This window comes from Mucilaginibacter sp. Mucisp86, from assembly GCF_047324315.1.
Taxonomy (GTDB): domain Bacteria; phylum Bacteroidota; class Bacteroidia; order Sphingobacteriales; family Sphingobacteriaceae; genus Mucilaginibacter.
On the sequence record NZ_CP168503.1, the window covers coordinates 3,341,597 to 3,456,689 of the forward strand.

Annotated in this window: 114 protein-coding genes and 2 pseudogenes (2 of these 116 cut by a window edge); 57 read left to right on the plus strand and 59 right to left on the minus strand. The window is 45.6% G+C overall.

Features of this window, described 5'->3' with window-relative positions; genetic code table 11:
* From ACEN9X_RS14115 to ACEN9X_RS14125, 3 genes are all read right to left on the minus strand, one after another.
* Positions 1–1,344, minus strand: the 5' portion of a protein-coding gene (locus ACEN9X_RS14115; protein WP_413670972.1) for a PLP-dependent aminotransferase family protein. 132 nt of this gene lie to the left of the window's left edge; only the first 1,344 of its 1,476 coding nucleotides appear in the window; the start codon lies at positions 1,342–1,344; the stop codon falls past the left edge of the window.
* Between the two features lie 179 nt (positions 1,345–1,523).
* A complete protein-coding gene (locus ACEN9X_RS14120; RefSeq protein WP_413670973.1) occupies positions 1,524–2,585 on the minus strand; it encodes an alpha/beta hydrolase in 1,062 nt (353 codons plus the stop codon).
* A gap of 539 nt (positions 2,586–3,124) precedes the next feature.
* Positions 3,125–3,508, minus strand: coding sequence for a response regulator (locus ACEN9X_RS14125; RefSeq protein WP_091221208.1), 384 nt, complete (start codon positions 3,506–3,508; stop codon positions 3,125–3,127).
* 298 nt (positions 3,509–3,806) lie between these two features.
* Here ACEN9X_RS14125 and ACEN9X_RS14130 point away from each other — a divergent pair, with 298 nt between their 5' ends.
* The 4 genes from ACEN9X_RS14130 to ACEN9X_RS14145 all read left to right on the plus strand — a co-directional run bounded on the left by ACEN9X_RS14130 (position 3,807) and on the right by ACEN9X_RS14145 (position 5,293).
* Positions 3,807–3,965: a hypothetical protein gene (locus ACEN9X_RS14130; protein ID WP_167668165.1), complete on the plus strand. Its 159-nt coding sequence runs from the start codon at positions 3,807–3,809 to the stop codon at positions 3,963–3,965.
* A 16-nt stretch (positions 3,966–3,981) separates the two neighbouring features.
* Positions 3,982–4,227 (plus strand): hypothetical protein, encoded by a 246-nt coding sequence (locus ACEN9X_RS14135; protein ID WP_091221203.1) that lies wholly within the window; start codon positions 3,982–3,984, stop codon positions 4,225–4,227.
* A 161-nt stretch (positions 4,228–4,388) separates the two neighbouring features.
* A complete protein-coding gene (locus ACEN9X_RS14140) occupies positions 4,389–4,646 on the plus strand; it encodes a hypothetical protein (protein WP_091221198.1) in 258 nt (85 codons plus the stop codon).
* Between the two features lie 59 nt (positions 4,647–4,705).
* A complete protein-coding gene (locus ACEN9X_RS14145; RefSeq protein WP_167668164.1) occupies positions 4,706–5,293 on the plus strand; it encodes a DUF4142 domain-containing protein in 588 nt (195 codons plus the stop codon).
* 665 nt (positions 5,294–5,958) lie between these two features.
* On the opposite strand, the gene ACEN9X_RS14150 is transcribed toward ACEN9X_RS14145, so the two are convergent.
* The 5 genes from ACEN9X_RS14150 to ACEN9X_RS14170 all read right to left on the minus strand — a co-directional run bounded on the left by ACEN9X_RS14150 (position 5,959) and on the right by ACEN9X_RS14170 (position 11,306).
* A complete protein-coding gene (locus ACEN9X_RS14150; protein WP_091221186.1) occupies positions 5,959–6,501 on the minus strand; it encodes a ferritin-like domain-containing protein in 543 nt (180 codons plus the stop codon).
* A 47-nt stretch (positions 6,502–6,548) separates the two neighbouring features.
* Entirely contained in the window at positions 6,549–7,034 is a 486-nt protein-coding gene (locus tag ACEN9X_RS14155; protein ID WP_413670974.1) for a DUF421 domain-containing protein, read from the minus strand.
* Between the two features lie 419 nt (positions 7,035–7,453).
* Entirely contained in the window at positions 7,454–8,653 is a 1,200-nt protein-coding gene (locus ACEN9X_RS14160; RefSeq protein WP_413670975.1) for a DUF2252 domain-containing protein, read from the minus strand.
* On the minus strand, positions 8,650–9,108 hold the full coding sequence (locus ACEN9X_RS14165; RefSeq protein ID WP_091221172.1) for a low affinity iron permease family protein: 459 nt from the start codon (positions 9,106–9,108) through the stop codon (positions 8,650–8,652). The genes ACEN9X_RS14160 and ACEN9X_RS14165 overlap by 4 nt, the downstream gene beginning before the upstream one ends.
* The gene (locus tag ACEN9X_RS14170; protein WP_413670976.1) at positions 9,105–11,306 is read right to left on the minus strand and encodes a hypothetical protein; all 2,202 of its coding nucleotides are present in this window, start codon (positions 11,304–11,306) and stop codon (positions 9,105–9,107) included. The genes ACEN9X_RS14165 and ACEN9X_RS14170 overlap by 4 nt, the downstream gene beginning before the upstream one ends.
* Before the next feature lie 180 nt (positions 11,307–11,486).
* Here ACEN9X_RS14170 and ACEN9X_RS14175 point away from each other — a divergent pair, with 180 nt between their 5' ends.
* Both ACEN9X_RS14175 and ACEN9X_RS14180 read left to right on the plus strand, forming a co-directional pair.
* Positions 11,487–12,413 (plus strand): manganese catalase family protein, encoded by a 927-nt coding sequence (locus ACEN9X_RS14175; protein WP_413670977.1) that lies wholly within the window; start codon positions 11,487–11,489, stop codon positions 12,411–12,413.
* Between the two features lie 248 nt (positions 12,414–12,661).
* A complete protein-coding gene (locus tag ACEN9X_RS14180) occupies positions 12,662–13,132 on the plus strand; it encodes a CinA family protein (protein ID WP_413670978.1) in 471 nt (156 codons plus the stop codon).
* Here ACEN9X_RS14180 and ACEN9X_RS14185 read toward each other — a convergent pair.
* From ACEN9X_RS14185 to ACEN9X_RS14210, 6 genes are read right to left on the minus strand one after another with little or no spacing between them, the layout of a single operon-like run.
* On the minus strand, positions 13,119–13,847 hold the full coding sequence (locus ACEN9X_RS14185) for a DUF3891 family protein (RefSeq protein WP_413670979.1): 729 nt from the start codon (positions 13,845–13,847) through the stop codon (positions 13,119–13,121). The two genes, ACEN9X_RS14180 and ACEN9X_RS14185, sit on opposite strands and share 14 nt — an antisense overlap.
* Positions 13,844–14,824: an SDR family oxidoreductase gene (locus tag ACEN9X_RS14190; RefSeq protein ID WP_413670980.1), complete on the minus strand. Its 981-nt coding sequence runs from the start codon at positions 14,822–14,824 to the stop codon at positions 13,844–13,846. Before ACEN9X_RS14190 ends, ACEN9X_RS14185 begins: the two co-directional genes overlap by 4 nt.
* A complete protein-coding gene (locus tag ACEN9X_RS14195; protein WP_413671137.1) occupies positions 14,824–15,486 on the minus strand; it encodes a glycoside hydrolase family 130 protein in 663 nt (220 codons plus the stop codon). Before ACEN9X_RS14195 ends, ACEN9X_RS14190 begins: the two co-directional genes overlap by 1 nt.
* 18 nt (positions 15,487–15,504) lie before the next feature.
* Positions 15,505–15,876, minus strand: coding sequence for a hypothetical protein (locus ACEN9X_RS14200; protein WP_413670981.1), 372 nt, complete (start codon positions 15,874–15,876; stop codon positions 15,505–15,507).
* A 4-nt stretch (positions 15,877–15,880) separates the two neighbouring features.
* The gene (locus tag ACEN9X_RS14205) at positions 15,881–16,174 is read right to left on the minus strand and encodes a DUF3175 domain-containing protein (RefSeq protein WP_091221153.1); all 294 of its coding nucleotides are present in this window, start codon (positions 16,172–16,174) and stop codon (positions 15,881–15,883) included.
* On the minus strand, positions 16,161–17,681 hold the full coding sequence (locus ACEN9X_RS14210; protein WP_413670982.1) for an FAD-dependent oxidoreductase: 1,521 nt from the start codon (positions 17,679–17,681) through the stop codon (positions 16,161–16,163). The genes ACEN9X_RS14205 and ACEN9X_RS14210 overlap by 14 nt, the downstream gene beginning before the upstream one ends.
* Before the next feature lie 111 nt (positions 17,682–17,792).
* Between ACEN9X_RS14210 and ACEN9X_RS14215 the strand changes: the two genes are divergently transcribed.
* From ACEN9X_RS14215 to ACEN9X_RS14240, 6 genes are read left to right on the plus strand one after another with little or no spacing between them, the layout of a single operon-like run.
* The gene (locus ACEN9X_RS14215; protein WP_413670983.1) at positions 17,793–19,001 is read left to right on the plus strand and encodes a zinc-dependent alcohol dehydrogenase; all 1,209 of its coding nucleotides are present in this window, start codon (positions 17,793–17,795) and stop codon (positions 18,999–19,001) included.
* Positions 19,001–19,789 carry an SDR family NAD(P)-dependent oxidoreductase gene (locus ACEN9X_RS14220; RefSeq protein WP_413670984.1) on the plus strand — a complete coding sequence of 263 codons (789 nt, stop codon included), beginning with the start codon at positions 19,001–19,003 and terminating at the stop codon, positions 19,787–19,789. The genes ACEN9X_RS14215 and ACEN9X_RS14220 overlap by 1 nt, the downstream gene beginning before the upstream one ends.
* A gap of 5 nt (positions 19,790–19,794) precedes the next feature.
* Positions 19,795–20,640, plus strand: coding sequence for an SDR family oxidoreductase (locus ACEN9X_RS14225; RefSeq protein ID WP_413670985.1), 846 nt, complete (start codon positions 19,795–19,797; stop codon positions 20,638–20,640).
* Positions 20,641–20,672: 32 nt separating this feature from the next.
* Positions 20,673–20,852: a DUF6496 domain-containing protein gene (locus ACEN9X_RS14230; protein WP_091221134.1), complete on the plus strand. Its 180-nt coding sequence runs from the start codon at positions 20,673–20,675 to the stop codon at positions 20,850–20,852.
* Between the two features lies 1 nt (position 20,853).
* Positions 20,854–21,861, plus strand: coding sequence for an SDR family oxidoreductase (locus tag ACEN9X_RS14235; protein WP_413670986.1), 1,008 nt, complete (start codon positions 20,854–20,856; stop codon positions 21,859–21,861).
* Positions 21,858–22,358 carry a DUF4142 domain-containing protein gene (locus tag ACEN9X_RS14240; protein ID WP_413670987.1) on the plus strand — a complete coding sequence of 167 codons (501 nt, stop codon included), beginning with the start codon at positions 21,858–21,860 and terminating at the stop codon, positions 22,356–22,358. Before ACEN9X_RS14235 ends, ACEN9X_RS14240 begins: the two co-directional genes overlap by 4 nt.
* Before the next feature lie 40 nt (positions 22,359–22,398).
* On the opposite strand, the gene ACEN9X_RS14245 is transcribed toward ACEN9X_RS14240, so the two are convergent.
* The 7 genes from ACEN9X_RS14245 to ACEN9X_RS14275 form a co-directional block, all read right to left on the minus strand.
* Complete coding sequence (locus ACEN9X_RS14245) at positions 22,399–22,599, minus strand: hypothetical protein (protein ID WP_413670988.1); 201 nt, start codon at positions 22,597–22,599, stop codon at positions 22,399–22,401.
* Positions 22,596–22,889: a hypothetical protein gene (locus ACEN9X_RS14250; RefSeq protein WP_413670989.1), complete on the minus strand. Its 294-nt coding sequence runs from the start codon at positions 22,887–22,889 to the stop codon at positions 22,596–22,598. The genes ACEN9X_RS14245 and ACEN9X_RS14250 overlap by 4 nt, the downstream gene beginning before the upstream one ends.
* Positions 22,890–22,950: 61 nt before the next feature.
* A complete protein-coding gene (locus ACEN9X_RS14255) occupies positions 22,951–23,190 on the minus strand; it encodes an Hsp20/alpha crystallin family protein (RefSeq protein ID WP_413671138.1) in 240 nt (79 codons plus the stop codon).
* Positions 23,191–23,391 carry a hypothetical protein gene (locus ACEN9X_RS14260; RefSeq protein ID WP_413670990.1) on the minus strand — a complete coding sequence of 67 codons (201 nt, stop codon included), beginning with the start codon at positions 23,389–23,391 and terminating at the stop codon, positions 23,191–23,193.
* Between the two features lie 369 nt (positions 23,392–23,760).
* A complete protein-coding gene (locus ACEN9X_RS14265) occupies positions 23,761–24,225 on the minus strand; it encodes a hypothetical protein (protein ID WP_112575339.1) in 465 nt (154 codons plus the stop codon).
* Between the two features lie 331 nt (positions 24,226–24,556).
* Positions 24,557–24,724, minus strand: a complete 168-nt coding sequence (locus ACEN9X_RS14270; protein WP_190295178.1) for a histidine kinase dimerization/phospho-acceptor domain-containing protein — start codon at positions 24,722–24,724, stop codon at positions 24,557–24,559.
* A gap of 40 nt (positions 24,725–24,764) precedes the next feature.
* Positions 24,765–24,995, minus strand: a complete 231-nt coding sequence (locus ACEN9X_RS14275; protein WP_112575341.1) for a PAS domain-containing protein — start codon at positions 24,993–24,995, stop codon at positions 24,765–24,767.
* A 229-nt stretch (positions 24,996–25,224) separates the two neighbouring features.
* Here ACEN9X_RS14275 and ACEN9X_RS14280 point away from each other — a divergent pair, with 229 nt between their 5' ends.
* The 4 genes from ACEN9X_RS14280 (at position 25,225) to ACEN9X_RS14295 (ending at position 31,713) form a co-directional block, all read left to right on the plus strand.
* Positions 25,225–28,671, plus strand: a complete 3,447-nt coding sequence (locus ACEN9X_RS14280) for a PAS domain-containing protein (RefSeq protein WP_413670991.1) — start codon at positions 25,225–25,227, stop codon at positions 28,669–28,671.
* Positions 28,672–28,839: 168 nt separating this feature from the next.
* Positions 28,840–30,414, plus strand: coding sequence for an ATP-binding protein (locus ACEN9X_RS14285; RefSeq protein ID WP_413670992.1), 1,575 nt, complete (start codon positions 28,840–28,842; stop codon positions 30,412–30,414).
* Complete coding sequence (locus ACEN9X_RS14290) at positions 30,401–30,769, plus strand: response regulator transcription factor (RefSeq protein ID WP_223818012.1); 369 nt, start codon at positions 30,401–30,403, stop codon at positions 30,767–30,769. The genes ACEN9X_RS14285 and ACEN9X_RS14290 overlap by 14 nt, the downstream gene beginning before the upstream one ends.
* Positions 30,770–31,272: 503 nt before the next feature.
* Positions 31,273–31,713 (plus strand): Hsp20/alpha crystallin family protein, encoded by a 441-nt coding sequence (locus tag ACEN9X_RS14295; RefSeq protein ID WP_091221099.1) that lies wholly within the window; start codon positions 31,273–31,275, stop codon positions 31,711–31,713.
* Positions 31,714–32,953: 1,240 nt separating this feature from the next.
* On the opposite strand, the gene ACEN9X_RS14300 is transcribed toward ACEN9X_RS14295, so the two are convergent.
* The 14 genes from ACEN9X_RS14300 to ACEN9X_RS14365 all read right to left on the minus strand — a co-directional run bounded on the left by ACEN9X_RS14300 (position 32,954) and on the right by ACEN9X_RS14365 (position 42,085).
* Positions 32,954–33,331: a helix-turn-helix domain-containing protein gene (locus ACEN9X_RS14300; RefSeq protein WP_413670993.1), complete on the minus strand. Its 378-nt coding sequence runs from the start codon at positions 33,329–33,331 to the stop codon at positions 32,954–32,956.
* 104 nt (positions 33,332–33,435) lie between these two features.
* Positions 33,436–35,004 (minus strand): hypothetical protein, encoded by a 1,569-nt coding sequence (locus ACEN9X_RS14305; protein ID WP_413670994.1) that lies wholly within the window; start codon positions 35,002–35,004, stop codon positions 33,436–33,438.
* A 703-nt stretch (positions 35,005–35,707) separates the two neighbouring features.
* Complete coding sequence (locus tag ACEN9X_RS14310) at positions 35,708–36,166, minus strand: macro domain-containing protein (protein WP_413670995.1); 459 nt, start codon at positions 36,164–36,166, stop codon at positions 35,708–35,710.
* 83 nt (positions 36,167–36,249) lie between these two features.
* Positions 36,250–36,417 (minus strand): hypothetical protein, encoded by a 168-nt coding sequence (locus ACEN9X_RS14315; protein ID WP_413670996.1) that lies wholly within the window; start codon positions 36,415–36,417, stop codon positions 36,250–36,252.
* A complete protein-coding gene (locus ACEN9X_RS14320; protein ID WP_413670997.1) occupies positions 36,392–37,231 on the minus strand; it encodes a PRTRC system ThiF family protein in 840 nt (279 codons plus the stop codon). Before ACEN9X_RS14320 ends, ACEN9X_RS14315 begins: the two co-directional genes overlap by 26 nt.
* Positions 37,231–37,977: a PRTRC system protein B gene (locus tag ACEN9X_RS14325; protein WP_413670998.1), complete on the minus strand. Its 747-nt coding sequence runs from the start codon at positions 37,975–37,977 to the stop codon at positions 37,231–37,233. Before ACEN9X_RS14325 ends, ACEN9X_RS14320 begins: the two co-directional genes overlap by 1 nt.
* The gene (locus ACEN9X_RS14330) at positions 37,952–38,839 is read right to left on the minus strand and encodes a hypothetical protein (RefSeq protein WP_413670999.1); all 888 of its coding nucleotides are present in this window, start codon (positions 38,837–38,839) and stop codon (positions 37,952–37,954) included. Before ACEN9X_RS14330 ends, ACEN9X_RS14325 begins: the two co-directional genes overlap by 26 nt.
* A 113-nt stretch (positions 38,840–38,952) precedes the next feature.
* Entirely contained in the window at positions 38,953–39,129 is a 177-nt protein-coding gene (locus tag ACEN9X_RS14335) for a hypothetical protein (RefSeq protein WP_167668162.1), read from the minus strand.
* A gap of 2 nt (positions 39,130–39,131) precedes the next feature.
* The gene (locus ACEN9X_RS14340; protein ID WP_091221079.1) at positions 39,132–39,347 is read right to left on the minus strand and encodes a PRTRC system protein C; all 216 of its coding nucleotides are present in this window, start codon (positions 39,345–39,347) and stop codon (positions 39,132–39,134) included.
* Between the two features lie 11 nt (positions 39,348–39,358).
* Positions 39,359–39,958, minus strand: a complete 600-nt coding sequence (locus ACEN9X_RS14345; protein ID WP_413671000.1) for a PRTRC system protein E — start codon at positions 39,956–39,958, stop codon at positions 39,359–39,361.
* A 5-nt stretch (positions 39,959–39,963) separates the two neighbouring features.
* Positions 39,964–40,218 (minus strand): hypothetical protein, encoded by a 255-nt coding sequence (locus tag ACEN9X_RS14350; protein WP_413671001.1) that lies wholly within the window; start codon positions 40,216–40,218, stop codon positions 39,964–39,966.
* Between the two features lie 2 nt (positions 40,219–40,220).
* The gene (locus ACEN9X_RS14355; RefSeq protein WP_413671002.1) at positions 40,221–40,667 is read right to left on the minus strand and encodes a hypothetical protein; all 447 of its coding nucleotides are present in this window, start codon (positions 40,665–40,667) and stop codon (positions 40,221–40,223) included.
* Positions 40,648–41,706 (minus strand): DUF932 domain-containing protein, encoded by a 1,059-nt coding sequence (locus ACEN9X_RS14360; RefSeq protein ID WP_413671003.1) that lies wholly within the window; start codon positions 41,704–41,706, stop codon positions 40,648–40,650. The genes ACEN9X_RS14355 and ACEN9X_RS14360 overlap by 20 nt, the downstream gene beginning before the upstream one ends.
* A 34-nt stretch (positions 41,707–41,740) precedes the next feature.
* Positions 41,741–42,085 carry a single-stranded DNA-binding protein gene (locus ACEN9X_RS14365; RefSeq protein WP_413671004.1) on the minus strand — a complete coding sequence of 115 codons (345 nt, stop codon included), beginning with the start codon at positions 42,083–42,085 and terminating at the stop codon, positions 41,741–41,743.
* A gap of 547 nt (positions 42,086–42,632) precedes the next feature.
* Here ACEN9X_RS14365 and ACEN9X_RS14370 point away from each other — a divergent pair.
* Together ACEN9X_RS14370 and ACEN9X_RS14375 are read left to right on the plus strand one after the other, a co-directional pair.
* A pseudogene (locus ACEN9X_RS14370) lies at positions 42,633–44,552 on the plus strand (lantibiotic dehydratase family protein); the annotation flags it as partial.
* Entirely contained in the window at positions 44,553–45,590 is a 1,038-nt protein-coding gene (locus ACEN9X_RS14375) for a thiopeptide-type bacteriocin biosynthesis protein (RefSeq protein ID WP_413671139.1), read from the plus strand.
* Between the two features lie 59 nt (positions 45,591–45,649).
* On the opposite strand, the gene ACEN9X_RS14380 is transcribed toward ACEN9X_RS14375, so the two are convergent.
* Complete coding sequence (locus ACEN9X_RS14380; RefSeq protein WP_413671005.1) at positions 45,650–46,381, minus strand: LytR/AlgR family response regulator transcription factor; 732 nt, start codon at positions 46,379–46,381, stop codon at positions 45,650–45,652.
* Positions 46,378–47,433, minus strand: a complete 1,056-nt coding sequence (locus ACEN9X_RS14385; protein ID WP_413671006.1) for a sensor histidine kinase — start codon at positions 47,431–47,433, stop codon at positions 46,378–46,380. The genes ACEN9X_RS14380 and ACEN9X_RS14385 overlap by 4 nt, the downstream gene beginning before the upstream one ends.
* 126 nt (positions 47,434–47,559) lie before the next feature.
* Between ACEN9X_RS14385 and ACEN9X_RS14390 the strand changes: the two genes are divergently transcribed.
* From ACEN9X_RS14390 to ACEN9X_RS14475, 18 genes are all read left to right on the plus strand, one after another.
* A complete protein-coding gene (locus ACEN9X_RS14390) occupies positions 47,560–47,736 on the plus strand; it encodes a hypothetical protein (protein WP_413671007.1) in 177 nt (58 codons plus the stop codon).
* A gap of 91 nt (positions 47,737–47,827) precedes the next feature.
* Positions 47,828–48,958 (plus strand): hypothetical protein, encoded by a 1,131-nt coding sequence (locus ACEN9X_RS14395; protein ID WP_413671008.1) that lies wholly within the window; start codon positions 47,828–47,830, stop codon positions 48,956–48,958.
* Positions 48,959–49,051: 93 nt separating this feature from the next.
* Positions 49,052–49,888, plus strand: a complete 837-nt coding sequence (locus ACEN9X_RS14400; protein WP_413671009.1) for an RteC domain-containing protein — start codon at positions 49,052–49,054, stop codon at positions 49,886–49,888.
* A gap of 151 nt (positions 49,889–50,039) precedes the next feature.
* Entirely contained in the window at positions 50,040–50,600 is a 561-nt protein-coding gene (locus tag ACEN9X_RS14405; protein ID WP_413671010.1) for a hypothetical protein, read from the plus strand.
* A gap of 17 nt (positions 50,601–50,617) precedes the next feature.
* Positions 50,618–50,962 (plus strand): DUF4134 domain-containing protein, encoded by a 345-nt coding sequence (locus tag ACEN9X_RS14410; protein ID WP_112575376.1) that lies wholly within the window; start codon positions 50,618–50,620, stop codon positions 50,960–50,962.
* Between the two features lie 21 nt (positions 50,963–50,983).
* Positions 50,984–51,298: a DUF4133 domain-containing protein gene (locus ACEN9X_RS14415; protein ID WP_413671011.1), complete on the plus strand. Its 315-nt coding sequence runs from the start codon at positions 50,984–50,986 to the stop codon at positions 51,296–51,298.
* 3 nt (positions 51,299–51,301) lie between these two features.
* Entirely contained in the window at positions 51,302–53,758 is a 2,457-nt protein-coding gene (locus ACEN9X_RS14420; protein ID WP_413671012.1) for a TraG family conjugative transposon ATPase, read from the plus strand.
* 11 nt (positions 53,759–53,769) lie between these two features.
* Positions 53,770–54,153: a hypothetical protein gene (locus ACEN9X_RS14425; protein WP_413671013.1), complete on the plus strand. Its 384-nt coding sequence runs from the start codon at positions 53,770–53,772 to the stop codon at positions 54,151–54,153.
* A 52-nt stretch (positions 54,154–54,205) separates the two neighbouring features.
* Positions 54,206–54,892, plus strand: a complete 687-nt coding sequence (locus tag ACEN9X_RS14430; protein WP_413671014.1) for a conjugal transfer protein TraI — start codon at positions 54,206–54,208, stop codon at positions 54,890–54,892.
* Positions 54,876–55,562 (plus strand): hypothetical protein, encoded by a 687-nt coding sequence (locus ACEN9X_RS14435; protein WP_413671015.1) that lies wholly within the window; start codon positions 54,876–54,878, stop codon positions 55,560–55,562. Before ACEN9X_RS14430 ends, ACEN9X_RS14435 begins: the two co-directional genes overlap by 17 nt.
* 10 nt (positions 55,563–55,572) lie before the next feature.
* On the plus strand, positions 55,573–56,220 hold the full coding sequence (locus tag ACEN9X_RS14440; RefSeq protein ID WP_413671016.1) for a TerB family tellurite resistance protein: 648 nt from the start codon (positions 55,573–55,575) through the stop codon (positions 56,218–56,220).
* A gap of 5 nt (positions 56,221–56,225) precedes the next feature.
* Positions 56,226–57,440: a conjugative transposon protein TraJ gene (gene traJ, locus ACEN9X_RS14445; RefSeq protein WP_413671140.1), complete on the plus strand. Its 1,215-nt coding sequence runs from the start codon at positions 56,226–56,228 to the stop codon at positions 57,438–57,440.
* A gap of 15 nt (positions 57,441–57,455) precedes the next feature.
* Positions 57,456–58,073, plus strand: a complete 618-nt coding sequence (traK, locus tag ACEN9X_RS14450; protein ID WP_413671017.1) for a conjugative transposon protein TraK — start codon at positions 57,456–57,458, stop codon at positions 58,071–58,073.
* A gap of 4 nt (positions 58,074–58,077) precedes the next feature.
* The gene (locus tag ACEN9X_RS14455) at positions 58,078–58,416 is read left to right on the plus strand and encodes a hypothetical protein (protein ID WP_413671018.1); all 339 of its coding nucleotides are present in this window, start codon (positions 58,078–58,080) and stop codon (positions 58,414–58,416) included.
* A gap of 5 nt (positions 58,417–58,421) precedes the next feature.
* Positions 58,422–59,558: a conjugative transposon protein TraM gene (gene traM, locus ACEN9X_RS14460; protein ID WP_413671019.1), complete on the plus strand. Its 1,137-nt coding sequence runs from the start codon at positions 58,422–58,424 to the stop codon at positions 59,556–59,558.
* 6 nt (positions 59,559–59,564) lie between these two features.
* A complete protein-coding gene (locus ACEN9X_RS14465; RefSeq protein WP_413671020.1) occupies positions 59,565–60,602 on the plus strand; it encodes a hypothetical protein in 1,038 nt (345 codons plus the stop codon).
* Positions 60,577–61,800, plus strand: a complete 1,224-nt coding sequence (locus ACEN9X_RS14470; RefSeq protein ID WP_413671021.1) for a hypothetical protein — start codon at positions 60,577–60,579, stop codon at positions 61,798–61,800. The genes ACEN9X_RS14465 and ACEN9X_RS14470 overlap by 26 nt, the downstream gene beginning before the upstream one ends.
* A 213-nt stretch (positions 61,801–62,013) precedes the next feature.
* Positions 62,014–62,436: a hypothetical protein gene (locus tag ACEN9X_RS14475; RefSeq protein WP_413671022.1), complete on the plus strand. Its 423-nt coding sequence runs from the start codon at positions 62,014–62,016 to the stop codon at positions 62,434–62,436.
* 65 nt (positions 62,437–62,501) lie between these two features.
* Here ACEN9X_RS14475 and ACEN9X_RS14480 read toward each other — a convergent pair whose 3' ends face one another.
* The gene (locus ACEN9X_RS14480) at positions 62,502–63,029 is read right to left on the minus strand and encodes a GNAT family N-acetyltransferase (protein ID WP_413671023.1); all 528 of its coding nucleotides are present in this window, start codon (positions 63,027–63,029) and stop codon (positions 62,502–62,504) included.
* Positions 63,026–63,202 carry a hypothetical protein gene (locus ACEN9X_RS14485; protein WP_413671024.1) on the minus strand — a complete coding sequence of 59 codons (177 nt, stop codon included), beginning with the start codon at positions 63,200–63,202 and terminating at the stop codon, positions 63,026–63,028. Before ACEN9X_RS14485 ends, ACEN9X_RS14480 begins: the two co-directional genes overlap by 4 nt.
* 260 nt (positions 63,203–63,462) lie before the next feature.
* Here ACEN9X_RS14485 and ACEN9X_RS14490 point away from each other — a divergent pair, with 260 nt between their 5' ends.
* The 7 genes from ACEN9X_RS14490 (at position 63,463) to ACEN9X_RS14520 (ending at position 68,955) form a co-directional block, all read left to right on the plus strand.
* Positions 63,463–64,356 carry a DUF72 domain-containing protein gene (locus tag ACEN9X_RS14490; RefSeq protein ID WP_413671025.1) on the plus strand — a complete coding sequence of 298 codons (894 nt, stop codon included), beginning with the start codon at positions 63,463–63,465 and terminating at the stop codon, positions 64,354–64,356.
* Positions 64,357–64,362: 6 nt separating this feature from the next.
* Positions 64,363–64,590, plus strand: coding sequence for a hypothetical protein (locus ACEN9X_RS14495; protein ID WP_413671026.1), 228 nt, complete (start codon positions 64,363–64,365; stop codon positions 64,588–64,590).
* A gap of 13 nt (positions 64,591–64,603) precedes the next feature.
* Positions 64,604–65,377: a DNA-formamidopyrimidine glycosylase family protein gene (locus tag ACEN9X_RS14500; RefSeq protein WP_413671027.1), complete on the plus strand. Its 774-nt coding sequence runs from the start codon at positions 64,604–64,606 to the stop codon at positions 65,375–65,377.
* A gap of 57 nt (positions 65,378–65,434) precedes the next feature.
* Positions 65,435–66,367, plus strand: coding sequence for a hypothetical protein (locus ACEN9X_RS14505; protein WP_413671028.1), 933 nt, complete (start codon positions 65,435–65,437; stop codon positions 66,365–66,367).
* A 1,307-nt stretch (positions 66,368–67,674) separates the two neighbouring features.
* Positions 67,675–67,833: a lmo0937 family membrane protein gene (locus ACEN9X_RS14510; protein WP_112575399.1), complete on the plus strand. Its 159-nt coding sequence runs from the start codon at positions 67,675–67,677 to the stop codon at positions 67,831–67,833.
* Between the two features lie 58 nt (positions 67,834–67,891).
* Positions 67,892–68,170 (plus strand): hypothetical protein, encoded by a 279-nt coding sequence (locus ACEN9X_RS14515; protein WP_413671029.1) that lies wholly within the window; start codon positions 67,892–67,894, stop codon positions 68,168–68,170.
* The gene (locus ACEN9X_RS14520) at positions 68,167–68,955 is read left to right on the plus strand and encodes a Ku protein (protein ID WP_413671030.1); all 789 of its coding nucleotides are present in this window, start codon (positions 68,167–68,169) and stop codon (positions 68,953–68,955) included. Before ACEN9X_RS14515 ends, ACEN9X_RS14520 begins: the two co-directional genes overlap by 4 nt.
* Here ACEN9X_RS14520 and ACEN9X_RS14525 read toward each other — a convergent pair.
* The gene (locus ACEN9X_RS14525; protein ID WP_413671031.1) at positions 68,920–69,342 is read right to left on the minus strand and encodes an Arm DNA-binding domain-containing protein; all 423 of its coding nucleotides are present in this window, start codon (positions 69,340–69,342) and stop codon (positions 68,920–68,922) included. The genes ACEN9X_RS14520 and ACEN9X_RS14525 overlap by 36 nt on opposite strands.
* Before the next feature lie 601 nt (positions 69,343–69,943).
* On the opposite strand from ACEN9X_RS14525, the gene ACEN9X_RS14530 reads away from it, so the two are divergent.
* From ACEN9X_RS14530 to ACEN9X_RS14555, 6 genes are all read left to right on the plus strand, one after another.
* On the plus strand, positions 69,944–71,626 hold the full coding sequence (locus tag ACEN9X_RS14530; protein WP_413671032.1) for a right-handed parallel beta-helix repeat-containing protein: 1,683 nt from the start codon (positions 69,944–69,946) through the stop codon (positions 71,624–71,626).
* 1,339 nt (positions 71,627–72,965) lie between these two features.
* Positions 72,966–76,049, plus strand: a complete 3,084-nt coding sequence (locus ACEN9X_RS14535; RefSeq protein WP_413671033.1) for a SusC/RagA family TonB-linked outer membrane protein — start codon at positions 72,966–72,968, stop codon at positions 76,047–76,049.
* A gap of 12 nt (positions 76,050–76,061) precedes the next feature.
* The gene (locus ACEN9X_RS14540; RefSeq protein ID WP_413671034.1) at positions 76,062–77,516 is read left to right on the plus strand and encodes a RagB/SusD family nutrient uptake outer membrane protein; all 1,455 of its coding nucleotides are present in this window, start codon (positions 76,062–76,064) and stop codon (positions 77,514–77,516) included.
* Positions 77,517–77,745: 229 nt separating this feature from the next.
* Complete coding sequence (locus ACEN9X_RS14545; protein ID WP_413671035.1) at positions 77,746–78,768, plus strand: glycoside hydrolase family 43 protein; 1,023 nt, start codon at positions 77,746–77,748, stop codon at positions 78,766–78,768.
* 85 nt (positions 78,769–78,853) lie between these two features.
* On the plus strand, positions 78,854–81,358 hold the full coding sequence (locus ACEN9X_RS14550; protein WP_413671036.1) for a glycoside hydrolase family 31 protein: 2,505 nt from the start codon (positions 78,854–78,856) through the stop codon (positions 81,356–81,358).
* 325 nt (positions 81,359–81,683) lie between these two features.
* A complete protein-coding gene (locus tag ACEN9X_RS14555) occupies positions 81,684–84,200 on the plus strand; it encodes a glycosyl hydrolase family 95 catalytic domain-containing protein (RefSeq protein WP_413671037.1) in 2,517 nt (838 codons plus the stop codon).
* An 82-nt stretch (positions 84,201–84,282) separates the two neighbouring features.
* On the opposite strand, the gene ACEN9X_RS14560 is transcribed toward ACEN9X_RS14555, so the two are convergent.
* From ACEN9X_RS14560 to ACEN9X_RS14600, 9 genes are all read right to left on the minus strand, one after another.
* Positions 84,283–84,870, minus strand: coding sequence for a LutC/YkgG family protein (locus tag ACEN9X_RS14560; protein ID WP_413671038.1), 588 nt, complete (start codon positions 84,868–84,870; stop codon positions 84,283–84,285).
* Between the two features lie 69 nt (positions 84,871–84,939).
* A complete protein-coding gene (locus ACEN9X_RS14565) occupies positions 84,940–86,355 on the minus strand; it encodes a lactate utilization protein B (RefSeq protein WP_413671039.1) in 1,416 nt (471 codons plus the stop codon).
* Positions 86,356–86,401: 46 nt separating this feature from the next.
* Positions 86,402–87,148 (minus strand): (Fe-S)-binding protein, encoded by a 747-nt coding sequence (locus tag ACEN9X_RS14570; protein ID WP_413671040.1) that lies wholly within the window; start codon positions 87,146–87,148, stop codon positions 86,402–86,404.
* Between the two features lie 18 nt (positions 87,149–87,166).
* Positions 87,167–87,955, minus strand: coding sequence for an SDR family oxidoreductase (locus tag ACEN9X_RS14575; RefSeq protein WP_413671041.1), 789 nt, complete (start codon positions 87,953–87,955; stop codon positions 87,167–87,169).
* The gene (locus ACEN9X_RS14580) at positions 87,945–88,823 is read right to left on the minus strand and encodes a fumarylacetoacetate hydrolase family protein (protein WP_413671042.1); all 879 of its coding nucleotides are present in this window, start codon (positions 88,821–88,823) and stop codon (positions 87,945–87,947) included. The genes ACEN9X_RS14575 and ACEN9X_RS14580 overlap by 11 nt, the downstream gene beginning before the upstream one ends.
* Positions 88,824–88,830: 7 nt before the next feature.
* Positions 88,831–89,595, minus strand: coding sequence for an SDR family NAD(P)-dependent oxidoreductase (locus ACEN9X_RS14585; RefSeq protein WP_413671043.1), 765 nt, complete (start codon positions 89,593–89,595; stop codon positions 88,831–88,833).
* A gap of 2 nt (positions 89,596–89,597) precedes the next feature.
* Positions 89,598–89,933 carry an L-rhamnose mutarotase gene (locus tag ACEN9X_RS14590; RefSeq protein WP_413671044.1) on the minus strand — a complete coding sequence of 112 codons (336 nt, stop codon included), beginning with the start codon at positions 89,931–89,933 and terminating at the stop codon, positions 89,598–89,600.
* On the minus strand, positions 89,930–91,222 hold the full coding sequence (gene fucP / locus ACEN9X_RS14595; RefSeq protein ID WP_413671045.1) for an L-fucose:H+ symporter permease: 1,293 nt from the start codon (positions 91,220–91,222) through the stop codon (positions 89,930–89,932). Before fucP ends, ACEN9X_RS14590 begins: the two co-directional genes overlap by 4 nt.
* A 177-nt stretch (positions 91,223–91,399) precedes the next feature.
* The gene (locus ACEN9X_RS14600) at positions 91,400–92,266 is read right to left on the minus strand and encodes an AraC family transcriptional regulator (protein WP_413671046.1); all 867 of its coding nucleotides are present in this window, start codon (positions 92,264–92,266) and stop codon (positions 91,400–91,402) included.
* 182 nt (positions 92,267–92,448) lie between these two features.
* Between ACEN9X_RS14600 and ACEN9X_RS14605 the strand changes: the two genes are divergently transcribed.
* The 4 genes from ACEN9X_RS14605 (at position 92,449) to ACEN9X_RS14620 (ending at position 103,572) form a co-directional block, all read left to right on the plus strand.
* Entirely contained in the window at positions 92,449–94,110 is a 1,662-nt protein-coding gene (locus ACEN9X_RS14605; RefSeq protein WP_413671047.1) for a UxaA family hydrolase, read from the plus strand.
* Positions 94,111–94,463: 353 nt separating this feature from the next.
* Positions 94,464–98,693 (plus strand): response regulator, encoded by a 4,230-nt coding sequence (locus ACEN9X_RS14610; protein WP_413671048.1) that lies wholly within the window; start codon positions 94,464–94,466, stop codon positions 98,691–98,693.
* Positions 98,694–99,314: 621 nt separating this feature from the next.
* A complete protein-coding gene (locus tag ACEN9X_RS14615; protein WP_413671049.1) occupies positions 99,315–101,762 on the plus strand; it encodes a glycoside hydrolase family 2 TIM barrel-domain containing protein in 2,448 nt (815 codons plus the stop codon).
* A gap of 412 nt (positions 101,763–102,174) precedes the next feature.
* Positions 102,175–103,572, plus strand: coding sequence for an alpha-L-fucosidase (locus ACEN9X_RS14620; RefSeq protein ID WP_413671050.1), 1,398 nt, complete (start codon positions 102,175–102,177; stop codon positions 103,570–103,572).
* Positions 103,573–103,993: 421 nt separating this feature from the next.
* Here the strand turns inward: ACEN9X_RS14620 and ACEN9X_RS14625 are convergent, their stop codons facing one another.
* The 9 genes and pseudogenes from ACEN9X_RS14625 to ACEN9X_RS14665 all read right to left on the minus strand — a co-directional run bounded on the left by ACEN9X_RS14625 (position 103,994) and on the right by ACEN9X_RS14665 (position 111,541).
* Positions 103,994–104,497: a DUF932 domain-containing protein gene (locus ACEN9X_RS14625; protein WP_413671051.1), complete on the minus strand. Its 504-nt coding sequence runs from the start codon at positions 104,495–104,497 to the stop codon at positions 103,994–103,996.
* Between the two features lie 15 nt (positions 104,498–104,512).
* Positions 104,513–106,324: a group II intron reverse transcriptase/maturase gene (gene ltrA / locus ACEN9X_RS14630; protein WP_413671052.1), complete on the minus strand. Its 1,812-nt coding sequence runs from the start codon at positions 106,322–106,324 to the stop codon at positions 104,513–104,515.
* 527 nt (positions 106,325–106,851) lie between these two features.
* Positions 106,852–107,403: pseudogene (locus ACEN9X_RS14635) on the minus strand (DUF932 domain-containing protein); the annotation flags it as partial.
* Between the two features lie 4 nt (positions 107,404–107,407).
* A complete protein-coding gene (locus ACEN9X_RS14640; protein WP_413671053.1) occupies positions 107,408–107,581 on the minus strand; it encodes a hypothetical protein in 174 nt (57 codons plus the stop codon).
* A 4-nt stretch (positions 107,582–107,585) separates the two neighbouring features.
* On the minus strand, positions 107,586–107,714 hold the full coding sequence (locus ACEN9X_RS14645) for a hypothetical protein (RefSeq protein ID WP_413671054.1): 129 nt from the start codon (positions 107,712–107,714) through the stop codon (positions 107,586–107,588).
* A gap of 63 nt (positions 107,715–107,777) precedes the next feature.
* Positions 107,778–108,395: a hypothetical protein gene (locus ACEN9X_RS14650; RefSeq protein WP_413671055.1), complete on the minus strand. Its 618-nt coding sequence runs from the start codon at positions 108,393–108,395 to the stop codon at positions 107,778–107,780.
* Between the two features lie 667 nt (positions 108,396–109,062).
* Positions 109,063–109,431: a hypothetical protein gene (locus tag ACEN9X_RS14655; RefSeq protein ID WP_413671056.1), complete on the minus strand. Its 369-nt coding sequence runs from the start codon at positions 109,429–109,431 to the stop codon at positions 109,063–109,065.
* Positions 109,432–109,503: 72 nt separating this feature from the next.
* On the minus strand, positions 109,504–109,863 hold the full coding sequence (locus tag ACEN9X_RS14660) for a hypothetical protein (protein ID WP_413671057.1): 360 nt from the start codon (positions 109,861–109,863) through the stop codon (positions 109,504–109,506).
* Between the two features lie 451 nt (positions 109,864–110,314).
* On the minus strand, positions 110,315–111,541 hold the full coding sequence (locus tag ACEN9X_RS14665; protein WP_413671058.1) for a site-specific integrase: 1,227 nt from the start codon (positions 111,539–111,541) through the stop codon (positions 110,315–110,317).
* Between the two features lie 307 nt (positions 111,542–111,848).
* Between ACEN9X_RS14665 and ACEN9X_RS14670 the strand changes: the two genes are divergently transcribed.
* Complete coding sequence (locus ACEN9X_RS14670) at positions 111,849–112,025, plus strand: hypothetical protein (RefSeq protein ID WP_413671059.1); 177 nt, start codon at positions 111,849–111,851, stop codon at positions 112,023–112,025.
* 3 nt (positions 112,026–112,028) lie between these two features.
* Positions 112,029–112,436 carry a DUF5655 domain-containing protein gene (locus ACEN9X_RS14675; protein ID WP_413671060.1) on the plus strand — a complete coding sequence of 136 codons (408 nt, stop codon included), beginning with the start codon at positions 112,029–112,031 and terminating at the stop codon, positions 112,434–112,436.
* A 101-nt stretch (positions 112,437–112,537) separates the two neighbouring features.
* On the opposite strand, the gene ACEN9X_RS14680 is transcribed toward ACEN9X_RS14675, so the two are convergent.
* Positions 112,538–112,786: a hypothetical protein gene (locus tag ACEN9X_RS14680; RefSeq protein ID WP_413671061.1), complete on the minus strand. Its 249-nt coding sequence runs from the start codon at positions 112,784–112,786 to the stop codon at positions 112,538–112,540.
* 90 nt (positions 112,787–112,876) lie between these two features.
* On the opposite strand from ACEN9X_RS14680, the gene ACEN9X_RS14685 reads away from it, so the two are divergent.
* Together ACEN9X_RS14685 and ACEN9X_RS14690 are read left to right on the plus strand one after the other, a co-directional pair.
* Positions 112,877–113,602 carry an ImuA family protein gene (locus tag ACEN9X_RS14685; RefSeq protein ID WP_413671062.1) on the plus strand — a complete coding sequence of 242 codons (726 nt, stop codon included), beginning with the start codon at positions 112,877–112,879 and terminating at the stop codon, positions 113,600–113,602.
* Positions 113,595–115,093: the 5' portion of a Y-family DNA polymerase gene (locus ACEN9X_RS14690; RefSeq protein WP_413671063.1), read on the plus strand. Its footprint extends 4 nt past the window's final position; 1,499 of the gene's 1,503 nt are visible here — the first part of the coding sequence; it begins with the start codon at positions 113,595–113,597; its stop codon lies beyond the right edge, outside the window. Before ACEN9X_RS14685 ends, ACEN9X_RS14690 begins: the two co-directional genes overlap by 8 nt.

The following is a 115,093-nucleotide window of genomic DNA, read 5'->3' on the forward strand; positions in this document are numbered from 1 at the left end:
AGCGTACAATCTCATCGCCAGTTCACTTACGGAATAATTATCCGGAAAGACAATCCAGACGGCCATGCCGCCCTCGGGATTGGTAAATTGTACTAGATCTCCGAGAGCCACCTTTAAAAGTTCGCAAAACCGGTTGCGCCGCTGCATGTATAACTTGACCGACTTCCGCAGATGGCGCTGCATTTCGCCGGTATTAAACAATTGCGCTACGGACTCTTCGAATAATACATCGCTACGTATCGATACCAATTGCTTAAGCCGTGTAGCTTTAATGATAAAGTCCGTGCTGCCTATGAGATAACCTAGGCGGACAGATGGTGCTAATGTTTTAGAAATGGAGCCAACATAAAGCACATAGCCGTTGTGGTCTGCACTTGCAAGGGGCAAGGTCGGACCATTATTATAGTGAAAATCATAGTCGTAATCATCTTCGATCACAGGCAGTTGATACCTTCGGATGATAGCCAATAATTTCATCCTCCTTTCCGCACTTAGCGTCACGGTCGTCGGGTGATGGTGATGCGGAATAATATATAATAGATCCGGCCTGGACTTTCGGCAAACCTCTTCGATCTCGTCTACATCAATTCCATGTTCGTCCACCTTCACTTTGATTAATGTGGCCCCTAATTGTTCAAACAGCATATCCGCTAGGATATAATTCATATCCGCTACAATAACTGAGCTGCCAGGTTTCAATAATAGGCTGGCCGCGATATAGATCGCTAATTGAGCGCCTTGTGTGACCAGTACATGCTCACTTTTGATATTCAAAGCTCTCGTTCTTGATAAGAATTCAGCCAATTCCATTCTTAACGACAGACTACCCGCAGCGTGGCCGGTCATTAACGGGCCGTGTAAAGCCGCTTTGTCCAATAATGTTTTATAACGATTGGCTATCGAATTAAGTGGAGCTATCCGTGGATCTGGATAACCATCATTGATCAGTAATTGAAATGGTTTGACCTCCCGGAAAGGAGGCCGGTTAAAATGATTTTTTTTTTGAAAGTTCGTTTCATCGGGAGCAGTAGAAACTGACCGGGCTTCAGTTTTGAAAGACTTTGGGGTGACGACCGGCAAATGCCCGGCAACGAACACTCCTTTTTTTCCGTTTGCTTCCAGCCATCCCTGGGCTTTTAACTCATCATATGCAGCAATGATTGTAGTACGATTAAGTCCTATCATACCAGACATCTCACGGCTGGGAGGTAGTTGATGTCCGGGTTGAATTTTGCCGTTTCTGATCAGTGTCATTAAACCATTCGCTAGCTGTCTGAACACCGGCGTATCTGAGGTTCTGTCAATAGTTAGCAGATTGCTGTAAGGTAGGGTCTGAATGGACATTAAGGTCGGTGCTGTTTACAAACTCATCAATTTAATTCTAATTTAGGCATAAAATTAAAATGAAATAGAACGATTTTCTTGAAATTCTAACCGGAAGTATTGTCTAAGTGTTTAGCGGCGGAAAAAAAAGAAAGCCCGAATGCACAAGATCATTCGGGCTTTCTGGTTAAACCTGCTTTTTATTTAAAGAGATACTTCTTTAGCTCAGCAGAAGCCTGGACAAACAAAGCCTCCGTTTGTGGAATCGTAGCCAGTCCATTGAGCAGGCCGAAATCGTGTATCACGCCATTGTATCTTACTGTCGTAGCCTTAACCCCAGCTTCCAGAAGTTTGCGGCGGTAAGCTTCACCCTCGTCACGAAGAATATCATTTTCTGCGGTTTGTATTAACGTAGGCGGCAACCCTCTTAACTGTTCGATACTGGCTTGCAGCGGAGATGCGTAGATCTCCTTGCGCTTTTCGGGTTGTGGGATGTACATGTCATACATCCATTTCATTAGAGGAGTTGTCAAAAAACGATCCTGGCCAAATAGCCGGTAAGATTCGGTGTCGAATCCGGCATCCACTATCGGCCACATCATAACGGCGACTTTGATCTCAGGTCCCTTCCGCTCTTTTGCCATCAGTGACATTACCGCTGTCATATTTCCCCCTACACTATTTCCAATTACTCCAATCCGTTTCCCGTCTACATGAATTTCTGCACCATGTTCAGATACCCATTTAAGGGCTGCATAGATCTCGTTAATAGCCACCGGATACTGTGCTTCGGGGGTACGGGTATAATTAACAAAAATGCCGGTGGCACCTGATCCTACGGCGAGATCACGGACCATCCGTTTATGAGTACGATAATCGCCCAGAACCCAACCGCCGCCATGAATAAAAATGAAGCCCGGCAAGGTTCCCTTGGCACCTGAAGGGCGAACAATATTCAATTTTATAGTAAACCCATCCGTTTTGATCGTTTTTTCAGATTCGGTTATCCCCGAATAATTAACTTTTACCCCGGCTTGAGCATCTACCAGGACTTTTTGTGCTTCTGCCGGCTTTAAGCTTTCTACCGCAGGTCCCCCATTATTAAGGGCCTTGAGAAATGTTCGTACCTCGGGGCTAAGGTGCTCATCCGTTGAATAATCCGCTACCTGAGCCTGTGTCGCGAAAGACCCCGCAATGGTCAATGCAATTAGTAAAATAGGACGTCTGGCATTTTTTAGAAGCGCGTTTGTTTTGTTTTTCATCGAATTGTAAATTAAAGGTTAAAATATACGCGCCTTGATCAATGATGATGCCTGTTTGTTAATTTTATGATAGTCAGCGTTTTGGACTTAAATTGAATTTTCTGTATCCTATCATATATCGCCAGAAATATTGGTTTTGACGAAATAGACTGTTTTGGTGCTGCCTACAAGCATTGAAAATTGAAATGTTCGGAATTATACCAGCCGGCATGAATCTCATGATGAATAAACTCCGTCATTAGGCCTCAGAGTGTTTGATAATAAAACCGGATGGCGATGTAATTATTGGTTTTCCGACTTAAGGAACTGTTTGACCTGTATATGATAAGAAATTACTAATGATAAAAGTCAATGATATTTTGTGCTTTTTGTCAATATTGAATTTCAACCTTCGTGCTGATTTTTGTAATAATCGATCATTAATCAAACAAATATGAGACAATTGGCGATTCCAAATTCGTTTACGAAGAGGGAAAGCGACTCGCTGACCCGGTATTTCAGGGACGTATTACTTCATTAAATATTTGAGTAGTCTCAACTTAGTCAGGCCGTAGGGCGTTTTGATGTGGTGATAGCCAAGACTGGACTTTATCCATAAAGAAGTCGAGATCGAACGGTTTAGGGATATAATCATCTGCATGGCTTTTTTCAGCAATGCATTCGATGTCATTTTTTGCAGAAATCAGTACCACCGGGATTGTTTTAGTCTGACGGTTCTGCTTTAATGCCCTGCAAAGCAGGTGCCCATATCCATCGCTAAGCCAGTCGTCAAGCAGGATCAAGTCAGGCTTGACGTTGCCTAATTTATTAAATGAAAGTATATCGGTGACTGCATCAACCAAGTAGCCTTTTTCTTCCAGTATATAGCGTATTATTTGAAGGATATCGTCATCGTCGTCGACTACAACAATTCTCTTTTTCATGTACTTTCAAATTAGGTTGTCCATTCGCTTTAGATTCAAAGACTGCTTACAACTATAGAAGCGAAGTTAATAATTGTTTCTTTAAAATCAAACATATAAATTAAAATTCAATTTTAATTTGGGATTATTTTCGATATTATTCAAAAAGTAAATATTCATATTCCATTTTAAATGAATCTGTTGTCTATTTAAAACTTTGTAAAAATCTTTCTCATTTTAATTTTCAAAAACTTTCCGTCCGAATTTTTATTAATTAAAAGTAAAAAGAAGTATTCAACTGATTATTTAATTCAAAACTATGAAATCAAAAGTCAATACGGAAACAAGCAAAGGCCGTTTAGCTGGTGAACAAAAAAAGCCGGAAGCACCAAGAGTCTCAACGGTAACACCTGACAACGAAAACGGAGAGCCTGGACCTCCTGTAAAACGAGAAACAAAAACTACCACTCAGAAATAATTAATTAAGATCGAATATGAGAAAGAACATTTTTACCGGCTTATTCGTGCTTTCAGTAAGCCTCATCATGGCTTGCAATGGTGATCATTCTGCCAGATCAGGGGAAGACACCGCACAAGCCAAACACGATGCGCCGTCAAATTTAGATACTTCAAAAACGACCAGCGTTACCGGCGATGCATCGACAATCGATAACAGTCCTTCCGGTGGTACTAAAACAAAAAAAGCGGATACCTCTAAAATGGATAGCGTCAAGAGGTAATGTTTGCGAATAATAGTGTACGGCAAATGTCTCATGTCGGCAAACGCGGTGAGTTTTCTTTTTCTTGTAATAGGCACGCCGTTTCCTTTGGGAGGTAAATTTTCAATTTATAGGTAGCGGAATTGTAAGAAGTTTAACTGAATAATTAATTTATCAAATCTATGAAAGCTTTAAAATTGATTGCATTTTTTGCAATGAGTGCTTTTGCTTTGACAGCCTGTAATCCGAATGATCGTAACAAAAAACTGAACGGTTCTACAGACACTACTGCAACTTTCAAAGCAGGGAGCGGGGTACAGCCTGATACCAATACGATCAATGATCAGCGAAAGGCTGCCAGGAAAGATACGTTGAAAGGCGATACTAATGGTAACGGTAATGCAGATCCAAGCGGCAGCTCTTCCAAAAGCAATCATTAATAATCTTTAAAAAGGACCTTAAGGGAAGGATAGTCGAAAACTAAATTCACTAAATGATTATGAAAAAGCTAATTATTATATTATTAGCATCTGCAAATATTGTGATTAGTGGATGCAATTCGAACAAAGACAGTAAAGAAAAAGCTGATAGTACAAATACTCATCAAGACTCGATCCATAACAAACAAACAGGCACGGGCGACTGGGCGATAAGTGCTCCCGACGCCAAATTTGCGGTAGAAGCGGCAAACGGAGGGATGGCCGAAGTTGAATTGGGCAAACTTGCGCAGGAAAAAGGCACTTCTAAAGCAGTAAAGGATTTTGGAAAGATGATGATCGATGATCATTCAAAGGCCAATTTGGAATTAAAAGAACTGGCTAAAAGCAAACGTATCGTCTTACAGGACTCCGTTGGCAAAGAAGAAGCCGAACTAAAATCTAAGCTTGCCTCGATACCCGCTAATGAATTTGACAAAGCTTATATTAATGCAATGGTGGATGATCATAGAAAGGATATCGCTACCTTTGAAAACGCACGTCATAAGGTAAAATATCCGGAAATGAAGGTGCTTATAGATAAGGCCTTACCAATGCTGAAGATGCACCTGGCTACTATCGAGAAAATAAAAATGCAAACCCCCGACTAATATTATCGGTTCGCAGTTGCAGAATTAGCCTGCAATCATGCAGGCTATAACAATTATTGTCGTAGGTTATAAATATATTTCGTTTTTGGTTTCAAAGTTTCATTACATTGGTCTTTTCAAGATGCCTGTTGCTCTAAATTTACTATGGTGAACAAGTTTGAACCAATCAACAAATCGTTTGTTTTCTCTGAACGTACGAGGACAGCTGATAAATGGTTTGAGCGATCTCTCAACTGTTTAGCAGGGCTGTTTTCTTATAATTGTTATACCTTCATAAGGTAAATAAGCTGTTGTCTTTACCCTGGCAAACGGTTATTACGGTAAATCCATGCTCAAGAGGAAAGCTTAAATGAAACATTCAGCCGATCCAGCTCTGACTTCCTGCCCAGACTTATCTGCCATGCCGCTAAATAATCTTATAGCGTAGGAAGTGCCGGTTCCAAAGCCCGAAAGGTGGCGGGTATGGTTGGAGTCCATCCGGTATTAATGTGAAATGTGCACTCAAGGTCATCTGACTTAAGACCCATGAACTGGTCTTTTACACGCACTGTTATCTTTTGCGGCGCTGCATAGTTTGCATTCCTATAAAAATTCACTTAAAAAATCGGGCCATAAAAAAGGGATACCTTCCGGCATCCCCTTGTTAATCACAATTTTGCGGATGATTATTCTACTTCTGCGGCGGCGGCTTGGTTCACGTAATTTTCGGCTACTTGGGTCAACAGGGAATCGGCATTTTTTTCTTCGGCTAAGGTCTCATCCAGCAGGCTTTGTGCTTCGCTAAAACCCAAAGTTCCGGCCAGCGTACGCAGTGTGCCGTAAGAGGCGATCTCATAATGTTCCACTTTTTGCGCGGCAGAAATAATAGCTACGTCACGTACTTCGGTACCTTTGTCGGTATCTTCCAGTAACTCAGTCGCTTCCTTCAGCAAGCCTTCCATCGCCAGGCATTTCTTTGCAGCGGCTTTTTCACCGATTGATTCAAATACGCTTTCTAAGCGGGTGATCTGACCTTTGGTTTCCTCCAGGTGCGTGCTGATGGTGTTTTTAAGGTCTTCTGAAGTGGCGCCCTTAATCATTTTCGGTAAGGCAGTCGCCAGGTGTTTTTCCGCCCAATAGATGTCCTTTAATTCGTCAACGAATAATTCTTTTAACGCACTCTCTGCTTCAGGGGTGCGGCTCACATTTTTGCTTGCTTTTGTTTTCATGGTATTCAGAATTTAATCTATCTATACAATTAATATTCCAAAAAGCATTATTTTCGGATTACGCTGATCTCCCCGTTGCGTTCCATGTAGACTTTCTTTATTTTTTCCATATCCTCGGTCAAAGCTGATTTCCGTACTCCTTGCATGAGGTCTTCTTGACAGACGAGGGCCTTTTTCATGTGTTCTTTTAAGAACACACCGTCTTCAAAAAGCAAAATCTTATCGCCTTCCACCACACGGCTGAATTTCTTACTAGCAGCGATCAGTCGGCCTACTGCACGGTGCAATAGTACGATCACCAGACAACACACGACGACCGGGAAAAGAGGAGAGGCCCCTACAACGGCCCGGCTCATTATGGCGCCTAAAGAAACGGCAATTATGTTATCCAGTGCCGTCCGCACCCCGAATGACCGGCGGCCCGAGATGCGAATCAGCACCAGCATGATCAGAAACATCAGGGCGCCTCGGCTGCTCATTTGCAGCACGCTCAACTTTTCACCCTCTCCAAAAAGTTTAACTAATATTTCCATTCGCAATAAGTTTTGGGCCTGCTTGGCGCTCAGCCGGGCGGTCACCCGGATAAGCTTGCCGGCCTGTTGATCATAATTTTAAAGATGTATTCCGGCTGATTTAAATGGCCTTTAGCTTTCCCTGTCTGCAGCACTTTAAAATCTGGAAACAATTGCAAAGTATCCGTGACACCGACCATGCTTTCATCGCGCATCGTCCTACCGTCCCGCCCAGCCTGCTCGCAATGTATACCGTCGGTAATCCCGAAATCCGCCAGTTAGATCAGGAATGATCCGTATTATCCACAAATGACATCCAGCGGATCGCTTTACCCGTGTGAGCCCGCCGGATAATCTATTGAGGCGGAAGCGTTTCTTTTTTTATCTAAATCGATATTTCACCGAAGGCCGTCGGGCTTTCGTTCATGACTATCAGAAATTTATTCTTCATATTTTTCGGTATTATAATCTTTTACAAACTCGTTGTAGTATTGTTTTGTTCTGGCAGCATAGCGTTGTGCGTAGGCGATCACTGCTTCCTGCCATCCGAGGTCCAGCCCAAATGCTATCAGTTCGTCCAAAGTTCCTGAACCCTGCCTCCCGCCGCTGCGCAATTGCGCCGAAGCGGTCAGTGCCGCCATATCGTCTATAACCCGATTCATATCGCGGTAATCTTTCAATAACCTGAACTCGATGCTATCCTTGACCGGCTGCAGTTCCTGGATAATAAAAGCATCGTTTTGAAAGACAGTCGTGCTAAGCAACGCTGCCGGTACATTTTGCATCCGTTGCTGCACGCCGATCGCCCTCGCCGCTTCTGTATCCCAGGCGAGTTGCTGTACCGGTACAAAAGGTATTGCCGAAGAAGCCCGCGCCTGCTTCATATCCAATAGTAAATATTGATTTTTGGCATTGGTGCTTTTCAGTAAGAACAAATACCGCTTGACTCCAATGCTGCCCGTACCTGCCAGACGAAAAACAACGCTTTGTACTTCATAATTATAGGGGCCGTCACTACTGGTTTCAATCCATTCCTGGATATGAGCTTTCAAAGCTTTTCGAAGCGGTCGATCCAGCTTAAAATGCCGTTCATCTTCCAGCGAGAGCATAATGCTTTTCTTTTTACTGACCGTGCGTTTTTTGAGCAGGTCATGATAGGTGCTTTTGGTGGCTCTGGTCAGAAAATCATGAACAATGCCTTTGGCGGTCCGCGGTTCTATGCTGATCGCCCTGCCCTTCGCCAGGGTGGCCGAATAGGTCTTTAAGAATAATCGCGCCATCTTCAGCGCCTTTTTCTCTTCAAAACCAAGGTTATCAAAAGCGATAAAAATGCTGGTGACCATACGCACGGTTTCATAACTGGCCGGCGCTAGCAGCGCCTCGTCAAAATCATTCAGGTCAAAGTACACCAGCTTGTCATCACCTCTATAGCTCCCGAAATTCTCGACATGCAAGTCGCCGCAGATCCAGGCTAGCGGCGATAGTGGCAAGGGTTCGGCAGCTGCCAGGTCTTCGTAAAACAAGTGGCAGGTTCCCCGGAAAAAACGAAACGCATTTTCTGCCATCGCCTCGTATTTTAATTTAACTTTATCCGGCAACAAACCCTGATTAAAAGATTTCAGACGTTCTTTCAGTTTCATTTGGTTTTCAATTGGCGGCTACCGGATTTACGATAGTGGTTTTCTTCCGCGGCATCGATCGAATGCGTCCGGGTCAGGTCATTATCTTCTTCGGCCAGGGTGGATAGCTGTGCATAAAAATGATGTAGGCGGTCCAGTTCCTTCTCGGTGAGGTTCTCACTATCCACGAGGCGGTTGCTGCTACCCTCGTGCGAGGCCAGTAACTCGTTCAACTTTAGGTGAATGGCTTTTGAATCTTTGTTCTGGGATTTCTGAATTAGGAATACCATCAGAAAGGTCACAATGGTCGTCCCTGTGTTGATGACCAGTTGCCAGGTTTCCGAATAGTGGAACAGTGGTCCGGTCACTGCCCAGACCACAACGATCGCAACGGCTATGATAAACGCTGCCGAACTTCCGGCTGCCGCAGTAGCCCAATTGGAAAAAGCCTCAAAAAAGCCTTCTTTCTTTTTCATGACCAATGCATATGAATTGTGCTGTTGCCGGGTACCGTAAATTCCTGATGACCGTTTTTTACTTTTTTGCCGCTGAGTACATTCGTCTTTGTTTTTACAGTAAACGTTGGCAGCACTTTTTTACCTGTCTTTAGGATCTGCATGCGGCAGTGAAAGCGCTCATCTCCTTTAACGCTGAAGCTGAGCTGGCCGGAGCTGTGGCGGAAATGCGCGGTTGGATAATCCAGAAAGATCCAGAAATCCTCACCCGGTACCCGGTAAAAATGCCGGGGGATGATCCCGAAAGCCACGCCCGCCCCGTAAACTTCCTGCCCCACTGTGCCCGACTGTTCCCAGCCGTCGTGGATATCCTCGATCGCGATCCATAATTTATGATCGACCTGCCCGGTCTTTACCTTTTCGGACAACATTTCCTTTGGCAGGTTCGGCGGATAATAATACTGCGCCCGGTTTACCACGTAGCGCAGGAATTCCGGCACCAGGATATTTACCGCAGGCAGGATAGCTTGGTTTTCTGCATAAAGCAAGAAATTATGAAGCGCTGCAAATACTTCCTGCTCTTCGTAAGCCGCCGTATAAGGGGCGTCGTTCAAAGGAAATACTGCAAAAAAGGTAGGATAGTTTCTGGCGTAGCCGTAATCGCAATCCCATAACTGCATATTCTTCACCAGGTTAGCCAGGCATAGATAGGCGAGGTCCAGATACAACTGCTCTTTGGTTTCCTGGTAGAGCCACAACATCGCATTGGCGCCAAACGCCGTATTATTAGCCTGGTAAAACAGGTCGAACCCTTTGCCCTGCAGGGTTTTAGCGGCCCGTTTGGCCTCCAGCAGGTACTTGTTCAGTTTAGTGAGCTGCCACGCATGCAGCATCACCAGCGCGTAAAGCCCGGCGACATCCTTTTCACCGCCTTTCCCGGGCTCGGTCTCCGCTTTGACTACTTCCAGCGTTTCCATGTGATATAACACGGGCCACTCATAATTAAAATGCCGGGCTACCTGGATGGTATAGTCCAGGGAATCTAAAAACAGTTTTTTAGCTTGCTGATCCCCACGAACAGCCAGCCGGCCTAAATTTAGTAAAGGATGATGCAGGTACCAGGAATCCATCACATTAGGTTGTAACTGTTCCTCCTCACCGCTCAACTGACCGGCTAAAGCGGGCAGAAAGCGAACAACTGTTTTTAGTTTTTTGCTATAAAAAGCGTCCAGTCCCTTGCGGATCTTTTGGATCGCTGGCAAATCCGTCTTGCACCAGTCGTAATAATCTGTCAGCGGCATTAAAACCGCTAGCTGTACCATTAATTCCGGCGGCGTCTGGTAATCGGCAACATAGGCGTTCAGGTAGTCCTGTCCCGCGCCATGCGACCAGCAGCCGTGACTGAATTCAAGGTCGTGCAGTCCTTTGCCGACCATCTCCGGCCAGGGATAATATCGGGTTTCCGGTTTCGGCAGTACTAAATAGACATCTGCCAGCAGCTCCAAAAATTGTCTGGCCTGGGCTAGTTCATCTTTAGGGTAGTCCGGATCAAAAGCGATGAAGGCATCAGATATCACCACTTCCCGATGCGCAGGGATTGCTTTATTCTTTAAGGTCGGCGGCAAAGCAAAGCCTAGTTCCGGCCAGCTGCCGCCTACCGTATTGCCTAAAGAGGTTTCTGTTAGCCGGGCATAATCATTCAACGCGGTCAAATTCTGGAAATACAGGAAGGCTCCGCTTTCGGGCCGGTCTAACGTAACATACTGCAAGCCGGAACGCGTGCCCACCTGACTAACCAAAACCGTTCCCGCCATTTCCTGGCTTCCGCCGTCAGGCCCCGTGATAACCATGTCCCGTGGCCAAAAAGGGATCAGTAAGGGCTTATGGAGTTTTATTAGCGTCTGGTACTGGATCACCGGTTTATCCCGTGCCGGAAAGTTCACCAGCACCGTGTAATCGCCGATCGAACCTTTTAGATGCAGCGAAAGACCAAGTTCATGTTTGCTTACGCGGGTAATTTCCAGGTGGTCGTTAGGTGTGTAAGCCGGCCGCAGGACAATCTGTACGCCTAGGGGACAGGTCACGCTTATCCATAATGAATTATTGAGATGATAGATACCGACCGCATACCCAGCCAGATCAAATTTAAACATGGCCGGAAGATCCTGCCCATGAAATAAATTTTGTACTGCTATAGCCCAGGGTGAAAGTCCTTCCATAATAAGCGTAAGCTTGTAAAGTGTGTTATATAACTAAAGGAGTAAATTTTTTGTTTTAAAATTTACTGTTAATTAAATCCTTTAATTAAAAAACATATCTCAGCGCCTTTGGTTGTAAAAATAGCACGATCCTTTCCACCGAGCCGATTCTCTATCAAGTCACCATTAAATTTTACAAATATGTTTCACCACGTTAAAGAATTACAATTCAATGCGCGGGTTTCCAAACCCGACCCCCGCTTCGCTAACTTATTACTGGAACAGTTCGGCGGGGAGAACGGCGAATTAGCTGCGGCCATGCAGTATTTCACACAGGCTTTTGGTGCCAAAGTCCCGCACCCTGACAAATACGATATGCTGATGGATATTGCCACCGAAGAGTTCAGCCATCTCGAGATCGTCGGGGCGACTATTCAGATGCTGCTCAAAGGCGTCAATGGCGAGCTGAAAAATGCAGCTGATAGTTCGGAGATCATGCAGGTAATGAACGGCAAACCCGCCAAGGAGGACATTATCCATCAGGCGGTCTTCGCGAACCCGCAATTTGGGATCATCACCGGCGGCGGAGTTACGCCCCGCAATAGTCAGGGCATTCCCTGGTGCGCTTCTTATATTAATTCTAATGGCGACCTAACGGTTGACCTGCGCAGCAATCTGGCTTCGGAATCCAGGGCGAAACTGGTGTACGAGCATTTGATGAAATTTACCGATGACCCGTACATCCACGAAACGCTGTCCTTCCTGATGACCCGCGAGGTGACCCATTATAAAATGTTCGAAGCGGCGCTGGAAAGCATTCAGCCTAATTTCCCGCCGGCAGTTTTGGCCGCAGATCCGCGATACCTGCAAAATGCCTATAATATGTCTGAAGGAACCATACGCGGTCCCTGGAACGAAGGTGAGATCAAAGGCATGGGCAAGGATTTTGTATATGTAGAAGATCCAATCGCGCAGGCGAAAGAAACCGAGGGGCAGACCAAGCTCGCGGAGGACTTCACGAAGGAGATGAAGACCAAAGACAAAACGGATAAGCAAATGAGTGCGGAAAAAAGTGCGGAGGTAAGAAACGCGGAACCCGATGGCGTGGCGCAGTGGAGCACTTATTAACGAAAAAGGAAGTAATCCCCGGCAAGAGGACGGCCGCAAGGCCGTTTTCTAAAAACTATTAATACAAACCGAAGCCAGCGTCAATATAGGCGCTGATATTAAGGGATTCGCTGCCAAGACCGCGCCGGTGCAGCATCATTTGAACGAGATCACAAAGATCGAGACCAACTTTAAATACCCTTTCAAAGTATATATTTTTGATCTCCGCCTCCGTGCAGCGCGATTTTCCTTTTACGTTTTATTTTATCATGGAACAAAAGATCGCAGAGTGCGCCCAACTGCTGGCGGAACAGAAATTGCGAATTGCTTTCGTGGAGAGCGCCACGGCCGGCTGGCTCTGCTCGGAATTTGCTTTGACAGAACAATCGGGGCAGGTACTGGAGGGTGGCATCACCTGTTATAATGCAGATCTGAAAAAAAGCCTGCTGGGCGTACCCCACGAACTGATCGAAAAATATACGCCAGAATCTCAGGAAGTGACCGACGAGTTGGCGCGGCGGTTAGGGAAACTCATGCCGGCTGACATTTTTGTAGCCGTGACCGGCCTGACAACGCCCGGGGGCAGCGAGACTGCTGAAAAGCCTGTGGGTACGATGTTCGTGTCGGTTCTCGTCAAAGATCACCTTTTTTCGGAACGCTATGAATTCAAAGGCAGCTGCGAAGAGGTCATCAAGCAAACGATCATTGCGGCGGCGGCCCTGGTGATCAGTCACATTTGAATGTCCAGCGTTTTTCAATGACCTCGGCTTCCGGGAACGCCGACCGGAACCCCGCCGCATTTTTAAAAGCTAATTGCGGAATGAGCCGCGTTTCAAAGTTAAACGCGAAACCGGAACTTTCAAACGGCCAGGGCCTTTTTGTCAGCGTTTGATCAGCCAGTTGGATGAGCTGGTGATTCCTGTTATCCGGCCCCTTGCTGATCTCAATCGCGCGCGCCTCAGGCTGGTTCCCATGCTGGCAAAGCAGCAAGGACAAAGCATCACACCATTCCAATAAGCGATAATCCCTTTGCGCTTCAGCCAGACTCATACCCAGCTCCTTCTGCCAGCGTTTCTGCAGCTTTTTTTGTTCCTGCAGGAATGCACGGCCTTGCGCATGATGCATGCACTCCGCGCCGTAAACGAAATCCAGATGAATGGAACAAAGCAAAGCAATATAACGGCTTTTAGATAATGCGAAATCCATCGTTTGGGTGCAGTGCCGCTGTTCAAAGACTTTCATTTTAAAGTCCACCGGGCCGCCCTGCGGGGTCAGCAGGTTATTGCGTTCCAGTTCTATTTGCGCATCGTCATGTTCAGCGATCGCCATGAGCAGTTCCGTCCAGCGTTTGGTCCTGGCGCTCTGTTTCCATTGCTGCGCGATCTGCGCGGCCAGCAGGCCGTGCGCCCGCTGCGTAACTATTTCCCAGCCCGCTTCGGTATAATTGACTATCATTTCTTTTTACTCATCAGATATAAACCTAATGCCATGCCAGCAACCAAAACGCCCGCCATATATTTTCGGTGCGCTTTGGGTTCACCCGGCAAACCGAAACCGCCGTGGGTACTCAGGCCGTAATCTACAGTCGTAAACACATTGCCGTCACTGAGTGCAATCAGATCAGCCGACTTTAGGTATCTGCGCATCACAAAACTTGTCATTTTGGTCATCGATTCCGGAAGCACCGCATGGCCTATTTTCAGTAAAATTGAAATGCTGCCTACATAGGTGTTTGCAGTTGGGGCAACAGCTACTTTTACCATGGCCCTGGCCAGCCGGAACGGGTCATAAACAGGGGGAGCCGGCTTTAAAACTTTAGCGGTATAATTGCCGGCATGCTGAATGCCGGGGGTATCTAAAAATGCGGGAAACAGGTCGCACACATAAATATCCGGCCATTCCGATAATTCGCCCTTCAAGGCTTCCGACCAGCCGCGTAAGCCGAATTTGGCAGCAGTATATCCTGCGCCGTAAGGCACCGGCAGAAAGCCGCCGATGGAGATGTTATTGATGATCGTGCCATAACCCTGTGCTTTAAATATCGGCAGCACGGCGTGCGCCCCGTTCATATAACCCAGCAGGTTCGTTTGAATAACCTGCTCGTGTACTGCCATCGGCGTTTTATCGAAATCGCCCGCGGCAAGGACCCCGGCATTATTTAGCCAGACATCGATTTTTCCCTGCCAGTCGTTCGCGGCGTTAGCTAAGGCGATCATCGCTTTGCTGTCGCTGGTATCCGTAGGCACGATAAGGGCCTGTGCGCCAAATGCCTCGCATTCGGTCTTCACCTCCTCAAGAGCTTCTTCGTTACGGGAAGCCAGTACCAAATTAGTTTGGTATTTCGCGAATTCGAGGGCGGCAGCCCGTCCTGCACCGCTGGAGGCCCCTGTGATAAGGATGGTTTTTCCCTGTAATTTTTCTAGCTTCCTCATTAATCGCAACTTAGTTTAGACAAAATTTCCTGAATTGAAAAATGCGCGCCGCAGACGAATTCATCCGCCGCGCCATAATAAATGGTGAGCAGATCACCGTCCACGATATGTCCGTTAGTGAAAACGACATTCCCAAAGAAGCCGCTGAGTTCATAGGCGTTGGTCGGTACCATGATCGGATCTTTGGTACGACCGATCACTTTTGACGGATCGTTCAGATCCAGCAGGAAGGCACCCAGACAATATTGATGCTCGGCATTAGCCCCGTGATAGATCTCGAGCCAGCCCCCTTTAATACGGACAGGTGCCGCGCCCGCACCCACACGGGCGCTATCCCACATTCCGGGGCGTGTTTTTATAAGGCATTGATGGTTGCCCCACTGGCGGGTATCAGAAGATTCGGCCAGCCAAATATAATTGCCGCCAATTTCCTTGCTGCTTGGGCGGTGGAGACAATAATATTTGCCATTTACCTTCTCCTCGAAAATCGCGCAGTCCTTATTATGCGGCGGCAGGATCATTCCGCCGGACTCAAAATGCTGCCAATCCTTGGTGGTCTTCAGGCCAACGCCGACCCCATTGTCGGACACCGCAGTATAGGTCAGGTAGTAGGTATCATCCATCTGGCTAACCCGGCAATCTTCAATGCCGAAGCGTTCCAGGCAGCCTTTGCCAAATAATTACGTATTCAATGGCGGTTCCAGGAAATGGATGCCATCGTCGCTGCTTAATATACGTAAATGTGATACGGTGGTCAGGTAATCCAGTCCTTTATAGCTGATCACACGTGCGTCCGTAGCGATCAGGTCCGGGTCGTTCAGCGGCACTTCGATGATCTCTGTGTTGCCGGTGGCGTTGAGCGCAAGAAAATAGATCACGCCTTCTTTTTGCGTTACACCTTCGGCTACGCGCACCAGCATCCAGGTCTTACCATTAAAGCGGAAAACCCCCGGGTTGAGCAGGCTGATGATCTGCAGACCTGCTACGCTTGGTGTCAGGTCTTTGGGCATCAGTAGTGGGTTTTCGGGAAAGCGGTCTGCTAAATCTGTCATATCCCTATTTTTCAGCTTTCCCGAAAAGTTTACGCAGCTTGTTCTTGGCTTTTTCCAGTGGCGCTTTCTGACGTTTGCTCAGGTTGCGCCCGGCGCGGTTCTCATAAAAATTGAGCATAGACATCGCGCTTTGAAAAGGTGAAGCTTTCCTTCGTTTGCTTTCTTCGGCTGAATGCTTGAGTGAGCCCGCGATCTTATCAGGGTCTTTGGATTTGAAAATATCTTTTTCCAGGTCGAGTGCATCACTCTGCTGAGTGACTTTGCCTGACCATTTTTTAACATGCTTATTTGTTTTCATTGATATTGAGCGTAAGAAGATCTTTTGTTGCAGGCCCTGTTAATACTTTTCCGCGAATGTCATAGCGCGCACCGTGACAAGGGCAGTCCCAGCTTTTCTCCTCGCCGTTCCAGCTGACGATACAGCCTGCATGAGTGCAGACCGGGTTTAGGGCATGAATGTTTCCTGCTTCGTCGCGGTAGGCGGCGACCTTTTGTCCATCTACTTCCACCACCTTGCCGGTGCCAGGCTGTAATCTTTTCAACGAATCGGTTTCGTGAACTTTTACCCGGTCGGCAACGAAGTGATACGCCACGTCAGCATTCTCTTTGACAAATTCGCTGAAGCTGTCCAGTGGCTTGATTCGCGCGGCGCTGAAAAGTTTTTCGTATTTATTCGGTTGGTTGCGGACCATATCGCTGAGAATTTTACCGGCGACGCTACCTAACATCATTCCGTTGCCGTTATAGCCGGTCGCGCAGTAAATACCTTCAGCCGCCATCGGCATTTGTCCGATATATGGCAAGCCATCAACGGGTACATAATATTGTGATGACCAGCGATATTTAACAGAGGAAACGCTATAATATTTGCGGACGTATTGATCGAGATTGGCGAAAGCCTTGTCCGGGTCTTCGTGGCCGGTCTTGTGATCCAAACCACCTACCAATAGCAGTTCTTCGCCGTTAATAACATGGCTGCGCACGTAATGATACGGCTCCTGCGAATCGTAGATCAGTGCTTCGGGATATTTGCCGCTTTTGAGTTTTACCGCCATCACGTAACTGCGGTAAGGCGCGCATTCAAAATTGAACAAATTAATGTTAGGCGGCATGTGCGTGGCGTAGACAACGGCTTTGGCCTGTATGTCGCCTGAAACGTGGATTCCGTCTTTCGTCTCAACGCCGGTGATCAGGGTATTAATTTTGACCCTTCCACCTGCAGCCAGGAACGCTGTTTGCAAATCCTGCAAGTATTTGAGCGGGTGAAACTGCGCCTGTCTATCCCAAACCAGGGCTTTTTTGAACGGTACAGGTGTCGGAACCTGATCGGTATAAGCAACGGGTACACCGACCTTAACAGCCCCCCGGTAGATCTCATCCAGTTGTTTCACTTCATTGTCGGTCTCTGCATAGAGGTAGCCGGGTTTGCTTTCAAAATCGCAGTCCTTTTGCCGGCTGCTGATCAGCGCAAAACCTTCTGCGATGGCTTCAGCAAATAATTTAGCGCCGTCTTCGCCAAAGGCACTTTCTGCTTCGCGATAAGTTGTATCGGCAAAGGTGTTGATGTGAGCGCTGGTGCCGCCGGTGGTGCCAAAGCCCGGTGAGTGTGCCTCGGCTAAAATGACCTGCTTGCCCGCTTCCTGCAATAAAAGGGCCGTGGTCAAACCTGTGATCCCGCCGCCGACCACCAAAGCATCATAAACAAGATCGTTTTTCGTAGCCGGAAAGGCTTTTAACACAGGTTCCTGCCAGGGGCTTTGTGACGCGCCGTCACGTGTAGTTATGAGTTGAGTTTCTGTTGCCATACAATTACTACAAAAGGTGGAGGGACAGTGTTTTAAGTTATTTCATTTATTATTAAACAAAAAAATTTACTTCAGGTTAATTAAAGACATCAGAACTTAATCGATCTACTTATGAAAGCAGCAGTATTTCACAAACCCGGCGACATCCGCTATGACACGGTCGAAGACCCGCGTCTGCTGGAGGATTCAGACGTTATTTTAAAGGTCACCTCGACCGCGATCTGCGGTTCCGATCTGCATATTTTAAGCGGCGGCGTTCCGCAACCCGAACCCATGGTGATGGGCCATGAGTTTATGGGTATCGTGGAAGAAGTAGGTAAGGGGGTGAAGAATTTGAAGAGGGGCGACCGAGTGGTCGTTCCTTTTCCGATCTCCTGCGGGCATTGTTTCTTTTGCCAGCATGATGCATCGCCGGCCTGCGAGAATTCCAACTACAAACATTACGGCCCTAACGGCGACATAGCCGGTCAAAAAGGCGCAGCCTTATTTGGTTACACCGATCTGTATGGCGGTTATTCCGGTGGACAAGCGGAGTATGTACGTGTACCTTATGCGGACATCAGCCCAAGAGTGGTGCCGGAAAACATGAGCGATGAACAAGTATTGTTCCTGACCGATATTTTCCCTACTGGCTGGTCGGCCATCGACTGGGCGCAGTTAAAGGGCGGCGAAGTGGTAGCCATATTCGGCTCTGGCCCGGTAGGTTTGATGGCGCAAAAGGCGGCCTGGATCAACGGTGCCAGCCGGGTGATCGCGATCGATCCGCTGAACTATCGCCTGGAAAAAGCTAAAGCAGTTAATAAAGTCGAAACCCTGAACCCGCATGAAGTGGACGTAGTAGAAGCCATTCGCGCCATGACCGGCGGCCGGGGCGCGGACGTATGCGTGGATGCAGTGGGTTTTGAACCGGAGCGAGATATCCTGGACAAAGCCAAAGCGCTGATTAATTTTGAAGTAGGCAGCATGAAAGTGCTGGATACGGCTTTTAAAGCGGTACGGCGCATGGGTACTGTTTCGATCGTAGGCGTATACGGTTCCACTTATGATAACTTCCCGCTGCACCGTGTTTTTGATAAAGGCATTACGCTGAAAATGGGCCAGGCACCGGTTTTGAATTATATCGATCACCTGATCGAACTCGTGAAAACCGAAAAAGTGGTACTGGACGATATCATCACTCATACGCTGCCGTTGAGCGAAGTAACCCACGGTTACGAGATTTTTAATAAGAAAGAGGAAGACTGCGTGAAGGTGGTACTTAAACCCTGGGAGCAGCGCAAAGAAACGGAAAACAAGGAACCTGTAAAGATCGAGAACTAATGGAAAATCAACGAAAAACCGCTTTGATCACCGGCGGAACGAGCGGGATCGGCAAAGAACTGGCGAAACTTTTCGCTAAAGACAACTATAATTTGATCATCGTGGCGCGGGACCAGGCCGAACTGGACAGCACCAAAAATGAATTGCAAAGTTTTGGTATTACGGTCAAAACGATTGCGAAAGACTTGTCCGACATGGAACAGGCCAAGGCGCTTTGCAGTGAAGTGACCGAACAGGTAGATGTGCTGGTGAATGATGCGGGCCAGGGTGTCTATGGTTTATTTAAGGACAATGAGCTGGAAAAAGAGCTGGGCATTATTCACCTGAATATCTGCGCCACAGTAATCCTGACCAAACATTTCGTAAGACAGATGGCCGGGCGCGGCGAAGGTAAGATCCTGAACCTCGGTTCGGTAGCCGGCAAACTGCCGGGACCCTGGCAGGCGGTGTATCATGCCACCAAGGCTTTTGTCTTATCCTTTACGACCGCCATCCGGGAAGAGTTGAAAGATTCGGGTATCACGTTTACCGCACTGATGCCGGGCGCAACCGATACGGATTTCTTTAATAAAGCGGGTATGCTGAACAGCAAGATCGCGCAGGATAAGGAAGCGCTTTCTGATCCTGCGGATGTGGCTAAGGAAGGTTATGAGGCTTTAATGGCAGGCAAAGACCGGGTAATCGCTGGCTGGAAGAACAGTTTAGAGGTTCACGCCGCTAACCTGATGCCGGACAGCGCGGTCGCACACACGATGTATGAACAGCAAAAACCAGTAAACCAACAATAACAATCATGGCCAAGACACCTGCAAAACAAAACCGGCAGCCGGGCATCGAAGCGAAGATGGACCCGGCGCCGGAATATATCAAAAGCAGCTATGCCGGTTCGGGCAAGCTGCAGGATAAGGTTGCCCTGATCACGGGCGGTGATTCGGGGATAGGCCGCGCGGTCAGCGTGCATTTCGCCCGCGAGGGTGCGGATATAGCTATCGTATATTTAGATGAAGATATTGACGCGCAAGAAACCAAAAGATTGATCGAAGCGGAGGGCCGTAAATGCCTGCTTATCAAAGGCGATGTAAAAAAGGCCGCCTTTTGCAAAAAAGCGGTGGCACAGACGGTCAGTAAACTAGGGAAACTGAATATCCTGATCAACAATGCCGGCATGCAGTTCCCGCAAAAAGACCTCAGGAAGATCGATGAAAAGCAACTGGAGGATACTTTCCGTACCAACATCTTCGCTTATTTCCACTTTGCCAACGAGGCACTGGAGCACCTGGGGGAAGGCGATTGCATCATCAATACGACCTCGGTTACGGCCTACCGTTCCTCACCCAACCTGATCGATTATTCCTCGACCAAGGGCGCGATCACGAGCTTTACCCGTTCTCTGGCTACCAATTTGACCGACAAAAAGATCAGGGTAAACGCAGTCGCGCCGGGTCCGGTCTGGACGCCACTCATCGTGGCGACGTTTGATGAGGAAAAGATCAAATCGTTTGGCAGCGAGACGGCCATGAAACGTGCCGGTCAACCTTCGGAACTGGGTCCGGCTTACGTATTCCTGGCGTCGGATGACGCTTCCTTTATTACGGGGCAAGTGATCCATGTCAACGGCGGGGAGGTAGTTAACGGTTAATTCAATTCAAACAATAACTAATAGCAATCATTATGGCTAAGTACTCAGAAAAAGCACAGGACAAGGTCCACAAGGCTTTACACGAAGAAAAAGAAGGCACGCTGGAAAGCGGCCGCAGCGGTAAAAAAGTAACCAGTAAAAAACAGGCGATCGCCATCGGGTTATCCGAAGCCCGGAAGGAAGGCGCCAAAGTCCCTAAAAAGAAAGATTAACATGAATGAAGAAAATAAAGTGACCCGGCGCCAGGTGGTGGCCGGGTTAGGTACCGCGCTGGCGGCGGCGGCGGTATCACCCGCCTTTGCCGGTAACGGCTTGAATTTGAAAAATGCGGATGGCGCCGTGAAGATCAGCGATCCGACTACGCTTTACCCTAAACCGCCATTTAAAAGCCAGCCACAGCCCTGGCCGGGTTTGCAGAGCAAAATGGACCCGATACCCGATTGCGGGGAAACCAGCTATAAGGGCTCCGGCCGTTTGATGGGACGCAAGGCTTTGATCACCGGTGGTGATTCAGGTATGGGGCGTGCGGCGGCTATCGCCTATGCCCGCGAGGGCGCAGACGTGGCAATCAACTATTACCCGACCGAAGAACCCGATGCGCAGGAAGTCATCGCCCTGATCAAAAAAGAAGGACGCAAAGCGATCGCCATTCCCGGCGATCTGCGCAGCGAGGAATTTTGTAAGTCTTTGGTGCAAAAAGCAATTGCGGGTTTGGGCGGTTTGGACATTATTGTCAATAATGCCGGAAGGCAGCAGTCGATCAATTCCATTGTGGATGTAACCACGGAGGAATTTGATTCGACGATGAAGACCAATATTTACGCACCATTCTGGATCATCCGCGAGGCGCTGCCGCATTTGCCGCCGGGATCGGCGATCATTGGTACGACCTCGGAACAGGCTTATGACCCTTCACCGGATCTTTATGCTTATGCACAAACCAAGGCTGCAACGATGAACTATGTGAAGTCGCTGGCCAAGCAGCTGGGGTCGAAAGGCATCCGGGTGAACGGCGTGGCACCCGGGCCGGTCTGGACGGCTTTACAGATCAGCGGCGGCGCCCAGCCGGAAAAGCAGCAGATGTTCGGTAGCTGGACAATGCTGGGCAGACCGGGGCAGCCTGCTGAGCTGGCGTCTATCTATGTACAATTGGCAGCCGCCGATGCCAGCTTTGCCAGCGGCCAGGTCTATGGGGCCTCGGGAGGGGTCGGACAGCCATGAGAAAGTTATGGTTATTCGCTCTACTGGGCTTTGCCACAGAGGCCAAGGCTCAGATCCCGCAGCCGGACCCGGACACAACGGCCAAACATTTTCTGATCGTCGCCAGCATCAAGAATTTGCAGGAAGTCAGTTCAGGTCAGTTGGCTGTGCAGAAAGCTACGAATGCTGAAGTCAAAATGTTCGGCCAGATGATGGTGAAGGACCATGGTGATGCAGAACAAAAGTTGTTGGATTTGGCTAAAAGCCGTGGTTATGCCTTGCCGGCCGCTGCGACCGGCGGCATAAAGCCCGACATTATGCTGGCACATGCCGGTGCGAAATTTGATCAGCTGTATGTGCACGGTATGGTCAGCGGTCACCGGAACACGGTGGATATTTTCGAGAATTATTCGACCACGGGCAAGGATCCGGCCGTCAAAGCGTTAGCACAGCAAATGCTGCCGATGCTGAAGCATCACCTCACGGAAATTCGGGCTATCGATCAAAAGCTGAAATAATAAAAAGAGGCGGAGATACTCCGCCTCTTGACAAACCGCATTACATTTGTCCTGCCCAATCATCATCACTGTTCCGCCGGAGCAGGATCATAGCGAACCAAATAATGAAGCAGATGCCGAGCAGGTCTTTCAGCCCGGCAGGTATATGCCCTCGGTGTAGCCATTGCATTCCAGTCCACAGCGCCAGTAGCAGCATGCCAAGCACTCCAGCCAATGGCGCCGGAAGATTTTTTTGCTTCATAGCATTTCCTCCAGGTTTTTTAGCCGAAAGATCTCCCTGGCGATCAGCTTGCAATTGTAGCCAAGCTCGTCCAGCGTGCAGCAGATCGTCCTGATCTTTACCGGCAAGTCATTTACCGTTTCCATTAAGTCGATATGCAGCGGGCAGCCGTCCCGGAGTTGCTCGGACCCTTTCAGCTGACCGAACAATCCATAGGCCGCCTCCCGGTCATTGCCGAAAAAGTACTGCCCATAATCTGTGAATCCCTGCAGTGTCTTTACGCTCATCAGGATATAAAATTGTGTTTTCATGGTCGTGTTAAACACTAAGAGCCCCTTGCGCAGGAGCTCTTGTATTAAAAACTAATTACACTTATTTGATCTCGATCTGGCGGCGCACCGCTTTGGCCTCGTCGCGTTTGGCAATATCAATGCGGAGGATACCGTCGGTATAGGAAGCATCGATCTGACTGTGATCAGCGCTGTCCGGCAGCGTGAATGAACGCACAAATGAACTGTAACTGTACTCGCGCTTGTTATAGCTCTTTTGGCTGTCATTTTGTTCCGACTGCTGTTCCACCGAAATGGTGAGCTGGTTGCGTTCCAGATTCAGCTAGAAGTCGTCTTTTTTCAATCCCGGTGCAGCCAGTTCAACTTGGTAGCTATTCTCGCTTTCGCTGATATTAACAGCCGGCACTCGGGTGATCATGCGGTCGCTGAAAAATGTGTCGTTAAAGATTGATTCGAAAACATCATTAACTCCTGGTAATAATGTGTTGTTGCGTTTGTTGTTGTTGAATTTAACTAAGGTCATGGCCTTTTCTCCTTTAAATGTTACTCTAAAAAATTAATGTCAATTGTTAATTAAACTATACGCATATGGTCAAGCAGCGTGCCAACAGTCTGACAATGAAAATTTTCAGTTTCCGGCTGCAATTTTTTCAGATGCAAGGTCAATATTTCAGTAGCAACGCGCCTAACCCGCCATTCGCTGCAGGGTGCGGCGGTTCATGATTTTTCGTCGCCAGCGTCATGGGCTGGAAATTGTAATCTCCCTGCAGCCAGTCAGTGAAGTTTTGGTCTCCTTACCCAAGCACTTTACATATTGTTGATACGCCAGGCGATTTCTTTTTCCAGAAGCTCGCTCAGCGCCAGTGCACCGGATATAATATTTTTCTCAATTTTACGCAGTTTTAGTTCCTTCAGATGTCAGCGTCATTTTATAAGCTATAGTTGCAGCCACAGCAAAAACAATGTGTGCCGGGATCCGTTGCAGATAGTAGTGGCTGTAGTTTATCCAGGGCGGCAAAGGATGCGCTTTAAAAGTGGCTTTCCAGATCAGGTAACCCAGGAATCCGCTGAGCGTACCGAGTATCAACCCGTTTTTTATGCTGTGTTTGATCTTACGATGTTCCCATAACTCCACATAGATAGCTGCAAAAACGAGCCCCATCGCATAATGGGCGCCCCACCCGGCAATTGTTTTCGCGTTACGCGATAACTGAGGTACCAGGCGGCTGATCAAGGTTTCCAGATGCTTAGGTTCTCTGAAATTCTCCTGAAATAAAACGGACATGAGCTCGCTGCCGGCTGTCATGACCGTAGTTCCGGCGATACCGGTTAGTGCCGTTTTTGAAAATTGATCCATAATCCGAACAAGACAATATCCGTGCCGCGTGGGTCCGGGTTAAAACCCGGCTTCGACATCGGGTTCAGTGTTGTTAAATTCGAACTAAAAAGGGTTCGCTGTGTGCTAATGACTACAGATGTTTTTAACTGCGGGCTAATTGCTACAGATGGTTTTCGGTTATCTCGTGAAACAATATTTTTACTCGCGCGCATAGTCTTAACATTCCTGGATCATCTCTTTAATCCTCCGAACACCTCTGTGAGTGTCGATATCCATGCCATCAGGTGCGGTGCATCTGTGTTGACTTGTGCCAGTTAATGAGAGAAAGCTTTAGGGCCGCGCATCAGCTTTACATAGCCTCCAACCGTATCAACGGCTGCGGTGAAACGGGTTTTAATAGAGGCCGTCCACTTTTCCTGGCTATGCGTTGCGGGATCTGCAGAGAACCTTTCAAACTGGTTACCGGGGTTTTCAGTTCATGGCTGGCTATGCTCATAAACTCATCCTTTTTACGCATGAGTTCCTCAGTCGCGGAGTGTGCCTTAATCAGTTCGTTCTCAATAGCCTTTTGGCTGATAATATCGATAATCGACCAACAAGACGGTAAGGTGTCCTGAATTCATCTTCCAGGATAATGCCCCGGTCGAGATATAGGCATAATTACCATCTGACTTCAAAAAACGGTATTCAGGAGACCAGTTATTTGCATGGTCATTTATTGCGTCGTAAACACTATCGTGTACGCGGTCGCGATCTTCCGGATAAACTTTGTCAAACCAGAAGCTGATCTAGTTAGTTTCATCATTACGGGCATAAGGGGCATTTGTCAAAAATCATGTTGCCTTTTATTATTCATCCTATCGTGCAAATGCGTCAAACTCCCCATCCTGTTTTTTCAATGAGCGGGTATAATTTCGGGGAGAAATTTAAAAAAAAATGGGCATGTTATACTCGCTTTCCAACAATTTGGAGGTTTTTTAGTTATAAGGGGAAACATTTAAAAGCCCCCAAATAACCGTGGACGAGGAATATGCTTTTTTAGCCGGGAGCGGCGAACATCATGAATTGATTAAACAAACCGACTGGTCAGCGACCAGTTTGGGCGAGCCAAATTTATGGCCGGACAGCTTAAGGTCAGCGATCAGCATTGTACTCAACTCCGGCTTTCCGATCGCAATATATTGGGGTACGGATTTCAGTCTGATTTACAATGAACCCTGGAGCTCGATCCCCGGACAAAAACATCCCTGGGCATTGGGTAAACCAGGTGCGCAAGTCTGGACAGAAATATGGGGGGGCCTAAAAGAGGAATTTGACTCGGTTTTATACCAAGGGGCATCTTACCGTCGCCCTGACGCTCCACTTTATATGCATCGGTTTGGTTACACGGAAGAATGTTATTTTGATTACACGCTTTCTCCCATCAAAGCAATAGATGGTAGTATTGGCGGTGTCTTTAATGCCGTGATAGAAACCAGCTTCCGAGTAATCAATGATCGCCGCAATCAGCTACTTGTCGCACTGATGAATAGGAAAAACGAGGCACACCGATTGACCGAAGCGGTGCAGATCATCAAAGAGGTTTTGCAAACGGCCCAGGCAGATCTCCCGTGCTTCGCAATTTATGGTATTCGAAAGAACGATCACGCAGCAATCCTGGCCTCCGCTGGCTGGGATGTCGATCGCTTAGAACCTGTTTCCGACGGTCACGTTCACGATATTCATTTGATATATCCCGATGACATCAATCATTTCTGGCCTGAACCCCTGGTAGAAGCTTATGCCGCACCAATTGCCCACGGGGATGCCGAAATGCAGGGGCAGTTCGTGTGCGGGATTTCTGCGCGCAAACGACTTGATAAGGATTATTCTTTTTTCATCGAAAGCGCAGCCTTGCACATCGGAACGATCCTGAATAACTCGCTGGCTTACGAACTTAGTAAGGAATTTCAAAATCAGCAAACGCTGAACCAAGAACTGGCTGCGGCAAATGAGGAACTCACCGCCACCAATGAAGAATTAAATTCCACTCAGGAAAATCTTTACCAGCTAAATGCTGAGCTGGAGGAACGTGTTAATAAGCGCACCTCAGAACTGCGTTTGGAGCGCGACAAATTACGACGCTTTTTTATGAATGCGCCCGCCGGTATTTGTATTTTGTCCGGCCCGCAACTCATTTTCGAACTGGTCAATGGCCCATACCAGGAATTCTTACCGGAAAGGGAATTACTCGGGCGTCCGATATTTGAGGCCTTGCCGGAAATTGAACATCAGCCAATCGGTGACATCATCCGTAATGTTTATAACAGTGGAGAAACCTATCAGGGAAATGAACTTTTAGTACCGCTGACCAATCCTTCCGGCGATCTGGTAGACAGGTTTTTTAATTTTACCTATCAACCCCGTACTGACCCATCAGGCGCGACGGATGGTATTATGGTGTTCGTTTACGACGTTACTGAACTCGTTCGCGCACGCAAGCATTCTGAGAAGGTTGAATCCGATCTCCGGGACTTGGTGATGAATTCCCACTATCCGCTAATGATACTGCGCGGCCCCGAATATATAGTGGAGATCGCCAATCGCCCTTTGGCAGATTTCTGGTATAAAGAGCTCGAAGAAATTACCGGACAAAAACTCATGGATATTTTACCGGAATTGATCGACCAGCCTTTTCCTGCCCTACTGGCGGATGTTTATAAAACCGGAGAACCTTACGGGCAGGAAGAGGAAATATTTTATGTGGAAAGTGAAACAGGACGACTGACAAAATATATCAGTTTTTATTATGACCCGATCAAAAGCCCTGACGGGCATGTAAATGGTATCATCGTTACGGCTTCCGACATTACCGAAATGGTGAAATCGCGTCATTTGCTTCAGGAGAGCTACAGTGAACAACAATCCCTGACCGAAGAGGTGGCGGCCACTAACGAGGAACTGGTAACGACCAATGAGGAACTCAGCGAAACACAGCGTTTGTTAGAGCAGACGATTACCGGATTAAAGCAAAGCGAGGAAAGGTTTCGGTTTTTGCTGAATGCTATACCTCAGCAGGTTTGGACTGCCAAACCTGATGGTGCGCTCAATTATGTTAATGATGTTGTTCGTGATGATTTTGGTGATGATTCCAATGAAACCATTGTGGGTAACGGTTGGCGGAATTACGTTCATCCGGATGATCTGCAAGGAGCCCTGGAAAAATGGGCCCGCTCGCTTCATAATGGCCGTGAATACCTGACCGAATTCCGTTTGCTTTTCGCTGACGGGAATTACTACTGGCATTTGTCACGTGCGCTGCCCCTGATCGAAGAAGACCGGATCGTATTGTGGGTGGGTACCAATACCAATATTCACCAGCAAAAGACCAACGAGTTCAAGAAGGATGAGTTTATCAGTATTGCCAGTCATGAGTTGAAAACGCCCTTGACTACCATCAAGGCATTTTTTCAATTGACGCAGCGGGAGATCAATCAGCAACCGCGCATCCAGCCGCTGATCGGCAAAGCGCAACGGCAACTGGACCGGCTTGGCCGACTTATCGATGACCTGCTTGATGTATCCCGCATCAATGCCGGGAAAATGATCTATCATAGGGAAGAATTTAACTTTAAGCTCATGTTGCGCGAGGTTGTTGAAAGTATGCAGCATACGACTAATACCCATCAGATTATGCTGGCCACGGATTGTCAGGTTACATACAACGGCGATCAGCACCGCATTGAGCAGGTGATGGTCAACCTGATCGGTAATGCGCTCAAATATTCGCCGGACGCAGATCAGGTTATTGTACGTTGCGCGCAGGAAAACCAAAACCTCATCGTTTCTGTAGAGGATTTCGGGATAGGTATCCCTGAAGAACACCTCAAAGGCCTGTTTGACCGGTTCTACCGTGTCGATAATTCATCCGCAAGATTTCAAGGCCTTGGCCTGGGTTTATTCATCGCGGCGGAGATCGTGAAGCGCCATGGCGGCAGTTTTTGGATCGAAAGCATCCCTGACAAGGGTTCAACTTTTTTCTTTTTACTGCCATTAAGCGGGCAGCAGGAGTTTTCAGATATCGCGACCGACCAGCAGAGTTATTATGAAGGTAGTTTTATCTCTGTCTCTTATCAGCACGATGGCGAATATATGGATGTGGACTGGAAAGGCTACCAGAACTATGACTCCGTGGTAAAAGGCTGCGAGATCATGCTCGATCTGATGAAAAAAAATCACTGCTCGCTGGTATTAAATAATAACAGTTCTGTCAAAGGTAACTGGTCTGAAGCGTCGGACTGGGGTGCAGAAGTCTGGTTCCCGGCGATGGCAAAAGCCGGCCTGAAGAAATTCGCCTGGATTTATTCACCCAGTACTTTTAGTCGGATTGCGGCAGGAAAGAGCCTGCCTTCCGAATATGACACCGTAAAAGTCGCTTTTTTTGATGATAAGGAAACGGCTGTGCAATGGCTGTTAACCCGATAGGCATTCTTTGAAAAAGTGTATCAAAAAAAGGATGTTTTAAAGCCATGTGTATATTTCATTGGCTGGTATGGACAGCCTTTTACCTGGAAGGTGTTTTGGAATAATTATTGCCCCCAGCATGCAGGAAAATAAAGAATTACAAGTAAAACTACATAGCTTATTTATACATTGGACAGTTTACATAATGGGGAATTCAGTTTTTCAAACAACACCTCAAAACAAGATTTTGAATTATTGACAAAGGCGCTGGATGCTTCCCTGTCCGGCATCATAATCACCGATAACAGGCAGCCCGACAATCCTATAATCTATTGCAATAAGGCCTTCGAAGATATCTCCGGTTACCAGCGTTCTGAGATCATCGGCCATAATTGCCGTTTTCTGCAAAAGGACGACCGTAATCAAACAGCCCGGCATATTTTGCGTGACGCTATTGATAACGGTACCAATGCCGTAGTAGACATCCGAAATTATAAAAAGGACGGGGCGCTTTTTTGGAATGAGTTATATATGTCACCAATCAAAGACGCGGACGATCGGGTTACTTACTTCATCGGCGTTCAGAATGACGTCACGCGCCGCAAAAAAGCCGAAGATGAGGTTAAGTTTAACCAGGCGAAAATGGAACAGCGAATCCGGGAACGCACCAGAGACCTCCGCGAAAATGAAGAATACCTGGCAAGTATTGTGCAGACCGTTCGTGAAAGCCTGATCGTGCTTTCGCCAGATCTGAAAGTTTTGAGCGTCAACGATCATTTCATTAATACATTTAAAGTCACCCGTGAGGAAACAGAAGGCAAAAAGCTTTACGACCTGGGTAACGGGCAATGGAATATACCAGAGCTGCGAAAGTTGTTAGAGCAAATCCTGCCCACCAATAACCCGGTAACGGATTTTGAGGTCGCGCATGACTTTCCACATATTGGCAAAAAGCTCATGCTGCTTAATGCGCACCGCATCGAACTGGAAGGTCAGTTCAAGGACCGTATTTTGATCGCCATTGAAGACATTACCGACCGGCGCGCCATCGAGCAACGCAAAGATGATTTCCTGTCCATTGCCAGCCATGAGCTTAAAACCCCGTTGACAACCATTAAGGGCTATGTGCAAATCATCAACCGCCTCATTAAAAACTATGATGATGAAAAACTGCGGGAATCGGTGGGTAAAACCAGTTTATATGTGGATCGCCTTAACAATCTGATCGGGGAACTGCTGGATGTTTCGCGCATCCAGTCCGGCATGATCGAGTTGCATAAAGCGCCGTTTGATTTTGACCATATGATTCAAGAAACCGTGGGAAGCATCCAACAGGGCAGCCGGAATCATGAGATCGTATTAACCGGTCAGACAGGTGTCCAGTTTAACGGTGATGAATCTCATATCACCCAGGTGGTCACTAACCTGCTGAGCAATGCCATCAAGTATTCGCCGGATCATAAAGAAATTGGGGTACATCTCTCCGTGCTCAGCGGCTTTATCAAAGTTGCGGTGACCGACCATGGCGTTGGCATTGCCAAGGATGAACAGGCTAAAGTATTTGACCGCTTTTATCGCGTGAGAGACGTGCAGCAAAAATTTCCAGGGATGGGTATCGGGCTATATATCTGTGCTTCGATTGTCAACAACCACAATGGTACGCTATGGGTAGAAAGTGAGCCCGGCAAAGGATCGACTTTTAGCTTTACTTTACCGCTGACTTCCAATCATACTAATAAAAATGGAGGTGATGATGCCCGCTAAGATATTGATTTGTGATGACGATGAGGGGATATTGGACCTTGTTGAATTAGTGTTAAAAGAAGAAGGTTATGAAGTGATTCCTGAGATCAACAGTCTCAACGTCGCCAACCTGGTCGGCAGCGAGCATCCTGACCTGGTGGTACTCGACTTATGGATGCCGGTTTTGTCCGGTGACCAGGTCCTGAGGAATCTAAGAAACGATCCTACTACAAAAAATCTACCGGTTGTGGTTATCTCTGCCAGCGGGGATGGCAAGACAATCGCTATGAATGCAGGGGCTAATGATTTTATACCTAAGCCATTTGATCTCGATCAGTTACTTGGACGGGTGAAAGCGTTACTGGAAGCGGCTTGACGAGGTCTGCCAACGATGTATTGCAACAGGTTAGCTCGAAATGCGCAACTTTCATAAAAGCATCTTGTTGAGCGGCCCAACAACAATTAACGCTTAGGGTAAAGCAGTCAGCGGTTAAAGTTGGGCCGGGTATCACTACTCCTATATTTTGAAAGGCGCCGGAAAATTTTTCATCCATTTTTTGAAAAGCTGTTTTGCACGGTCATGAATAGACCGGATATTATTTAACAATACTTGCGTAGTGGGACCATTGGCATTGTTCTCAGGCTAATACAGATTTCGCGGCAATATTATGATTACGTGTTATTTCGGTACTGATGAAGTGCATATCAAATTCTATTTTCAGAAAAACTGACATTTTCAGACTGTAAATTTTTCATAAAACTGAATTTTTTTCAGTAAAAAGTCTCGTCAGACTTCATGGCACAGCGCTTGATTATTTCGAAGTAGTTTAATTAACATTATAAGTTTCAAATCATTAATTTACTAAGGAGGAAAGACCTATGACTTTGGTTAAATTTAATCCCGCAAAAAAAAATGGTTCATTAATGCCAGGCTTTAATGACGTATTCGATTCCATTTTCAACGACACGTTCTTTAATGACCGACTGACCAGCCGCGTACCTGCAGCTAACATTAGTGAAACTGAAGACCACTATCATGTAGAGCTTGCTGCGCCCGGTCTGAAGAAGGAAGAGTTCAAATTGAACCTTGACCGTAATGTACTAAACGTTGCTGTGGAACAAGGAAACGAAAACAATGACGGCGCGAAGAATTATAGCAAGCGTGAATACAGCTACAATTCCTGGGTTCGCTCGTTTACCCTGCCCGAAAGTGCAAATGCGGAAAGCATCGAAGCGACCTATACTGACGGCGTGCTGAAGATCGATATCGCCAAGCGCGAGGAAGCAAAAATCGTTCGTCGCCAGATCGAGATCAAATAAGAAGTATACGGATACTAATAATACGGCCCCTGTTTGGGGCCTTACTTATTGGCCATGGAATCACCATTTTATTTATTGATCAGCCTTAAAACGCCGAGTAGCTAAACCTTTCGGCGAATTCAACTTGGGACACGATCGGGAATTAGCTTATGCTTTGTTTGACAGTCTGGATGGAAACCCGGAAATAGATGATCTTTGTCATTTTCATTTGGACCTCATTGAAACCGCTGACACGCTGCCTGAAAAGATTCTCAGTAAATGTTACAGGCTGGACGAATTAGGGACAAACGCGGAACGGGGCGCTTTGGAAATATTCACTTAATGGAAGAAACATGATCACCAAAACATTATTAACCCTGCTTCTTTTTGCGGCAGTAAATATATTGTTCCGAACAAATGACGATGATCTGGCCTGGTAGCTGGGAATGGTTGCCTATATCATAACACCACCCAGCATATGTTTTGGGTGCTCAGCTTATTGTCAGAATTGCTTAGTTATTGATAAAATGTTAATTAACTTTGTATAGTTATACTAAACCGATGTAATTATGGAAAAACTAGTAATATTCAGAATGTTCTTATGTTTTCCTCTCGCAGGCGTATTGGTACCTGACGCCATGGTTGTATTATCAGGAACTTCCCTTAATATCCCGACTGTCCACCTGGCTGTCGAATTGGCACTGATCATATTGATATCGCTTTGCAGTGCCGTGATATACTATAAAAAAAGAAATCGGAATTCACCTGGAAATGAAACCTCATTTTCCTGAAAAAGCCCACAAAGATAGTGGGAGCAAATATGGTAACTTGTGTAACGCGCATGTACCTGTAATTTGAAAGGCGGCACAGGATGTGCCCCTCATTTCAAATTAACAACCATCGTTGTTGTAACGCAAAAATATAATTGTATTCGTGTGGATGCGTTCAGAAAAGGCCCTAAAAATCAGCTTTACAATATTCATTATTTAAATGCTCATGAAAAAGGAGGGCATTTTGGTTACTTTGAAAACACTAAAGCCGTTATTCATGATATAAGGGCTACTTTTCATTTTTTTTAATTACAGAATTAATAACATTCGGTTCAAGCCACACATGGATGTGCATCGCTTTATCAAGTTTTGCTTGATAGGCAGTTCTATATCAAACGTCCACCCTTATAAATAAGACATTTAACATGAAGTATGGCCAATATCAAACTCAATTGATCTATTTAATCTCCAGTTTAAATATGCCTTCCGTATCAATTTATAGCGGTTATCAGCGAAATCGGGCTTTTCGAAAGCTCCTGAGTTTTTAGCATCCTCACTTCTTCGAACAGGTTGATGACCTTTTTCTGCAGATTGACGACCTCAATTTCCCGCGATTTCAACTTTTTGTTAAGCGCTTCCAGTGTGGAACTATGGAAACCGTAAGCCGGATCATCATACGCCAGCAATTGAATGACCGAAAGATCGAAGACCGCAGCGATTGTCTTCAGTCTGGACAAATTGATATCTGTGACGCCCGTTTCAATTTTTGAAAATGCAGCTATTGAGATGTTCAGACGGTTCGCCACATCTTCCTGACTCCAGTTGCGTTGTCGTCTCAGTTTACGAATGTTTTCTCCAAGTGTTCTCAAGTGTGATTATAAAATTGCTGGACACTAATTTAATCCAAATTATTTTAATTGCCTTATAATAATTTTAACCAATAAGTTACAGCCCGGTTGATGCGCTGTTTACGTTACCTGCTAAAGATCAGGTTCAAGATAAAAGCCGAACAGATCAGGCCAACGAAATATTGCACGAGCAATATCAACACAAACCTTTTTCCGAAATTCAAAGCCTTGAACTCAAAACTAATTTTAAAGAACAAGAAGCTGGTATAGGTTAAACAATACCAGTAGGTCAAAGCCTTCCGCTTGTTGCGGGATGTATTTTCAGGAATGTTGGAGGGGTTTAGATTTTCAATATTGAGTACGCTGAGCAATTGTCCATAATGGTAGAAGTTATAGATGCTGAAACCGAAGATGATCAATAATGACCAGTAAAGTACTTTGGTCTTTTCATATCCGTACCCCCACCAGGTTCGTTGAATGGTATCCCAAAGATGAGCGGGCCTCATTTTTTCTGCGATTACCCATGCGTTAAATGCAAATGTTTTCGAGATATGTTTTCGAATGAAAGTGAACGCAGCGCTGTTCGAGTCCAGTGGATGGCGTGTTGCGTTCACATGCCGGTATTCCATGTCCAGTTCCTCATAACTGGAATTGTAGCCATTGTCCTTAACCGATTTCAGGAGTGACTGGTAGGTGCTGCTAACCTGGTCATCGGTTATGCCGGGAGGAAAATAAAGCCGGTATTTATGATACTCCACGTTCAGGTTTGCAATCCGGCTATCCAAAAGGTTAAGGTAGCAGATTCTCGCAGCGCCCGTATCGGCACGAAAGCCCCGCAGGTCAAGCGAAGCGGCCCTAAATTTGGAAAGATCGAGCGTATCCGGTAAAATGTTATTCTCAAATTCCAGTTTGCCGTCGGCCATTATCTCGCACGCTGAAAAGTCTAGTTTCCCATGAAATTCACAATCCTTGATCGTGACAGTACTCCCTATCTGCTGGAAACCGATGGTCTTATTTCTTTGAAGTCTTTCCTGTGCTACACGCTTCAGGTTGGCGAATTTATCCAGGTTGTTGAAATGAAGACCTGCGCCAAAAAAATTACCTTCGAAGGATACTTTAGTGCTTAATGTATCCCTTGTCAGAAAGTTTACGGGTTTTCTGAAGGTGCAATAAAGCAATTCGAAGGGGCTTTTAAAGTTGTTGTTCAGAAAGTCACAACGTCCGTTAAAGATGGATTGGTATAATAATATGGAATTGTAGGATTTCATAGTCATGCTTTCCGCCTGGCGGGCTGTCAAGCCTTTATCAAACCTGGAATACAGAAATCCTGCGTCAGAACGGAAGTAAAGACCGGACATTGTCGTTCGGAATGTATCCGATGAAAAAGAAATCGGGCGGTTGAAAACAAACAGGGTAGCCTGCCTGATGTCATCCTCTCCCCGATTTTTCATTGTCGGGGTAACCGACGTATCCCTGAATTTTGAAATTTCACCGATCACCTTCCCCCAAATTTCCGCAGCGCTGTCCCGAACGGGAATATTACGGAGCGCTGTACGAATGGCCGAGTCATCGACAGAACCTGGAACCGAAATGCCCGTAGTTTTATTCCGCCAGTCGACGAACAGCAGGCTGATCATGACGGCCGAAACACATAAGACCAAAGTCCAGTTTTTGAAAGATTTATTGGCGGGCATTTATAAAAGGTAAAGGTGACGATTGGCAGTCTGTTATTTTGCCTGGCACCGCTTGTTATAATTTTGACGTTAACCGCGGACTTGGCTTCCCTGGCAGAAAGATCGGCATTCGTATTGAATTTGGCAAACCGTACCACGGAAGAAAACTATCTTATACAAAGTTTCCTGCAATTAAGGAGACGTTCCTATTGACTATGCTATTTCTTAAATTGAACCAGTCACCAGGGAAAGCCTGTTCAATTTGCAAAAAAGCCACGCTTACCTAAAAGCATGGCCAAGTGGTTTGTTATTTAATACCCCTATTAAAATAACAATTTAAATACGTTGAAAGCAATCATAAGGTTTTAATTTTTTTATAAAAAAAGCCCGGCTGAGCGGGCTTCGATCGATGTAGGGCCGTATGAGGGGTATTAAAGCGCTGCAAATATTCCGACATAAAGTTAGTTTATTAAGTTTGTATTATTTATATGGAGGTGATGAAATTTTCATTATTTATCGCCATAAAATTAGCAAAATGGAAATTCTAATCCATTATTGGCTAGTGACGTGAAAATCTATCGTAATAGCTTCGGAGGCCCGAAACAGCAAATCAAGTATTATGGAGCGCGCCGTATTTTAGCTGCCCGGTTTTCCTGTTCAAAATACGGCGCGTTTCCCTGGGGCGGGCAGAGCCCGCCCACCGGGAAATTTAAGAACATTTGCGTTAACGTCGTGCGGGTTGATACACCCATATATCGGTGGCCACGCCGGATAGATGCTGTTCGATCATGGCATTGACCTTCAGCCAGTCCAGCCCGCCGTTCCCGCATCCCAAGGCAGGCATGGCCAGGCTTTTCACCTTATTTTCCTTGAGGTAAGCTACAAGCGTATGCAATCCGCTTTCGATATACTCATACCTGGAGGGAAATTTCCAATGCTGTTTGGTCGGGAAATTGATAATCAGCCGTTCGCCGAGGATCAGTTCGCTATCCCTGACTGCCAGTATCTGCCCTGTGCGGAAACTCCCGTTCAGGCAGGCAACTTTATAAACCTCAAAATTATGTGGAAAGGCCCGTTTGAATTGCAGTGCGATACCCTTGCCCATCACGCCAGCTGTATTGACGGTATTGACCAGTGCTTCCGCACTTGAATCTAACAAATTTCCGGTGGTGTAGCGCAGCATAGGCAAATGATGATTATTGAATATTGCTCGTATTTTAAGTCGTAAATATAGGGTATGCGCACTAATCTGCTGTCGTTGGCAGGTCATTCCATGCTTTTAACTGCTGATACCTGTCTTCCCCATAATTTGAAAATAAAACGGTGTTTCGACGGGTTGTCCATCCGGTAACGCCGGGAATCGTCTGCATGCATGATGGCCGGCTTAAGATCGGTTACGACGATCTTATCACCTGCGGGATCGGTTATTTCCATGTTGTTCAATTTTTAGCGGCTGTGAAATAAAGTCTTTGAGGTTCAGAAAGCAGCCCCGGTTAAACAGGATGCCCTCCCGGAAAAGCTGCCACAACAGCGATGCGCCGTAGTTGGCCAGTGTGGAGTTGATGAACAAATCCTGTTTGGTCAGCGCCTCGGCGAGGGAACAGCTTGGCGTTTCGTCGGCTTCTTCCGAGAACAGCAATAAGTCCCTGTACTCTTCGGTTACGAGGGGGAGGCTATCGACGGTTTCGTATTGTTTGGAAGCGGGCTGCGTGATCTTGTCCAATGTGGACAGGATAACCTGTCCGCTTGTCCGGCTGTTCCCGAAATCCATCCAGTATTTCGGGCGGTTCCGTCCGTGATAATTGTGTACAGTTTCCGTTAAAATTTTTGCAATGATGAATCTTGCTTCCACCTTGTCCACGCAGCTGATGGTGAGGGTGGCGGATGCCGTAGCGTTTCGGTCAGCCATGTGCTGATCGTACCGGATCGTTTCCGCTTTCCAGTTCGATCCAAAAAAGCGGTTGATGCGATTGATGAGGGCTACCGCTTTGAACTGTCCGAGTTCTGCGGTCGTGAACAACTGCCTTCCGAGGTTGGCAGTTTCCACTTTGTCGTCATCGAACAGCCTGACCATTAAGCCCGGATGCCCCAAATTGATCAATGACAGGTTCATCCTTGCGAGGGCGGTAAGCACCTGTCCTCCCGTACCGCCTGCGCCGATCAGGTTGACCGTGATGGGGTTGTACGGCCGTAATATTTCGTTTCCCACGATATGTACGGATGGTTTTTTGAGTTTGGTCGTTTTCATCAGAGCAGGGATTTAAGGGTGTATGGTGTTTTGAGCAGTTCCTGCTGCGGGAAATCTTTTCCGGCGCCGGACAGTTTGCGCCACAGGTCGGTCGTATTGGATTTGGTGCTGTTGTTACCGCTGATGGAATGGCTGAAATAACTGTTGAAAAAGTAACTTTCCCAAGCATCCATAAAATCTTCCAAGGATGTTGTTTGGTTAATGCCGATGCTGACCGTCCCCATACAAACCACCCCGTTATGATAAATATTGAGATAAGGGGCATGGTAAAGGAGGGTGTCCAAATTGGGTTTGGTCTTTCCCCTGACGGCAAAAACGGAAAGCTTTTCGGCAGTAGCTTTCCATACCATGCCGGGGATTCCGCATTTTCCTGACCGGATATCGAGGCTCTCAACAAAGTACAGATCAACCTGCGTGGGGGGCGTGTACCAAATGGCGTTTCCGTTGGTTTGCTGATTGACGTACAAAAGATTAGCGGGTAAAAGTCCTTTACTTTTGAGGTAGCCATCTTTCAAATCCTGCGAGGTCTTTAAAATTTCAGATAAGCCTGTCATTTCCTTGATTGTCAGCGGGTGGGCGTTTACGGGCTGCCCGTTCCTGCCAATGTCGTAGCTTTCGACATAGATCTGCGTTTCTCTCGGCGTGTTCCCGAACTGGCTGATATTCGCTTCCCGGTCGTGCCTGTACAAAAGCAAGACTTTAAAAGGTTGGAAGCTGGTATTAAATTGTTCCGTTATATTCTTCATGATCATAGTCGTCTAAAAGGTTTCGCAGGCGCTCCATTAAAGGGAAAAACCTGTTCTCAAAATCAAAGTCGTTGTTTTCTTTTGGTGGCATCCGGTCAAAGCGCTTCACGGAAACAGGTTCATCCATGACGGGCATTTCCTGAAAAGTGCAGTTGATGAGTTCATCCAGTTCATCGGCAAAGCAGTCTGTCCCGCTCCAATAAAAGCCTGTATATTCAGTTGGCTTGATACGCTCGTCCTCATAGGGGTAAAGCAGGTCGGGGTGTATACTATCTGCCAGTGAACGACCGGGGTAATCCCGGTGTAACTTCAGGAAATCCAAGCCAATTATTTCCCATTCCAGTTCGTGCTGATCCCGGTGACGGTAGGCGGTCACGACTTTTTCCATCTGTACCAATTGCTGCGGGTTTTGGATAAGGCGCAGGATGTGGATACCCGCCTGCCTTAACTCGTACATGGAATTTTCCCGGTGTTCGCGCCAGGCTTTATGTTCTTTGTCGTCCAAACCCTCGTCCTCCGCTTCGTTCAGCCAGTTTTCGAGGCAGTCATACTGGCTATCCATGAATGTACCATGCTCTGCATAAAATGGAAGTCCAACAATCTGGTAGAGATAGGCGAAAATGACGGTGAGCAATCCGGCAATCCGCTCGTGCTGCGCAGATTGCGACCACCGCCAAAAAGGGCGAACCGGGAGATAGAAAAAACAGCCTTTCAGATCAAACGTACTGACCACGGCCAACACGGCCTGCCTGCATTCATCCGCCATGATCATACAATGATCATTTGGCTTGGCCTTACTGACCTGCCCGGCAATTTCTTTCCATGAACCATAAATATTCTGCGGAAAGGGCAGTGTTGACATATCCGGTATGTTAAGATTATAATAAGCGGATAGGTTATGGAGGGAGTTATTAAACTCCCGCTCCATGACTTCCCTGTTACCGTTGAATGCCCAAAAAGGCTGAAAAATGTGGTTTAAAAAACCATTTCCGCTACGCCTGCCGGGGCGCTTCTTGGCGGGTTTCGCCTTACCTCGTCGGCATCCGGCAGGCGATCTAAGCTGCCTGCCCATGCGCCGAACAATTGCTGTATTTTCCATTGGGGGCTGTCGGGTTTAATTTGGATAATCCTGTTCTTTCGCTGTGTTCTCATTTTTATCCTTTAGTTCCCATCGTCGTTTCGAAGCGGTACTGCGCTTCGCCGTTAATGATCTCCGGCCCTGTGATTTTGGCATTCGTTAATATCGGATATGTCCCGCCGTAGAAATGCTGTACATCGGTAATGGCGAAATTCTCGTTCGGGTCTGTCAGTCGGACATCCTGCCCGTTAACTTTATGCAGGAATACCCGCTGTAATTTGTTTACTTTCATGGCAATTGCTGTTAATCGTTGAACTGTTGGGTTAGCTTGTCATAGGTGTCCTTACTGGTTTGTATTTCCCTGCGTTTTTTATTCAGGATTTCGGCCTGTTCGGGATAGTCGGCAGGGTCTGGCAGCTGCGCCAACGCTTCGGTATATTTCATCTGTTTGGCCAGTTCTTTCGCCTTTTCCATTGCTTCGTCATAGAGGCGTTTCTTTTCTGCTTTCTCCTGTTTGTCGTCCGCCTGCCGGGCGAACAGGTCGTCCGGTTCGTCGCTGTCGTTATCGTCGTCAATCTCTATGGCTGCCTTTGCCTTTTTGATGTTTTGCGGATTCTTGTTTTTCGCCTTGTCCAGTTCCTTTTGGTAAGTTTCCAGATTATGGATCAGTCCGATGGTCTGCTTAACCGGGGTGGTCAGTTCTGTAAAAAATGCCTCGTCCAGTTCGGCGGCTGTTCCGCCAATGGTCATCGGCGGGAGGGTATTCCCTGCGGTCGCCGAAATTTCGCCTTTGCGCAATACGACCGAAACGGTCAGCTGCCCCTTGTTGTCGTTGTGGATATTCAACAGCATATTGCCCTCAAAGGCGAAAGTGCTGATCTGTTCAAAAAAGTTCGTTTTCATATGGATTAAGATTTAAAGAGGTGGTTCAATACTGTGAGGGCAAGGCAAAGCATACCCGCCAACAGGAATAAATTGGCGATCATCGAAAACAGGGTTTCCAATATCGTCGTACAGATTGCCCGCCGAAAGGAGGGGAATTGCTGTAGCCCTGCCACGTTTCGCCGGTAAAACCTGCGCCTGCCAATCAGGCAGCGGATAAGCAGGCCGGTTACGATCAATAATAAAGCATAGGGATTGTTATCGTTTCCTCCGGTATTCATGGTCATTGAAATAAAAGTTCTACTGCGGGTTTGAATTTCGGGTCACCGTGTTTGGCCTGTGCCACATACTGCGTTAAGGCGTGGGCGCAAAAAATAGCCGTATACCCGTCGAATAACTGGTCGGCGAACACGTTCGGGCTTTTATACAGGTCACGGGTATATTTGGCCATGATGCGCTGTACGTCTCCGGCCAGTCCGAACCAAAATTCCACACCGAACAACTGGTCTTTCCAGTCTGCTGCGACCTGTTCCCGGTTGTTCAACACGGTTTCTGTCAGTTCATTCAGGTAGGCAAGGAATGCGGGGATTTCCTCGTTCAACAGGTTGTGCAATAGCCTCGCTTTTTGCACGTTGTTCAATATTCTCAAAGGCTGCATCTGTTCTGATTTTAAAAGGTGAATAAAAAGGGGGATCGCTCCCCCTGCCGGGTTAAGAAAGGTTGAGGGCATCGACACCACGGCGGGCAAAATCCCCGCAAAGGTTGAATGCTACCTGTGCCCGTTGTTTGGCTGTCCCCTCAATGATCGATTTAAATTTGGCGTCACCGTCCTTGAAATTGCGGACGTTCTGATAATAGCCGGTGATGGCGTTGTAAGCGCCGAACAATGTCCCGGCGGTGGTTTCCATCTGCTGCGTTTCGTTCCCCATCGCATAGGCGAAAGCATTATCGACGATATTGGTATAGGTGCTTGACAGTTTGTCAAGCAGGCCCAGTTCCAAATTGGTAATGACCTCCTTATTCGGGGCCATAGCCACCTGAATCAGTTTTTTGACCTGCTTGTCAGTAATGCGCACCTTAGTCCAGTGATTGAACAGTTCTTCCAGTTCCGTGGCCATCGTATTGGAAATGCCCATGAGCGTGTGAGCCTGTTTCAGGCGGTCATTGGCCGAAGCGGTATGCCTGATCTTGATCACTCCCGTCTGATTGCGGAGCGCAGCATTCAGCGTGTTGTTACAAATGATACGGATGGGCGTAAATGCTGCGGAGATACTACCAAAACCATCATGCGAGGTAGTCAGGAATAAGTATTGTTCGATGAGATCCGCCCTGCCCACCTTGATGTAGTCCGGCAGTTTGGCGGTAATGAACACCCGTTCGCCCTTGCCCAAAGCGCCTGCGGTTTCGTATTGGATACCGCTGCCACCGCCCACGATGGCATCAAAGAACTGAAAAGCATCCGCATTCTGTACCGCTTCGTAATCCTTGCCGACCACGCCCAGCACGCTGTTGTTGTCATTGCGTACCGTAGCGTAAAAGTTAGGGACTGCAATTTTGCCCAAATCCTCGCCGTTGTTCAGGTCGTTTTCTAACACGTTGGTGAACAAAGGGCGTTTTTCTACGGTATAGTCCAATCCTGCAAAGCGGATCGCCTCGGCGCTTGTCGGGTAATCTGCGACGATCTGCCCGAGGCCATGCCATGCTTTTTGTTTCACGCTAAAGAAACTTGTTTTTCCGGTCTGCTCGTTATAAAAAAGGTTATGTGCCATGATCTTGAATTTTAAGGGTTATAAAATGGGTGGATTAACGTTGTCTTTGCAAATTGCTTCGGGTGTCGCTGTGCTGTGATGCACCTAAAAGGGTGATCTCGTTTGTGTGAAAGTTGAGGCTCGCCATCGGTTCTCCGTCCCTGCTTACCCAAGGTCTTGCACTCATGTGGCCGTACAGCTGTACCAATAAGCCTTTGGTCAGGTAGGGCGCTAATTTGTCAGTTCGCCAGAATGAGCAATCCACGTAGGTCGTTTCCTCCTTTTGTTCCCCGTTTGAAGTGTACCTGCGGTTGATCGCCAACCTGAACCCGGTCACCTTTTTGTCAGTACTTGTCGTTCTCACGGTAGCATCTGCTACCAGTCTTCCTGTGATCTCCATGATGTTCAATTTTTAAATTTTACCAATTCGTTAATTTGCTTTTCCCTTTAGCCGCCTGCCCCTGAATGCTGTTTTCAAAAGAAAAAACGGAAAAAAAGAAAGCCCGAAAAGGTGCCCGCGCGGGGCAAAAGGAAACGGAATAATTGGAGGGGACCCTTTGGGGAGGCGGCCGTTTATGCCGTAGTCTTTTGCGGATGATGACCAGGTCTTATTGCCGCGGGCAAAACCTTCGCTGGCCTTTTTATCCGTTTCTGGCGAAAACAGCGGGTCAATCCCCGACAGCTATCTTCCACTAAACAGGATACAAATGCAGAAATAACATGATGCTTTTGCCGGTAATCCGCCTGCAGGACATTGCTGGCACTACGGCTTTATCATTCTATATGGAAAAGTGTCTGCTTTATCCGCGTGACAATACTGCCTGCAAATCATATGGTAAAACAGGTATGAAAAATAGGTATTGATTGTCGGAATGACATTTAATAATTTATGCGTGATTAAGCTGTTACCTATGAGATATCATTTTGCCCGGGCCTTATTGCTGAGGATGCCCAGAAAGAGCGGGGGCGATTATACTACGGACCTGGCTGCGATCCTTGCCGACCCTCTTTTCCGTACGGCGGTTTTGCTGGCCTCACCGGCTTTCTATACCAGGCTTCAGCAATCCGGCTTTCGTCCGGATCTTTTGTCGGATAAACAGCAGTTAACGCTGCTGAGGTATTATAACCGCTTTTGTTTCCGCCCGACACCGTTTGGACTTTTTTCTTCAGTTACGCTTGCACGTTGGGGTGGTGAACCCGGTTCAAGTGAAGCAGAAGCCAGGTTCCAGGCTGTCATTCGTGCTGACCAGCATTATCAGGCAGCGCTATTATGGGGAGTTACCAATGAACATGGAACTGCGGTGGGGATCCTTGATCCGAATCCAAGCATCTACCGGGTTCTGCACGAATTTCGTTTCCTGAGAAGCGGACTAAATGAAAATTTGAGCTTCCGCAATTACAGCCTGCAATCTATAGCCTTTTCAAAGCTGCTCAGCGACTTCTTAATTTTTTGTCAGGGCGGTAAAAGCGGAGATGAACTTGTTGCTTATATCGGCAAGGAAGCAGGATGCCCGCTTGATGAAGCCGATGCCTACCTGGAGTTCCTTCTCGACAGCCAGATCCTGCTGGATAGGAACCGATGCAATATTACGGGTGCGGATTTTCTCGAACGGCAAGCCGATGAACGGATTCAGGCTGCTTCCCGAAAACTTTTGAGGGCGCATGTTATTGAAGAACAATACTTCAGTTCGTTGAAAGCAGCGTTAAGGGCCGATCTTCCGCAGGCCTCCCGGGAGTATGTGAAGGATGAATTGAGTGTTAATCTTCACCGGCTTTCAACCGGGGAAGTCCTGAACAGTTCCATTCAATCTCAACTTGCGTCCGCTATCGATGCGCTAAACGTTCTTGTGCCTGATGTAAAAAACACGGCGATGCAAACATTCGCCAGGCGATTCAACAACGATTTTGAAGGGCAATGTATTCCATTGCTTGCCGCGCTTGATCCGGAAGCCGGTATTGGTTATCAGGTGCCTGAATCCGACCCGCATCTACCTTTACTGGAAACTTTACAGCTTCCGCTCAATGCCCCTGTCGAAGATTCGGTGGTTTGGACGGCCGCACAAAGCCTGCTGCTGGAACGCTGGCATGGGGACCGTTACCGGCAAACCGGTGTCATTTACCTGGAAGCGGATGACCTGGCAGGATTGCAAAGCGGACAAAAGCCATCCGAAATGCTAGGGATGTCAGTGCTTTTCAGAATGCTGGAAGGGCGGATCATGATCGAAAGCGCGGGCGGAAACAACGCACCTGCGCTTATGGGACGTTTTACGATCGGCGCTCCGGAAATCGAGCATGCGGCAAAGGCGATGGCAAAGGAACAGGAAGCACAGAACCCCGGAGTGATCTTTGCCGAGATCCTCCATCTTGCCGACCCCCATACGGATAACATCAACAGGCGGGAGCAGATCTGGCAGTTTGAACTACCGGTAACCGCGGTTTCGCTGCTGCCGTTAGAGCGGCAACTGGAATTATCCGACCTGTACGTGGCAGTTTATGCCCACCAGGTTTTTCTATACTCCAAAAAGCATCAAAAGGTGGTGATGCCGCGGCTGACCTCCGCCTATAATCATAGCCTTAACAAGTTACCCTTATTTCGTTTTTTGGCTGATATTCCTTATCAATACGGAAAAAGTAATTTACTGCTCGATCTGCGCCAGCTTTTTCCAGGACTCGGATTTTATCCGAGGGTCGAATTCGGCGGAGCGATCCTTTTTTCAGCGACCTGGGTCATCAGGGAAGCGCAGTTACATCTGCTCGGGACAAATTCGATGGAGGAAAACCTGCAACAGCTGCACATTTTGCGGGAGGAACTGCGCATACCCGATGTCATTGCAATTGCAGAAGGCGATCAGCACCTGCATTTCGATTTGCGTAACCAGCCGGAAGCGGTTTTTTTCCTCCATTGTAGCCAAAATAAAAGTGAGGTCGTTTTAAAAGAGGTTGTTGGTGACGAGCCCGTCCGGCAATACAATGCATACCTGCTGCCAGATGATGCGCTCAAACTTCCGCCATCTGCAATTTTTAAACACCATCCAGGGGAACGGCAAGGACCCCGCCGTAAATATATCCCGGGCTCCGAATGGCTTTATCTCAAGATATATGCCCCTAAAATCAGCGCTTCACGGCTTTTATTGAAATTGCGGCCGATCCTCCGAAAAAAGTTCAGCCATGGAAAGATCCGGCGATGGTTTTTTGTCCGGTATGAAGACCATGCACCGCATCTCCGGGTACGCATGCTGGTCGATCCAATGGATATCAACGAAATTTTAGGCGCATTTAAAGCGAAACTGGAAGACCGCGTCAGGCAGCATGTGATCCGGGAATACCAGGTCGATGTTTACAGCAGGGAGCTGGAACGCTATCATTATGCAGGCATCGAGAAAACAGAGATATTTTTTTGGGCAAGCAGCGAACTGGTTCTGCAGGCGATCAGTTCGATTAGCGACCCAAGCGCCCTGGCCCTCTTTGCATTAAGATCTACCCTTGAAATATTGCGTAATTTCATCCTGGAGGAGGAAGATCTCGTGGTTTTTTGTTATCAAAGCTATACGCTGTTTTTAACCGAGTTTAAGGTGACGAAGCTCTATGTGGAATTGGACCGGAAATACCGTAAACTTCAAAAGGCAATCGAAGGGGTACTTGACGAAAGCAATGGAAAGTACCCGGGCGCGCAATGGATATCGAGCAGACAATTTCTCCGGACCGTCCGCGACCTGGTGCAGAACACTGCCGGCGACGCAACGGAAAGGAATCAATTTCTGAGCAGTATCGTGCATATGCATATCAACCGGATATTTACGGATGAGGCAAGGAAGCAGGAAATGGTCACCTATTACCTCCTTTATAAATTTCTGCTGGCCAAGAAAGGAAAGGCAAAGCATACCGGCAGTACCCCAGCTTCTTAGCAGCCAGGAAAACCCGTTCACCGAATCGGCGCGCAGCGAAAGCAGAGGAGCAGCGAAGGTCAGGATGCCCGGCCGGTTTTGATCAGTCTGGCATCCATCATTTCCAGGAAAGATTCCTTGTAATTATTCCCCATGACCAACACGCGTCCATTTTCCAGTCTGATGCGCGCTCTTTCCGTTATTCTGATGTAATTGATATTGACGATATATGAGCGGTGTATCCTCGCGAAATATGACGGCAGATGCGGTATGATCTCTTTAATCGTGAGGTAGGTCATATGTTTGGTATCACGAGTATGGATCGTAATGTAATTTCCGGCCCCTTCGATGTAGACTACTTCATCCATTTGAATTCTCACCATCCTGCCCTTTATCTCACTTTTTATATTAAAGAAATCCTGAATACCCGCAGGGGAAACCTTAGAACGCCTGGCTATCTTGCGTTTGGCGCGATGGACACAGTCCGCGAAACGGTCATAACTTATTGGTTTAAGTATGTAATCAAAGGCTTCTTTCGAAAATGCCTGCAGGGCATACTGGGGAAATGCGGTGGTGAAAACGACCATGGTGTAGAGATTGACCATACCTGCCAGTTCGAGCCCCGAAAGCAATCTCATGTCGATGTCGATAAACGTGATGTCAGGCGCATGTTCCCCTGTGAGCTGGTCCAACGCGGTCATGGGATCCTGGGTAGCCCCGGTCAGTTCCAATCCGGGCATGCGCGCAATATATTCTTTCAGCAGATCAATGGCTCCGGATTCATCGTCTACGATGTAGCATGTCAGGTTCATAGGCTAATAGTTAAGGTTATCGTAAAATGTTCATTCTCGTTTCTGATCAGCATCGAATAGCGGTCCCGGTAATGATTCTGCAGCCGCTTTTCGATGTTTTTCAACCCAAGCCCGCCACTCGGGTAAAGGCTTACGTGCCGCTTTTTATTCGTTGCTTCAAAGATAAGGCGGTTTTCTGCCAACTCCAGGCTAATACGGGCGGGATGTTTCTTGTCTCCTAAGTCGCCGTGTTTCAGCATATTTTCTACCAGTGTGATCAGTGCGAGCGGAATGATCTCCCTGCCTTTCAGGCGGCCTTTCTTATGGACCCTGACGAAGAATTCTCCGGGGAACCTCATCGCACAAAGGGCGATCAGGTTTTCCATCTGTTCGATTTCTTTGGGCAGCGGTATTGTTCCGGTACCATTGGCGCTGACCAATGAATACCGCATGAGCTCGGCCAGGCGCATGATCCCTTTGCCGGCCGCGTCTGAAAGTTTGTATACGGCACTATGAATAAAGCTCAGTGAATTGAACAGCAGGTGAGGACTGATCTGATTCTGGAGGTAGGCATTTTCTACGGAAAAAATCTGATTTTCCAATTCCAGGTTCCGGGTAATTGCCCTCAGCCTTCCGGTTTCTTCCTCGTAAGCTTTTTCGCGAAACCGGGACATGTAACGGGTCGAGAAGTAGGCTATGCTCAGACCTGTAAAGCTTGCGCCACGATACAGATTTTCATAAATATAAAGATGTGATACCGGCAGATGTCCCGACCTCAAAGTAAAGTGCCCCGTTAGCAGGTTATCCAGTACATATTTGATTGCCAGGTATACCGCCAGTTCCAATATGATCAGGCAGGCCGCATTTAAATATCGTCGCCGCGTCTTTAAAAATGCAAAGTTGAGAAGTACGTGCGCATTGAAATAAAACAGGGATATGTTTAGGCCATAGTAGATTAGCAGCGGAGCGGGGGTGATATGGATACGACTTGTTATCACCACAAAGCCCAGTTCATAACTGATGTAGATCAGCCAGATCAATACATGAACCAGTAATTTCTTTTTTAACGTCATTGTTTCACGATGCTTGAATGAATATTTTGAAAGCAAAGCTTTTTCTACATGGCGCAAATGCCCCCTTGCGTAAAAAAGTTAGCCACGGACATCCGCTCTGATAGATTTGCCTGAAAACTGAAACCGATGAAAACGCAAAGAACAAAAAGATTGATCAAAAGGGTCAGTACGGTATGCGATTACCAGGCACCTTTCCCCAAAAATCATTTTAGTGAGACTGATCCGCCAACGGGGACTGATCCTACTAATACAACAGTTACCAGTATAACTACGATTAGTAGTCATATTGTTTTGAAAGTGTGAATATTTATAAATAATTCAATAATAAGCGATTTTATGCTTGTTTTTTGATTTTTTATCAACGCATATATGAATATGCGGCTTAAAGTATTGTATGTTGCTGAAGTCTGAATTATTAGATATCGAAGATTTAATACTTTTAGTCCTGCAGGACGCCGCCGGGATCGCAGGGCCAACGCTGCCTCCTGATCTTTTCCGTTTAAGAAAATTATGTGAAAAGGCCAGGAACAACTGGACGACCAGGATTTTCAGTACAGCCAAAGACCACGTGATCAACCGGTACGTTCTGTTTCATCAGGCCGGTATTACGCAGCTGTCCGACCATGTTGACCGGGTCAACACGGTCGGACAGCCGGCAGGCAGCAAATCTTTGTTCATCCAGGAGATCCTCGCGGAACTGGAGCAGCTGCTCCTTTTCCTGCGGCAGCGTTGCTATCGTTTTTTTGATATTGATTATCACGTTTCCGCCTATGCGGTCAGGCAGGAAAAGCTGGCTATCGCAGCATCCCTTGATCGAATAGCCGCTTCGGCCACGCGGGTTGCTGCTCCTGAACTGTTAAGTTTGCTGTGCGCGGACGTGGAAGAATACCTCGCGGACGGACAGGCCTCCGGTCTGAGTTACCGGAGGGTGGCGAAGATCAATGGTCTGCTTACGCTGGTCCTTAATGAACTAAACCGTGGTGATGCGACTACGACAGGAAGGCTCGTCCGTATCTTATTCCAGCGCAACCTGAATTCTCACCGGTTCGCCAACTGGCTCAGGCGACACTACGAATCCCTGGCCGGGGAAGGGGAAAACAGGATTATGCAGGAAGCCGACGCGTTACTCGATATCTATGTGAACCCCGATGACCGTTTCATCAGGCATCTTCCGTCGATCGACGAGCAGATCCTGCCCTGGCTGCGGCTGCAGGTAACGGATGCCGCAACCGATCCGCTGTCAGCATACCCGGGAACGGATGAGCAAATGCGGCTGGTGTTGTCCGTACCGCAGTTCGCCATGTTTGTCCGTGTCTTTCACAAGAACGGATGCTTCCCGGAGCAAAACGCTGCAGCGATCATGCGTTTTTTCATCCGTCACTTTACTTCAAAAAAACAAGGGCGGATTTCGATCAAAAGTTTCAACCATGCCTTTTACAGCAAGGATCAGCTTACTGCGGCTATTGTGCTGGACTATCTTCAGCGAATGGTCGCCTATGTCCATAAAGTTTATTTTCCTAAATAAGATGTCTATGAAAAACTGATACCCGCAGGAATTGCTAGGTTCACCTGTTTCGGTTGACGGGTGGCAAACCTGTTCATCTTAGCATTGTGTATTATGATTTTGAAATTTAGTGAACGGTTATATGCAGATCTGAATAAAGATCTGAACACCTTACTGCTGGAAGAAGACAATTTAATCAAAAGGCTTGAACAATCAGTCCATATATGTCTGCGGTGTCTCCGAAAGCTGAAGGATTTTTGTATAGCGCATGAACCCGGTTCAGCCGAGGACGAAATCCGGTTTTTCAAACAGATCAAACCCAAGTTCAAATGCCAGCTGATCTTTCACCAGTCGCTTTTGAACATCGAACTTCGTAAACCAATCGGGGACAGCAAAGTGATCAGTGATTATTACAGCCAGGAGATCAATATCCTCAATCATTTTTTCGAGAGCAACCGGTCGTTTTTTCAATATGTCCGCACCCAGGCTACGTACCTCGACCAGCATTATTTTATGCGTGGGCAGTATGATGTTCAACTCGATCCGGACCTGTGTGTTATTGACTTTGATCCGGCGTTCAGTACCAGTCATGACAATAAGCTGGCCCAGGTGCTGGCGAGCGCACTCCTGCAGGAACATCTGGAACAGGCCATTTGCAAGCTGAGCCGGAAAGAGGCCATTTCGGGTACAGACCAGGAATTGACGGATTTCGACTGGAAGCAAACCAAGGTCGCGCTGATCGAACTGGTCTATAGTTGGCATGCGACCGAGGCGTTTGGCAAGAAGAACCTGAAAAGTATCGTGAAATTCATTGAACGTGCCTTTAATATTTCCCTGGGTAATTTCTATGATACCTATGACTGGCTATGCGGCAGGCCCAGCCCGACGCTCTACATCGACGAAATGAAAGAAGCCTTTTTGACCAGGCTACAGAAGAAACTCAAATACTGAATCCTAAAGCGGCATTAGCCGCTTTTTTTTTGCAAAAAAAATGAAAAAAGTCATACTCCGAGTCGGATGACCTCGGAGCAATCCGTGGTGCCGGCTGGCCAATTTTGTATCGTACCCGGCGGCAATGGAGCCCCGGAAAATCTACCACGATATGCTCAATCAAATCTCCTGGCCAGCATTCATCTCCGGTATGGCGATCCTGCTCAGCCTTTATTACGCCTACGTGGCGGCTTTCTTTTACAAAAAGGAAATCCTTGCATTCCTGTACCGGCTTTCCGGTCGCCAGGCAGTGACCGATCCGGCTAAAACCGGGTTTGTCCCCGAGCCGGCTTATACGGTGATGGGATCTGCCCGAAACCTCCGGGAAGCAGCGGATGAAGAAAAACTTCAGTTCGGACCGTCTGATAATCCGGACGAAGATGAGGATGACAACACCTTAACTGCCGCTAGGGCAGGGGCCAGCGCGGAAGTGGCCGCATCTTTCTCCGGGATGATGTCCGAGTGCAGAACGCTGATCCGGGTAATCAACGAATCCGGAGAAAGCAAAGAAAATTTCGAAATGCTGTTCAGGATCCTGGTGGAAAAATACCCGGAACTCGGCGAATCCCCTTATCGTCAGCAGGTGACCAAAACGCTGCTGGAAGAAAGTGAAGGCCAATTCTCCTTCGAGCTTAGCGCCGGGGAACTGGAAAGTTACTGGACGAATCATTAACCCTTAAACATATCTATATGAAAATCTCAGTTTTAAAACATGCGAAAGGCAGGATCACTGCCATTGTTAAGATCGCGTTCCTGGTGATTTCCGTTATCGCCCTTTCCATACAGGACCTGTGGGCGGCGGATGGTAACGCGGGTATTTCCGAAGCGACCAACCAGGTTAAAGGCTATTTCGATACGGGCACCAACCTGATGTATGCGATCGGGGCGGTCAGCGGACTGGTGGGTGCGATCAAGGTCTATAAAAAATGGAACGACGGCGAACATGATACCGGCAAGATGGCTTCCGCCTGGTTTGGCAGCTGTATTTTCCTGGTGGTCGTAGCCACTGTGCTCAAATCATTTTTCGGGATTTAAACAGGAAAGGAGAGCAGCAACATGGCGATCTATCAAATCAATAAAGGCATTAACAGGTCCATTGAATTTAAAGGGCTCAAGGCCCAGTATATCGGCTACCTCGGAGGCGGACTGGTGGCCCTGCTGGTCCTGTTCGCGATCCTTTACATTACGGGCGTTCCGGTCTATCTCTGCATCCTGGTACTTGCCGCCGCCGGCGGAGGGTTGTTTTACCAGGTTTTCCAGCTCAGTAACCGATACGGCGAGCATGGCCTGATGAAAAAGACGGCGAAACGCTATATTCCCGGCTACCTGAAGTTCAGTTCCCGCAAATTATTCCTTCACTTAAAACGATAAGCCATGGCGACATCTCAACATGCAGCGCGCATATTCCCGGTTTATAAAGTGGAACATGACTGCCTTGTTTCCGCGCAGGGCGACATCACCATAGCCTATCAACTGATGCTGCCCGAAATATTTACGTTAGCGGATAACGAGTACGAAGCCTATCACCAGGCCTGGATACGTGCCGTTAAGGTATTACCGAAGCAAAGTATCATTCACAAACAGGACCGGTTCATCAGGCAACAGTATCAGGGTGACGGCCTGGCGGAAAGCAGCTTTCTGAACCGGGCCGCTGACAGGCACTTCCGGGGCCGGCCCTATCTCGACCATGACTGTTACCTGATGCTGACCAAAAAAGCCGGTGACCGCAAGCAGGCCAGCAGCGCATTTTCCGGATTGTTCCGGAAGCACCTTGTTCCGCGCCAGGTTACCGACGACAGGGAATTACTGGAGTTCGAGGAGAAAGCCGGGCAGTTTGCGCGGATCCTCAGCGATTGCGGTTTATTATCGCTTCGCCGGATCCAAGATGATGAACTGGCCGGTACGATGGAACAGGCCGGATTGCTGGAACAATATTGCTTTTTGCTGCACGGCGGGGAACGGCCCGTGCTGAAGGATGTACACCTGAAAGACGGCATCCGGATCGGAGATGATCATGTGCGTATCTATACGCTGGGGGATGCTGAAGATATGCCCTCAATGTGCGGCAGCAGGATCACTTATGAAAAGTACAGCACCGACCAGACGAAGTTCCCGGTAGGGTTTGCCAGCCAGCTTAATCTTCTGCTCGACTGCAACCATATCTACAACCAGTTCCTCTTCATCGAGGATACGCCCAAAGTGCTCAAGCAACTGGAGGCGAAGAAGCTGCGGCTGCAGTCGTTGTCCGCCTACAGCCGGGAAAACACGATCAGCATGGATGCGACCAATGATTTCCTTAATGAGGCGATCAGCCAGCAAAGACTGCCGGTCAAAGCACATTTCAATGTCATGGTCTGGAGCGACCAGCCGGAGCAACTGCAGGAGATCAAGAATCAGGTAGGCTCCGCTATGGCGCAACTCGGAGCGAGCGCCAAACTGGAATCGGACGGCGCAGCGCAGATCTGGTGGGCCGGTATCCCGGGTAACGCGGCGGACTTTCCGCTGAATGATACCTTCGATACTTTTCTGGAACAGGGTACCTGCTTCCTGAACCTGGAAAGCAATTACCGGAGTGATCCGCCATCCCAGGGGATCCGGTTCTGTGACCGCCTGTCCGGCAGACCGGTGTACATCGACCTGTTCGATGCGCCGAGAAAGAAAGGCATCACCTCGAACATGGGCATGCTGGTTTGCGGCACATCAGGCGGCGGAAAGAGCATGACAGTCAACCATATCCTGAGAACGCTGTATGACCAGGGCGCGCATTGCGTAACGGTTGATATCGGGGGCAGTTATAAGGGCCTTTGTGAACTGGTCGGCGGTTATTATTTCACCTATGAAGAAGCAAACCCTATCCGGTTCAACCCCTTCTATATCCCTGAAGGACAAACGCTGGACACGGAGAAAAAGGAAAGCCTGAAGGCCTTGCTGGTGACTTTATGGAAACAGGAGAACGAAAGTTTTATCCGGAGCGAATATGTAGCCCTATCCAATGCTTTACAGGGTTATTACGATCATCTAAAAAAGCACCGCGATATATTTCCATCTTTCAATACTTTCTATGATTATCTGTATGGAACCTATGCCAAGGTATTGAAAGCTCATAAAGTCAAAGACAAAGATTTCGACCTGGACAGCTTTCTTTACGTACTTCAACCATTTTACGCCGGCGGGGAATTCGATTACCTGCTGAATGCGACCGATAACATCGATCTGTTGGAGCAGCGATTCGTGGTTATCGAGCTGGATAATATCAAGGACCACCCGATCCTGTTCCCCGTGGTGACACTGATCATCATGGAGATGTTCCTTTCGAAAATGCGGAAACTGAAGGGTATCCGTAAGGTGCTAACGATTGACGAGGCCTGGAAGGCCATCGCGAATTCAGGAATGGCGGGTTTCATCCAGTACGCCTTCAAGACCATCCGGAAGTTCAACGGCGTTCCGAATGTGGTCACCCAGGAATTGGACGACCTGATCAGCTCACCCATCGTGAAGGATGCGATCATCAACAACGCTGCGATCAAGATCCTGATGGATATGCGCAGCTACCTGAACAAGTTTGATAAACTGCAGGCTACTTTGGGTATGTCGGATAAGGGGAAAGCGCAGGTCTTATCAGTCAGCAAGGAAAACCGGGACATTTATATCGACCTCGGCGGACAGGTGATGAAAGTGGTCAAAAACGAACTCTGTTCCGAGGAATATTTCGCTTACACTACAGAAGGTACCGAACGGGTGAAGATCCAGGAACTGGCTTCGCTCCATGGCGGTATGGAGCAGGGAATCACCGCCATGGTTAAAGAACAAAAACAAAATCATTCTCAGTAATCGCAAGTCTTATGAAATCATTTAAAATCAATTTATTCGTGCTTTTCTGTGGTCTGATGTTTTTTGCGTCCTGCAAAAGCAATAAAGAACAAAACCTCTCCGGCGTTTATGTAAATGATGGTAGAAGCGAGTTTAGCGTTGCCTCAGATACACTTATCATATCCGAGTTGAATTCTGAAAGTATGACATTTCTGATTGAGAGACATACCGGATTCAACTCAATCAAAAATGGCAGAATGTTGCCTCGGCAATATGAGCAAAGTAAATGGGTTGGCAATTGGGATGCGAATCATCAGGTCCTGACAGAGGGCCAATACGGCAGGCAAATCAGGATTTCACCCGATCATCAAGGCATCCTGTTAAGAACTACGCCATATCAAAAAGTAAAAAACTGATATCCTATTCAAACGATAGTACTGTCCGGAAATCCCGGGAGAAGGGAGGATTATGAAAATTTTTAAGGTTACACTACCGATCAGTCTTGCTTTTGTGCTGGTATCGGTATCTGTGGAAAATGCCAGGGCACAGTTCGTCATTACAGACGTCATTAAAGCTGCAGCTACGAAAGTAATTAAAGCGATCGATCTCAAAGTTCAGCGCATGCAAAACCAAACGATCTGGCTACAAAATGCGCAAAAGGCTTTGGAGAACCAGCTTTCCAAACTCCGGCTGGACGAAATTACCAGTTGGACCGATCAACAGCGGCAGCTTTACAGCAACTATTATGATGAGCTGTGGCGGATCAAATCTGTGATCACTTATTATCAGCGGATCAAGGATATGACCGCAAAGCAACTGGCGATGGTCAGGGAGTATCGGCAAGCCTGGGTCGTGGTCAACCGGGATGGCCGGTTCAGCCCGGCAGAATTGAGCTATATGGAAGAGGTATATGGCGGGATGCTGGATGCCAGTCTTAAGAACCTGGATCAGATTATGTTTGTCATTAATGGGTTCAAGACCCAAATGACCGATGAGCAGCGTCTCGTACTCATCAATAAAGCGGGTGACCGGCTCGATGAAAACTATGATGACCTGCATCGCTTCAACGAACAGAATATATTACTCAGCCAGCAGCGGGGCAAGGAAACAGGTGAAATAAAAACTATCAAAAAACTTTATGAAATTCCGCAATAACGACAATACCAGCAAAAGCAGTACACATGTTTTTAAGCTGTTTTTCTACATTTTTTGGATCCTGATCGTTTCAGCCATGGGCTCAAACGTCCATGCACAAACTTTCGCGGAATGGTTCCGGCAGAACAGTACGCAAAAGAAATACCTGCTTCAGCAGATTGCCGCTCTCCAGTTATTGGGCGGCTATGTCAGGGATGGCTACAGGATCGCAGGCAAAGGGCTAGGTTCCATTTCCGGTTATCTCAGTTCGGAATATACCCTTCACAGCGGATTCTATTCCAGGCTCGAAACGGCTGATCCTTCGATCAGAGAAAGCCCGGAGATTACCGAGATACTGAACTGGCGGAGCGAAATACTCAAGGCATTGGGACCGGGTGATGCCTACACCGGATTGATGCCTCAGGAGCAGCAATACGTAGCAAGAGTGGGGGATGTCGTCCAAATGGACTGCGATTCACAGATCGCTCACCTTGAGCAGGTCATCACGGATGGTCAGCTGAAAATGAATGATTCCGAGCGGCTGCGGCTGATCGGTCAGATCCATGGAGCGATGCAGGACACCTATCGCTTTGTCCTGACTTTCCTGAACAGTGTTAGCATACTGGTCATTCAGCGGCAACAGGAAAAGAACGCTATTCAAACGAGCAACGCTTTATACTTCAAGCATTAACCATTTCCTTATGAAGCATCTTTTGAAATACATTTTACCCCTGGTTTTACTGTTGTTTTCCTTCATCTCTCCAGAGAAGGCATCGGCTCAAAGCCAGGAACTCCAGCAATTAATCCTGGATGTGGAGAAACTAACTCAGTTCAAGAATATCCTTAACGATATGAAGACCGGCTACCAGATTTATAATAAAGGATACGGCCTGGTCTCGAACTTATCCAGAGGTAATTTTAACCTGCACGATCTCTACCTGGGAAGCTTGATGGCCATCAACCCTTCCATCAGGAATTACGGGCGTGTAGCGGAGGTCATCAGTATGCAGGTTAGTTTAGTAAGCGAATATAAGTCTGCGATCTCCGGATTCCGGAGGCGGGGCGTTTTCAGCGCGGCTGAGCTTACTTATATGGAAAATGTGTATTCCAAACTTCTCGCCGAAAGTTTGGATGACCTGACGGAACTTACTCATTTGATTACCGCAAATGAACTTCGGATGTCAGACGCCGAGCGCATCGAAGGCATTGACCGGCTTTATGCGACAGGATCGGATAAGCTACAGTTCCTTCGGTCTTTTAACCGGCAGGGAGCGCTGCTCGCTATCCAGCGCGCCAAAGATCTGGCGGACAGCCGGACAATGAAACAGGTATTTACCATTAAAAATTGATCATGATGAGAAACAAATTATTATTCGCCGGAATCGTCGCCGGGGCCATGATGCTATTGCCATTCAATTCCCGCGCCGCAGGCATCGCTGATGATATACACGGATTACAGGCAACCCTCGACAGCGTTTATAATGATATGCTGCCATTATGTGGCGAACTCATCGGTGTCGGCCGCGCGATAGCGGGTTTTGGTGCATTACTTTATATCAGCTACCGGGTGTGGCGTCAGATCGCAAATGCCGAGCCTATCGATTTTTATCCCCTGATGCGTCCCTTTGCCTTAGGTATCGCATTGATAATTTTTCCGGGCGTGATCGCTGTGATCAATGGCGTCATGCAACCGACCGTCACCGCTACTTCAGGGATGGTACAAAATTCGGATGCCGCCATTGAAAGACTGTTGCAGGCTAAAGAGGCGGCAGTAAAGCAGACGGAAACCTGGCAAATGTATGTAGGAGATCAGGGTGACGGTGATCGGGAAAAGTGGTATAAGTACACCCATCCGGATGATAAATCCGGCAGCAATGAAGGATTATTTGAAAGTGTCGGCAATGACGTAAAATTCGCCATGGCCAAAGCATCTTATAATTTCAGAAATACGGTAAAGCAATGGATGTCAGAAGTTTTACAGGTGCTTTATGAAGCCGCTGCACTTTGTATCAATACCATCAGGACCTTTTACCTGATCGTGCTTGCCATTCTCGGGCCAATTGTTTTTGGTTTAGCGGTATTTGATGGATTTCAGCATACGCTGTCCGTCTGGTTAGCCAAGTACATCAATGTATTCCTGTGGCTGCCGGTTGCCAACATCTTCGGGGCCATCATCGGCAAGGTCCAGGAGAACATGCTCAAGCTGGATATTTCCCAGGTGGAAAATACCGGTGATACTTTTTTCAGTTCCACCGATACTGCCTACCTGATCTTCCTGATCATTGGCATCCTCGGTTATTTCACCGTGCCCGGCATTGCAGGATATATCGTGAATGCGGGTGGCGGCAACGGTTTATTACAAAAAGTAAATACGCTGATCAGCCAGTCATCCCGTACGATTACCCAGGCCGGTACAGCCGGAGGGCAGCGCGCCTTAAACGGTGCGTTTAATCTCGCGGCGGCACCCGGTGATTTTGCGGCAGGATACCGGTCCGGTGGCAGGGAGAATCAGACTGACAATTACCAGGCCGGGCGCTTATCCGGTGATAAAGATAATAAAGTCTCTTAACCAAAAACGACTGCCATGTTTACACATCTGAAAAATATCGACACCGCCTTTAAGCATATCAAAGTTTTCAGCATCGTGCTGATCGGCGCAAATATTTTCATTACCTGTTTTGTCTGCTATATCAATGGTAAAACCGTTGCCAGGGCACAACAAACCGTCCATATCCTTTACAACGGGAAAGTGCTGGAGGCGCTAGCTTCTGACCGGAAGAGCAATCTGCCGGTAGAGCTGCGGGATCATATCAAGACTTTTCATGAGGATTTTTTCAACCTTAGCCCGGATGACCAGGCCATACAGGCTAATATCTCCAAAGCGCTTTACCTGGCCGACGAATCTGCCAAACACCAGTACGATAACCTCAAGGAGTCCGGATATTTCAATAACCTGATCTCCGCGAATATATCGCAACAGATCAAGGTAGACAGTATGAGTTTGGAGGGAAACCAGTTTCCCTATTCTTTCACCTGTTACGCGACCGAAAAGCTTATCCGGGCGAGCAGCACAGTAACCCGGAAGCTGGTGACCCGTGGGGAGGTCCGGGATATGCAGCAACAGACCGATAATAATCCACATGGATTTCTGATCCAGCACTGGCAGGTATTGACGAACCGCGACACAACGATTAAACATTAATCCTATGAACCTATTCAGCAGACAACCGAAAATTATTGACGCGGCAAATGATCCGTTGGCGATCAGGATCGCCGGTAAGGTCATCCGGTGGCAGTATTATGTCAGCATGCGCATGAATAAGATGGTCGGTAATTATTCCCTTCGCCGGCAAGCGGGGATACTGGCCGCGATCATTGCGGTATTTGCGGGGGCGATGGTAGCCAGTTTGATCCTGCAGCGCGGGAAGTCGGCGCCGATTACCAGCGGAAGCTACGTTTCCCGGCATATCGGCGAAGCGGCAAATGGCCAGCCGCCCGGGGAGGATACCGTATTAAAAACAGATTCATTAACCCATCGAAAATAGATCTTATGAAAAAGCAACAACAGAAGGCTGCGAAGCCGCAGCATAGCAATGAATTTTTAAAGAAAAGACGATTCCTTATGGTATTACCCTTGCTGGTACTCCCATTTACCACTATGGCATTCTGGGCACTTGGCGGGGGGAAATCTGCAAAATCGGCTTCTCCCGTGGCAGAGCAGAAAGGGATCGATATGGCTTTACCTTCAGCGCAGTTTAAAGAAGATAAAGCCAAAGATAAAATGGGGATTTACCAATCCTCGAACAACGATTCCGCTCATGCTACAGATGGCATCAGCCAAAGTTTTGTTGAGCGCATGGGTTTCGGGACGCGGAATAATCTCGTATCGCCAGAACAGCAGGCAGATAAAACGCTTAGTGTGAAGCCTTACACGGCCGATCAGCAATCTGCAAATATCGAGGCGCGGCTCTCACAGCTTAACCGTCAGCTCAATCAGCACCAGCCCGCGGCAATAGCCACTTCTTATAGCCCTGAGCACGCGGAAGCGGTGAAAAATGTCGAGCAGATCCAGAAGTTGGTTAACGGTATGCATACTGACAACACCCCAGACCCTGAAATCCAGCAATTAAGCAAGCTGATGGAGCAGTTGCAAACCTTGCAGAATTCACAGCATCCCGAAGCAGCGTTGAATACACCGACGCATCCAAAAACGGATTCGGCTGCGCAGCCCTTCCGCGCTGTCCCTGCGGTGGTTGCCGGTAAGCAGAAAGTAGCAGATGGCGGAGCAGTGAAATTGATTCTGACCGATACGGTGTCGGTTAAAAGCCAGGTTTTGGCCAAAGGACAGGAACTTTTCGGCGTGTGCCAGATAACCAATCAGCGGCTGCTGCTGACGATCCGGAATATCAGGCTGGACAAGCAGATCCTGCCGGTTAACCTGACCGTCTTCAGTCTGGACGGGATGCCGGGTATCCCTGCCCCTGAAGCGGAAATTTCAGGACCGGCCATTTCGGCCGGCGATAATGCCATTCAAAGCATGCAGTTTTTATCCGCCGATCAAAGCATTGGCGCGCAGGCCGCTGCTGGCGGCGTAAATGCTGCCAAAAGCATTTTTAGTAAAAAGGCCAGGAAAATCAAGGTGCGGCTAAGCGATGCTTATCCTGTTCTGCTTAAGATCAATCCTTAAATCGTAATGAAAATTATGACAAACCGGGTACTCCTGGTCTTCAATGATTGGGAGGATAAAAAAAAGTCCATGGACCCGCTGATCAGGGCAGGGGCTGCCGACGATGCAGGTATCAGCAGGCTGCAGTATCATCATCTCCGGGAAACCCGCCACCTGCTTGTTGGAACAGTGCGGCCGGATGAAAAGCCTTTTATGTTGTTGCTGAATAAGCAGATCAAAAACCTGGAGCATCAATTATACCCCAATCCATTGGTCAGGTTTATTCAACGGTTGAAAGATCGTTACATCGACCAGCCTGCTTTCCTGGAACAACAGCGTATTCAGCGTGAAAATAATATGATCGAACTCAAGAGGATCCTTAGAAACTCTGGTCTTAATTCGATGGCAGGCCGATTGGAAGATCACCTTGATCAGTACCGTCGTCAAATTGACCTTGCTGTAGGTTCGCAATTGGAACAGGACAAGAAACTCGGATTGAACCTGCATTTTGAAAAAGATCCCTATGGTAATTTCCAACTGACCCAAATCGACGGCAAGTTGCTTCACGGCAGCGTTGAAGTGAGCGCGTACACCTTTATAAAATCCGACTGGCCGGAAATTAAAGTCGGTCAGGTCAGGGGACTTTTGGAAGGCCGCGCCCTCAAACAACAGTACCTGGATTTCGAAGGACGGGAACGTCAGCGCTGGGTGCAGCTCGGTTCCGAAGGCATCCGGGAGTATCATCCGGATTATGCCTTTGATATTGGAAAAGCATTAGCCGATTTTCCCGCACTGCCACCGGATAAGGGGGAGATTATCCGGCTGCTCGAAAACGGTCAGCAGGTAGAAACGCAATGGAAACAGCACGGGCAATCACACGAGGTTTTCCTGCAGGCAGACCCTGCAAACAAAATGATCCTGCTTTTCGATGCCGATTATCGGCCCTTCAAACCACCTCAGCCTGAGTACAAGAAAGAAAAGGCGGATAATAGCATTAAAGCGGAACCTGAATTATCAAACTTAACAAAAGGAGTGAAAAATGGATCGCGCCACAAACTTGTTTGAATTGAAGAACCAACTGGCTGACCTTGGCTTTGTTTCGCCACAATTGGTTGACAGGCTGAGAGAAAGTGTCATGAGTGATAACATTCAGTGGCAAATCCAGCACCGCGAGGTTTCCGAGCGGGTAGCGTTCGACTTCTTTTTCGATCTGTACCGCCCGGAACGGGATGGCCCGGTCGTTTTGTATGGTTACGACGCGGCTTTATACCAACAAAATACCATGAACGAGAGCTGGCGGGGCTTCCATGCCGATATCTCCAAGGAAAGCGCCGCTCAGGTGCTGGCAAAGGCATTGGTACAGCAATTACCCGATGAGCAGGCAAAGCCCTGGATGCTGAATCAGGAAGGTGTTAAAGCTTACCTGGCAGAAAACAACCCGAAGCGAATTGATTATTTCCAACAATTAAATCATAGTCCAATGAATCAGAACGTAGAATTTTTGAAGAACAGTCTGCTGAACCTTGGGTTTGGCGAGAAGCTGAACGGTGAAATGGAAAAGCAGATCAAAGCGAAAACGCCTGAATTTAACCTGACCACGCAACAGGAATATAACCAGCGCAAAGTGGATTATACGCTTCACTTTAAGGCCGGGAATAATCAGGATATGTATTTCCTGAATAAATTCGACGCCTCCGTAAAACAAGGCAATGAAAACACCACGCAAAGTTTTTATATCAACAAAGGTAACGGCGTTACGGCGAAGGAAGCGTTTAACCTTATGGACCGGTCGGATGGCCTGGACGGCAGGGCGGTATTCAAGCAGCTGTTTAATAAAGATCAGGAAAAATATCATGCCTGGGTGAAGCTGGATTGGAAGGACCTGACCGATGGCGGGAATGCCCGTTTAAAGCAGCACAGCTTTGACGTCGAAAAATTCCTTGACGGCAAGGGAATCAAGGAAATGAGTGATCCCAAATCAAGGGAGGACCTGCTCCGTTCGCTAAAGAAAGGCAACAAACAGCAGATTACGGTCGAAAAGGACGGCAATGAGCAGAAGTATTTTATCGCTGCCAACCCGCAATATAAAACCGTCAACGTCTTTGACCATCAAATGAAAAAGATGAAACGGGAAGAATTGTTCCCGTCTGCCCAGAAACAGGAAACAAGTCAAAAACAAACCAGATCAGAAAAGCAGGGTGATTCTTCAAAAGCGCAGGAGCCGGAGAAAAAGCAGTCCCGTAAAAGCAGTATAAAAGTTTGATCGTCGTCACAGCAAATCACGATTGTTCTCAAACCAGTAGTAAATCCATATTAATCATCATCTTTGGCTTTAATGAGCTCTCCTAAGCTCATTGTGATAAGGTTTAGGAAAAAGTCCCGGCGGCGAGCGCTTTGGGGCTTTTATTTTTGGCGGCGATTGAGCGGAACTTTCAACACATCAATTTAAACCTGCCGGAAATCTTTATTTTTGAACATGATCGTCGAGGAACTCATTTATTTTGAAAAGCAACAGCTGAAGCCTGCTGATCCTTTGGATGTGCAGGTATCCAAGATTCAGGCTTTTTTTTCCGGCTTTCCTCCTGTAAGTCTTGAAAAACTAAAATTTTTTGTGGTCTTACTCAAAGAACGTCAGGCTGAAGAACAACGCTATCAGGGATTTAGTCTCTACAAGCTTATTTCGGTTTTTCTCGTGGTTAGTGCAATTATCTCGGCTTTAGCGTTCAGGGGGGGATCGCCCTTCCAGGAAATCAGGATGGGATTTCTGATGGGATCAATGATACTGGCTGTTTTATGGATATTCCTGCTGATGCAACTTATCCACTCAAAGAAAAATTTAAAATATCAGCTTCTTATTCGTGTATTGGAATCTCATATTGCGAAAATCTCAATGGGCTAACCCGGTTTTGCATGATACTAATTCTAGCGACTTTAAAATTATTTTGTCATAAATTTTTAAGGCATTCAGTAATAATAAATATCCTGCATCTGATCAAAAATTCCGGCTAACCTGAAACCGGAACGCTTTAATACTTTTGCAGCCGGAATATTACGCCGGTTGACAACGGCTGCCAGTTCTCGGACCCCTTTACCTTCCAAATGTTTGACTACTTTCGGCAGTAAGCCCGTCATTAATGCTTTGCCCCGGACGTGTCCTTTCAAATAAAATTCGATAAAAAATGGATAGTGTGCCAGCTGGTAATGCTCTTTAGCCACTACCGGCGGTATAAGGTCCAGAACACCTAATAATGCACCGTTCGACTTTGAGCGGATCAAATGGACCTGGTTGCGGCCGGAATAGAAATTTAATATAGCGGTACTCAGCCAGATCCTGGCCTCATGCAATGATGTGAGTTTTTTGTCGGGTAGGTATTGTAACGTATGCTCATCGGATAATAACTGATAGATTTCCAAAGCCAGTCTTTCATGTTGCAGGACATCATTTGCGGCTAAAGGTTCGATACAATAGGCATCGTTTTCGATAAAGGTCATATCCGGAAACGTAGGGCGATGTTTTTAGCGACTGCACTAACCAGGTCCGCCGTAATACCTTGAATTGGTTTTTCCGCCACCCAAAACTTACCTTCTTTAATGATCGTCACCGGCTGGCCGTCCAGCAGCAGATCGATGATCTGTGTTTCACGCGTAATTGCTTCTTTGTTCAAGATCCTGAAACTATGATCTTGATTCTCAAAATTTATCCTTAGTAATTGTCCCATACCCAGCGGCTGAAATTAATTTATTTTTTCTTTTCGGTCAAATGAGGCGATCATGCCAGCCATTTAGCAAATTAAAGGTGCATTGCATAAGCAATATGTCTGTTATGCTCCTTTTGGGACTCTTTTTAATGCAGAAATGCCGGCGATCGGACAATTTATTTAGCGTATGATAATGCTTTTTTGAAATGACTCAATACCTTTGATTTATGCACTTTGGTAGAAACGAAATAGACATAACAAATTTTGATCATCACTTGCCGGCGGACAGCGCGAGAACTTTACGGGTTTTCGAAAACGCGGAACCTGTGGGTGATTTTGAAGCCTTTGTGGGCGCGCCAAAGTGGGGTTATAAGAATTGGATCGGCAGCTTATATCCCAAAGGAACCAAAGACGCAGACTTTTTAAGGAATTATGCCAGGTATTTTAATACGGTCGAGCTTGGGGCTACATTTTATCAGCCACAACCCCGGGAAAGAATCGCCGCCTGGAAAGAAATGGTTCAGGACATACCTGACTTTAAATTCTGCCCCAAGTTTCCGCAGAGTATTACGCATATCCGCAGGTTTCGCAATGTAGAGGAACAAACCAACGAATTTTACACTAATATCTCCGTTTTCGGAAAACATCTCGGACCTTTGTTTCTTCAACTGGCGGATAACTTCTCACCCAAGAGCTTTCCCGAATTGAGGTCCTATTTATCATCTTTACCTTCAGATGCGCCTTTGTATATCGAAGTAAGGAATAAAAGCTGGTTTGCAGCTGAAGAACACCGGAATAGTTTGTTTAACTTGCTCGGTGATCTAAATATCGGTGCGGTCATCTCGGACACGGCCGGAAGGCGGGATTGCCTACACATGGAACTGACGATACCACACGCTTTTATACGATTCGTTAATTGCGGGGACGAGCGAACAGATTTACTCAGGTTAGATGAGTGGGTCAAACGGCTTAAAGCGTGGAAGCAAACCGGCCTCAAGTCCCTTTACTTTTTCATCCACGCCGGCGACGCGCCTTCATTGTCATTGTATGATTATTTCATTGATAGCCTGAACCGGGAACTCAGCTTAAAAATCCAGATTCCCGGTCAGTCGCTTAAATAATTTATGATGGAAGATCAAAATCCTACTTTTAGTTTTGAACTGGATTACGCAGGAGAAAAAGTCAGGTGCCGGGTGAACATGCAGGCGCAATCCTGCGAGATATTGTTCGACGGTCGCTTGATCGCGACTATAGCCCTTACGGGTGATGCGACCTGGATACAGGAATCGGGCGTCATACTGCCAGATTCGATCATTCAAGAAATTGGCCTTCGGGTCGAAAGTGAATACCTTTAAGCTTAAATCAACCATGCCAGAAATTCCTGATCTCAACATATTCCGTGACAACCTTGCTAAAAAGCTTGCCGGCAGAACTTTGTCAGCCATTCATATTCCCATAACCCGTCAACTCAAAGTTCCGGAAATCGTCATACAGGAATCCCTGGAGGGGCATGCTTTAACCGATATCAGGAGAACAGGCAAAGAATTACATTTTATATTTCAAAACGGCCATGTATTAAGTGTGCACCTCATGTTGCACGGTACCATGTACTGGTATGAAGGTGAAAATACAAACAGGTTTACGATCGCGGAATTATTATTTGAAGACCAAACCGGTCTTGCAATCACGGATTGGCAGAAAGCGGTAATCCTGAACCTCGATCCCAAGCCGGCTGTCGCCCCCGATGCCATGCAGTTACCGGACGGATATCTGCGATCGGCATTGCCGAAGTTATCGAAACCCATTAAAACTGTGTTGACCGAGGGCAAAACTGTGCAGGGCATAGGAAACGCCTATGTTGATGAGATCCTTTATGCCGCCAAAATATCACCTTTTTCCAAAGCCAATAAAATCCCTGAAACAAAAATTGAGATTTTAACCGCAGCGATTAAATCAGTATTGACCGATGCTGAAAATCATATCCGTCACAACTTTCCGGATACGATCACCGAAAAGGAACGTGATTTCTTGCAGGTACACCGCCCGAAACAAAGCTTAACACTCAGCGGCGAGCCTATTCTAAAGGCTGAAGTGGATAAACGCAAGACGTATTATACAGAAAGCCAGCATTTATTTGAGTAAATTTGTTAGGTCCGCGGGATCTTACCGTTTAAGGATAATAATTCCTGATTTGCCATTATGCCTGAGAACGCTTTGACATTAACATCTCTTTATGATCGGTTGGCTCACTTGCTTCCAGGCATGCGGGTAACGGTTGGGCCGGACCCTGAAGATGCCGATTGTCAGCAAAGAAATATCCAAATACATGTTAGCGGCCTCATTGCAGGACTGCAAGTGCTTTACTTATTTGAGATCATTGATATTGCTACGAGGTTAAATGGCCCAAGAGTGGCACAATTCGGACAGCGCATGAAAGCGCTCAAGGCATCCAAAGGCTTTCTTATCCACAACCAGAATCCCAATAAGGACGTTTATAAATTCAGCCGCAGAAATGGTGTCGAACTTGTTTATCAGAATGGAATCTTGTCCGGAGATTTTATGATCGAGCCGGAAGTTCCAGTCAAATTTTTCAATCCGACGCTAAGTGCAGCGGAAGTGAATCAAACTGTATTTTATAACAATGCCATGTGCTTGAACCCTCCTCCGTGCCTGGAACAGGTACCTGAAGATTTCGGAATAGTTTCTTTGGATGGGGGGCAAACACAAATCAAACTGGGCGATTACATTGCCGGGCAATACCTGCAGAAACGGCCCAGCCTGCTTGGTTATGAAAAATTGAAATTACAGGATGAAAGAGTGTTTACCCGCTGGAATAACAGCTGGTTGCTGACGGAGTTCACCGTCACATTCAAATGGAACAAACCGGCATGTCTCGTTTACATGAAATCAGCCGAGCTTCTGGCTTTTCAATCTCAATGGGAAGGTAAAAAGATCACATCGGAATTTAGAGTCCGGAATTTGAGTTTGCCGGAACAAGAACGCTGGATAATCATCGGTAATCCATATGATATGCCTGTTCATTGTCATCTGCTTTACGAAAAACCGATGAAGCTCCCTGAAGAAGATATGGAAGCCTGGATTCCCCGGCATATCGTATATAAAGAGGATTGATCATTGATCTGGCAAATCTTCCGGCACTTCTTCCGGATGATTTTTAAGGTACTACAAAATGGAACACTGGGATGAATAAACAACATCACAAAGAAATAAAACTTCACAGTGATTCTCACCGTTATCTCAGAGAATCTCAATTGCTCTGGGACATGAGGGGAAACAAAGCTGCGGTGTCTAGTGAATGTTCTCAATGAACATAGTTCAACTGAGTTCACAGATTTGTTAGTGCTGGATGTGTACTTCCAACGAACATACCCGTTTCCAAAGAAGGAAGTGAAGCCAAATATTTGCAGATACTACAGAGTCTTAGAGTGATACAGAGCGCTGTCTAAAGGTCTTAAAGGTATTGCAGAATCACTACAAGAATGAGAAACTAACTTTGATATCCAAGTTCATAGATGCAGCAGCTGCTGCTAGTTGAATGGGAAACACGAATGAGAATTTCTGAGAATGCTTGTGTATATGTGTTAGTTATTTCCTATGAAATACGAAGGAGTTATACATACAGCTTGCATACTAATGAATGATTCTAGTATAATACGACACAGTAGTTTTGAAATGGAGAGAGCTAGCAGTACACAATTCAAACATGTCCACTTGTAGTAGTGCTAGAATTTGCAGCTTTGGAATCCTATAGGGGAAATGATAGTAGAATAGTACGTTTACAGATTTCATGATGGCCTATGGTAGAAAAGGAAAAGGAAAATACTAGACGGAAGCATTCTCAGAAGTGCTTTGTGTTGTGTTTGCATAGCAGAGCTGAGCCACACAGTGTTGAACCTTTGCTGTTTGATTTGGAAACACTCTTTCGTTGTGAGACATGCGATTGGACTTTGCATTCAAGCGCTGTGGAAAAGGGGAAATGACTTGGAAGTAGACAAGCTTCAGAAGTTTTTGTCACGTGCTCTGTGATGTGCGTTCAAGTCACACACACAGTGACTTCTTAGCTGCTAGTATGATTCACAAAGGAATTCTGATACAAACACTGTAGAACTACACGATACCCGAGCTGATCGGGTTTGCCGGTCAAGTCGAATACTGGCTGCAAATCCAGGGTCTCTGAAAATAGTGTAGCTTTTGGTGATCACCGTATGGCCATTCAAATGTACCAGGGTATCCGGAAGGACCATTACTTTACAGTTGGTATGTAATGTCAGGAACAATGGGGCCACAACAGCAAATTATAAGATCCGTGTACCGAATACTTTGTCAATAGCGCTGCTCAATTGATATTTATACAACCTGTGAGAGTTTTTGGAACAGCCTTTGCATGATGAAGTCATCATTTACCTAAAGAAAATAAAATGAGATCACTTTTGTACATCGTAGCAGTTATCCTCGTTATAGGATGGGCTATCGGAACATTCGCTTACGCAGCCGGCGGGCTGATCCATGTATTATTGGTTATTGCAATTATTTCGTTGATCCTCGGATTCCTCAGGAGGGATACCACTGTAGTCTGATTTATCAATCTTATAGATAACCCGGTGAGCAGCCGGGTTATTAGTTTATATATTCTTTATGGCTAATTATCCAATCAGCATTGCTTTAGATAAGAAAGTACATCATTTCGAAGTGGGGGAATACCCGCATCATGATGAAAACCGCTGCCGTTACCGCGTTTATGAGGACGGGAAACTGGTTGCCAGCTTTGAACCGGACGCTCAGAATTATCTTTATGTATGCCAAAATACCGCTGGACTGGAGGAGGAACTGCTTCATTTACTGGCTGATCAGATCGAAGCGAAATTACAGCACTCCGGCAATAAGCACCTGGATTTAAAAGACCGAGAACAATGAGATCAATCTGGACAGGATCAATCGGCTTCGGCCTGGTGAGCATACCCATCAAACTTTTTTCGGCCGTACAGGAAACGAGGCTGGACCTGGATATGCTGGACAGCCGTGACCACGCGAACATCAAGTTTATGCGTGTCAACGAGCACACAAAAAAAGAAGTGTCTTACGACAAGATCGTAAAAGGATATAAATACGACGATGACTACGTTATCGTAGAAGACGCGGACTTTGAGGCGGCTTCGCCGGAAAAGAGCAAAGTGATCGAAATCGAAAACTTTGTCGACCTGGATTCGGTGAGCCCGATGTACTATGAAAGCTCCTATTATACACAGCCGGCAACAAAGAAGAATAAAGCCTACGCACTATTGCTGGAGGCATTAAAGAAATCGGGTAAAGCAGGCCTCGCCCGTTTCGTGTTGCGTAGTACGGAGAGCCTTTGCATTGTACATCCTGTTGAACAAAATATCGTAATTACCCGTATCCGGTTTGCCCAGCAGATCCGGGATCAAAAAGAATTATCACTGGATGAAGATATCACGGTAAGCAAAAAGGAGCTGGACATGGGTTTGGCGTTGATCAACCAATATGCGGAGCCACTCGATCTTTCCAAATATAAAGACCAATATCATGATGAGCTGATGAAGATCATTGAGGCAAAGGCGAAGGGTAAACGACCTACGATCAAGAAATTGAAACCCAAACCGTCGAAGAGCAATGACCTTTATGATCAGCTCCTGAACAGCTTACAGTCAAAAAAAGAGCATAAATTTAAGTGTGCTATTTAGGTTGCAGCGGCATTGATATGGCTGTAGCCCGTTCCGCGGATTTAGTAAGTAATGACAGATCAGCATAATGGGCTTTTCTGTTTTCCCCAGGAACCGATTTTTAACTTTCTCCGCTGTAAGCTCTTCGCCACAGTCCTTCAAGTAGCGGATCGTGTCATTAATCTTTAGTTCGACATAATTTACAGCCGAGTTCAATTTGTAAACTGCCTCCGTTTTGCCTTTAGCACTCTCCTCACTGGGATTCCAGAGCTTTGCCTGAATCTTTTGACCGGTCGCCAATTCGGCGCGTTGTCCATCGCAAGTGATTCGTATATAAACCGGAACTTTTTCTTCTTTTGAATTTGCTCTCTTTTTCAGATAAAAGAGAACAGCCACATTTTTGATCATAAAAAGCTGTTAAAAAGTTAAACAAATTTACCTTTACAGCATAATTCTCACAAGATGCTTACTTGTTTAATATCTTGTTTTTCAATTAGTTACAAGTATTCTGGCGAGCAATTGTTTTAAAATTCGGTGCTCACCAGAATGCTCCCCAAAATGGCCGTTCAACGGTGAGTAAATGACACCAAAATCCAACAAAAAAACCCTCAAACGTAGCGTTTGAAGGGTTTTAATGGTGTTTGATACCGTTTTAGTGGAGCCACCTGGGCTCGAACCTATTTCTTAAAACATCTGTAAATCAGCTACTTGTAAATATCTTCTTGTTTGAGGTAGTTACATGGGTAACACGCCCTATCGACTTAGTAAATATAGGAAAATGTGACTGTTTAGGGTCAAATAAGAAAAGATTTTTAAGATTTTATCCTCCTTCTCAACATAGATCGTAGAACTTGCTAAGCAACTTTCGGAGCCGTTCCGACTTACTAATCGATTTTGAAGCGATATGTACTTATGAGCATCAAAAATGTACGAATGAGCATATCCCACGCAAAAAAATTACCTCCATTTGTAATAACCAAATTATAACACACACTTAAAAAATTTTACAATGAAAAAATTCAAGATCCAAATTTTTGGCTTGCTATTGGTATGCTTATTTGCTTTTTCGTGCAAAAAAACTGACACAATAGCGCCAAGTGCGAATCCTTCAGGCGCGTCCCAAAAAAAAGTGGCTGCAGTGCCATCGGGTTCGGGAACGACCTATTATGTGAGTCCAACTGGGAATGACTCTAACAACGGCACCTCGACATCTACTCCCTGGAAAACTATTGCTAAAGTCAATTCGAAAACTTTTAATCCGGGCGATCAAATCTTATTTAAAGGCGGGCAGACTTTTGCTGGAATGATACAGCCCGCAAGCAGTGGGTCGAGTACTGCATACATCCGTTTTGCAAGTTATGGCGGAGGTAGGGCTACGATTAATGGCGGAACCAATTGCGGGGTTTACGTTTATGACAAGTCAAACGTTTGGGTGGATAGCCTTGTAGTTACAGGAACCTGGAATGCGACCACCCAAACAGGAAATACCTCTTACGGTATCTTATTTTACAATGATCTCGGCGGGGGAACGAAGCTCGGGAATGCTAAAGTAACACATTGCGATGTCAGCGGATTTTACAAGATTGGTATTAACTTTTATAGTTATACGGGCGACGGAACTCAATCCGGGTATTCATCGATCAATGCCAGTTATAATAATGTACATGATAACGGTCTTGGCGGAATCGAAAGCAATGGTCCATGGCCTCCTGCTGCGGGAAGTTCAAGCTATGCGTTTACAACTGTTTACGCCGGTTATAATACGGTTTATAACAACTTGGGTTTAAAGTCTGGTTACAATAATCATAGCGGTGACGGGATCGTTTTTTCCGACTGTGGAGGCGGAATAATCGAGCACAATGTGGCCTATAATAACGGCTGGTATAGCACTGGAGGAGGCCCAGCAGCTATCTGGTGCTGGGATAGCACTGGCCTAACTTTCCAATATAATGAAGCATATGGCAACGGTAGTGGCGCAGGCGGTGATGGAGACGGTTTTGACTTGGATGGCGGAGCTACCTATTGTACCCTGCAATATAATTATAGTCATGATAATACAGGGGCTGGCTTTTTGGTATTTGAGTTTGGAGATCCTCGTGGAACCAATTCCCACAATACAGTAAGATATAATATCAGTCAGAACGATGGGTCGTTTACTTATTATGGCTCGATCACCCAAGGAGGAGGAGCTCATGACAACACTTACTACAACAATACGTTATATAACAAAAATGGCTCTTGCGTCAAAATCTACGACGGCTCGGCAAACTATTGTTATAATAATATATTCTATTGCGCTAATAACGGAGCAGATATTGTTTGGACATCGACCAACACAGCCTGGTTCCTGAACAATGAGTATTATAATTCAGTAGGTCCATTTAGAATAAACTTTAACGGGACTGTCTACACTTCTCTTTCAAGCTTTCAGGCATCTGGATGGAGTGAATCATGGAACGGGAATATTTACGGCTATGCCGTCAATCCTTCCTTAAATAACCCTGGAAATGCAGGTACTGTGGGTACTCAAAATCCAAATACATTGACGAATTATAAATTAAATTCGGGATCGTTAATGGCTAGCAATGGCTTTAATCTAACAAGTTGGGGAATCAGTGTAGGTAACACAGATTTTAATGGAACTAGCATCCCTTATTCAGGTGGTAAATATAACATAGGGGCCTGCAATTAGTAACATAGGCTTCTCGGATAATTTGCACTTGCTTTAAGTAAACAGCATGTGACTGAACAATAATATATTCGTCCAGTCGCGTGCTGTTAGTATAGATGTTGTTGCGCTAAATCAAAAATTTTTTTGGGATAAGGAATTATCCTGAAAATACTTTTATCTATTTTTCTTATTGTAATTATCTCTTAAACATTCACCCATCAGCGGGTACGATGTTCTATTTTAAAGATCGACGTCAGACATGCCCGATTTTTCTCCTTATCCAAACCCCTGTTAACAACTTAAAATGCTTTTACAATTTTTAATTGTAACCGACCGTAGTCATTAAAGCGATCAGGCGACTAGGCCTACTAGCAATTGCCCCCGTTATTACTAGGCATTTTTCAAGAAGAACGATAATTCTAAAATTAAGCTTTGGATATAGTAAATAAAGAACCAACGATGCCTAAATTTTGGTGAGAAGATTCCGAGGATATTTTCGAATATTTCTTAATTTTCAAAATCTCATCAACCTTATTTTTAGTTGTCCCTTCAAAGATTTATTAAACAGGTGATATATCCTTCCAAAAAGATTTTATGGAAAAGCCAATCACTGATTGTACAATATAATTATGTAAAGCTTTTCACAAATTAAATTAGGATAGACAAGTATCGTGGATTAAACAAAGTTAATTAATTAGATTAGGGATTGTACGATTAAAAACGAGAAGTAGATATAACATTGTACTTATTATCTCATCCTAATCCGGGAAAAGTAGCATGTTGGAGACGTTTTAAGCCTCACAACTTGATTATGACGATATATTTATATAGAGATCGACCCATTTGAAGAATCAATCGATAACAGTAAAAGCTATATAATTTTATCCGAGAAAATTTAACTTACTGATTCAACATCCAAGGTAACATGATAACACAAGCTATAGATGATGGAAAGGGCTAACTTTTAATCTTTGTAAACATTAGCAATAGATCGCAGGAGTATTTCTATAAGTCGGGGCTGATTCGCAATTACCGATACCTATCAATAATTCGCGCAATGATACCCCCCCCCCGGGCAATTGGGTCTTCAAAGTATAAGTTTGCTTCAAAATCCATTTTGACCTTTTTGAGAATTTTTTCCAAATTACAATAAGCCTATCGAAAAATTGACGCTTTCATTTTCACCATATTTGCCGCATAAGGCGCAAAAAAGTACTATAGAGCACCAATTTTGAACGTTAAGGCAAGTCCGATGATTTGTTTTTATGTCATTTTGCCTATGCGTTTTCCAAGAAACATTGTGAAAATGCATACACGCGATCGAAAGATTTAGCTATTTATTAAACCAATTTTAATTTTTATGAGAAAACAATTACACGCATTTGAGGATGGGCCTCCAGTGGGCTCGAAGTTCATTAAATTGAAGATGGGAAAGGTTATCGGCACTTTCCTGTCGTTAATTATTCTATTAGGCCTAACATCGCAATTAACATTGGCACAATCTGCAGGTGTTACAGGATCTGTAAGTGACGAAAACGGACAAACGTTGCCAGGCGTGTCGGTCACTGTTAAAGGAACACAAATCGGAACGCAAACAGACAATCATGGTCGATATACAATCAAGGCTCCCGCTAATTCCGTTCTTGTATTTTCGTTTATTGGTTACTTGAAAAAAGAGGTTGAAGTGAAGGGAAAGACCACTGTCAGTTTGACCTTAAGCCCAGATATAAGAAACCTGAACGATGTTGTTGTTATTGGTTATGGAACCCAAAAGAAAGGCGACATAACTGGATCAGTTTCTAGTGTTAGCCCTAATGATTACAAAAATCAGCCTGTTAACCGCCTCGACCAGGTTCTGCAGGGCCGGGTATCTGGTGTTGAAGTATCTAACAATTCCGGAGCGCCCGGAGGCGATGTTACCATTCGAATTCGAGGGTCCAACTCGATTTTGGGGAATAACAACCCCTTGTATGTGATTGATGGTTACGTAGGTGCTGATTTTAATACATTGAATCCGTCAGATATTGAATCAATCGAGGTTCTGAAAGATGCTTCTGGCACAGCTTTATATGGCAGCCGCGGCGCCAACGGTGTTGTTTTGGTTACTACAAAGAAAGGCACCGCGAACAAGGTGCAGATTTCTATCAATTCCTCTTTATACAGCGCCCAGGTCATTAAGAAAATGCCCGCGTTAAATGCTTATGATTTTGCAAATGTAGTTAACGAAAGGGACGCTGCCACAAATGTGAACCCGACCTTCACTGCAGACCAGCTTAATAATTTTAAGGCTAACGGGGGTACCAATTGGCAGAACATGATTTACCGAAGGGCATTCGGTCAGCAATACGATCTGTCGCTTACAGGCGGCAATGCGGCAACCTCGTATTTCATTTCAGCTAATTACTTAGATCAGGATGGTACAATTGTCAATTCCGGTTATAAGAAATATGGAATCAGATCAAACATTACCAGCAACATATCGGATAAATTAACGGTTCGCCTTTATGTTACAGGAGACCGCCGTGAAAACCTGAACACGAATACTTTTTCGGGAAAACAATCGCCAGAACAGCAAGCTTTAGCCTGGGCGCCGACTACTCCAGCCAGAGATGCCTCTGGTAAATTTACGATAGCTGACCCGGTGGGGTCGATTTTTTCAAACCCTCTTGCCCTGGCATATGATCAGACCAACTACGATCTAAATACACACGGAAATATATTGGTAGGAGTAAAATACCATTTCCTGAAGGATCTTTCGTTGGAAGAATTGGGTGGAGTTGATTATTTGAACTATCAAAACGAAAACTATGTGGGACAATCTGTTGGTAACGGCATTGCGACAGCGGGGCGACAAGCTGTCGAAAACATAAACCTGCAATCGACAACGACATTGAATTACAAACATGACTTTCCGCACGGACACCATGTAGATTTCATTGGTGTATTTGAAGCACAACGCACGACCGCTAATGGTTTTAATGCTTCGGCGAGCGGACTGACGTTTCCAAACTTGACCTATTACAACCTTTCGCTGGCATCCAGTTTTGCTACGAATGCTAATTACCAGCAATCAACCATTCTTTCCCAGATCGCTCGTGTAAATTATTCTTTCCTCGATAAATATTTGCTCACCGCCTCTGTTAGACGAGATGGTTCATCTAAATTCCAGGGTAATAACCAGGAGAGTATATTTCCATCTGTAGCCGTTGGATGGAAACTATCTAACGAAGACTTCATAAAGAAAATGAATCTGTTCAGCGAACTGAAACTACGCGGCAGCTGGGGTATCACGGGGAGCCAGGCTATTTCACCGTACGCTACGCTATCTACTTATCTGAGCGATAATTATAGTGCAGGTACCAGTTTCAACAATTCAGTGGTGACGCCCGGAATCATTATTGGAAACGCAGCAAACGCCAATTTAAAATGGGAAACAACTGATCAAAAAGACATCGGCTTAGACGCAGGCGTATTAGATGGCAGAATAGCCGTAAGTGCCGACTATTATATCAAAAACACAACAAATCTTTTGTTGGCCCTGCCTTTACCAGCATATGCTGGCGGCGGTACTATTATCAGCAATATTGGAAGCGTTAAAAATACCGGTGTCGACCTTAGTCTTAACGCCGTGCCTGTTAGGACCTCGAATTTTTCCTGGACAAGCATATTTAACATTTCTTTTATAAAGAATAGAGTGGAAAACATTGGCACTCAGACCCAAATCTTTCCCGGAGGTAATGTAGGATCTGGTTTGTCTCCTCAACCCGAATTCGTAGTGAAGCCAGGTTATCCATTGGGTGAGTATTGGGGTGTAACCTATTTAGGAACCTGGAAGCCAGATCAGGCAGCGGAAGCTGCAAAATTTGGGGCTAAGCCGGGAGATTCAAGATATGTCACCGCACCGGGTAGTACGAATCCAACTTATTCACCCATAGGAAACGGTCTGCCGAAACAATCGTTGGGCTGGAACAACACTTTTTCGTATAAGAATATTAACTTGAATATTTTTATACAGTCTCTTTTAGGGTTTAAGAAACTTGACTACAGTTATGCAGCTTCAATTACTGCTAATGCCGACGCCCGTCAAGCTACAAATCCCGATATCTTAAAACGTTATATACCGCGAGTAAACGAGTCGTCGGATATCCCCGCGTTTAGTACAACAAACAATAACCTATTTGAGTCGACGAGGTTTTTGGAAAACGGCAATTTTGTGAGAGTAAAAAATATCAATTTATCCTACACTTTCCCTAAAAATACCATTAAAAATGCAAGTTTAAAAGTATTCGTGGGGGCTGTGAATCTACTTACGATAACAAAATATAAAGGTATAGATCCGGAATCATCCAACGCTAGTTCAGGCAGTGATGTAACTCGAAGTATAGACTATGGAAGTTACCCGAACTCAAAGTTTGTAACAGCTGGCTTTAATTTGAAATTTTAAACAACAAGAGACATGAAAAGAATCATAATATTTTTGCTCACTTTGCCTATTTTAATCAGTTGTAAAAAAGCATTAAAAGAAGATCCCCGTGGACAGGTTGCCGGAGCTTCCGCATTATCGACAATAGACGGATTGAAGGCTGCACTTTCCGGAACTTACCGGCCCATGCAATCAAATTTTGCTATGGGTTATACCTTTTCGTCTGTTAGTGCGGTTTGCATGGGATCGGATGACCTCACAACCCACCCAGCAAGTAACAAGGCGGGTTTCAGGCAATTTGACCAATTCAATGTAGATGGTACCAATGGCTCTATGTACGCGATCTGGAGCGGCGCTTACAAAGCGATCCAAAGCGCAAATAATATCATCGCCAATTATTCAAGCACGCAAGGCGACGCGGCGACCATTAAGCAAATCGCCGGAGAGGCTTATTTTATTCGTGCTTTTAATTATTACTGGCTGGTTAGGCTTTGGGGTAGCATTCCGATACTAACGACTGCAAATTACTCATCTTCGACTTTAAGTGTAAAGCCAAGCGCCCCTGTAGATGTTTACAGTCTGATCGAAAGTGATTTGAATACTGCAAAAAATATGATGGCAAACCGCCCCCTGGAACCAGGCAGAGCGTCAAAGGGTGGAGCACTTGCACTGTTGGCTGATGTATACATGACCGAGGGTGGCTGGCCAATTAATAACAATGCAAAATATGCATTGGCTGCCCAGACTGCAAAAGAGGTTATTGATAATAAAAGTGTCTATGGTTTTGACCTTGAGCCGAATTTGCAAACCCTTTGGACCAATCTTTCTACCGGCACGCCCACCGCAGAAGAGGTATTTACCCTTCATGCTTGCGGTTCATGTGATTGGAGCCACGCCAACTCAACCTTCGGCAATTCAGCCATGCCGTCAGATGAAGGCGGCTGGGATGATTTCTTTTCTGAGTTGACCTTTTTCAATAAGTTCCCTGCGGGAGTGCGCAAAAATCTCACTTTCCATACCACCTTTCATTTGCCCGATGGCACTACGAGAGCATGGCAAAACGGATCCACCAAGCATCCATATTATGCCAAATTTAGGCTTCCAAACGACGAGCTGACATGGCAAACTAGTGCAACGACCCCATTACTGCGGTATGCTCAAGTTTTGTTAATATATGCGGAATCACAGGCCAGGAGCGAGTCAAGTGTTAATAGCCAGGCCTATGCCAGTATTAATGCTATACGCAAGCGCGCGGGGTTACCAGACTTGTCCGGCTTGTCTAGTACCGATTTTATAGCCGCAACTATCGCTGAAAGAAGCTGGGAGTTTGCCGGAGAATATTGCCGGTGGTTCGACATTGTTCGCCTGCAAATGCTTCCTCAAGTGATTGCTGAGAGAGATCCGGCCGAAATCCCAATCATTGGACCGCCAAAATATACATTTCCAATTCCTACAACAGAAGTTCAACTTAATCCGAACTTACATTAATCTTTGCAAAGAAGATCCGCATGTTTGAATTTGAGGGGCAAAAAGTTTTGCCCCTCAAATTCCATGTCATTTACATATTCGATTTACTGCTAATTGACTTTATCAACTTCTGCAAAAGCAGAATAGATAGCAATGTGGTGTATCTATATTAATAATTGTCATTCCTCATATTTAAAAGTGGAGAAGAGACAGATGAAAGCATCAAAAGTTTACAATTTGAAACAGTTACATGGCCATTAAAGCAATCGTTGCCTATATAATCTATTTTTTGGGGTTCTTTATACTTTGGACTCCGGAAAGTCGGGCTCAAAGTAAAGTAGACAGCGGATTTTTCCAGGGTCAGCGATGGAAAGATTCGCAAGGTAATCCTATAAACGCCCATGGAGCTGGCGTACTATACTATAAAGATAAATATTACCTATACGGTGAAATTAAAAAAGGTCAAACAACGTTGGTCCCCGGTCAAATCTGGGATGCCTATAGGGTTCCTGCGGGCGGGGTTTCTTGCTATTCTTCATTCGATTTGAAGCATTGGAAATACGAAGGCGTGGCTTTGTTGCCGAATACTAAAGACACGTCCAGCGATCTTCATGTATCGAGAGTAATCGAACGACCAAAGGTTATCTTTAACGAGAAGACGAAAAAGTTTGTTATGTGGATGCATATCGATAAAGAGGATTATGCCTACGCACGCGTTGGAGTTGCTATAAGTGACAGCCCCCAAGGACCATTCCGTTTTTTGGGCAGCTTCCGGCCCAACGGGAATGAGTCCCGGGATATGACGGTATTTAAGGATCTTGATAATTCCGGTTATCTTATCTATAGTTCTGAAGGAAACGCCATTATGCATATTTGCAAATTGAGCAGTGATTACCTCTCCGTTACAAAAAATGAAAAAAGGATGCTCGTGTGGCAAAGCAGGGAAGCGCCCGTAATAATCAGGAATAATAAAAAATATTTCCTCATTACATCGAAAACCACAGGTTGGTCACCGAACGAGGCAATGTATGCAGTGGCCGACAAACCCTTGGGCAACTGGAAGGTTGTTGGAAATCCCTGCACCGGAAGCATGTCAGAAACAACTTATAACTCTCAGGGTACATTTGCTTTACCATTGACCAATGGACAATTTCTATTTATGGCAGATCGCTGGAATATGAAAGACTTGGAGAACTCGGGTTACGTTTGGCTTCCCATGACCGTGGAAGAAGATAGACTTAAAATCGTGTGGCAAGATGTGGCCTTTTATTGAATCTTTTCAATTTAAATTTAATTACGAGAGTATTAGCGTTGGCGTAATCTTTTTACACTAAGAATAATTGAAGCGAATTAGCACAATGAGAAAATTACAAAAGAGACTTATTAATTACTATATAATTATAGCCTTCTGCTTGCCGATTTCAGCTTTTGCTCAAGCAACTAAGCTGGCAAATGGCATATTACTAAAAAACGGAAAGCAAAAATTGTTGGTTGAATTTGTTAACCCGACCATAGTAAGGGTCAGATACGTTCCAGACGGAGATTTTAAAGAAAATAATACTTATGTATGTTTGCCCCGTAAACAAAACAAAGTAAAGTGCCTAGTTACCCTAACAGATCGAAAGATTATCCTCAGATCGGCCAAAATTTACGTTGAAGTTCAAAGGAATTCAGGCAGCATCAGGTATTTTGACCTTTCCGGACATTTGCTTTTGGCGGAAAACGCAGCTCAGCCCAGACAATCCGAAAATGTATATTTAAATAAAGCCACTTACAATGATTCGGGTGCGAAGATAGAAAAAACGGCTAACGGAGAGCAGCTTTCAGCTAATATTGCTGGCCAGGTTAAAGTTGGCGAGGCCTGGAAAGTTCGACAGCAATTTGCTTGGCAGGCAGATGAGGCGCTTTACGGCTTAGGCTCGCACCAAGAAGATTATATGAATCTCCGGGGGACGAAACAGTTTTTATATGAGCATAATTTAAAGAAAAGCATTCCGGTACTCATGTCTTCCAAAGGTTACGGGCTTCTTTTCGATGCTGGTTGCGCCATGGTTTTTCATGATGATACTGAGGGTAGTTATATGGAAATGGAAGCTGTCAACCAGTTGGACTATTATTTTATGTATGGGCCGGAAATGGATCAGACGGTGCGCCAATTCCGTACTTTAACCGGCAAGGTCGAACTTCCCCCAAAATACGCATTTGGTTATGTCCAGTCCAAGGAAAGATATGTAAATCAACACGATATTGATAGTGTGTTATCCCGTTTCAGGTCGAGCCATATTCCTATAGATGTTATCGTACAGGACTGGCAATATTGGAAAGACGGCTTATGGGGGTTTAAAAAATTTGACTCAGTTAAATTTCCCAACCCGAAACAAATGATTGAAGAGGTTCATAAAAAAAACGCGCACTTCATGCTCTCTATCTGGCCAAATGTTGCTGCAAATGAGCAAACAGAAATGAGCAAATCCGGATTTGTTCTTGGAAGAAATATTTACAATGCCCTTAACCCGGCTGCAAGAGCCATGTACTGGAGCTCCTATGTTGGAAAGGAACTGTACAGTAAGGGAGTTGATGCCTGGTGGTGTGACTCGTCAGAGCCGGTAGAATTTGACTGGAATCAAGAAGCTAACAGCATTGCTCATGACCCTGTTGCCCGCTTTGAAAAAAATGTTGCTGTAATGAGCGATCTGCTTGGGCAGATGAATGTGAACCTGTACTCATTACACCATACTATGGGGATTTATGAAAACCAACGGAAGTCAGGTAACAATAACCGCGTATTTATTCTCACCAGGGCTTCTTACGCCGGACAACAACGATACGGCACCATGGTATGGAACGGCGACATTAAAGCTACGTGGAGCGATTTTAAAAATTGGATTCCGGCCGGACTAAATTATATGGCCACCGGTTCGCCGTATTGGACAATTGATGCAGGCGCTTTTTTTGTAAAAGCCCGTGAACAATGGTTCTGGAAGGGAGAATTTGAAAATGGCACCGCTGATTCAGGTTATCGTGAGTTTTATGTACGTAATTTGCAATTTGCAGGATGGCTGCCACTCTTCAGGAGCCATGGAACAGATTTTGCCAGAGAGCCATGGCAGTTTGGGAAGCCGGGAGAAATGTTTTATGACGCTATTCTCAAACAAATAGATCTCCGCTATCAACTTATGCCCTATATCTATTCAACTGCTGCTTCCGTTACGTTCGATGATTATACAATGACCCGCCCCTTAGTCTTCGATTTCAGACAGGATACTACGGTCTATAATATTAAAGATGAATTTATGTTCGGTCCTTCTTTCTTGGTCTGTCCGGTTACCAATCCAATGTATTTTGGTCCACAGAACACAGTACTGAACAAACCCCATACAAGAAGTGTATACTTACCTGCAAAAACAAAGTGGGTTGATTTCTGGACCAATGAATTTATAGAAGGGGGCCGAACAATAATTTCCGATGCTCCCATCAGCCATATTCCGGTTTTCGTAAAAGCTGGTTCAATTATTCCTGTAGGGCCTGTCATTACTTATGCTACAGAGCCAGTAAACTCAGCCGTTGAACTCCGTATCTATGCCGGCCAGAACGGTAAGTTTGATTATTACGAAGACGACGGTACCAGTTATGAGTATAAAAGGAACCGGTACGCTAAATTTACTATTAACTGGAATGACAAAAAACAGTTGCTGACTATTGGTAATCGGCATGGTACCTTCAATGGACTGGTTAAGAAACGGAAATTCAAACTTATTTATATCAGTCCGGATTCCAATGGTCATGCAAAATATAATATAGCAATAAAAACTATTTCATATAATGGTCGGCAGCTAAAGATTCGTTTTAGTTCCCCAAAATAGATCGTAGCAGGCAGTTGTTCTAGTGCGTTGTTATTGTCATCATATAGGTACTGTCAGGGTGCAAGTATGAAATTCTACAGATATTGAATGGTGTTTCGCTTGGTGTTGAGGGCAAAGGGTCAGGAATGAGGGGATGTTCATTAGTGATTGAGAGGGCATTTAACAAACGTTAAACATCCAGCCTAGAAGCCTACCTACTGCGCGCGACGTTCGACTTACTTCGGTAATAATGCCTGTAAGATTTAAAGTAATGGCGACCTTCTAAAGTATAAATTCAAAAGGAAATATATAAACCAATTAAAGAGTCAAAATAAGCTTGTATTATATGATAAGTAAAAGGCCAAATTATATAGCCGTCGCCCTTATGTGGTTTAGTTTCTTGTGGAGTTTGCATGTTTCAGCACAGGAAAATGCAAAAAAAATCTGGTACAACAAGCCAGCGAAACGTTGGGTAGAGGCGCTACCAATTGGTAACGGAAAAATTGGAGCTATGATATTTGGAGGAGTTGATGAAGATTTATTGCAGTTGAACGAAAGTACATTATATGGTGGTGGTCCCGTTAAAAAGGTTATCAACCCCAATGCTGCTTCCTATTTGCCGGCTATACGTAAAGCATTATTGCAGGACTCAGATTTTTCGAAAGCAGGGCTACTGACGAAAAATATGCAGGGATATTTTACAGAGTCATATCTTCCTCTAGGTGACCTCTTGCTCAAACATACACTCCCCAAGGGGAAAATTGACAATTATTACCGCGGCCTGAATATTTCCAATGCTTTGGCAACAACACGCTTTACAGTGTCTGGAATTACTTTTACTCGCGAAATTTTTACCTCTGCCCCAGCCAATGTGTTAATTGTGAAAATCACAGGCAGTAAAGCGGGTGCGATCGATTTCCTGGCATCTCTCAAAAGTCAGCTACACTTTTCTGTAGAAGTAATTGCCGGAGATGAAATCACAATGGATGGAAAGGCACCTTCCCACATTGACCCAGATTATTATAATCCGGAAGGCAGGCAACATATTATTTATAATGACAGCGCAGGTTGTAATGGAATGCGTTTCCAGGTTCGAATGAAAATTCGTGTTAAAGGTGGGAAGGTTACGGCAGACAGTTTAGGGATTCATGTATCCGGTGCAAATGAGGCAGTTCTTTATCTTTCTGCCGCCACGAGTTTTAACGGATTTGATAAATGTCCAGATTCGGACGGCAAGGATGAAAAGAAAGTCACAGGGCGGTTGTTAATGAATGCCTTAAAGAAAAGTTATCCCATCCTTAAAGAAGAACACGTTGCTGACTATAAAAAATATTTTAACCGTGTTTCATTAAATATTAACGATAGCTTGGGGCACCTAAACCGTCAGGATGTGTTGCCCACAGATGAACGCCTCAAAAAGTATTCAAAAGGAGCTTACGATCCATCGTTTGAAACGCTTTACTTCCAATTTGGACGCTATTTGCTGATTTCCTGTAGCCGACCAGGAGGTCCACCCGCAAATCTGCAAGGTATATGGAACAACGAATTAAGACCGCCCTGGAGTTCAAATTATACTATTAATATCAATACGGAAATGAATTATTGGCCTGCGGAAATTACCAATCTCTCAGAGATGCATCTCCCGTTGCTTAACTTTTTAAAGGGTCTATCAATAACTGGTGCCCGAACGGCGAAAGAGTTTTATAATGCGCGGGGCTGGGTTGCTCACCATAATTCCGATTTATGGGCTGTATCGAACCCGGTTGGTGATTTCGGCAATGGCGATCCGGTTTATGCGAATTGGCCAATGGGGGGAGCATGGCTTTGCAGGCATTTGTGGGAGCATTACCAATTTACACAAGACAAAAAGTTTCTTGCAGACACAGCGTACGCCATTATGAAAGGGGCGGCTTTGTTTATGATGGACTGGCTCGTCAAAGACCAGAATGGTTATTGGGTAACAGCTCCATCATCCTCGCCTGAGAATAAGTTTAAAGATCATGAAGGAAAACCCCAGGGGGTTTCTGTTGCAGCGACGATGGACATGTCTATCATTTGGGATTTGTTTACGAATGTTGCATCTGCAGCGAGAGAACTGAGAACGGATTACGCTTTCCAAGATTCTGTATTAGCAAAACGTTCAAAGTTATTTCCTATGGCTATTGGCAGCAACGGACAATTGCTTGAGTGGTATAAAGAGTTTGATGAGACTGATTCTCAGCATCGGCATGTTTCACACCTTTTTGGACTGTATCCAGGTAATCAAATAACAAGTTCGACACAGAATTTTTTTTCGGCAGCAAAAAAAACACTAGAAATCCGGGGTGACGGTGGAACAGGATGGAGCCGAGGTTGGAAGATTAACTGGTGGGCGCGGTTGGGCGACGGAAATCACGCATATTACCTTATTCGTCAATTATTGCAGTATACAGATGCAAAATCTATTGAAATGCATAATAGCGGAGGCACCTACCCTAATTTGTTTGATGCACATCCGCCTTTTCAGATTGACGGAAATTTCGCCGGCGTTGCCGGAATGGCCGAAATGCTATTGCAAAGCCAACAGGGTTTCGTTAACTTATTGCCTGCATTACCTGATGCCTGGAAAAGTGGAGAGATACATGGCTTACGTGCAAGGGGAGGATTTGAAGTCAATATTACTTGGCGCAAAGGTCAGTTGGCAGTTGCTCAAATCAAGTCTCTAAGTAACAAAACGTGTGTAATCAAGTACACTAAAGCCGTAAAAGTTGCTGGAGTGAAAGGACAGTGTTTAAAGGTAAATGGAGGTTATCAGCTGTCATTCTTTGCACGTAAAGGTATAATCTATCAGATAGAGCCGTCTGCTATCCACCAAAATTTCTAGAGTAGACATTATTACGGGCGGCGCCTCTAATGCTAGTGCGATAGCAACAGGCAAATAAAAACGTGTGTTATAGTTTGAAATGTTATACGATTACAAGTGCCGTCATGCTCTTAGGCCCGTGCGCGCCGATGACCAGCGACTGCTCGATGTCGGCCGTTTTAGACGGACCGGCGATGAAAGCACCGAAGCCATAATCGGCATCGGCGATCTTTTCGTAAGCGAGGTGCATAGTGGGCAGGATATCTTCGGCTTTGATGATGATCGCGACTTTCTCGGCAATAAAAGGCAATACCCGGTGGCCAAGCTGTTCTTCGGTAACCCAGATAGCGCCGTTCTCGGCAACGCCGATATGCCCCTGGATAACGGTTAAGGCTACATCATGGTAATCATGGATGCTGGCTACGTTCAGTTTGTCTTCGGCAAACAGCGTTTGCAGTTCCTTTACAGGGGTAATAATACGAGCCGATTGATCAAATTGTGAAGCGATGTACTGCTCGATCTCTTCGTAGCTTTTCACCTGCACCACCTGCCCCCCGATGGCGCTAAGCACCTCGGTAAATTTCTCCAGCGAGCCGTCTTTATCCAGACTCTTGAAAAAGCTGATATCCGGCAGCGGAACGTTATACGGCTGGTTTTTGTCGACGGCTGAAAGGATGCTTTCTCTACTCACTTGGTTATTAAGTTATTTGTTATTGAGTTACTTTTTCCTGTGACTGCTGACCGCAAACTGCAACTGCTACTAACTACGGTTCTTCTTATACCACTCACCAAAGGACTGCTCCGGTGGTTTGGGCATATCCCTATGCTTGTACCAGGCGTTCAGCTTGTTGTTTACCGCAAACGGGGCAAACTTCAACGTTAAACGGCCTGCTTTGCCGGCTACATGATACAGCGTTGGTGAAGACAGCGTTTTGGCCATCACCTGCATGGCGATCTTTTTACCGGCCGGCGCGTAGCCCTCTTTCACCAGTACCTGCCGCCATTTATAAAGCTGGTCGTGGATGTCGATCTTCACGGGGCACACGTTGGAGCATGATCCGCACAATGTCGACGCAAAGGGGAGGTCAGCGTACTGACGCATGTCGAGGTTTGGTGCCAGGATAGAACCGATCGGCCCGGCAACGGCATTGTGATAGCTATGTCCGCCACTTCGGCGATAAACCGGGCAGGTGTTCATACAAGCGCCGCAACGGATACACTTCAGCGAATTGCGGAAGTCTTCGCGGCCTAGCTGTACACTGCGACCATTATCCACAATCACAATATGCATCTCTTTACCGGGACGCGGCTTTTTAAAATGGCTGCTGTAGGTGGTGATGGGCTGACCGGTGGCGCTGCGGGTTAACAGTCTCAGGAAGATACCCAGGTGCTCGCGCTTAGGGACCAGTTTTTCCATGCCCATGCTCGCAATGTGCACATCGGCCAGGTGAGCACCCATATCGGCGTTACCCTCGTTGGTACAAACCACAAATTCGCCGGTTTCCGCTACCGCGAAGTTCACGCCGGTTAAGGCGGCTCTTCTTGTCAGGAATATTTCGCGAAGGTGCTGGCGTGCGGCTTCAGTCAAAAACTGCGGATCGGCCATGTTTGACGGTGTACCGAGGTGCATGTGAAACAGGTCGCCAATCTCTTCTTTCTTTTTATGGATACAGGGAAGTACGATATGGCTCGGTGGTTCTTTAGCCAGCTGAACGATGCGCTCACCCAAATCCGAGTCGATCACTTCGATGCCGTGCTCGGCCAGGTAATCATTGAGGTGGCACTCTTCGGTGAGCATGGATTTGCTTTTTACCATGCGGGTCACCTCGTGCTTTTTAAGCAAGCCGTGTACTATTTCGTTATGTTCTTTCGCATCCTTCGCCCAGTGAACCGTTACGCCGTTGGCGATGGCATTCTTCTCGAATTGCTCGAGGTAGGTGCTCATGTTCGAGAGCACGTTGAACTTGATCTGCGATGCCGCCTCGCGCAGCTGCTCCCACTCGGGGATCTGGTGCACATTACGGTCGCGTTTGGTACGGATCCACCACAGGGTTTCATCGTGCCAGTCGACGCGCTTCTCGTTGCGGTTAAATATATCGGCCAGTTCGGCGTGATCGCGCCCCCCAGCCCCCTGAAGGGGGTGCTTTTGATTAGCTTTTGTTTTTACCTCGTCCATTTTTCTACTTCAACCTTTCTTATTCCACCATATTAGAGTTCCCCCTTCAGGGGGTTAGGGGGCTGCTGTTCAAAATCTCTGCTATATGTAACACTTTCACTTTGCTGCCCTCGCGGTTCAGGATGCCTTCCATGTGCATCAGGCAGCTCATGTCCACCCCGGTAATGTATTCCGCACCGTGGCTGATGTGATCGCCCACACGGTCCTTACCCACTTTTACGGATACGGCTTCCTCGGCAACGCAAAACGTACCGCCGAAACCACAGCATTCGTCAACCCGGTTCAGCTGGATCAGCTCGATATCCTTCACCATATTGAGCAGCGCTCCCGGCTTGGAAAAACCCGGCGCTACCAGTTCGCTCATCTGCGAGAGCTTTAGTCCACGCTGACCGTGGCAGCTCTGGTGAACGCCTACCTTGTGCGGGAAACGGGCGTCGAGTTTTTCAACCTTTAGTACATCCGTCAGGAAGGAAGTGAGCTCCCAAACTTTATGGCGGATAGTTTCGGCATTGGCTTCCTGCTTTTCGTCGTGCAGGTGCTCGCGAATATGCAGCACGCAACTTCCCGACGGCGCCACAATGTAATCGAACCCGTCGAAATTTTTGATGAACAGTTCGTTACAACCGTGCGTTAAATGCTCGAAGCCTGAATTGGCCATTGGCTGGCCGCAACAGGTCTGGTTCATGGGGTATACAACTTCCACACCCAGTTTTTCAAGCAGCTGCAAGGTAGCTATGGCTGCGTTCGGATAAAACTGGTCTACATAACACGGAATAAATAATCCGACCCTCATGTCGTAATGTTTAATGGTTTATTCCCTTACCAATGCGCGGTCGAGATGTACGTAACCTCCGTCGACATGGATGAGCTGACCCGTCGTATGACTTGAACGCCCGGACAACAGAAACACGACCGCATTCGCGATTTCGTTCGTGGTCGTCATGCGTCGGCCCAGGGGGATCTTTCTTTTGATTTCTTCGAGTTTGCTTTCCGCATGTGGAAGCGTCCTGATCCAATTTTCATATTGCGGTGTCCAGCATTCGGCAACCACTACAGCGTTAACGCGGATGCCATACTTGATCAATTCAACAGCCCACTCGCGTGTCAAAGCGTTACGTGCGCCATTAGCCGCGGCATAACCGGAAGTGTGACCCTGTCCTGTTTCGGCAGTCTTCGAAGTGATATTAACAATACTGCCTTTCGCTATTTTAAGTGCCGGCAACGAATAGTGTGCTAACAGGTAGTAATGCAGCAGGTTACGGTGCAGAGAGGTCATGAACTCTTCATAGTTCCCCTTTTCAAGTCCCACGCCGTCATTCAGTCCCGCATTGTTAATCAGACCATCTATGCGCCCGTATCGAGCGATCGTTAAATCAATCGCTTTTTTACATTCCAGCGGGTCTGTGAGCTCCGCCACCACCTGAAAACCCTTGCCGGAAATCTGTATGATTTCCTTCAGTAAGGCCAAGTTATCATCTTCGTCTTTGCCAACAATTACCGGAATTGCGCCTTCTTCCGCCAGTACCCGGGTAATACCCTCACCAATTCCCTTGGCGCCTCCGCTCACAATGATGATCTTATCGTGAATATTAAGATCCATAATTCTCCAGGTTATTCTTTCCCCACGCTTTAACTTGTTGCCGTTGTGATCCCAAGCCCTCAATCTCCAGGTCCATGATATCGCCAGGTTTCAGGTAAACCGGTGGAGTCATCCCAAGCCCTACACCGGCCGGCGTACCGGTAGAAATGATATCACCAGGCAACAAGGTCATAAACTGGCTGACGTATGATATTAGATAAGGTATTTTGAAAATGAGGTTTGAAGTGGTCCCATTTTGCATCAATTGATCGTTGACATGCAAATGTAAACGCAGGTTATTGATGTCATTAATTTCGTCGGTGGTCACCAGGTAAGGCCCCAGTGGTGCGAAGGTATCGCAGCCCTTGCCTTTATCCCAGGTGCCGTTTCTTTCCAGTTGAAATTCCCGCTCCGAAATGTCATTGTGTAATACGTATCCTGCAATACAATTTACAGCCTCGCTTTCATTAAGGTATGATGCTCTGTGGCAGATGACCACCCCCAGTTCAACCTCCCAGTCCGTCTTGACCGAGTTTTTGGGAATGATTACATCATCATTCGGCCCTATGATCGCAGTAGTGCTCTTCAGGAAAATGACAGGTTCGGAAGGAACCTGAGCATTCGTTTCACGTGCATGATCGGCATAGTTAAGTCCGATACATACGATTTTAGAAGGCCGGCCGATGGGACAACCCAAACGCTCGCCTGCGCTTACCGGCGCCAAACGGGAGTGATTGGCCTTAACGTATTCTCTAAGCCTAACCAAACCATCATTTTCGAAAAACGGTTCGTCATAATTTTCCGTAAATCCGGAAACGTCTAGACTGTGACTGCGGTAGATAACCGCCGTCCTTTCTTTGCCCGGTTTGCCATATCTGAATAATTTCATAGCCTGGTTAGTTGTTTAATTTGACAAATCCACCATCGATGGCATAGTCACATCCGGTAATAAAACCTGCCTCATCTGAACATAGAAACAGGATAAGCGAAGCGATCTCGTCTATTTTGCCCATGCGGCCTATCGGCTGCGATTTGGAAAGCCTGTCGAACATTTCCTGTTCCTGACCGGGGTAGTTTTTAGCAATAAAGCCGTCAACAAAAGGTGTATGTACACGTGCCGGATAGATACAATTGCATCGAATGTGATGGGAAAGGAAATCCCGGGCAACGGAAAACGTCATGGCTTGAACGGCCCCCTTGCTCATCGAATAAGCAAAGCGCTCTGCAATGCCGACTACAGCTCCGATCGACGATAAGTTGAGGATGACCCCGCCTTGATCGGCAATCATGCCGGGCAACACAGCATGGAGACAGTTGTAAACCCCTTTTACATTGATCCGGTAAACCCGGTCAAAATCTTCTTCATCCGTATTATCCGCGCGGCCAACATGGGCAATGCCGGCGTTGTTCACGAGTATATCTACACGACCGATGGCTCCAAACACCTTATTGACATCCTGCTGATTGCTGACATCGCAGGGGTGAACGACACATTTGCCGCCTTCATGTGTAATGGCATCACATACCGCTTCGGCCACCGCTGCATTCAGGTCGATCAGGTGCAATGTGGCACCCTGTCTGGCAAATAAGGCTGCCGTTGCAGCGCCAATGCCGCTGCCACCGCCAGTTATCGCGGCTATTTTTCCTGTCAAATCCAACATAACTATTTACTTAATGAGAATATATTTTTCATTAAAACCCATTTTTCACCCTGTTCCGACCCAGGTATGGATTGCTGATATTTCCACATCAGCTGTTCCCATTCCTGTACCTTTGGATTAAGACCGTCCATGAGCGCCTTCCTTTCAAAACTAAAGTCATCGACCGCATCTATAGTCATCAAAAGCCGGTTGCTAAATCGGTAAATGTTCATCTCGAGGATACCGGCATCGACAATGCTTTTCCTGATTTCAGGCCACACCCGTTCGTGGTATTGCTCATATTCGCAGATCAAGTCCGCGTTGTCAACGAGATCTAACGCTAAACAATATCTTCTCATAACTGACTGTAAGTAGGAGAATTAGTCACTTTTTTGACGCTTATACGATGGCCGCTTACACCGAACAGGAAAACAATGAGAAAACATCCTAACGGTACCAGATACCCCAATTGAATATTTCCTGTCCAGTCGCTGATATAACCGAAAACCCTAGGCAAGATAGCGCCTCCTACGATTGACATGACCAACAGGCTGCTGCCGTACTCGATATCGCGGCCGAGCCCATGGATACCCAGGGAAAAAATAGTCGGAAACATGATCGACATAAAGAAACAGGTGGCGATAACGAGGTACACCGTTACCATGCCATGCAAAAGGACAGCGCCTATGCAAAGACATATATTGATGAGCGCATAGGCCGCCAGCAGCTTTTCCGGCCGGGCATAACGCATAAAAATAAGTGTACTTACAAAACGTCCGGCCAGGAACGCAATTCCGCACAAGCCGAGGTAATAGGTGGACTCCACTTGCTTCAGGCCGGCAGATTTTTCGGTGTATAAAATGAATAGGCTAAAGACACATACCTGTGCGCCAACGTAAAAGAATTGCGTCGCTACCGCCCAGGACAAATGACGGTGCGCAAACGCGCTGAAAATGTTTTTTCCGGCTGCATGACTTTGTTCTTTAAATACGGGCAACTTGATAAAAGCAAAGGCTACCGCGATAAGGATCAGCAGCAAGCCGAGCACCAGGTAGGGTATTTTTACCGACGAAGCTTCTGACGCAAGCGCCGCCTTCCGTGCGGCTTCTGATAGGTGACCGAGCGTTTCGTCCGAAAATCCTTTCGTCAGGATCAGCCGTCCCCCGATCACAGGGGCCAAGGCAGCGGCCAGGCCGTTAAAGGACTGGGAAAGATTGAGTCTGCGTGTTGCAGTCTCCGGATCTCCTAAAACCGCCGCATACGGGTTAGCGGCAGTTTCCAAAAGAGTCAGTCCCGTCGCAATAACAAAAAGTGCAACCAGAAAAAATGAATATTGGCGCGTGTTTGCGGCCGGTATAAAGAGGAAACAGCCGCTGGCAAAAATCAATAAACCGATGATGATGCCTTTTTGGTAGCCATATTTTTTCATGATCATGCCCGCCGGAACAGCCATGAGAAAGTAAGCGATAAAGACAGCAGAGTCTACCAAGGTAGCCTGCGTTGTCGTCAGCGTAAAAGACCGTTTAAGATGCGGGATTAAAACCGGGTCAAGATTATGCGCAAACCCCCATAAAAAGAAGAGCGATGTGATCAGGACGAATGGTAAAAAATAGGAGTTTTTAGGCATATCTAAAATGGTTTTCATCATCTCCCGGGTACTTTCACCGGATGATTACAGGACACAAATAAATCGCCTTTGCACGATCGATCGTGCTAAAAGTTCGTCAAATAATTAAGCTATGTTGGCAAATTGGTTAATGTGCCTTTTTTTAGGGAATTTCCTGCTGGTTGGATAGCTTCTTCTCTTAAAAAGCTTTAAGTAATATTAAGTATTAATAAAATCTTTCTGATATGCGACAGGGCTCTTACCAGTCACTTGTTTAAAATATTTATGAAAACAAGTAAAATTGCTGAAACCGCATTCATAACAGATTTGTTTTACACTGATCTTATTTTCAATCAGCAGTTTACATGCTTTGCCTACCCGGAGCTCAATAAGAAACCTGGAGTAAGTTTTACCGGTCCTGGATTTGAAATAACGGCAAAATGAATGAACGCTCATTTTGGCCTCTTTGGCTACACGATCGATACGAATCTTACTTGTGTAGTTTTTTAATGAATAGTCATAGATGACATTAATTCGTTCATCTTCTGCGCCCGCGGGCTCTGAAGCAAACCCCATGGACGAAAGTAACTCAAGGCTTTCACAACTGGCAATACTACCTATTGCCTCTAATAATAGCATAATCCGGGTGTACCCCTCAGCGTGTAGCATACGGTCGAGGATCCTTGCCACTTTTGCTTTATTCTGTCCAGTAACAAGAATCCCTCTTTTTGCTTTTTCAAGTACCTCCCTTATCACCCTGTTCTCCGGTAGCAGCAGGAATTTAGCCCCCCAGAAATCGAGCGTAAAATGAGCGACTGTTACGTCAGCATCTGGCAGGGAATTATTGCCGTTAATTTCGTTTTCAAAGCGCCAGAAATGCGGCAATTGGGCGCCTACCAATATAACGTCTCCAGGGTCAAACGCTCTGATGTTGTCTCCGATAAATTGTGTTCCACTTCCCTTTCTAATGTGTATTAGTTCTACTTCAGGGTGGTAGTGCCAGCGATTATTTGTGGGCTGTAAATCTCTCCGGACATTGAAAGAATGTGACGGATTGGTGGAGACTTTTAAGAGTTGCGGTTTCATTGAAAATAAATTTACTTGTTATAAAAGAGAACATCAAACGCCGCTGCCAAAATAACTTAACAAGTTGGCAATAATTAGTGTATATCCGGTCATTCTCCTGGCTTTATTTGCTGGTTGAACGGTTATTGGAGTAGGCATAAGTAAACTTCTTTTAAATAAAGACCGTTCGGTAATACTTTTCTATGCAAAATTCCTTACAAACTTTTATGCAAATTCACCGAGACGATAATGTCTTGGTAGCTTTAACGGATCTAAAAAAAGGGACAGCAATCTCGTTTGGTGGTTCTGATCTTTATTTAATAACAAACGTTCCTGCGAAACATAAATTTACGATCAGGGATCTCCAATGCGGTGATGCGGTATACATGTATGGTGTTTTAGTGGGATTAGCAACTGAAGTGATCCCCCGCGGGACAGCTATTACCACCGGCAATATCAAACATGCCGCCAATGGATTTCGGCTGGGCGAACGGCATCTTTCCTGGCAAAAGCCCGATGTTTCAGCGTGGATTAGCCGTACCTTCATGGGTTATATCAGGGACGACGGTGCGGTAGGAACAGCTAATTACTGGCTGGTTGTGCCGCTGGTTTTTTGTGAAAACAGAAATGTTAAAGTTTTAAGCGATGCTTTTCTCGACCAACTGGGTTATTCTAGGCCGTCTGCTTACGTAGCCGATGTACAGCAACTGATCGACTTTTACCGGGCCGGATATACGCCGGAACAAATATTGGAGACAGCTCCTATTTTCACGGAACAAAATCATGGGCGCCCCCGCTTATTCCAGAACGTGGACGGTATCAAGTTTTTGACGCATGAATTGGGCTGCGGAGGAACGCGCCTAGATTCCGACGCCCTTTGCGGGTTGCTGGCCGGCTATATTACGCATCCTAACGTTGCAGGTGCGACAGTGCTTAGTCTTGGATGTCAACATGCTCAGGCAGACATCTTAAAAAGAGAAATCAGCAAACGTGACCGGAATTTTAATAAGCCGCTGGTTATTTTGGAACAGCAAAATGAGGGCACTGAAAAGCGGTTACTTAAAAAGGCAACTGTTCAAACGTTTGTGGGCCTGATGCAAGTAAATCTGACTTCCAGGAGCCCTGCGCCCTTGTCCAAATTGTGTATCGGTTTGGAATGCGGCGCATCCGACGGATTTTCGGGAATATCAGCGAACCCGGCCCTAGGGTATGTATCTGATATCATTGTGGCCTTAGGAGGATCTGTGATTTTAGCAGAATTTCCCGAACTCTGCGGCGTTGAACAAAATTTAAGTGATCGTTGCATTAATAATGAAATCGCTGAGCGTTTTATGAATTTGATGACCATCTATAACAGAAAAGCAGAAGAATCCGGATCTGGTTTCCATGCCAACCCGTCTCCCGGCAATATCAGGGATGGCCTTATTACCGATGCGATTAAATCTGCCGGTGCTGCAAAAAAAGGTGGCATATCACCTGTAGTTGATGTTCTAGATTATCCGGGAAAGGTCAAAGAACCCGGTTTAAATCTGCTTTGTACGCCCGGAAACGACGTTGAAAGTACTACAGCCGAAGTAGCAGCAGGTGCCAATATCGTATTATTTACCACCGGGCTCGGCACACCGACAGGAAATCCGGTAACACCAGTCATTAAATTATCAACTAATACCGCAACGTTCCGGAAAATGCCCGATATCATCGATATCAATTGTGGTACCATTATCGAAGGCACGGAAACTATTGAGCAAAGTGCCGAACGTATTTTAGAATACATCATTCAAGTTGCAAGTGGCGATATTCAGCCCAAGGCCGTTTTACTCGGGCAGGACGATTTCATTCCATGGAAACGGGGGGTGTCGCTATAGATTCTTCACCATCTCAAAATTTAACAGTTATACTTTACCAATCGAATGCCTTAAATAAATTCAACTTTACCTGGATTATTGGATTAATTAGTGTTGTAACTAAACCAAATAGGGCATCTAAAAATTTACTTTAATGATTATTTTTTTATTATTTTTGTTATTTTGGGAGTAAATCAGCAAAGGCAATTATAAACCATTGAATTATAAAATATAGTTCACACTTATTGGTGTTGACTCACATCTCACTTGATTTCTATTAAGTGATATAAGTAGGTTGATAAAGTTATGATCAAGTGCGGAGACATTAAGTGGAAATAATCGGTAGATTAAGAGTTGGGTTTTTCAGTTACAATATGTTATTATTTGATAGGCGGACTCGCCGAAGTCGGTTCTTTAATACCATTCGCAAAATAAAAAAGAACATTCTTTTTTTTGTTTTGGTTTTGCTATGCCATTCGCTTCGCGCTCAGCAACTACAGTTAAAGTTCTCTTACCTCACTGTTGATAATGGCTTATCGCATACTGATGCTAAAGATATTAAACAAGACCGAAAGGGTTTTATTTGGATCGCCACGCTGTTTGGTTTAGACCGGTACGACGGCTATTCGATAAAGCGTTTTTATAATTCTACTGATTCATTGAACAATGGCTTCAATAATCGGATCAGAACTCTTCATATTGAAAACGACAATAGAATTTGGCTGGGGGGGGATTATGGTGTCGGTTGTTTCGACCCTGTACAAGGAAAGTTTTTAAAAATAAGCTATATCACCCATGATAGAAAACCCGATAGCTGTTTACAATTGCAAATGCTGCCGGGAAATATCCTTGCCGGGATGTTTAGAGATAAATTAAAGCTCTTTCATATCTCGGGAACAGTTTTGTCTGAGATTAAGGTTACATACCCTGAAGATGTCAGCTTTTCGGGGATCGCAGTTGACAAGAATAAAAATTTATTTGCTTCTAGTAATAGAGGGATCTGGATGTTAAAAGAGGGGCGTGAACTCAAGAAATTGCGTTTTACAGGAGGGAACACAGCGATCAGTTATAGTGGCATTTATTTTAATCGCCATGATGACATGATCCTGTTAGCCAATTCTCATGTATTTCTAATTGATCAACAGCAGAATGGAAGGCATTATGATGCTGAAGTACTAAAAGTTTCCAAATTAAACACTCTGCCAGGCAATGCACATTCCGTCGACATATTGCAGGATAATAAAGATCATTATTGGGTATGCACAGAGAAAGGCCTTTATTATTTGGATAACGAATTAAATTTAAAAAGCATTACCACTAGTAAAAGTTACAGTGGCAGCATAAATACAAATTACCTCAGTAAGGTATTTATTGACCGGACTGAGTGTCTATGGCTATGCACATATGGTGGTGGCGTAGACTTCTGTGATCTTAATAAAAAAGCCTTCTATACCTTTAAGCACAATCCCGAGGACAAAAACTCGCTTTCTGGCGATCATATCCGGTCACTTTTAGAAGATGGTAAAAATAGGATTTACATAGGAACCCACGAAAATGGCCTGAACAGCTATAATTTTTTAACAAAAAAATTCATTGAGTACAACACGACGACTTCGCCTATTAAGTTGAAAAGCAATGAAGTCACCTCTTTAGTTTTAGACAAGGATCAAAACCTTTGGATAGGGACCAGTAATGGAATTGATGTACTGAACAAGAACAGAACGCAAATTTTGAAATTTGCAGGTCAAGAAAAATTTCCCTCGCACATCATAGACGCATTGTCAGTTGACTGTTTTGGTAACATTTGGTTCGGCGGGCTCGACGATGGTTTCGGTTGCATATATCGTGATAACAGGAATAGGTATCATGTAAAAAGCCTGCGCGCAGGTATCGGGCTTTGCATTTTAGCGGATAGCCATCAGCCGGTGCTTACCGTGTCGAGTGCCAAAGGCTTGAACCGATTTATTATTGACAAAAACGGGAATATTCTTAAAAACTATCATTATTCCATTGGCAACGGATCCGCCGCAGCTTCTCTGAGTTCAAACTATACATACCCGATTAAAAAAGGCGACGACAGCACATATTGGATAGGCACGATAGGTGGAGGATTGGATCGCCTTAGATTGGGTGCTAATAACAGAGCCACAATCAAATGGTATGGTAGAAAACAGGGCGTTTTTAATGATGTTGAAACAATAGAATTGGACGCAAAGGGAAATTTGTGGATGGGAGGAAATGGCCTTGAAAAATTTAGCCATCTTAGTTCCAGCATTACCAAGTTTGATAAGAATGATGGTTTACAAGGAACGAGCTTTAAAGTGGGGGCCTCTCTCAAAGGAAAGGATGGCAGGCTCTACTTTGGAGGAATTGATGGTCTCAACTACTTTTATCCTGACAGCATTACAAAAAATAAAATCCCAGCCACGCCTGCAATAACGGACTTCATTATTAATGACAATTCTAGCATCGCATCGCGACAGAATCAGGAAAATGCATTGAGCACAGCGATAACTAAAATCAAAGAAATCAGGTTAAGACATGACCAAAACTATTTCATTATTTCATTTTCTTCCCTCCATTATGCTAATGCTCTCAAATGCCGGTACAGGTATAGGCTTGAAGGGTTTGATAATGAATGGAAGTATACCGATGGTCGTAATCCGAGTGCAACTTATGCTAATTTGGACTATAAAGATTATAGATTTGTAGTGCAAGGAACAAATAACGACGGAATCTGGGGACGAACTGAAGCTGTACTTTTTATTGACGTTGCACCGCCGTGGTGGTACTCTGGTATTGCCAAATTCGTGTATATACTATTAATTTTCTCAGTATTGATTGCCATCTATGTTTACCAAAGACGGTTCTACCGGCTGGAAAACGAAATAGCTCTCAAAAATATTGAGCAAAGGAATCAGGAAGAGATACATCGCCACAAGGAGGAGCTATTCCAACAGCAAGTTCAATTCTTTACAAATATTTCTCATGAGTTCAGGACGCCGTTGACGCTTATTATGGGCCCGTTAGAGCGAATGATCAAATATCATGATGGTTCAGAGCTATCGCAGTCCTACTCCCTCATGTACCGAAATGCCAAGCGGTTAGTCAATTTGATTTCGGAACTAATGAATTTCAGAAAGGTCGCCGACAGTATGATAAAGTTGACCGTTGAAAAGATTTCAGTAGCTCATTTTGTCAAGGAAACATCAGATGAGTTTCGGGAACTTGCAATAAAAAAAAGAATCGATTTTGTTGTAAAGGATACCGTTGATGATGTCTCTAACTGGTTCGATCCACCTATCGTGGAAAAAATATTGTTTAATTTATTAAACAACGCATTTAAATATACGCAAGAGGGCGGCACTGTGACACTTGAAGTTTTTCACGATTTTGATTCGTTTGAACCGCTATACAAAAAGGGATTTCAAATACTGAATGAATACCGAGCAAATAGATATATTTTTTTTCGCATTGCAGATACTGGAGTTGGGATTTCAGAAGATTCCATTGAGCTTATTTTCGATCGATTTTACCGGGTGAGCAATACTCAATTAGGTTCCGGCGTCGGGTTGGCATTAGTAAAGAGTCTCACTGTTCTTCATAAGGGTGACATTTTTGTATATAGCGAACGCAACAAAGGCACTGAAATAATCATAGGACTACCATTTGGTGAGTTGAATTACAGCGATGAAGAGCGTAAATCATATACAGCTAAGAAAGCGGAAGTTTCCTTGGAAAAAATTGACATTAACTCGGTGGCGCTTCAGATTGAAGGTGGCGATGATGACCCAGTGGGGTTTGAATTAAACAAGAAAAATACTTTAGGGAAAAACATTCTTATAGCTGAAGACAACAGAGAACTGAGGCTATTCCTCAAGAGCGTTTTGGTCGAGCACTACAACATATATGAGGCTGAAGATGGCGTACAGGCGTACGAACTGGCAGTATCGCTTATCCCCGACCTTATTATCAGCGACATTATGATGCCGAATATGGACGGTATCGAGTTATGCCGGGTAATCAAAGTTAATCTATTAACCAGCCATATCCCTTTTATGCTACTGACGGCGAAAGATTCGCTCGAGTCAAAAATTGAGGGACTCGAATACGGTGCAGACTATTATTTCTCGAAACCCTTCAGTACTAACCTGCTTCTACTTACGATTCATAACATCTTCGAGCAACGGAGTAAACTTATCGTCAAATATAAAAAGGATTATTATGCCGACGCCTCTGAACTGACATCCTCTAAAAAAGACAAAGAATTCATAGATAAACTATTATTAGTCATCGAACAGAATATCGAAGAGCCCGAATTAGACGTCGATTTCCTTTGCAGGCAATTATTCATCAGCCGAACTAAGCTTTATCAGAAAATAAAAGGCATTTCAGGTCAGTCAGTGGGTGAATTCATTCGTACGGTACGATTAAAGAAAGCGGCTCATATAATGACCAATGAGGATGTTACCTTAAATGACGTCGTATACCGGATTGGGTTAATTAGCAATTCTTATTTTTCGCGAGCATTTAAAAAAGAGTTTGGCCAATCTCCATCTGAGTTTCTCAAATCTTTAAAAAATCAAAAATCTTCCGCTTCATAATTCGTTCAGGAGGCTGCGTTGGTAATAATTAACTCATTGCAATGCGTTCTAAACTAAAAAATCGCATGCAACCTCCAACCAGATCGATGCGGCTACACCCCCACAGTTCTACGGCCCCATACTGGATCACTGGTTTTATGTGCGTCATAGTTAAGCGCGCGTTTTTGTTACCTTCCTTTTCCGGATAAACGATATTATAAAAATTGGATTAAATTTATCTTAGAGTAGCGTAAAACACGCAGAATTCAAAGTACGATCTTAATCAAGATTACCGCGGGTTTTAAACGCTTAAATATCCCTTTAAGGTGCATTATGTACTACCAGACAACAAATTTGAACGATAGGGCATCCTGAATTGCCATTGCTGAATCGTTCTTTGTCAGATATTATAACCAAAGATTAATTAAGCATGTGGCTTACATAATATACCGTGTTGTGGCATATTGCCTAATTGGTTTTTCATACAAAAGCCGAACTCGCTGCGCCAACAAATGTTCTTTTACTTTCACAGGATTAGCAAACTAGCAACCTTACGATGTTGTTACGGGCGCTGCTATAAATCCAAAGTTACAGGTGGAAAAATAACAGGGCGTTAAAGAATTAAAATATCCAATCCTAATAATGAAAAAGTTTTTCTCAGTATTCTTATTATTTACTATAACTACTGTTACTGCTCAAATTAAAACAAGTGTCCGCTACCCTAACAACCGAACAACTTCGTTTGATAGCAATTGGCGATTTTTGAAAGATTCTATTGCAAATGGAGAGGGAGTAGCCATTAATGACTCTAAATGGAAAAAGGTGGACCTGCCACATGATTGGAGCATTGACGACCTGCCCAATCAAAGCGAAGGAAGTATCGTTGGCCCGTTTGATAAAAGCAGCCCTGGACTTACACAAACCGGATTTACCCGCGGAGGTACTGGTTGGTATAGAAAAAAATTCAGAATTCAAAGCTGGTTAAAAGACAAACATGTAGTCATCCATTTTGATGGCGTGTACATGAATTCAGACGTCTGGCTTAATGGACATCATTTGGGAAATCATCCTTATGGTTACACACCTTTCTATTATGATTTGACACCGTTTTTGAAGGCGGGTAATCAGGAAAACACATTAGCTGTCCGTGTCAGAAATGAAGGACAAAACTCACGTTGGTATAGCGGTTCCGGCATTTATCGGCATGTTTGGCTAAATATTACCGGCCCGGTAGCAATTGCTCCATGGGGAATTTACATTACTACACCTAAGGTTTCTATGGGCAAAGCATCTGTCAATATACAAGCCATGATCAATAACGCAGGACCTGTTCGACGGCAAATACAAGTGGTCACTACCTTCCTTTCACCAGAAGGGAAAGTCGTGGGCAACACACGAAGTAATCTCATAATAGACCCGGCGGTATCCAAAAAAACGGAAGAAACTATTTTGATTTCGAACCCATCAGTGTGGTCAGTCGAAAGACCCTCTCTTTATAAAGCCGTTACCCAGATCAACGAGGGTAACAATGTTTTAGACCGGATTGAAACTATTTTCGGAATCCGTAGCCTATCCTTCTCACCTGAAAACGGCTTACTGCTGAATGGAAAACATGTATTGTTGAAAGGTGGTTGTATTCATCACGATAATGGGCCATTAGGGTCTGTTACCATTGACAGAGCAGAAGAGCGAAAGATTGAGCTGTTAAAGAATAACGGATTTAATGCCGTACGTCTTACCCATAACCCTCCGTCCACACAATTATTGAATGCGTGTGATCGAATGGGCATGCTTGTCATTGATGAAGCGTACGATATGTGGGAAAAACCTAAGACGCCGAATGATTACCATCAATTTTTTAAGGAATGGTGGCAAAGAGATTTGCAGAATATGATATTGAGGGACCGAAACCATCCTTCTGTTATTATCTGGAGTATCGGGAACGAGCTTCCGGAGGTGCTTGATACCGCTGGCGTGCGTATTGTAAAGCAACTTGTTAATGAAGTTCACAGGCTCGATCCCACCCGGCCAACTACTGAGGCCGTGTGTAAATGTTGGGACTCTGCTAATAAGGATAAACATTGGAGCATGACGATCCCCACCTTCGCTTTGCTGGACGTCAGCGGCTATAACTATCTATGGCGTGAATATGAAAAAGATCATAAAGAATTTCCTTATCGCATCATTGTAGGCACGGAAACCCTGCCTCAGGAGGCGCTCGAAAACTGGAAAGTCGCAGAAAAAAACCGATATGTATTAGGAGATTTCGTTTGGACGGCAATGGATTATCTAGGTGAGGCAGGTCTTGGTAATGCATACTATGATACCAAGCAAAGCTATAAATCCAATAGTTGGCCCTGGTATAACGCGTGGTGTGGTGATATCGACCTGATCGGTCAGAAAAAGCCCCAGTCTTACTACAGGGACGTGGTTTGGAGCAAACGCCCAATTGCGATGGCGGTTCATGAACCCATGCCGGATGGAATGATTGAAAATATCAGTCCTTGGGGATGGCCTCAGGAACAACAAAGCTGGACGTGGCCTGGTGTTGAAGGTAAATCCTTGAAGGTACGGGTATTTTCCCGTGCGCCAATGGTACGGTTAAAGTTAAATGGTAAGGTTGTGGGCGAACAAGCAATCACCGATACAAGTATCACTGCCGTTTTTAATGTTGCGTATCACCCAGGAACATTGGAAGCAGTAAATGTTGAGAACGGCAAAGAAACAGCCGCGTTTGTGCTCAAGACCGCAGGAACTGCGAAACGCATTCGTTTAATAGCTGATCATAGGCGGATTAAGGCATCAAAGAATGATTTATCTTATGTGACAGTAGAGGTTGTGGACGAAAATAATCAGGTCGTTCCAAACTCTGAGGTACTAATTCATTTTTCAGTTGAAGGATCCGGGGAATTGGCAGCGGTCGGCAATGCTAACCCCACGGATGTTGCCAGCTTTCACCAAAAAGAACGGAAAACATTTAATGGAAGATGCCTGGCCATCCTTCGCCCGAATGGAAAAGCGGGCGTAATAACTTTGAAAGCGACGGCAAAGGAATTGACAGGAACGCAAATCGTAGTTACTACGCACTGAACTGTACTAGCGTTTAACATTCCTTATAAGGACACGTGAAAAGAATTCAATTGTTAGTTTTATTTTTTGCGCGACGGCTGACTTTACCCTAATATACGCTGAAAGCAGATGCATCTTCCGGGCCTGCCATCTTTTAATTTTCATTTGGCCACGTTTCGAAAGCACTTATAGCAATTTCTTGGTGGCAGTGCAATGGTATAATGCTGGGGGGGGGTACAGAGATTATCTTTTCGCAGAGAATTCATTTGCGGCATTGAAGTGCAACCATTTCGCATGGTGATAACGATGAGGGCGAATAAACGCGCAAGAGTATCGGCCCAAACACATCCGTATATAAAGCCATATTAAAAGCCGTGATTATAGAAGAATAAAAAAATGGGGATTGTCTAAACTGAAAATTAGCAAAACAAATATGAACTTCAACTCTAAAAATATGCCAAGAAACAAAATGCGACTTCAAACAGCCTGCCTTACCTTGTTGCTTATTGCGGCATCGTTGACTACCATTGCCCAACAAATGGGAGATGATGAAAAAAAATCAATGCTAAAGGGCAATATTTATGGAGGTTTAAAGAATGCCGTTGACGGAGTAAAGGGGCCTGGATCGAATTTGCCTCCAGAAAAAATGCAATGGTGGGAAGACCAAAAGTTTGGCATGTTTATTCATTGGGGGCTGTATGCTATTCCTGCTACTGGCGAATGGACTATGTTTAATCAAAAAATTCCTGCAAGTGAATATGCCAAGTTAGCCGATCGATTCAATCCACAACATTTCAATGCGGATGCCTGGGCGAAGGTCGCAAAAGATGCGGGGATGAAATACATGGTATTGACGGCCAGGCATCATGAAGGGTTTGCGCTATGGAATAGCCCAGCAAGTTACAAGCACTTTAATAGCTGGGAAATGGCAGCGCATCGCGATTTTGTTAAAGAATATGTCGTAGCATGCCGCAAGGCTGGTCTGCACGTCGGACTTTACTATTCCCCGTTAGATTGGCGTTTCCCCGGATATTTTGATCCTAAAGGGCAGCCTGAAAACGCGGCTTTGCTAAAAAAACAAACTTATGGACAGGTGGAGGAATTGATGAAGAATTACGGAAAAATCGAGATTCTTTGGTATGATGGCGGATGGCTTGCTCATAAGGGTACCGATGCAGATGCGGCCTGGTTTTGGGAGCCGCTAAAGCTCAATGCCATGGTTAGAAGTTACAATCCTGATATAGTAATCAATCCAAGGTCAGGTATGGCTGGAGACTTTCAAACCAATGAAGGGGATGAACCTGTTAAAGGTCCAATCTTACCTATCCCATGGGAAAAATGCCTCAATTTGAATAGAACCAGTTGGGGATATAACAAAGCTCAAAATCTGATGCCGCTGAAACTTATTGTAGAATATCTGGTCAATACCGTTGACCGTGGTGGCAACATGCTATTAAACGTCGGCCCCGATGCCGACGGCGTTATTCCGCAGACACATATAGAACGTTTAAAAGAAGTAGGGCAATGGCTTATCAAAAACGGCGAAGGTATCTATGGAACCCGTCCAGGGCCATTCGAGCCTGTTGATAATTATTATGGTTCAACGCACAAAGGGAAAAATATATATATCCACTTGTTAAAAATGCCTGCGGGAACAACAGATATCAGGCTTCCGGTCATCGATATAAAAGTGGCTTCTTGCAAAATACTTGGTGGATCAAAAGTGAAGGTTTTGCAGGATCAAAATGGTATTATAATTCACCTAGATGGAGCACAACTTGACCCACTTGTAACAACTTTGGAATTAAAAACAAAATCGGGACATTTTTAATTTACTCCTCAGCAATTTTATTATCGGCGTGTCGAATTCAACTTTAAAAATTATGTCGCTAAGACTTACCGCATCCTTACAACAGTTGTATAAGCATCTTAAATTAATATTTGCTGGTCAATCGATAATATGGCAGGAAGTTTTTTGCACAATTTAATGCAAAGTGAATCCGCCAGTCTAGTCTTTGCACCGGAAACTCTTTTATTTAATGCTGATTGAAAGAATTTTTCGAGGTCTCTTTCTCTCCAGTTGATCCGTAGATAGCTAAAGTAACATATCGTCTTTTTGAACGCACCGCCCCCTGTTTTCACTAAAAATCAACAAATGTTAAAGAAAACAGGGGGCGTCCTCAAACGGGCGGGCGATAGCCCGCCGTCCGGCAATTTTTCAAAACAAAGGGGATTGCTCCCCCTTGATAGCATTAATTAAATATCAATGCCTCGCTGCCTTGCTGGGCAAAATCACGACATAAATTGAATGCAGTTTGTGCCCGTTGTTTAGCTGTGCCGTCCATAATGGATTTAAATTTAGCTTCCTCACTTTTGAAGCTCCGCACATTCTGAAAATAGCCTGTTACCGCATTATACGCACCAAACACCGTTCCTGCAGTCGTATCGATCTGCTGGGTTGGGCTGGCTAAAGCGTATTCATAAACGCTATCTACAATGTTCGTGTAATGCGTAGAAAGCTGATCTAATTTGCCCTCGGCTAAGTTGTCTAATACTTCTTTATTCGGTGCCATAGCGATCTGTATCAACTTTTTCACTTCGTTGTCTGTAATGCGCACTTTTGCCCACTGGTTAAATAAACCTTCCATTTCGTGGCTCAACTCACGGCTAATGCCCATGAGCGTATGCGCTTGTTTCAATCGCTCGGCAGCAGATGCGGTATGCCGTATCTTAATCGCTCCTGAATGGTTACGCATGGCTGCATTAAGGGGTTAGGGTGAGGTCAAGGGTCGCCCCTCAACCTTCCCCATAGATCTGGACGTGCCCCTTTCAGGGCATCCAGCTCCCAGACTTAACTTATCCGCATGATGTTGTTTGCGGTGACAACGCTTGTGAACTAATTGGATATTTGAAAGCTTATTATCCATCCGGTTTTTGTTCTTGTGGTGCCTTTCCCATGATTCATACCAGTGCAGGCTATTCAGACACATAGCGCAATTGCCTTTTTGTATCTTATATAGCTTTTCTGATATTGTACCTGTTAATATGGCGTTTCTGCAACTCCAATATTCGGTATCTCCATCAAAAGGACTTCTTGCCGTTTGAACTTTCTTCCATGATACTTCCGTGCTAACATCAAATATTCCAAATGCGACATTACCTAATATGTAGCGGTCTACCAATCTCCCTCTTCGTTCAACTTTTCCTACGTACCGCGTCATAAAGTCATGTCTACTGCTACGGTGTTTATGCACATCTTCATAAGCTTTGTAAAGGATTGTATCCAATTCTCGCCTTAGCTTCATAAATCCGTGTGAAGCATCCATAGCCCATTTGTAATAGTTCAGCCACCCGTTGACCATTCTTCTCAAATAGTCTGCCTTTTTAGTAAGTTCAAGTTTGTTACTGTATTCGAATAGCCGAACCATTTTCGTCCATTCTCTGATTTTCTTAGCAAAGGCGTACACTTTACCAGGGTCAGGGTAGAACGTGACTTTATGTAATTTGTCATGCTTACCGCTTTTCCATTTATCGAACACAAAGCCGAGGAACTTAAAGCTTTCACCTTTATGGAATGCTACTTGGCGAGTTTTGGATGGACTTAGCTTCAAGCCTCGTTTTTCCAATATCTGCGGCAGTACTTCCATCACCTTATCTAAGTAGCCTTTATTTTCGCATACGATAACAAAGTCATCAGCATACTGCATAAAACCCACCGATGGGGCATGCTCCCTGCATCTTTTCTTGATGTTGCTGACAAACCCTACAAAAGGTTTAAGATTTCTGTCTTTTGGTGTTCTTCTTATTATCAGGTGATTATAGATTTCAAAGTCGATACCCCATAATCCGATATTACATAACAAGGGGCTGATCACACCGCCTTGCGGCGTGCCTGCTTCTGTATTATGTAGTATTCCGTCATCAATGTAACCACACTTGAACCATTGATTTACTGCCCTTAGAATATTGCTACTTGTCCCTTTCATTGTATCCAGTATATACTGGTGATTGAGATTATCGAAACATCCCTCGATGTCAGCATCCAGCACAACTACTTCTCCTTTACGGTTCTTTAGGTTGTGCCATACTGCCATGCAGGCATCTGCGGTGCATCTTCCAGGTCTGAAACCATAGGTATTTTCGCTGAATTTTGCTTCCCATTCAGGTTCTAATGCGATTTTAACCAACGCCTGATAAGCTCTGTCTTCAATCGTTGGAATTCCCAACGGCCTTAATTTGCCGTTTGATTTTGGTATGTAGACCCTTTTCAATGGTTTTGCCTTGTAATCTTTATCAAGGTTCATCCTTTGGGCCAGTTGCAATCTTTCCGTATTCTTTAGAACGATCGTACCATCTACACCCGGCGTGTACTTTCCTGTGTTTTCAGATGTAACTCTTTTGACACTCAATAATTTGGCGTACGGGTCTTTCAGTAAATCCCGTTGTAATCTTCTTACTTCAGTAATGTTACTGGCAAGCGTTGCCCGATACATTTGATTTTGCTTTCGGAAGATACATTGCTCAACTGTTTTCCAGTCGATGTCTTCCCATCTGTTTACTTTCAGCATTTTAGTTACTTTCATTTGTATCCTTTTGTTAAATCCACAACGAATTTGGCGTATCTGATTGACCATAGCCAACCAGCCTTTGCTTGGTCGTTGTTCCTACCCGATATATCACATTCGTTCAAGAGTACTTATTGCTTCACAGCAAAGTGATATTCGGTTTCCTCGTTCCTTTAACCAATGTTTACCTAAACTTAGACCCCTCTCTATACCGCCAGTCCTATACAAGCTTATGGATCACCCTCGAACAGACTAGGCTCCTGTTGACTGGAAGACTGTACCATACGATGTGGGTACAGCGTACGTGCTCACGATACCTTAACGAGGTTATCATATTTAGTTCGTCCCATCTCCCTCATACGGCATTGCTCCGTCAGTTTGACTTCTCTCCGAGCTTCCCACTCCCTGTTCTCTTGGCAGGTTAAGGGTCGGATGGACTTTGATGGATAAGCCGCCATCATCAGCATTTCACTGAATTGATTAAAAGTTAAATCCACCCTTACGGGTGAGACCCGAACAGCTTATTAGGCTGCCCAAGGAGTCGCACTGTTGTTACAAACAATACGAATTGGCGTAAATGCTGCTGTAATACTGCCTAAACCATCGTGCGAAGTGGTCAAAAACAGATATTGCTCAATCCAATCCTTAACACCAACACGGATATAATCGGGCAGCTTGGCGGTAATAAACACCCGCTCGCCGTTGCCTAATGCGCCGGCGGTCTCATAAAGGATACCATCGCCACCGCCAACGATCGCGTCAAAAAATGAAAATGCATCACGATTTTGCACTACTTCATAGTCATTGCCAACTACCCCTAAAACCCGTTCGGTGTCGGCCCGTACGGTGGCAAAGAAATTAGGTACTGTTATTTCAGGTATCAAAATATCATCGCTGCCCTCGCCTAAATGGCTAGCTGTGTCATACGTAAACAAAGGGCGTTTTTCTACAATATAGTCCAAACCTGCATGCTGTATTGCTTCGCTGCTAGTGGGGTAACGGTCAATGATCTGCCCTAAACCGTGCCAGGCTTTTTCCTTTACGCTCATAAAGCTGTGTTTCCTTGTTCTCTGATTGAAATTGATCTGATGTGCCATTGGTTTAATTTTTAGTGTTACGTGTATTCATGGGTATGATCTCGGTACGCAGCACTGTTACATTTTCAGTGCTGGTAATATCTACGTCGCTGTTTTGCAGCTCTGCAATAGCATCGTGTATGATTGGGTGCGTGGTCTCGATGGTCACTTTCACCAATAAAAAAATCTTGTCTTCCATTGCCCTAAAATTGATAAGTGTTCAAAAAATCGCGGAGTTCCATTTGAAACTGTGCGGGGTTTTCCTGCGCCAGCTGTTCGGCGTAACCTTCCCAAAAAATCTGGTCGGTCAGTTCTATAAATTGCTCGTACATGGGAGTTGCTGTTTTAATGAAGTTTATAAATGCCCCCGGCTAAACACCGGGAGCAATACTTGTTCAGGCGTTCGGAAAAACAATGTTTGCCTCAATGTCGGCCAATTTTTCGTGGCAGGCATCAAAAATGAACTGCGCTACCATGCGGATCAGGTTCGGCGTATTGGTCACGAACTCACGGCGTTTGTCATCCTGAATAATAAGTTTGCAGCCTTGGTACGGGTTGCTTTCCAGTTCGTCGTTCTCTTCCAGCAGTTGCACCTCAAAATCTTCTAAGGTCTTGATACGGGCGATCAAGGCTAAACGCTGGATAGACAAGCGGTGTAGGTCATTCACGGATTTAAGCGTTTGTTCTAAGTTGAGCGCGAACTTTTTAGGCTCAAATTTTACTTCGTCTGTTTTAGCGGGCTCGGCCTGTGCTTCGGCTTTCACTTCTTCGGTATTTGGTTGACTTGAAGGGTTAATGGGTTGGTTATCCACTGTAGCGGTGCTACTGGTCGCAGCCTGGGCAGGCGCAACTTCCGCAGCTTGTGAATTCTCGGCGGGCTTTTCATCGGTAGTGTTTCCATGTTCTTTAGCTTCTTTGCCTGTCAGACTTGGGCGGTTTTGGGTTCTGTTCGGTTCGTTTGCTTTTGCTGCTGCACCTTGTACACCGTTTGCATTTTTTTCTGCTGTTTTCATCTTAAAAGATTTTAAAGGGTTAAAAAACTTGTTTTTCGTTTCCCTCTTTTCCCGAAGACTTCCCTTAAAAAGCTATTTTTCAAAAGAAAAAACGGTAAAAAAGAAAGTCAAAAAAGCGGTCGTAAGCCAGAACGGGAGAACTATAAGTCCCGAAGGGTGGCCGCAGCAAAGCGGAGGACATTATGCGTTCGTACGTGAAGGCTGACCGAGATTGACGCCGCTTTTGTCCGTTTTCGTTGGAAAATAGCAGCTAAAAGAAGTCTCCTAAAACAATCAGCAAGGGCAGGAATGCAGGCAAGCGAAGCTTTTCCCGGCGTAGTGTAACGGAGCGGGTAAACGAGCGAGGTCCGAAATGATGCGCTTGCAGGACGTTGCCTGTCAAAATCGATCAGCGAATGCTTTTGCAGCGCAGCAAAAATGCAGGAGCGGAACTTTAAGCAATAGGTCTTAAAAGTCACCCTGTCAAGGATTGCAACGGCATCCTTTTCATGGAAAAAGATATAGTGAAAAGCCTGGCCGCAAGGGACAGCCAAAGATTAGCCCGTTATCTTGATCAAACTATTAGTCTAACGTATACCATTGATCATTTAACTCGAATATGACACTAAAAAAAATCCCCACACAGCATTGTAAGGGGATCTTGTTTTAAAGTTAGCTGTTTCGAATGTTAATCAATTCCAAATTTTAACCGATAGTCCGGATCGGTCGTATGCCCACGATAGAAAATTGGTTTAACTTCCTGTTTTGCGAAGCCTATTATACCGGCGATCCTGGATAGCGTGATCTCAACTTTAGAGTACCTTTGAGGCTTTTCAGAGTCAGTCGGATAATCAAAAACAACGCTGATCGTTGCACCTGTATCCGTTATTCTGATATTTACGTCTGATATCCAATCCATTTCGCCGATATTATCTTGCGCCGGATTGGAGTGGTCACGTTCATCAGAATCTCCACTGGTAGCGTTAAAACCTTCAACTTCAAGCACAAATCGCGCTGCATAAGTATTGATTTTATTAGTAAAGTCAATTCTATTCATAAGCTATATTTGATATTGTATATTACTTAAAAACAACCCAGTCTTTCAAGACTGGGTTGTTTTTCATACAGCTTAAGCAGCCTTTTTAGCAACAGTCTCTACTTTTAACAATTCAGCTTGTTCTACATCGTTGTCATTCCAAAATGCAGCATCTGAACCCCAAAAAAATCTGTGCACAGTAGAGCCATCTTCAAGTGTGTCTACGGTATTTGTTCCTTTACCTGTTCTCAAAGAAACATATTCACCCTTTTTTACTGTCTTTGATGGGAAACGGTAAAAATGTTTATGCACGTTAGACACTTTACCGTCTTTATTAAACGTCTTATCTATTATTGCGTAGCCACCAATATTTACATTTTCGGTTGCTTTCAAAAGAATGTATTCTTTTTTTGCATCACCGTCTTTTTGAAGATTTGTAATTGTTAAACTCATATAATTTAATTTAAAAATATTCCATGCTGTCAATCATGAGTCTCGTCGCCGCTGGGAATCGCTCCGGGTATTGCAAAAAGGGTGAAGAAAAATTTTGTAAGTGTTTAGGATTATTTATCTTCGCTGCGTCTAAACAGCCTATTTCTGCATTAAGGGTGACTAGCCCCCGAAGACAGCGCAAACCGGCACTGATATCTTCTTTATTGTTGCGTCAAAATGTTGTTTACATTTTACATTGCACAGTTTATGCCTAAAAATTATTTGTCAGACAAATTGTAACGTTTACGTCAAAATGTCACAATTATATAATAAAAGGAGAATTGATCAGAATTGGATCAGTTCTCCTTTCAACTTTGTCAGTTCCTGTAAGTTAATTATTTGCTTAATATTAAATTTGATAGTTGGCCTGATGTTAACTTTTAATCTTGCATCATGAGCTCAACGATAAAAATTACAGTGATTGCAAACGGATTTTAAGGCCTTCCATATCTTCTTTTAATTTTCTTTCAACCACCTTAGCATAAATTTGAGTAGTTGTAATCTTTGTATGCCCCAAAATCTTGCTTACAGTTTCGATAGGTACACCGTTAGATAAGGTGACAGTAGTTGCAAAAGTATGCCTTGCTATATGGAAGGTTACATTCTTTATAATGTCACACCGGTCGGCTATCTCTTTAAGATAGCTATTTACTTTTTGATTAGATATTTTGGGGAATACTCGGCCGTCATATAAAGCTCTTTCGTTATCCTTGTACTTATCAAGAATCGCTAGGGCTTTAGGGAGTATTGGAACTATTACCGGTATCATTGTTTTTTCACGACAAGTTCTAATCCACCTGTCACCATCAGTGCCTGTTACGATATGCTCTGGCTCAAGATTACTTACGTCAACGTATGAAAGGCCTGTATAGCAGCAAAAGACAAACATATCCCTAACCATATCCAAACGCTCAATACCAAACTTTTTTTCCTCAATAGCTTTGAGTTCCAGTTCCGATAGTTGCTCGCGGTTCACCTTTTGAATCTTCAATTTGTAAGTAGCAAAGGGATCATTATTGATCCACTGTAAATTGAGCGCAAGATTTACCATTTTCTTCAGGCGGATGATGTGCTTCATTACGCCATTATTATTAAGCGGCTTTTGGTGATCTTTCGGTTTATGATTACGAAGGAAAACTTCGAAATCTTTGACGAACTTATAGTCCAATTGATGCAGGTAAATGTCACTGGCGTTATACTGTTGTTCGAGAAACTTTATTAGGTAACGCTGAGTGACATAATAATGCTTTAAGGTGCTCCACTTTAGATCAGTGGTAGATGATTCATTATGGTAAGCAAAAAGGCGGCTCATAGTGTAGACTTCCTGTTCTGCTCCGAGGTATAGATCTTTAACCGCCTTTGCGGAAAGCATTTTCCTTTTTAACTGTAACTCTTTATAGCTGCTACCGATGGCCAGGCGAACTTCCTCCAGGTAATTATTGATGGATTTAACTTCATCCTTATTCCCCTTTGCTACTCCTTTACCGCTGTCCCAGTTTTTCGGATCAACATTTTGTTTTAGGGCAATGTAGGCTCGCTGACGATTTACGGTAACGCAGGCATAGATAGGTTCTCTTCCGTCTTTCGCTTTGTCGGGACGGGTGGTAAAATGAATACCGAACGACTGTGATGTTTGCATAAAATTTAATTTTTGAGTTCAATTATTTCATACTTCATCCTATTTTTTGAGGTAGCATACAGGTAACACAAACACAAGTAAAAACAGCTGCTTTGAGCAACTTTTTTACTTGTAACTAAATGACGTTCAATTACTTGAATTGATTTGTGTTACCTAAGTTAAAAACAAAAAACAGGTAGTCGGATAGGTAACGAGAAAGGCAGTTTTACAAAGGGTTACTGAGGGGATAATTAATGAAAAAACCCCTTAAATCGCTGATTTAAGGGGTTTTCGATGTTCCCGATGCTCGGGGCAGTGCGCCCGTCAAGTGTTCAAACCGCACATTACGATACAAAATAAAGTGACACCGGAGGCATCCAAAGCTTTGTTAAGGCAATTGAGTGCGCCTTTTAAACCGTTCACCGTTAATGGTATCGGGCTTGATTTATGGGAATACCTGGGCGGTCCATGGCGGCACAATTTTAGTTATGATTTTATAAAATGAATAATGAGCTGGACCTGCCCGAAATGTGACCGTGAACTGCCCTGGAAAGATTACCGCCATTATTGCGCGCGCGTAAACCTCGATACTTTATTTGAAGGCCGTTCGCCTGAACTGGTGCTGGCCTTTGACAAGATCCTGGCCGAGGTTTCCGATTGGGACAAGGTATTGGTCGGTGTGACGCCAAACTGTATCGTTTTTACGCGGCGTGTCGGTTTCCTTATCATCCGTCCGATGAAAAAATGGCTGGACCTTAAGTTTTATTCTGCTGCGCCACATCCGGAAAAGCCTGTTATCAAGAGCGTAGCAGCAGGAAAAAAGTTCGAGAACCACATCCGCCTGGATTCATTGGATGATATCCGGCCCGCCTTGTTCGTGTATATCCGGGAATCATATGAACTGATGCGGAATTAGCTCTTTAAACACAAAATCACCTGATGAGCCTTTTACAGGCTTAACCCTGAATTTGCTAAAATAAACATACTTCCTTCAAACCTATTCTTCCTGGATACTTTTCAATAATTCATCCATTTCACGCTGACAGCGGTGATTATGCCGGCAACATCTTCCTGCTCGTTTACGTCGAGTAAGTCACCGTCATAAATCCAGTTATCATTATCATCGAACAGCAATCTACCCAGTTTCAACTCCGGTATCGGTTCATAAAGCCAGTAACCTTCCATGGTATGCGGTACAAGCTGGATCCATCGCCCCGAACCCGTTTTAACAGTTACTGCCTTATCGTTGAATAACTTATTTCTCATGTAAAACAAAAGTGAATAAAAAAATGTAAAAAAGAATAATGAAATGCTAAAAATATTAGCATAGTTTTGTAGTCCCCAAATTGAAATGTTATGGCAGGCGAGAAACAGGCAATCATCGACAAGCTCAGGCAGGATATCCTGACCTGGGAGGGCTTTAAGCCCGCAGCTCCGGGAGCATTCAATTCATTTGGCTTGGGTCCGCTTGAGGCCGCATTTCCCAATCGGGTTTTTCCGACCGGGGCCATTCACGAATTCATCAGCCAGCGTCCCGTGGAAACGGCTGCTTGCGGCGGCATGATCGCCGGTATTCTTCGGGTATTGCTTGAAAAGGGCGGCATCTGTATTTGGGTCAGCTACACGAGAAGGATCTATCCGCCGGCGTTGAAGCGATTTGGCATAACGCCCGACCGGGTGATCTTTGTCGACGTGTCACTACAGAAAGATGTGCTTTGGGTTACGGAAGAGGCACTGAAATGCGAAGGGGTGGCGGCCGTAGTCTGCGAGACGCATAACCTTAGTTTTATGGAATCCAGGCGTTTGCAACTGGCTGTCGAACAAAGTCAGGTTACCGGTTTTATCCTGCGGAAGGACGTCAAAAAAGAGAATACAACGGCCTGTACCGCGCGTTGGTATGTCCGGCCGGTCCGCAGCCAGCTCCGTCCCGGTATGCCCGGCGTCGGTATGCCCCGCTGGCAGGTTCAACTGAGCAAAATTAAGAACGGCAACCCGGGAATCTGGACACTGGAATGGTCCCAGGAACAGTTCAGGGTTGTTACGCCTTACACCGCACCTGAAAAATTCCACCGGTATGCCTAAGCGTTTTTTATCCCTTTGGTTCCGTTATTTGCTGACCGACTGGAAGACGATTCGGCAGCCTGATCTGAAGGGCAAAGCTTTTGTTTTTGCTGAGCCTGATCATAGCCGGCTTTTGGTGACAGCGGCAACCGCCGTTGCCCAGCAGTTCGGGATCGAAGAGGGGATGACCGTTGCCGATGCCAAGGTGATCACCCCTGACCTTGTCGTCTTTGACGGAAAAAAAGGCAGGGCGGTGAAACTGCTAACCGGGCTGGCTGAATGGTGTTTGCGGTATACCCCGCTGATTGCGCTGGATCCGCCCGACGGACTGCTGCTGGATGTAACCGGTTGCACGCATCTGAAGGGAGGGGAGCGCGAATTTCTGAAAGACATGATCGGCCGCTTAAAGGAGATCGGTTATGATGTCCGGCCCGGGCTTGCCGATACCATCGGCAGTGCCTGGGGAGTTGCCCGTTGTGCAAAAAGCGGCCTGATCGTTCCGGTCGGCGGTCATCGAAATGCATTAATGCCTTTGCCGCCCGCTGCACTCCGGCTTCCCACAGATCTCCTAATCAAACTGCAGAACTTAGGCCTTTATACGGTCAGCAGTTTTGTCCATATGCCGCAGGCGGTACTCCGCAGACGGTTTCAAAAAGAATTGGTGCTGCGCCTTTTGCAGGCTTTAGGCCAGGAGGAGGAATTTTTAATTCCGCTTAAAGAACCGGTGCCCTACAGCGAACGCCTGGAATGCCTCGAACCCATCACTACACGTGAGGCTATCGGAATCGCGGTCAGCAACTTACTGGAGCGTTTATGTAGGCGGCTTTACGCAGAGGGCAGGGGCCTCCGCCAATCTGAACTGATCTGGTTCCGTATCGATGGAAAGAAAGGACAGATCGCTATCGGCACCAGCCAGGCCAGTAACCGCACAGAACACCTGTTCAAACTTTTTTCATTGCAGTTCGATCAGATCGAACCGGGGCTGGGAATCGAGCTTTTCATCATGGAAGCTTCGCAAACGGAGGCGGCGAGCGATAAACAGGGGGGACTTTGGGGCGGGAAGCCGGGTCCGGACAGCGAGGAGATCGCTGAACTGGTGGACCGGATCGTTGGGCGCATAGGTAGCCAGGGCGTCCGCCGTTACCTGCCGTCCGAACATTACTGGCCCGAACGCGCCGCTGCTCCCGGAGAGCAACGAAAAGATGACCTGGGAGGAGCATGGTGGTCAGACAGGCCAAGGCCTATCCAGTTACTTGACCAGCCTGAGCTGATTCAAGCCATGGCCCTGACGCCGGATTATCCGCCCAAAATGTTCAATTATAAAGGTGAACGTCATGTCATTGTCGCTGCTGACGGCCCGGAACGTATCGAACGGGAATGGTGGCTGGAGCCCGGCGAACACCGGGATTATTATATCGTGGAAGATGAAGAGGGCGGGCGTTACTGGCTGTTCCGTTCCGGACATTATGACTCCGGCCAATCGCAATTGTGGTACCTCCATGGATTTTTCGC

Excerpts from the sequence above, each read along its gene's own strand:
- ACEN9X_RS14520 (WP_413671030.1), top strand. The coding sequence starts at position 68,167 with ATGAGATCAATCTGGACAGGATCAATCGGCTTCGGCCTGGTGAGCATA.
- ACEN9X_RS14605 (WP_413671047.1), top strand. The coding sequence starts at position 92,449 with ATGCAAAATTCCTTACAAACTTTTATGCAAATTCACCGAGACGATAAT.
- ACEN9X_RS14555 (WP_413671037.1), top strand. The coding sequence starts at position 81,684 with ATGATAAGTAAAAGGCCAAATTATATAGCCGTCGCCCTTATGTGGTTT.
- ACEN9X_RS14205 (WP_091221153.1), bottom strand. The coding sequence starts at position 16,174 with ATGAAAACAAATAAGCATGTTAAAAAATGGTCAGGCAAAGTCACTCAG.
- ACEN9X_RS14120 (WP_413670973.1), bottom strand. The coding sequence starts at position 2,585 with ATGAAAAACAAAACAAACGCGCTTCTAAAAAATGCCAGACGTCCTATT.
- ACEN9X_RS14155 (WP_413670974.1), bottom strand. The coding sequence starts at position 7,034 with ATGGAAATATTAGTTAAACTTTTTGGAGAGGGTGAAAAGTTGAGCGTG.
- ACEN9X_RS14160 (WP_413670975.1), bottom strand. The coding sequence starts at position 8,653 with ATGAAACTGAAAGAACGTCTGAAATCTTTTAATCAGGGTTTGTTGCCG.
- ACEN9X_RS14325 (WP_413670998.1), bottom strand. The coding sequence starts at position 37,977 with ATGAAGAATATAACGGAACAATTTAATACCAGCTTCCAACCTTTTAAA.
- ACEN9X_RS14400 (WP_413671009.1), top strand. The coding sequence starts at position 49,052 with ATGATTTTGAAATTTAGTGAACGGTTATATGCAGATCTGAATAAAGAT.
- ACEN9X_RS14455 (WP_413671018.1), top strand. The coding sequence starts at position 58,078 with ATGAACCTATTCAGCAGACAACCGAAAATTATTGACGCGGCAAATGAT.
- traJ (WP_413671140.1), top strand. The coding sequence starts at position 56,226 with ATGAGAAACAAATTATTATTCGCCGGAATCGTCGCCGGGGCCATGATG.
- ACEN9X_RS14360 (WP_413671003.1), bottom strand. The coding sequence starts at position 41,706 with ATGGCACATAACCTTTTTTATAACGAGCAGACCGGAAAAACAAGTTTC.
- ACEN9X_RS14295 (WP_091221099.1), top strand. The coding sequence starts at position 31,273 with ATGACTTTGGTTAAATTTAATCCCGCAAAAAAAAATGGTTCATTAATG.
- ACEN9X_RS14140 (WP_091221198.1), top strand. The coding sequence starts at position 4,389 with ATGAAAGCTTTAAAATTGATTGCATTTTTTGCAATGAGTGCTTTTGCT.
- ACEN9X_RS14685 (WP_413671062.1), top strand. The coding sequence starts at position 112,877 with ATGGCAGGCGAGAAACAGGCAATCATCGACAAGCTCAGGCAGGATATC.
- traK (WP_413671017.1), top strand. The coding sequence starts at position 57,456 with ATGTTTACACATCTGAAAAATATCGACACCGCCTTTAAGCATATCAAA.
- ACEN9X_RS14505 (WP_413671028.1), top strand. The coding sequence starts at position 65,435 with ATGCCTGAGAACGCTTTGACATTAACATCTCTTTATGATCGGTTGGCT.
- ACEN9X_RS14305 (WP_413670994.1), bottom strand. The coding sequence starts at position 35,004 with ATGCCCGCCAATAAATCTTTCAAAAACTGGACTTTGGTCTTATGTGTT.
- ACEN9X_RS14245 (WP_413670988.1), bottom strand. The coding sequence starts at position 22,599 with ATGAAGCAAAAAAATCTTCCGGCGCCATTGGCTGGAGTGCTTGGCATG.
- ACEN9X_RS14495 (WP_413671026.1), top strand. The coding sequence starts at position 64,363 with ATGGAAGATCAAAATCCTACTTTTAGTTTTGAACTGGATTACGCAGGA.
- ACEN9X_RS14130 (WP_167668165.1), top strand. The coding sequence starts at position 3,807 with ATGAAATCAAAAGTCAATACGGAAACAAGCAAAGGCCGTTTAGCTGGT.
- ACEN9X_RS14230 (WP_091221134.1), top strand. The coding sequence starts at position 20,673 with ATGGCTAAGTACTCAGAAAAAGCACAGGACAAGGTCCACAAGGCTTTA.
- ACEN9X_RS14290 (WP_223818012.1), top strand. The coding sequence starts at position 30,401 with ATGATGCCCGCTAAGATATTGATTTGTGATGACGATGAGGGGATATTG.
- ACEN9X_RS14415 (WP_413671011.1), top strand. The coding sequence starts at position 50,984 with ATGGCGATCTATCAAATCAATAAAGGCATTAACAGGTCCATTGAATTT.
- ACEN9X_RS14225 (WP_413670985.1), top strand. The coding sequence starts at position 19,795 with ATGGCCAAGACACCTGCAAAACAAAACCGGCAGCCGGGCATCGAAGCG.
- ACEN9X_RS14420 (WP_413671012.1), top strand. The coding sequence starts at position 51,302 with ATGGCGACATCTCAACATGCAGCGCGCATATTCCCGGTTTATAAAGTG.
- ACEN9X_RS14200 (WP_413670981.1), bottom strand. The coding sequence starts at position 15,876 with ATGACAGATTTAGCAGACCGCTTTCCCGAAAACCCACTACTGATGCCC.
- ACEN9X_RS14395 (WP_413671008.1), top strand. The coding sequence starts at position 47,828 with ATGTTGCTGAAGTCTGAATTATTAGATATCGAAGATTTAATACTTTTA.
- ACEN9X_RS14665 (WP_413671058.1), bottom strand. The coding sequence starts at position 111,541 with ATGCAAACATCACAGTCGTTCGGTATTCATTTTACCACCCGTCCCGAC.
- ACEN9X_RS14575 (WP_413671041.1), bottom strand. The coding sequence starts at position 87,955 with ATGGATCTTAATATTCACGATAAGATCATCATTGTGAGCGGAGGCGCC.
- ACEN9X_RS14545 (WP_413671035.1), top strand. The coding sequence starts at position 77,746 with ATGGCCATTAAAGCAATCGTTGCCTATATAATCTATTTTTTGGGGTTC.
- ACEN9X_RS14220 (WP_413670984.1), top strand. The coding sequence starts at position 19,001 with ATGGAAAATCAACGAAAAACCGCTTTGATCACCGGCGGAACGAGCGGG.
- ACEN9X_RS14190 (WP_413670980.1), bottom strand. The coding sequence starts at position 14,824 with ATGAGGAAGCTAGAAAAATTACAGGGAAAAACCATCCTTATCACAGGG.
- ACEN9X_RS14390 (WP_413671007.1), top strand. The coding sequence starts at position 47,560 with ATGAAAACGCAAAGAACAAAAAGATTGATCAAAAGGGTCAGTACGGTA.
- ACEN9X_RS14365 (WP_413671004.1), bottom strand. The coding sequence starts at position 42,085 with ATGGAGATCACAGGAAGACTGGTAGCAGATGCTACCGTGAGAACGACA.
- ACEN9X_RS14615 (WP_413671049.1), top strand. The coding sequence starts at position 99,315 with ATGAAAAAGTTTTTCTCAGTATTCTTATTATTTACTATAACTACTGTT.
- ACEN9X_RS14465 (WP_413671020.1), top strand. The coding sequence starts at position 59,565 with ATGAAAATTATGACAAACCGGGTACTCCTGGTCTTCAATGATTGGGAG.
- ACEN9X_RS14510 (WP_112575399.1), top strand. The coding sequence starts at position 67,675 with ATGAGATCACTTTTGTACATCGTAGCAGTTATCCTCGTTATAGGATGG.
- ACEN9X_RS14145 (WP_167668164.1), top strand. The coding sequence starts at position 4,706 with ATGAAAAAGCTAATTATTATATTATTAGCATCTGCAAATATTGTGATT.
- ACEN9X_RS14570 (WP_413671040.1), bottom strand. The coding sequence starts at position 87,148 with ATGAGGGTCGGATTATTTATTCCGTGTTATGTAGACCAGTTTTATCCG.
- ACEN9X_RS14270 (WP_190295178.1), bottom strand. The coding sequence starts at position 24,724 with ATGCGTAAAAAGGATGAGTTTATGAGCATAGCCAGCCATGAACTGAAA.
- ACEN9X_RS14315 (WP_413670996.1), bottom strand. The coding sequence starts at position 36,417 with ATGGAAATAACCGATCCCGCAGGTGATAAGATCGTCGTAACCGATCTT.
- ACEN9X_RS14165 (WP_091221172.1), bottom strand. The coding sequence starts at position 9,108 with ATGAAAAAGAAAGAAGGCTTTTTTGAGGCTTTTTCCAATTGGGCTACT.
- ACEN9X_RS14620 (WP_413671050.1), top strand. The coding sequence starts at position 102,175 with ATGAACTTCAACTCTAAAAATATGCCAAGAAACAAAATGCGACTTCAA.
- ltrA (WP_413671052.1), bottom strand. The coding sequence starts at position 106,324 with ATGAAAGTAACTAAAATGCTGAAAGTAAACAGATGGGAAGACATCGAC.
- ACEN9X_RS14250 (WP_413670989.1), bottom strand. The coding sequence starts at position 22,889 with ATGAAAACACAATTTTATATCCTGATGAGCGTAAAGACACTGCAGGGA.
- ACEN9X_RS14585 (WP_413671043.1), bottom strand. The coding sequence starts at position 89,595 with ATGTTGGATTTGACAGGAAAAATAGCCGCGATAACTGGCGGTGGCAGC.
- ACEN9X_RS14175 (WP_413670977.1), top strand. The coding sequence starts at position 11,487 with ATGTTTCACCACGTTAAAGAATTACAATTCAATGCGCGGGTTTCCAAA.
- ACEN9X_RS14355 (WP_413671002.1), bottom strand. The coding sequence starts at position 40,667 with ATGCCCTCAACCTTTCTTAACCCGGCAGGGGGAGCGATCCCCCTTTTT.
- ACEN9X_RS14535 (WP_413671033.1), top strand. The coding sequence starts at position 72,966 with ATGAGAAAACAATTACACGCATTTGAGGATGGGCCTCCAGTGGGCTCG.
- ACEN9X_RS14410 (WP_112575376.1), top strand. The coding sequence starts at position 50,618 with ATGAAAATCTCAGTTTTAAAACATGCGAAAGGCAGGATCACTGCCATT.
- ACEN9X_RS14340 (WP_091221079.1), bottom strand. The coding sequence starts at position 39,347 with ATGAAAGTAAACAAATTACAGCGGGTATTCCTGCATAAAGTTAACGGG.
- ACEN9X_RS14435 (WP_413671015.1), top strand. The coding sequence starts at position 54,876 with ATGAAATTCCGCAATAACGACAATACCAGCAAAAGCAGTACACATGTT.
- ACEN9X_RS14430 (WP_413671014.1), top strand. The coding sequence starts at position 54,206 with ATGAAAATTTTTAAGGTTACACTACCGATCAGTCTTGCTTTTGTGCTG.
- ACEN9X_RS14645 (WP_413671054.1), bottom strand. The coding sequence starts at position 107,714 with ATGTACGAGCAATTTATAGAACTGACCGACCAGATTTTTTGGGAAGGT.
- ACEN9X_RS14475 (WP_413671022.1), top strand. The coding sequence starts at position 62,014 with ATGATCGTCGAGGAACTCATTTATTTTGAAAAGCAACAGCTGAAGCCT.
- ACEN9X_RS14500 (WP_413671027.1), top strand. The coding sequence starts at position 64,604 with ATGCCAGAAATTCCTGATCTCAACATATTCCGTGACAACCTTGCTAAA.
- ACEN9X_RS14180 (WP_413670978.1), top strand. The coding sequence starts at position 12,662 with ATGGAACAAAAGATCGCAGAGTGCGCCCAACTGCTGGCGGAACAGAAA.
- ACEN9X_RS14480 (WP_413671023.1), bottom strand. The coding sequence starts at position 63,029 with ATGACCTTTATCGAAAACGATGCCTATTGTATCGAACCTTTAGCCGCA.
- ACEN9X_RS14580 (WP_413671042.1), bottom strand. The coding sequence starts at position 88,823 with ATGAAATTATTCAGATATGGCAAACCGGGCAAAGAAAGGACGGCGGTT.
- ACEN9X_RS14550 (WP_413671036.1), top strand. The coding sequence starts at position 78,854 with ATGAGAAAATTACAAAAGAGACTTATTAATTACTATATAATTATAGCC.
- ACEN9X_RS14350 (WP_413671001.1), bottom strand. The coding sequence starts at position 40,218 with ATGAATACCGGAGGAAACGATAACAATCCCTATGCTTTATTATTGATC.
- ACEN9X_RS14310 (WP_413670995.1), bottom strand. The coding sequence starts at position 36,166 with ATGCTGCGCTACACCACCGGAAATTTGTTAGATTCAAGTGCGGAAGCA.
- ACEN9X_RS14650 (WP_413671055.1), bottom strand. The coding sequence starts at position 108,395 with ATGAAAACAGCAGAAAAAAATGCAAACGGTGTACAAGGTGCAGCAGCA.
- ACEN9X_RS14610 (WP_413671048.1), top strand. The coding sequence starts at position 94,464 with ATGTTATTATTTGATAGGCGGACTCGCCGAAGTCGGTTCTTTAATACC.
- ACEN9X_RS14525 (WP_413671031.1), bottom strand. The coding sequence starts at position 69,342 with ATGATCAAAAATGTGGCTGTTCTCTTTTATCTGAAAAAGAGAGCAAAT.
- ACEN9X_RS14135 (WP_091221203.1), top strand. The coding sequence starts at position 3,982 with ATGAGAAAGAACATTTTTACCGGCTTATTCGTGCTTTCAGTAAGCCTC.
- ACEN9X_RS14490 (WP_413671025.1), top strand. The coding sequence starts at position 63,463 with ATGCACTTTGGTAGAAACGAAATAGACATAACAAATTTTGATCATCAC.
- ACEN9X_RS14330 (WP_413670999.1), bottom strand. The coding sequence starts at position 38,839 with ATGTCAACACTGCCCTTTCCGCAGAATATTTATGGTTCATGGAAAGAA.
- ACEN9X_RS14565 (WP_413671039.1), bottom strand. The coding sequence starts at position 86,355 with ATGGACGAGGTAAAAACAAAAGCTAATCAAAAGCACCCCCTTCAGGGG.
- ACEN9X_RS14680 (WP_413671061.1), bottom strand. The coding sequence starts at position 112,786 with ATGAGAAATAAGTTATTCAACGATAAGGCAGTAACTGTTAAAACGGGT.
- ACEN9X_RS14170 (WP_413670976.1), bottom strand. The coding sequence starts at position 11,306 with ATGGAAGGACTTTCACCCTGGGCTATAGCAGTACAAAATTTATTTCAT.
- ACEN9X_RS14125 (WP_091221208.1), bottom strand. The coding sequence starts at position 3,508 with ATGAAAAAGAGAATTGTTGTAGTCGACGACGATGACGATATCCTTCAA.
- ACEN9X_RS14590 (WP_413671044.1), bottom strand. The coding sequence starts at position 89,933 with ATGAGAAGATATTGTTTAGCGTTAGATCTCGTTGACAACGCGGACTTG.
- ACEN9X_RS14345 (WP_413671000.1), bottom strand. The coding sequence starts at position 39,958 with ATGAAAACGAACTTTTTTGAACAGATCAGCACTTTCGCCTTTGAGGGC.
- traM (WP_413671019.1), top strand. The coding sequence starts at position 58,422 with ATGAAAAAGCAACAACAGAAGGCTGCGAAGCCGCAGCATAGCAATGAA.
- ACEN9X_RS14655 (WP_413671056.1), bottom strand. The coding sequence starts at position 109,431 with ATGAATAGAATTGACTTTACTAATAAAATCAATACTTATGCAGCGCGA.
- ACEN9X_RS14210 (WP_413670982.1), bottom strand. The coding sequence starts at position 17,681 with ATGGCAACAGAAACTCAACTCATAACTACACGTGACGGCGCGTCACAA.
- ACEN9X_RS14150 (WP_091221186.1), bottom strand. The coding sequence starts at position 6,501 with ATGAAAACAAAAGCAAGCAAAAATGTGAGCCGCACCCCTGAAGCAGAG.
- ACEN9X_RS14675 (WP_413671060.1), top strand. The coding sequence starts at position 112,029 with ATGAGCTGGACCTGCCCGAAATGTGACCGTGAACTGCCCTGGAAAGAT.
- ACEN9X_RS14385 (WP_413671006.1), bottom strand. The coding sequence starts at position 47,433 with ATGACGTTAAAAAAGAAATTACTGGTTCATGTATTGATCTGGCTGATC.
- ACEN9X_RS14185 (WP_413670979.1), bottom strand. The coding sequence starts at position 13,847 with ATGATAGTCAATTATACCGAAGCGGGCTGGGAAATAGTTACGCAGCGG.
- ACEN9X_RS14440 (WP_413671016.1), top strand. The coding sequence starts at position 55,573 with ATGAAGCATCTTTTGAAATACATTTTACCCCTGGTTTTACTGTTGTTT.
- ACEN9X_RS14600 (WP_413671046.1), bottom strand. The coding sequence starts at position 92,266 with ATGAAACCGCAACTCTTAAAAGTCTCCACCAATCCGTCACATTCTTTC.
- ACEN9X_RS14260 (WP_413670990.1), bottom strand. The coding sequence starts at position 23,391 with ATGACCTTAGTTAAATTCAACAACAACAAACGCAACAACACATTATTA.
- ACEN9X_RS14660 (WP_413671057.1), bottom strand. The coding sequence starts at position 109,863 with ATGAGTTTAACAATTACAAATCTTCAAAAAGACGGTGATGCAAAAAAA.
- ACEN9X_RS14530 (WP_413671032.1), top strand. The coding sequence starts at position 69,944 with ATGAAAAAATTCAAGATCCAAATTTTTGGCTTGCTATTGGTATGCTTA.
- ACEN9X_RS14470 (WP_413671021.1), top strand. The coding sequence starts at position 60,577 with ATGGATCGCGCCACAAACTTGTTTGAATTGAAGAACCAACTGGCTGAC.
- ACEN9X_RS14380 (WP_413671005.1), bottom strand. The coding sequence starts at position 46,381 with ATGAACCTGACATGCTACATCGTAGACGATGAATCCGGAGCCATTGAT.
- ACEN9X_RS14625 (WP_413671051.1), bottom strand. The coding sequence starts at position 104,497 with ATGCGTAACCATTCAGGAGCGATTAAGATACGGCATACCGCATCTGCT.
- ACEN9X_RS14240 (WP_413670987.1), top strand. The coding sequence starts at position 21,858 with ATGAGAAAGTTATGGTTATTCGCTCTACTGGGCTTTGCCACAGAGGCC.
- ACEN9X_RS14405 (WP_413671010.1), top strand. The coding sequence starts at position 50,040 with ATGCTCAATCAAATCTCCTGGCCAGCATTCATCTCCGGTATGGCGATC.
- ACEN9X_RS14215 (WP_413670983.1), top strand. The coding sequence starts at position 17,793 with ATGAAAGCAGCAGTATTTCACAAACCCGGCGACATCCGCTATGACACG.
- ACEN9X_RS14515 (WP_413671029.1), top strand. The coding sequence starts at position 67,892 with ATGGCTAATTATCCAATCAGCATTGCTTTAGATAAGAAAGTACATCAT.
- ACEN9X_RS14320 (WP_413670997.1), bottom strand. The coding sequence starts at position 37,231 with ATGAAAACGACCAAACTCAAAAAACCATCCGTACATATCGTGGGAAAC.
- fucP (WP_413671045.1), bottom strand. The coding sequence starts at position 91,222 with ATGATGAAAACCATTTTAGATATGCCTAAAAACTCCTATTTTTTACCA.
- ACEN9X_RS14425 (WP_413671013.1), top strand. The coding sequence starts at position 53,770 with ATGAAATCATTTAAAATCAATTTATTCGTGCTTTTCTGTGGTCTGATG.
- ACEN9X_RS14640 (WP_413671053.1), bottom strand. The coding sequence starts at position 107,581 with ATGGAAGACAAGATTTTTTTATTGGTGAAAGTGACCATCGAGACCACG.
- ACEN9X_RS14540 (WP_413671034.1), top strand. The coding sequence starts at position 76,062 with ATGAAAAGAATCATAATATTTTTGCTCACTTTGCCTATTTTAATCAGT.
- ACEN9X_RS14265 (WP_112575339.1), bottom strand. The coding sequence starts at position 24,225 with ATGGATCAATTTTCAAAAACGGCACTAACCGGTATCGCCGGAACTACG.
- ACEN9X_RS14335 (WP_167668162.1), bottom strand. The coding sequence starts at position 39,129 with ATGAGAACACAGCGAAAGAACAGGATTATCCAAATTAAACCCGACAGC.
- ACEN9X_RS14235 (WP_413670986.1), top strand. The coding sequence starts at position 20,854 with ATGAATGAAGAAAATAAAGTGACCCGGCGCCAGGTGGTGGCCGGGTTA.